112 protein-coding genes and 1 tRNA gene (2 of these 113 only partly in view) are annotated in these 110546 nt (G+C 67.5%); 58 read left to right on the plus strand and 55 right to left on the minus strand.

From position 1 onward, the window contains the following. The 15 genes from ACZYRS_RS25770 to ACZYRS_RS25840 form a co-directional block, all read left to right on the plus strand. Window positions 1-246, plus strand: the 3' portion of a protein-coding gene (locus ACZYRS_RS25770; protein WP_463421497.1) for a GNAT family N-acetyltransferase. It extends 186 nt beyond the left edge of the window; 246 of the gene's 432 nt are visible here — the last part of the coding sequence; its start codon lies off the left edge, out of view; its stop codon occupies window positions 244-246. A gap of 125 nt (window positions 247-371) precedes the next feature. Then, window positions 372-1238, plus strand: a complete 867-nt coding sequence (gene blaOXA / locus ACZYRS_RS25775) for a class D beta-lactamase (protein ID WP_463421498.1) — start codon at window positions 372-374, stop codon at window positions 1236-1238. Window positions 1239-1403: 165 nt separating this feature from the next. Beyond that, entirely contained in the window at window positions 1404-2318 is a 915-nt protein-coding gene (locus ACZYRS_RS25780; RefSeq protein WP_463421499.1) for an SMP-30/gluconolactonase/LRE family protein, read from the plus strand. Between the two features lie 34 nt (window positions 2319-2352). Continuing rightward, window positions 2353-3327, plus strand: a complete 975-nt coding sequence (locus tag ACZYRS_RS25785; protein ID WP_463421500.1) for a tripartite tricarboxylate transporter substrate binding protein — start codon at window positions 2353-2355, stop codon at window positions 3325-3327. 28 nt (window positions 3328-3355) lie between these two features. Beyond that, window positions 3356-3649: a YciI family protein gene (locus ACZYRS_RS25790; protein ID WP_463421501.1), complete on the plus strand. Its 294-nt coding sequence runs from the start codon at window positions 3356-3358 to the stop codon at window positions 3647-3649. Window positions 3650-3716: 67 nt separating this feature from the next. Further along, the gene (locus tag ACZYRS_RS25795) at window positions 3717-4634 is read left to right on the plus strand and encodes a LysR family transcriptional regulator (protein WP_198785747.1); all 918 of its coding nucleotides are present in this window, start codon (window positions 3717-3719) and stop codon (window positions 4632-4634) included. A 144-nt stretch (window positions 4635-4778) separates the two neighbouring features. After that, window positions 4779-5456, plus strand: a complete 678-nt coding sequence (locus ACZYRS_RS25800; RefSeq protein WP_463421502.1) for a hypothetical protein — start codon at window positions 4779-4781, stop codon at window positions 5454-5456. A gap of 46 nt (window positions 5457-5502) precedes the next feature. Next, complete coding sequence (locus ACZYRS_RS25805; RefSeq protein ID WP_198785749.1) at window positions 5503-6813, plus strand: MFS transporter; 1311 nt, start codon at window positions 5503-5505, stop codon at window positions 6811-6813. A 7-nt stretch (window positions 6814-6820) separates the two neighbouring features. Continuing rightward, window positions 6821-7534 carry a DUF2848 domain-containing protein gene (locus tag ACZYRS_RS25810; protein WP_463421503.1) on the plus strand — a complete coding sequence of 238 codons (714 nt, stop codon included), beginning with the start codon at window positions 6821-6823 and terminating at the stop codon, window positions 7532-7534. After that, the gene (locus tag ACZYRS_RS25815) at window positions 7534-8883 is read left to right on the plus strand and encodes an amidase (protein WP_463421504.1); all 1350 of its coding nucleotides are present in this window, start codon (window positions 7534-7536) and stop codon (window positions 8881-8883) included. Before ACZYRS_RS25810 ends, ACZYRS_RS25815 begins: the two co-directional genes overlap by 1 nt. A 53-nt stretch (window positions 8884-8936) precedes the next feature. Then, window positions 8937-9521, plus strand: a complete 585-nt coding sequence (locus ACZYRS_RS25820; RefSeq protein WP_463421505.1) for a GNAT family N-acetyltransferase — start codon at window positions 8937-8939, stop codon at window positions 9519-9521. Further along, complete coding sequence (locus ACZYRS_RS25825) at window positions 9518-10015, plus strand: N-acetyltransferase family protein (protein WP_463421506.1); 498 nt, start codon at window positions 9518-9520, stop codon at window positions 10013-10015. The genes ACZYRS_RS25820 and ACZYRS_RS25825 overlap by 4 nt, the downstream gene beginning before the upstream one ends. Window positions 10016-10050: 35 nt before the next feature. Further along, window positions 10051-10329: a DUF2277 domain-containing protein gene (locus tag ACZYRS_RS25830; RefSeq protein ID WP_013539925.1), complete on the plus strand. Its 279-nt coding sequence runs from the start codon at window positions 10051-10053 to the stop codon at window positions 10327-10329. 75 nt (window positions 10330-10404) lie between these two features. Beyond that, on the plus strand, window positions 10405-10806 hold the full coding sequence (locus tag ACZYRS_RS25835; RefSeq protein WP_198785753.1) for a GFA family protein: 402 nt from the start codon (window positions 10405-10407) through the stop codon (window positions 10804-10806). Between the two features lie 49 nt (window positions 10807-10855). Next, on the plus strand, window positions 10856-11482 hold the full coding sequence (locus ACZYRS_RS25840) for a LysE family translocator (RefSeq protein WP_093443159.1): 627 nt from the start codon (window positions 10856-10858) through the stop codon (window positions 11480-11482). Window positions 11483-11560: 78 nt separating this feature from the next. Here ACZYRS_RS25840 and ACZYRS_RS25845 read toward each other — a convergent pair whose 3' ends face one another. After that, entirely contained in the window at window positions 11561-11764 is a 204-nt protein-coding gene (locus tag ACZYRS_RS25845) for a thrombospondin type 3 repeat-containing protein (protein WP_443083341.1), read from the minus strand. A 265-nt stretch (window positions 11765-12029) separates the two neighbouring features. On the opposite strand from ACZYRS_RS25845, the gene pbpC reads away from it, so the two are divergent. The 5 genes from pbpC (at window position 12030) to ACZYRS_RS25870 (ending at window position 18861) form a co-directional block, all read left to right on the plus strand. Then, complete coding sequence (gene pbpC, locus ACZYRS_RS25850; RefSeq protein ID WP_463421507.1) at window positions 12030-14273, plus strand: penicillin-binding protein 1C; 2244 nt, start codon at window positions 12030-12032, stop codon at window positions 14271-14273. Further along, on the plus strand, window positions 14270-15736 hold the full coding sequence (locus ACZYRS_RS25855; RefSeq protein ID WP_463421508.1) for a TPM domain-containing protein: 1467 nt from the start codon (window positions 14270-14272) through the stop codon (window positions 15734-15736). Before pbpC ends, ACZYRS_RS25855 begins: the two co-directional genes overlap by 4 nt. A gap of 87 nt (window positions 15737-15823) precedes the next feature. Then, window positions 15824-16744, plus strand: a complete 921-nt coding sequence (locus ACZYRS_RS25860) for a hypothetical protein (protein ID WP_463421509.1) — start codon at window positions 15824-15826, stop codon at window positions 16742-16744. Between the two features lie 123 nt (window positions 16745-16867). Continuing rightward, on the plus strand, window positions 16868-17548 hold the full coding sequence (locus ACZYRS_RS25865) for a FadR/GntR family transcriptional regulator (RefSeq protein WP_198785757.1): 681 nt from the start codon (window positions 16868-16870) through the stop codon (window positions 17546-17548). After that, a complete protein-coding gene (locus ACZYRS_RS25870) occupies window positions 17545-18861 on the plus strand; it encodes a CynX/NimT family MFS transporter (RefSeq protein WP_463421510.1) in 1317 nt (438 codons plus the stop codon). The genes ACZYRS_RS25865 and ACZYRS_RS25870 overlap by 4 nt, the downstream gene beginning before the upstream one ends. A 31-nt stretch (window positions 18862-18892) precedes the next feature. Here ACZYRS_RS25870 and ACZYRS_RS25875 read toward each other — a convergent pair whose 3' ends face one another. After that, window positions 18893-19681 (minus strand): hypothetical protein, encoded by a 789-nt coding sequence (locus tag ACZYRS_RS25875; RefSeq protein ID WP_463421511.1) that lies wholly within the window; start codon window positions 19679-19681, stop codon window positions 18893-18895. A 37-nt stretch (window positions 19682-19718) separates the two neighbouring features. Between ACZYRS_RS25875 and ACZYRS_RS25880 the strand changes: the two genes are divergently transcribed. The 6 genes from ACZYRS_RS25880 (at window position 19719) to ACZYRS_RS25905 (ending at window position 24891) form a co-directional block, all read left to right on the plus strand. Next, window positions 19719-20357 (plus strand): ABC transporter ATP-binding protein, encoded by a 639-nt coding sequence (locus ACZYRS_RS25880; RefSeq protein WP_463421512.1) that lies wholly within the window; start codon window positions 19719-19721, stop codon window positions 20355-20357. A gap of 136 nt (window positions 20358-20493) precedes the next feature. Beyond that, on the plus strand, window positions 20494-22731 hold the full coding sequence (locus ACZYRS_RS25885; RefSeq protein ID WP_463421513.1) for an NADP-dependent isocitrate dehydrogenase: 2238 nt from the start codon (window positions 20494-20496) through the stop codon (window positions 22729-22731). A 139-nt stretch (window positions 22732-22870) separates the two neighbouring features. Beyond that, window positions 22871-23269, plus strand: coding sequence for a GNAT family N-acetyltransferase (locus ACZYRS_RS25890; protein ID WP_463421514.1), 399 nt, complete (start codon window positions 22871-22873; stop codon window positions 23267-23269). Window positions 23270-23310: 41 nt separating this feature from the next. Beyond that, complete coding sequence (locus ACZYRS_RS25895) at window positions 23311-23652, plus strand: DUF1161 domain-containing protein (protein WP_463421515.1); 342 nt, start codon at window positions 23311-23313, stop codon at window positions 23650-23652. 35 nt (window positions 23653-23687) lie between these two features. Beyond that, entirely contained in the window at window positions 23688-24308 is a 621-nt protein-coding gene (locus tag ACZYRS_RS25900; protein ID WP_463421516.1) for a Pr6Pr family membrane protein, read from the plus strand. After that, window positions 24301-24891: an NADPH-dependent FMN reductase gene (locus tag ACZYRS_RS25905; protein ID WP_463421517.1), complete on the plus strand. Its 591-nt coding sequence runs from the start codon at window positions 24301-24303 to the stop codon at window positions 24889-24891. The genes ACZYRS_RS25900 and ACZYRS_RS25905 overlap by 8 nt, the downstream gene beginning before the upstream one ends. Here ACZYRS_RS25905 and ACZYRS_RS25910 read toward each other — a convergent pair. Together ACZYRS_RS25910 and ACZYRS_RS25915 are read right to left on the minus strand one after the other, a co-directional pair. Then, window positions 24885-25439, minus strand: a complete 555-nt coding sequence (locus tag ACZYRS_RS25910) for a nucleoside 2-deoxyribosyltransferase (RefSeq protein WP_463421518.1) — start codon at window positions 25437-25439, stop codon at window positions 24885-24887. The two genes, ACZYRS_RS25905 and ACZYRS_RS25910, sit on opposite strands and share 7 nt — an antisense overlap. Before the next feature lie 64 nt (window positions 25440-25503). Beyond that, window positions 25504-25905, minus strand: coding sequence for a YbaN family protein (locus tag ACZYRS_RS25915; RefSeq protein ID WP_463421519.1), 402 nt, complete (start codon window positions 25903-25905; stop codon window positions 25504-25506). A 181-nt stretch (window positions 25906-26086) separates the two neighbouring features. On the opposite strand from ACZYRS_RS25915, the gene ACZYRS_RS25920 reads away from it, so the two are divergent. Continuing rightward, entirely contained in the window at window positions 26087-26452 is a 366-nt protein-coding gene (locus ACZYRS_RS25920) for a glutaredoxin domain-containing protein (RefSeq protein ID WP_463421520.1), read from the plus strand. A gap of 50 nt (window positions 26453-26502) precedes the next feature. Here the strand turns inward: ACZYRS_RS25920 and ACZYRS_RS25925 are convergent, their stop codons facing one another. Next, window positions 26503-26775, minus strand: coding sequence for a hypothetical protein (locus ACZYRS_RS25925; protein WP_198785768.1), 273 nt, complete (start codon window positions 26773-26775; stop codon window positions 26503-26505). A gap of 60 nt (window positions 26776-26835) precedes the next feature. Continuing rightward, window positions 26836-27159, minus strand: coding sequence for a hypothetical protein (locus tag ACZYRS_RS25930; protein ID WP_463421521.1), 324 nt, complete (start codon window positions 27157-27159; stop codon window positions 26836-26838). Between the two features lie 519 nt (window positions 27160-27678). Here ACZYRS_RS25930 and ACZYRS_RS25935 point away from each other — a divergent pair. Next, the gene (locus ACZYRS_RS25935) at window positions 27679-28428 is read left to right on the plus strand and encodes an SDR family oxidoreductase (RefSeq protein ID WP_463421522.1); all 750 of its coding nucleotides are present in this window, start codon (window positions 27679-27681) and stop codon (window positions 28426-28428) included. A gap of 28 nt (window positions 28429-28456) precedes the next feature. On the opposite strand, the gene cynS is transcribed toward ACZYRS_RS25935, so the two are convergent. Beyond that, entirely contained in the window at window positions 28457-28900 is a 444-nt protein-coding gene (cynS, locus tag ACZYRS_RS25940; RefSeq protein ID WP_463421523.1) for a cyanase, read from the minus strand. Between the two features lie 192 nt (window positions 28901-29092). Further along, window positions 29093-29515 (minus strand): nuclear transport factor 2 family protein, encoded by a 423-nt coding sequence (locus tag ACZYRS_RS25945; protein ID WP_463421524.1) that lies wholly within the window; start codon window positions 29513-29515, stop codon window positions 29093-29095. An 87-nt stretch (window positions 29516-29602) separates the two neighbouring features. Between ACZYRS_RS25945 and ACZYRS_RS25950 the strand changes: the two genes are divergently transcribed. Then, the gene (locus ACZYRS_RS25950) at window positions 29603-30190 is read left to right on the plus strand and encodes a TetR/AcrR family transcriptional regulator (protein WP_463421525.1); all 588 of its coding nucleotides are present in this window, start codon (window positions 29603-29605) and stop codon (window positions 30188-30190) included. Window positions 30191-30198: 8 nt separating this feature from the next. On the opposite strand, the gene ACZYRS_RS25955 is transcribed toward ACZYRS_RS25950, so the two are convergent. Beyond that, window positions 30199-31860, minus strand: a complete 1662-nt coding sequence (locus tag ACZYRS_RS25955; RefSeq protein WP_463421526.1) for an L-lactate permease — start codon at window positions 31858-31860, stop codon at window positions 30199-30201. 147 nt (window positions 31861-32007) lie between these two features. On the opposite strand from ACZYRS_RS25955, the gene ACZYRS_RS25960 reads away from it, so the two are divergent. The 3 genes from ACZYRS_RS25960 to ACZYRS_RS25970 all read left to right on the plus strand — a co-directional run bounded on the left by ACZYRS_RS25960 (window position 32008) and on the right by ACZYRS_RS25970 (window position 35676). Continuing rightward, window positions 32008-32892 (plus strand): LysR substrate-binding domain-containing protein, encoded by an 885-nt coding sequence (locus ACZYRS_RS25960; protein ID WP_198785775.1) that lies wholly within the window; start codon window positions 32008-32010, stop codon window positions 32890-32892. 155 nt (window positions 32893-33047) lie between these two features. After that, window positions 33048-34205 carry an alpha-hydroxy acid oxidase gene (locus ACZYRS_RS25965; protein WP_463421527.1) on the plus strand — a complete coding sequence of 386 codons (1158 nt, stop codon included), beginning with the start codon at window positions 33048-33050 and terminating at the stop codon, window positions 34203-34205. Window positions 34206-34341: 136 nt separating this feature from the next. Continuing rightward, window positions 34342-35676, plus strand: a complete 1335-nt coding sequence (locus ACZYRS_RS25970; protein WP_463421528.1) for an MFS family transporter — start codon at window positions 34342-34344, stop codon at window positions 35674-35676. Here ACZYRS_RS25970 and ACZYRS_RS25975 read toward each other — a convergent pair. After that, on the minus strand, window positions 35670-36314 hold the full coding sequence (locus tag ACZYRS_RS25975) for a TetR family transcriptional regulator (RefSeq protein WP_463421529.1): 645 nt from the start codon (window positions 36312-36314) through the stop codon (window positions 35670-35672). The genes ACZYRS_RS25970 and ACZYRS_RS25975 overlap by 7 nt on opposite strands. Before the next feature lie 81 nt (window positions 36315-36395). On the opposite strand from ACZYRS_RS25975, the gene ACZYRS_RS25980 reads away from it, so the two are divergent. Both ACZYRS_RS25980 and ACZYRS_RS25985 read left to right on the plus strand, forming a co-directional pair. Continuing rightward, window positions 36396-37055, plus strand: coding sequence for an O-methyltransferase (locus tag ACZYRS_RS25980; protein WP_463421530.1), 660 nt, complete (start codon window positions 36396-36398; stop codon window positions 37053-37055). Between the two features lie 261 nt (window positions 37056-37316). After that, on the plus strand, window positions 37317-38195 hold the full coding sequence (locus ACZYRS_RS25985; protein WP_463421531.1) for a hypothetical protein: 879 nt from the start codon (window positions 37317-37319) through the stop codon (window positions 38193-38195). A 49-nt stretch (window positions 38196-38244) separates the two neighbouring features. On the opposite strand, the gene ACZYRS_RS25990 is transcribed toward ACZYRS_RS25985, so the two are convergent. From ACZYRS_RS25990 to ACZYRS_RS26020, 7 genes are read right to left on the minus strand one after another with little or no spacing between them, the layout of a single operon-like run. Continuing rightward, window positions 38245-38574: an L-rhamnose mutarotase gene (locus tag ACZYRS_RS25990; RefSeq protein ID WP_463421532.1), complete on the minus strand. Its 330-nt coding sequence runs from the start codon at window positions 38572-38574 to the stop codon at window positions 38245-38247. A 49-nt stretch (window positions 38575-38623) separates the two neighbouring features. Further along, on the minus strand, window positions 38624-39403 hold the full coding sequence (locus tag ACZYRS_RS25995; protein ID WP_463421533.1) for an SDR family oxidoreductase: 780 nt from the start codon (window positions 39401-39403) through the stop codon (window positions 38624-38626). Window positions 39404-39432: 29 nt separating this feature from the next. Beyond that, on the minus strand, window positions 39433-40713 hold the full coding sequence (locus ACZYRS_RS26000; RefSeq protein ID WP_463421534.1) for an L-fuconate dehydratase: 1281 nt from the start codon (window positions 40711-40713) through the stop codon (window positions 39433-39435). Between the two features lie 34 nt (window positions 40714-40747). Then, window positions 40748-41701: a substrate-binding domain-containing protein gene (locus tag ACZYRS_RS26005; protein ID WP_463421535.1), complete on the minus strand. Its 954-nt coding sequence runs from the start codon at window positions 41699-41701 to the stop codon at window positions 40748-40750. A 53-nt stretch (window positions 41702-41754) separates the two neighbouring features. Beyond that, the gene (locus ACZYRS_RS26010; protein ID WP_463421536.1) at window positions 41755-42792 is read right to left on the minus strand and encodes an ABC transporter permease; all 1038 of its coding nucleotides are present in this window, start codon (window positions 42790-42792) and stop codon (window positions 41755-41757) included. Window positions 42793-42809: 17 nt separating this feature from the next. Continuing rightward, a complete protein-coding gene (locus ACZYRS_RS26015) occupies window positions 42810-44321 on the minus strand; it encodes a sugar ABC transporter ATP-binding protein (RefSeq protein WP_463421537.1) in 1512 nt (503 codons plus the stop codon). Between the two features lie 35 nt (window positions 44322-44356). After that, window positions 44357-45238, minus strand: a complete 882-nt coding sequence (locus ACZYRS_RS26020) for an amidohydrolase family protein (protein WP_463421538.1) — start codon at window positions 45236-45238, stop codon at window positions 44357-44359. Window positions 45239-45426: 188 nt separating this feature from the next. Between ACZYRS_RS26020 and ACZYRS_RS26025 the strand changes: the two genes are divergently transcribed. Continuing rightward, window positions 45427-46218, plus strand: coding sequence for an IclR family transcriptional regulator (locus ACZYRS_RS26025; RefSeq protein ID WP_463421539.1), 792 nt, complete (start codon window positions 45427-45429; stop codon window positions 46216-46218). Here the strand turns inward: ACZYRS_RS26025 and ACZYRS_RS26030 are convergent. The 3 genes from ACZYRS_RS26030 to ACZYRS_RS26040 are packed head-to-tail and all read right to left on the minus strand — an operon-like array spanning window position 46206 to window position 51385. Next, window positions 46206-47195: a tripartite tricarboxylate transporter substrate-binding protein gene (locus ACZYRS_RS26030; protein WP_198785788.1), complete on the minus strand. Its 990-nt coding sequence runs from the start codon at window positions 47193-47195 to the stop codon at window positions 46206-46208. The two genes, ACZYRS_RS26025 and ACZYRS_RS26030, sit on opposite strands and share 13 nt — an antisense overlap. Window positions 47196-47225: 30 nt before the next feature. Beyond that, entirely contained in the window at window positions 47226-48596 is a 1371-nt protein-coding gene (locus ACZYRS_RS26035) for an alpha/beta hydrolase family protein (RefSeq protein ID WP_463421540.1), read from the minus strand. Continuing rightward, window positions 48593-51385, minus strand: coding sequence for a tannase/feruloyl esterase family alpha/beta hydrolase (locus tag ACZYRS_RS26040; protein WP_463421541.1), 2793 nt, complete (start codon window positions 51383-51385; stop codon window positions 48593-48595). Before ACZYRS_RS26040 ends, ACZYRS_RS26035 begins: the two co-directional genes overlap by 4 nt. A 144-nt stretch (window positions 51386-51529) precedes the next feature. Here ACZYRS_RS26040 and ACZYRS_RS26045 point away from each other — a divergent pair, with 144 nt between their 5' ends. Both ACZYRS_RS26045 and ACZYRS_RS26050 read left to right on the plus strand, forming a co-directional pair. After that, window positions 51530-52459, plus strand: coding sequence for a LysR substrate-binding domain-containing protein (locus tag ACZYRS_RS26045; RefSeq protein ID WP_463421542.1), 930 nt, complete (start codon window positions 51530-51532; stop codon window positions 52457-52459). Beyond that, window positions 52456-53463, plus strand: a complete 1008-nt coding sequence (locus ACZYRS_RS26050; RefSeq protein ID WP_463421543.1) for a Bug family tripartite tricarboxylate transporter substrate binding protein — start codon at window positions 52456-52458, stop codon at window positions 53461-53463. The genes ACZYRS_RS26045 and ACZYRS_RS26050 overlap by 4 nt, the downstream gene beginning before the upstream one ends. A gap of 3 nt (window positions 53464-53466) precedes the next feature. Here the strand turns inward: ACZYRS_RS26050 and ACZYRS_RS26055 are convergent, their stop codons facing one another. Continuing rightward, a complete protein-coding gene (locus ACZYRS_RS26055) occupies window positions 53467-54030 on the minus strand; it encodes a putative glycolipid-binding domain-containing protein (RefSeq protein ID WP_463421544.1) in 564 nt (187 codons plus the stop codon). A 61-nt stretch (window positions 54031-54091) separates the two neighbouring features. On the opposite strand from ACZYRS_RS26055, the gene ACZYRS_RS26060 reads away from it, so the two are divergent. From ACZYRS_RS26060 to ACZYRS_RS26070, 3 genes are all read left to right on the plus strand, one after another. Beyond that, a complete protein-coding gene (locus ACZYRS_RS26060) occupies window positions 54092-54709 on the plus strand; it encodes a YiiX family permuted papain-like enzyme (protein ID WP_463421545.1) in 618 nt (205 codons plus the stop codon). A gap of 107 nt (window positions 54710-54816) precedes the next feature. Continuing rightward, window positions 54817-56010: a Y-family DNA polymerase gene (locus tag ACZYRS_RS26065; RefSeq protein WP_463422537.1), complete on the plus strand. Its 1194-nt coding sequence runs from the start codon at window positions 54817-54819 to the stop codon at window positions 56008-56010. 7 nt (window positions 56011-56017) lie between these two features. Further along, on the plus strand, window positions 56018-56707 hold the full coding sequence (locus tag ACZYRS_RS26070) for a TIGR02117 family protein (protein WP_463421546.1): 690 nt from the start codon (window positions 56018-56020) through the stop codon (window positions 56705-56707). Between the two features lie 6 nt (window positions 56708-56713). Here the strand turns inward: ACZYRS_RS26070 and ACZYRS_RS26075 are convergent, their stop codons facing one another. Beyond that, the gene (locus tag ACZYRS_RS26075) at window positions 56714-57775 is read right to left on the minus strand and encodes a purine-nucleoside phosphorylase (protein ID WP_463421547.1); all 1062 of its coding nucleotides are present in this window, start codon (window positions 57773-57775) and stop codon (window positions 56714-56716) included. Between the two features lie 111 nt (window positions 57776-57886). On the opposite strand from ACZYRS_RS26075, the gene ACZYRS_RS26080 reads away from it, so the two are divergent. Beyond that, window positions 57887-59128, plus strand: coding sequence for a DNA topoisomerase IB (locus tag ACZYRS_RS26080; protein ID WP_463421548.1), 1242 nt, complete (start codon window positions 57887-57889; stop codon window positions 59126-59128). Here ACZYRS_RS26080 and ACZYRS_RS26085 read toward each other — a convergent pair. The 5 genes from ACZYRS_RS26085 to ACZYRS_RS26105 form a co-directional block, all read right to left on the minus strand. Beyond that, the gene (locus tag ACZYRS_RS26085; RefSeq protein WP_463421549.1) at window positions 59074-59763 is read right to left on the minus strand and encodes a hypothetical protein; all 690 of its coding nucleotides are present in this window, start codon (window positions 59761-59763) and stop codon (window positions 59074-59076) included. The genes ACZYRS_RS26080 and ACZYRS_RS26085 overlap by 55 nt on opposite strands. A gap of 179 nt (window positions 59764-59942) precedes the next feature. After that, window positions 59943-60122, minus strand: a complete 180-nt coding sequence (locus tag ACZYRS_RS26090) for a DUF3606 domain-containing protein (protein ID WP_042578428.1) — start codon at window positions 60120-60122, stop codon at window positions 59943-59945. A 133-nt stretch (window positions 60123-60255) separates the two neighbouring features. Next, window positions 60256-61761, minus strand: coding sequence for a class I adenylate-forming enzyme family protein (locus ACZYRS_RS26095; RefSeq protein WP_463421550.1), 1506 nt, complete (start codon window positions 61759-61761; stop codon window positions 60256-60258). Between the two features lie 3 nt (window positions 61762-61764). Then, window positions 61765-62760, minus strand: a complete 996-nt coding sequence (locus ACZYRS_RS26100; RefSeq protein ID WP_463421551.1) for a Bug family tripartite tricarboxylate transporter substrate binding protein — start codon at window positions 62758-62760, stop codon at window positions 61765-61767. A gap of 43 nt (window positions 62761-62803) precedes the next feature. Next, the gene (locus ACZYRS_RS26105) at window positions 62804-65122 is read right to left on the minus strand and encodes an acyl-CoA dehydrogenase (RefSeq protein ID WP_463421552.1); all 2319 of its coding nucleotides are present in this window, start codon (window positions 65120-65122) and stop codon (window positions 62804-62806) included. A gap of 106 nt (window positions 65123-65228) precedes the next feature. Here ACZYRS_RS26105 and ACZYRS_RS26110 point away from each other — a divergent pair, with 106 nt between their 5' ends. From ACZYRS_RS26110 to ACZYRS_RS26120, 3 genes are read left to right on the plus strand one after another with little or no spacing between them, the layout of a single operon-like run. Beyond that, window positions 65229-66014 carry a citryl-CoA lyase gene (locus tag ACZYRS_RS26110; RefSeq protein WP_463421553.1) on the plus strand — a complete coding sequence of 262 codons (786 nt, stop codon included), beginning with the start codon at window positions 65229-65231 and terminating at the stop codon, window positions 66012-66014. 14 nt (window positions 66015-66028) lie between these two features. After that, complete coding sequence (locus tag ACZYRS_RS26115; RefSeq protein WP_463421554.1) at window positions 66029-67192, plus strand: acyl-CoA dehydrogenase family protein; 1164 nt, start codon at window positions 66029-66031, stop codon at window positions 67190-67192. 13 nt (window positions 67193-67205) lie between these two features. Then, window positions 67206-68567 carry an MmgE/PrpD family protein gene (locus tag ACZYRS_RS26120; protein WP_463421555.1) on the plus strand — a complete coding sequence of 454 codons (1362 nt, stop codon included), beginning with the start codon at window positions 67206-67208 and terminating at the stop codon, window positions 68565-68567. A gap of 6 nt (window positions 68568-68573) precedes the next feature. Here the strand turns inward: ACZYRS_RS26120 and ACZYRS_RS26125 are convergent, their stop codons facing one another. From ACZYRS_RS26125 to yaaA, 10 genes are all read right to left on the minus strand, one after another. Next, a complete protein-coding gene (locus ACZYRS_RS26125; protein ID WP_463421556.1) occupies window positions 68574-69281 on the minus strand; it encodes an arylmalonate decarboxylase in 708 nt (235 codons plus the stop codon). Window positions 69282-69579: 298 nt separating this feature from the next. Beyond that, window positions 69580-70584, minus strand: coding sequence for a Bug family tripartite tricarboxylate transporter substrate binding protein (locus tag ACZYRS_RS26130; protein ID WP_463421557.1), 1005 nt, complete (start codon window positions 70582-70584; stop codon window positions 69580-69582). A 33-nt stretch (window positions 70585-70617) separates the two neighbouring features. After that, window positions 70618-71772 carry a mandelate racemase/muconate lactonizing enzyme family protein gene (locus tag ACZYRS_RS26135; RefSeq protein WP_463421558.1) on the minus strand — a complete coding sequence of 385 codons (1155 nt, stop codon included), beginning with the start codon at window positions 71770-71772 and terminating at the stop codon, window positions 70618-70620. Window positions 71773-71873: 101 nt separating this feature from the next. Beyond that, window positions 71874-72761: a LysR family transcriptional regulator gene (locus ACZYRS_RS26140; protein WP_463421559.1), complete on the minus strand. Its 888-nt coding sequence runs from the start codon at window positions 72759-72761 to the stop codon at window positions 71874-71876. A 14-nt stretch (window positions 72762-72775) separates the two neighbouring features. Further along, on the minus strand, window positions 72776-73666 hold the full coding sequence (locus ACZYRS_RS26145) for a LysR family transcriptional regulator (RefSeq protein ID WP_463421560.1): 891 nt from the start codon (window positions 73664-73666) through the stop codon (window positions 72776-72778). Between the two features lie 87 nt (window positions 73667-73753). Beyond that, window positions 73754-74659: an SDR family NAD(P)-dependent oxidoreductase gene (locus ACZYRS_RS26150; protein WP_463421561.1), complete on the minus strand. Its 906-nt coding sequence runs from the start codon at window positions 74657-74659 to the stop codon at window positions 73754-73756. Between the two features lie 130 nt (window positions 74660-74789). Further along, entirely contained in the window at window positions 74790-75674 is an 885-nt protein-coding gene (queF, locus tag ACZYRS_RS26155) for an NADPH-dependent 7-cyano-7-deazaguanine reductase QueF (protein ID WP_463421562.1), read from the minus strand. After that, on the minus strand, window positions 75671-76591 hold the full coding sequence (locus ACZYRS_RS26160; RefSeq protein ID WP_463421563.1) for an alpha/beta fold hydrolase: 921 nt from the start codon (window positions 76589-76591) through the stop codon (window positions 75671-75673). Before ACZYRS_RS26160 ends, queF begins: the two co-directional genes overlap by 4 nt. A 19-nt stretch (window positions 76592-76610) precedes the next feature. Beyond that, the gene (locus ACZYRS_RS26165) at window positions 76611-77453 is read right to left on the minus strand and encodes a 2OG-Fe(II) oxygenase (protein ID WP_198785813.1); all 843 of its coding nucleotides are present in this window, start codon (window positions 77451-77453) and stop codon (window positions 76611-76613) included. A gap of 129 nt (window positions 77454-77582) precedes the next feature. Further along, window positions 77583-78368: a peroxide stress protein YaaA gene (gene yaaA / locus ACZYRS_RS26170; protein WP_463421564.1), complete on the minus strand. Its 786-nt coding sequence runs from the start codon at window positions 78366-78368 to the stop codon at window positions 77583-77585. A 107-nt stretch (window positions 78369-78475) separates the two neighbouring features. Between yaaA and ACZYRS_RS26175 the strand changes: the two genes are divergently transcribed. Both ACZYRS_RS26175 and galU read left to right on the plus strand, forming a co-directional pair. Continuing rightward, window positions 78476-81355: a valine--tRNA ligase gene (locus ACZYRS_RS26175; protein ID WP_463421565.1), complete on the plus strand. Its 2880-nt coding sequence runs from the start codon at window positions 78476-78478 to the stop codon at window positions 81353-81355. A gap of 100 nt (window positions 81356-81455) precedes the next feature. Further along, complete coding sequence (gene galU / locus ACZYRS_RS26180; protein ID WP_198785816.1) at window positions 81456-82346, plus strand: UTP--glucose-1-phosphate uridylyltransferase GalU; 891 nt, start codon at window positions 81456-81458, stop codon at window positions 82344-82346. A 75-nt stretch (window positions 82347-82421) separates the two neighbouring features. Here the strand turns inward: galU and ACZYRS_RS26185 are convergent, their stop codons facing one another. The 3 genes from ACZYRS_RS26185 to cysM all read right to left on the minus strand — a co-directional run bounded on the left by ACZYRS_RS26185 (window position 82422) and on the right by cysM (window position 84182). After that, on the minus strand, window positions 82422-82649 hold the full coding sequence (locus tag ACZYRS_RS26185; protein WP_013539858.1) for a sulfurtransferase TusA family protein: 228 nt from the start codon (window positions 82647-82649) through the stop codon (window positions 82422-82424). Then, on the minus strand, window positions 82639-83217 hold the full coding sequence (locus ACZYRS_RS26190) for an NUDIX domain-containing protein (protein ID WP_198785817.1): 579 nt from the start codon (window positions 83215-83217) through the stop codon (window positions 82639-82641). Before ACZYRS_RS26190 ends, ACZYRS_RS26185 begins: the two co-directional genes overlap by 11 nt. 62 nt (window positions 83218-83279) lie before the next feature. Then, the gene (cysM, locus tag ACZYRS_RS26195) at window positions 83280-84182 is read right to left on the minus strand and encodes a cysteine synthase CysM (protein ID WP_198785818.1); all 903 of its coding nucleotides are present in this window, start codon (window positions 84180-84182) and stop codon (window positions 83280-83282) included. Window positions 84183-84224: 42 nt separating this feature from the next. Between cysM and ACZYRS_RS26200 the strand changes: the two genes are divergently transcribed. Together ACZYRS_RS26200 and ACZYRS_RS26205 are read left to right on the plus strand one after the other, a co-directional pair. Then, window positions 84225-84309, plus strand: a tRNA-Leu gene (locus ACZYRS_RS26200). 66 nt (window positions 84310-84375) lie between these two features. After that, a complete protein-coding gene (locus ACZYRS_RS26205; RefSeq protein ID WP_463421566.1) occupies window positions 84376-85023 on the plus strand; it encodes an SGNH/GDSL hydrolase family protein in 648 nt (215 codons plus the stop codon). A gap of 71 nt (window positions 85024-85094) precedes the next feature. Here the strand turns inward: ACZYRS_RS26205 and ACZYRS_RS26210 are convergent, their stop codons facing one another. After that, on the minus strand, window positions 85095-86027 hold the full coding sequence (locus ACZYRS_RS26210) for an SDR family oxidoreductase (RefSeq protein ID WP_463421567.1): 933 nt from the start codon (window positions 86025-86027) through the stop codon (window positions 85095-85097). Window positions 86028-86083: 56 nt separating this feature from the next. On the opposite strand from ACZYRS_RS26210, the gene ACZYRS_RS26215 reads away from it, so the two are divergent. Then, window positions 86084-87148, plus strand: coding sequence for a CDP-6-deoxy-delta-3,4-glucoseen reductase (locus ACZYRS_RS26215; protein WP_463421568.1), 1065 nt, complete (start codon window positions 86084-86086; stop codon window positions 87146-87148). A 31-nt stretch (window positions 87149-87179) separates the two neighbouring features. Next, window positions 87180-88157, plus strand: coding sequence for a Bug family tripartite tricarboxylate transporter substrate binding protein (locus ACZYRS_RS26220; RefSeq protein WP_463421569.1), 978 nt, complete (start codon window positions 87180-87182; stop codon window positions 88155-88157). Between the two features lie 103 nt (window positions 88158-88260). On the opposite strand, the gene ACZYRS_RS26225 is transcribed toward ACZYRS_RS26220, so the two are convergent. The 8 genes from ACZYRS_RS26225 to ACZYRS_RS26260 all read right to left on the minus strand — a co-directional run bounded on the left by ACZYRS_RS26225 (window position 88261) and on the right by ACZYRS_RS26260 (window position 97602). Next, window positions 88261-89025, minus strand: coding sequence for an ABC transporter ATP-binding protein (locus tag ACZYRS_RS26225; protein ID WP_435501708.1), 765 nt, complete (start codon window positions 89023-89025; stop codon window positions 88261-88263). Between the two features lie 16 nt (window positions 89026-89041). Further along, window positions 89042-89830, minus strand: coding sequence for an ABC transporter ATP-binding protein (locus ACZYRS_RS26230; RefSeq protein ID WP_463421570.1), 789 nt, complete (start codon window positions 89828-89830; stop codon window positions 89042-89044). Between the two features lie 17 nt (window positions 89831-89847). Beyond that, a complete protein-coding gene (locus tag ACZYRS_RS26235; protein ID WP_463421571.1) occupies window positions 89848-91056 on the minus strand; it encodes a branched-chain amino acid ABC transporter permease in 1209 nt (402 codons plus the stop codon). 10 nt (window positions 91057-91066) lie between these two features. Next, on the minus strand, window positions 91067-91996 hold the full coding sequence (locus tag ACZYRS_RS26240; RefSeq protein WP_013539848.1) for a branched-chain amino acid ABC transporter permease: 930 nt from the start codon (window positions 91994-91996) through the stop codon (window positions 91067-91069). Between the two features lie 263 nt (window positions 91997-92259). Beyond that, complete coding sequence (locus tag ACZYRS_RS26245) at window positions 92260-93552, minus strand: replication-associated recombination protein A (RefSeq protein WP_463421572.1); 1293 nt, start codon at window positions 93550-93552, stop codon at window positions 92260-92262. A 12-nt stretch (window positions 93553-93564) separates the two neighbouring features. After that, complete coding sequence (lolA, locus tag ACZYRS_RS26250) at window positions 93565-94197, minus strand: outer membrane lipoprotein periplasmic chaperone LolA (RefSeq protein ID WP_042580842.1); 633 nt, start codon at window positions 94195-94197, stop codon at window positions 93565-93567. A 203-nt stretch (window positions 94198-94400) separates the two neighbouring features. Next, the gene (locus ACZYRS_RS26255; RefSeq protein WP_463421573.1) at window positions 94401-96833 is read right to left on the minus strand and encodes a DNA translocase FtsK; all 2433 of its coding nucleotides are present in this window, start codon (window positions 96831-96833) and stop codon (window positions 94401-94403) included. 94 nt (window positions 96834-96927) lie between these two features. Beyond that, complete coding sequence (locus ACZYRS_RS26260; RefSeq protein ID WP_198785828.1) at window positions 96928-97602, minus strand: Crp/Fnr family transcriptional regulator; 675 nt, start codon at window positions 97600-97602, stop codon at window positions 96928-96930. Window positions 97603-97783: 181 nt separating this feature from the next. Between ACZYRS_RS26260 and trxB the strand changes: the two genes are divergently transcribed. The 3 genes from trxB to rpmG all read left to right on the plus strand — a co-directional run bounded on the left by trxB (window position 97784) and on the right by rpmG (window position 99345). Next, window positions 97784-98743: a thioredoxin-disulfide reductase gene (gene trxB, locus ACZYRS_RS26265; protein WP_463421574.1), complete on the plus strand. Its 960-nt coding sequence runs from the start codon at window positions 97784-97786 to the stop codon at window positions 98741-98743. Window positions 98744-98926: 183 nt separating this feature from the next. Then, window positions 98927-99160: a 50S ribosomal protein L28 gene (rpmB, locus tag ACZYRS_RS26270; RefSeq protein WP_007830293.1), complete on the plus strand. Its 234-nt coding sequence runs from the start codon at window positions 98927-98929 to the stop codon at window positions 99158-99160. Window positions 99161-99171: 11 nt separating this feature from the next. Then, entirely contained in the window at window positions 99172-99345 is a 174-nt protein-coding gene (rpmG, locus tag ACZYRS_RS26275; RefSeq protein WP_007830291.1) for a 50S ribosomal protein L33, read from the plus strand. A 165-nt stretch (window positions 99346-99510) separates the two neighbouring features. Here rpmG and ACZYRS_RS26280 read toward each other — a convergent pair whose 3' ends face one another. The 3 genes from ACZYRS_RS26280 to ACZYRS_RS26290 all read right to left on the minus strand — a co-directional run bounded on the left by ACZYRS_RS26280 (window position 99511) and on the right by ACZYRS_RS26290 (window position 104011). After that, complete coding sequence (locus ACZYRS_RS26280; protein WP_042580840.1) at window positions 99511-100725, minus strand: DesA family fatty acid desaturase; 1215 nt, start codon at window positions 100723-100725, stop codon at window positions 99511-99513. 132 nt (window positions 100726-100857) lie between these two features. Continuing rightward, complete coding sequence (locus tag ACZYRS_RS26285; RefSeq protein WP_463421575.1) at window positions 100858-102129, minus strand: RsmB/NOP family class I SAM-dependent RNA methyltransferase; 1272 nt, start codon at window positions 102127-102129, stop codon at window positions 100858-100860. Between the two features lie 28 nt (window positions 102130-102157). Next, window positions 102158-104011, minus strand: coding sequence for a M48 family metalloprotease (locus ACZYRS_RS26290; protein WP_463421576.1), 1854 nt, complete (start codon window positions 104009-104011; stop codon window positions 102158-102160). 51 nt (window positions 104012-104062) lie between these two features. Here ACZYRS_RS26290 and ACZYRS_RS26295 point away from each other — a divergent pair, with 51 nt between their 5' ends. Next, complete coding sequence (locus ACZYRS_RS26295; RefSeq protein ID WP_198785831.1) at window positions 104063-104308, plus strand: DUF1653 domain-containing protein; 246 nt, start codon at window positions 104063-104065, stop codon at window positions 104306-104308. Window positions 104309-104319: 11 nt separating this feature from the next. On the opposite strand, the gene ACZYRS_RS26300 is transcribed toward ACZYRS_RS26295, so the two are convergent. Then, window positions 104320-104649, minus strand: a complete 330-nt coding sequence (locus ACZYRS_RS26300; RefSeq protein ID WP_463421577.1) for an I78 family peptidase inhibitor — start codon at window positions 104647-104649, stop codon at window positions 104320-104322. Window positions 104650-104678: 29 nt separating this feature from the next. Further along, on the minus strand, window positions 104679-105281 hold the full coding sequence (gene purN / locus ACZYRS_RS26305; RefSeq protein WP_463421578.1) for a phosphoribosylglycinamide formyltransferase: 603 nt from the start codon (window positions 105279-105281) through the stop codon (window positions 104679-104681). 129 nt (window positions 105282-105410) lie between these two features. Between purN and ACZYRS_RS26310 the strand changes: the two genes are divergently transcribed. The 4 genes from ACZYRS_RS26310 to ACZYRS_RS26325 all read left to right on the plus strand — a co-directional run bounded on the left by ACZYRS_RS26310 (window position 105411) and on the right by ACZYRS_RS26325 (window position 109990). Continuing rightward, window positions 105411-106592: an acyl-CoA dehydrogenase family protein gene (locus ACZYRS_RS26310; protein ID WP_463421579.1), complete on the plus strand. Its 1182-nt coding sequence runs from the start codon at window positions 105411-105413 to the stop codon at window positions 106590-106592. A 36-nt stretch (window positions 106593-106628) separates the two neighbouring features. Continuing rightward, window positions 106629-107744: an acyl-CoA dehydrogenase family protein gene (locus ACZYRS_RS26315; RefSeq protein ID WP_463421580.1), complete on the plus strand. Its 1116-nt coding sequence runs from the start codon at window positions 106629-106631 to the stop codon at window positions 107742-107744. A gap of 81 nt (window positions 107745-107825) precedes the next feature. Further along, on the plus strand, window positions 107826-109190 hold the full coding sequence (locus ACZYRS_RS26320; protein WP_463421581.1) for an alpha/beta fold hydrolase: 1365 nt from the start codon (window positions 107826-107828) through the stop codon (window positions 109188-109190). An 11-nt stretch (window positions 109191-109201) separates the two neighbouring features. Next, complete coding sequence (locus ACZYRS_RS26325) at window positions 109202-109990, plus strand: enoyl-CoA hydratase (protein ID WP_463422538.1); 789 nt, start codon at window positions 109202-109204, stop codon at window positions 109988-109990. Between the two features lie 4 nt (window positions 109991-109994). Here the strand turns inward: ACZYRS_RS26325 and ACZYRS_RS26330 are convergent, their stop codons facing one another. Then, window positions 109995-110546, minus strand: the 3' portion of a protein-coding gene (locus tag ACZYRS_RS26330; RefSeq protein WP_013539832.1) for an HNH endonuclease. 9 nt of this gene lie beyond the right edge of the window; only the last 552 of its 561 coding nucleotides appear in the window; the start codon falls outside the window, past its right edge; the stop codon is at window positions 109995-109997.

Raw genomic sequence — 110546 nt, forward strand, 5'->3', positions numbered from 1 at the left:
GGCCTGGACTGCTCGTACATCTGCGACGTGGCGGTGCACCCCGACCACCAGGGCGCGGGCCTGGGCAAGGCGATCGTCGCGAAGCTCGTGGCGTTCTCGCGCGGGCATCGCAAGATCATCCTGTACGCGGTGGCCGGCAAGGAGCCCTTCTACAAGAAGCTGGGCTTCAGGCGCATGCGCACCGCGATGGCGATCTTCGGCAACGAGCAGCAGGCGCGCGAGCGCGGGTTGATCGACGACAGCTGAACGAAGAAACCCGGGCGGGCGGCGTGACAGCCGTTACGCCCGTGACGAAGCGCAGGGCCGCCTGCGTTGTGAATGGCCGGCGTGCGCCAGATGATCCGCACCTTCCCTCACACGCAGCACACGACATGCCCCTGCTTCCCCCGCCTTTCACGACCCACACGCCCCGCGCCCGCCGCAGGTTTCTCGCACAGGGCGGCTGCGGCCTGCTCGCCGCGCTCGGTGCCACGCGCTTCGCCGATGCGGCCGCACCCGTCGCGCACATCGAGGAGCGCCCCGACCTCGCCGTTCATTTCAAGGACGCCGGCGTGCGCGGCACCTGGGTCGTGCTCGACAGCGCCACCTCGAAGCTCACCGTGGTCGACCGCCAGCGCGCCGAGCGGCGCTACAGCCCCGCCTCGACCTTCAAGATCCCCAACAGCCTGATCGCGCTGGAGACCGGCGCGGTGAAGGACATCGACGAAATCCTCCCCTATGGTGGCGGCACCTACAAGCGCAAGGAGTGGGAGCGCGACATGAACCTGCGCGACGCGATCCGCGTCTCGCACCTGCCGATCTACCGCGGGGTGGCGCGCCGCATCGGCCTGGCGCGCATGAGCGAGTGGATCGCGAAGCTGCACTACGGCAACGAGTCGCTGGGCACCGAGGTCGACCAGTTCTGGGTCAACGACAGGCTGCGGATCTCCGCCGCCGAGCAGGTGCGCTTTTTGATGCGGCTCGCGCAGCGCAGCCTGCCGATGTCGATGCGCACGCAGGACATGGTCCACGAGATCACGCTGCTGGAGAAGACGCCCACGCACGCCCTGCACGGCAAGACCGGCTGGTACGAATCGCCGGGCTTCTCGCTGGGCTGGTGGGTCGGCTGGGTCGCGCAGGCGAACGGCAGCGTGCAGAGCTTTGCGCTGAACATCGACATGCACGGCGAGGCCGACGTGGCCAAGCGCATTCCGCTCGGGCGCAAGCTGCTCGCGCAGATGAACCTGCTCGCGGCCTAGCGATTACGCTGCAAGCCCCCAGCGAGGGAATGACTTTTAATCATTTCTCGCATGAGTTAATTGTGATTGAAGCGCAGCGGCCAGACCGCTATCTTTGGCGCCTAAATCATTAAGAGACAAGGCTTTTTCCGGAGTCACGCACATCGGAACGGGTCGCGCGAGATCATGAAAATCCTGGCCGAGGGTCTGCAATTTCCTGAAGGCCCGGTGGCACTGGGCGATGGCTCGGTGGTGCTGGTCGACATGCGCGCCGGGCGCATCGTGCGGGTCGCGCCGGATGGGCAGATGCACACGGTGAGCGACTGCGGCGGCGGCCCGAACGGCGCCGCGATCGGGCCCGACGGCGCGCTCTATGTCTGCGACAACGGCGGCAGCGCCTATGTGCCGGGCCGCTTCACCTCGACCGGTCCGGCGCCCGGCTACGAGGGCGGCAGCATCCGCCGCGTCGATCTGGCCAGCGGTGCGGGCGATGCCATTGCGACGCTCTACACCCACTGCGGCGAACACCGGCTCTCATCGCCCAACGACCTCGTGTTCGACGCGCACGGCGGCTTCTACTTCACCGACTTCGGCAAGAAGCATGCGCGTGCGCGCGACAGCGGCGGCGTGTACTACGCGCTGCCAGATGGCTCGCGCATCGTCGAGGTGGCCTATGGGCTGCTGTCGCCCAACGGCATCGGCCTGTCACCGGACGACAGGGTCCTGTACGTGGCCGAAACCGAGACCGCGCGCCTGTGGGCCTTCGACATCGTCGCGCCCGGCGTGGTCGACAAGCACCCGTTTCCTTCCCCGCACGGTGGGCGCCTGGTCTGCGGGCTGCCGGGCTTCCAGCGCTTCGACAGCCTGGCGGTTCAGGCGAACGGCCATGTGTGCATCGCCACGCTGGTCACGGGCGCGATCTCGGTCGTCGCACCCACCGGCGAACTGGTGCGACAGCAGGTGTTTCCCGACATCTACGTCACCAACATCTGCTTCGGCGGCCCGGAGCTGCGCACCGCTTACCTGACGCTGTCGGCCACCGGCCAGCTCGTGTCGCTGCCATGGCCCGAGCCGGGCCTGCGGCTGCATTTCAACGCCTAGCCCACCGCCCACCACCTACCACCCGGAGAACACCATGAACCGTCGAGAACTCATCACCGCACTGGCGGGGGGCTGCGGCGCCAGCCTCCTGGGCGTCATGCCTTCGCACGCCGCCAGCCCCTACCCCAACCGCCAGGTGCGGGTGGTGGTGCCCTTCACCGCCGGCGGCGGAACCGACGTCGTCGCGCGGGCGATCGCGGTGAGCATGTCCGAATCGCTCGGGCAGACCTTCTACGTGGACAACAAGCCCGGCGCCAGCACGGTGATCGGTTCGGAGTACGTGGCCAAGGCGGCGCCCGACGGCTACACGCTGCTGGTGGCGAGCGTGCCGCACGCCACCAACCCGTCGATGATGAAGAACCTGCCGTTCGACACCGTCAAGGCCTTCGCGCCGGTGAGCCTGGCGGTGCAGTCGCCCTTCATCATGGTCGCGTCGTCCACCTCCTCGATCCATTCGATGGACGAGGCGCTCGGCCAGGCAAAGTCGCGGCGCCTGTCGTTCGCCTCCACGGGCAGCGGCACGGCCGACCACCTGTCGATGGAACTGCTCGCGCTGCAATCGGGCGTCTCGATGACGCACGTGCCCTACAAGGGCACCGGCCCGGCCCTGGCCGACGTGATGGGCGGCCACGTCGACCTCATGTTCGCCAACGTGGTGGCCGCCGGGCCGCTCGTGAAGTCCGGCAAGCTGCGCGCCCTCGCGGCGTCGACGGCCAGACGCTCGGCATCGCTGCCCGAGGTGCGCACGGTCGCCGAGATCAGCGGCAAGCCCTTCGACGTGAGCGCCTGGACCGGCGTGCTCGCGCCCGCGGGCACCGATCCGGCGGTCGTCGAGCGGCTGAGCGCCGAGGTGCGCAAGGCGCTGCAGACGAACGTCACGCGCGAGGCCCTGGTGACCAACGGCGCGGAGCCCGTGGGCAGCACGCCCGCGCAGTTCCAGGCCTTCATCGCGCGCGAGATGCAGACCTGGAGCGCCATCATCGCCAAGGCCGGCATCACGCCGAGCTGATCCGTCATCGAACAGCCCGCAAGCCCCCATGCCATTCGCCATCATCGCCCTCGACAAGCCGAACGCGCAGGCGCTGCGCGCGGCGCTCAAGCCCGCCCACCTGGACTACCTCATCGCTCGCCAGCACATGATGCTGGCCGGCGGCGCGCTGCTGGACGCCGACGGCCAGCCGATCGGCGGCCTCATCGTCGTGGACACCGACGATCCGCAAGCAGCGCAGGCCTTCGCGAGCGAAGACCCTTTCAACAGCGGCCAGCTGTTCGCCTCCGTCGAGGTGATGCCTTGGCGCCAGGCGTTCTTCGACAAGAAGCGAACCCGATAACCGGGCTCGCATTGCGCGAGCGTCATCGCAGGGCGCGTTGCGGGCAAAATGCCCCGCAGGTGCCCTCATGAATACAAGATTTGTCGAAGCCTTCCTCTGGGCCGCGCGGCTGGGCAGCTTTCGCGCGGCGAGCGACCGGCTTCACATCACGCAGGCGGCGGTGTCCAACCGCGTGGCTTCGCTGGAAGAAGACATCGGCGCGCGCCTCTTCGAGCGCGACGCGCGCGAGCTCAGGCTCACGCCCGTGGGCGTGCGGCTCATGGACTACGGCGAGCGGCTGCTCGAGCTGCGCCGCGAGATCGTCTCGCTCGGTCGCCCGCGCGGCGACATCCTCGGGCTGGTGCGCATCGGTGCCATCGAGACGGTGGTTCACACGTGGCTGCTGGGCTTTCTGACCAACCTGCGCTCCACATATCCAGGCATCGAGGTGCAGCTGACTTCCGAGACCACGCTCGCGCTGCACCGGGGCCTGCGCGAAGGGGCGCTCGATATCGCGCTGCAGACCGACCACATCGCCGGCGCGGGCATCGTGAGCACGCCGTGCCTGCCGATGCCGATGGGCTGGGTCGGCCCGCCCGGCGCCGAGGGCACGCAGACCGTCGAGCAGCTGCTGCGCCAGCCCGTGCTCACGATGAGCCCCGGCTCGCAGCCGCACGAGGCGCTCAAGAACCTGTTTCGCGCGGCGGGCATTCCTCTGGGCAAGGTGCACTGCGTGAGCTCGATCTCGGCGCTCGCGCGGCTCGTGAAGGCGGGCTTCGGCAATGCGCTGGTGCCGCTGCCGCCCTGCTACGAATACGTGGCCATTGGCGACGTGCGGATCATCGAGTGCGATGCGCTCATCTCGCCGCAGCGCATCGTGGTGAGCCACCTGGAAGCGGCCGACTCCGACGCGATCCGGCTCGTGGCCGAGTTGGCCTGCCGGGCCTCCGACCAGTTCACGACCTCGGCAATCGCACCAACCTGGAGCGCGGCTTCAGAGGGTTAACCCTCAAAACGGCGCATTCCGGCCCCGAAAAGGGGCCAGTAATTCTTGTGGCTGTCGCCCAAAAAAACTCGTTTGTGACAGTCCGACCTCGCGACGGAAGATCGCGCCTTCAATTTTCGAAGGCCCGCCTCCTCTTCCGCCGCCATGAACACACCTGACCTTTCCTCCTCCGCAGCGAACGCGAACGGCATGCTCTTCGTCGCGTCCGACGTCGAGCCGGCCGACGAGGCCGACTTCAACCGCTGGTACGACAGGGAGCACGTGGAAGAGCGCGTGCGCATCCCCGGCTTCCTCTCGGGCGCGCGTTATTTCTCGCTCGAAGGCGGGCGCAAGTACCTGGGGCTGTATCGCACCGAATCGCTGGCCGTGTTCGGCTCGCCGGGCTACCGCGCCGCGTTCGAGAAGCAGACGCCGTGGTCCATCGCCAACCTCGACCGCATGCGCCAGCCGATCCGCCGCGTGTGCGCCGTGCGGGCGGTGACGGGTTTCGGCAGCGGCAGCCATGCGGTCGTGCTGCCGCTGGCGGTCACCGGTGATGTCGAGGCGCTCGCCGCGCGCGCCGCCGCAACCGGCCGCCAGCTCGCCGAACAGGCAGGTTTCGTGCAGTCGTACCTGCTGGCACCCGACACCACGCTCAGCACGCCGCTACCGCGCGAAGCCACCGAAGGCCGCGTGCTGCAGCCGATGCTGGTCGTCGAAACCAGCAGCGTTGATGCAGCGCGCACCGCACGCACCGCCGCAGCCATCGCGCTCGACGCCGACCCGGCCACCGGCTGGCTGCTCGCACTCGGCTGGAAGCTGAGCGCGGCCGAGCTGAACTGATCACGTCTCCTCGCATTTCTCCTCTTCATTGAACAAGGGCATCTCCATGACCGAACACGTTCTCAAGGCCCCGGCCACCGCCGCGGCACCGCCCAAGATGGGCCGGCTCGCGATGGCCAGCTCCATCGGCACCACGCTGGAGTGGTACGACTTCACCGTCTACAACATCATGGCCGCGCTGGTCTTCAACGCGGTGTTCTTCCCGTCGTTCGACCCGCTCACGGGCACCATCCTCGCGTTCTCGACCTACGCGGTCGGCTACATCTCGCGCCCGCTGGGCGGCGTGGTGTTCGGGCACCTGGGCGACCGGCTCGGGCGGCGCTTCGTGCTGGTGGCCACGCTGGTCATCATGGGCGTCTCGACCGGCCTGATGGGGCTGCTGCCGACCTACGCGACCTGGGGCATCTGGGCGCCGGTCGCGCTGGTCGCGCTGCGCTTCGTGCAGGGCGTGGCGCTCGGCGGCGAATGGGCCGGCGCGGTGCTCTTGTCGATGGAACACGGCAAGCCCAACGAGCGCGGCCGCAACGCCTCGTTCACGCAGATCGGCCCGTCGTTCGGCACGCTGATCGGCACCGGCTTCATCGCGGCCGTGTCGGCCTGGCTGAGCCCGGAAGACTTCATGGCCTGGGGCTGGCGCATTCCGTTCATCTCCAGCGTCGCGCTGGTGCTGTTCGGCCTGTGGCTGCGCAGCGGCGTGGAAGAAACGCCGGTGTTCCTCGAGATGGAACAGAAGAAGGCCACCGCCAAGACGCCCGTGAAGGAAGTGTTCACCCAGCACTGGCGCCGCCTGCTGGTGGCCGGCGGTTCGCGCATCGGCTCCGACGTTCTGTATGCGCTGGTGGTGGTGTTCACGCTCACCTACGTGACGACGGTGCTGCATCTCTCGCGGCCGCTCGCGCTCACCGCGACGATGATCGGCGCGGCCTGCAACGCGATCGCGGTGCCCTACTTCGGCAGCCTCTCGGACCGCATCGGCCGCAAGCCCGTGTACATCGCGGGCGCACTGCTGGGCATCGTCTGGGCCTTCGTGTTCTTCGTGCTGATGAACAGCGCCCAGCCGATCGCGATCTGCGCGGCGGTGGTGGTCGGCCTGATCATCCACGCGATCATGTACGGCCCCCAAGCCGCCTTCGTGACCGAGCAGTTCCCGGGCCGCGTGCGCTATGCCGGCTCGTCGCTCGCCTACACGCTGGCCGGCATCCTGGGCGGCGGCTTCGCGCCGCTCATCATCGCGAGCCTCTACAAGTCGTGGGGCAGCACGGTGGCCGTGTCGCTGTATGTGACGGTGGCGCTCTGCATCACGCTGGTCGCGCTCGTCATCGCGCGCGAAACCGCCAAGAAACCCCTGGAAGCCTGAGATCGCCATGCCTCTTCGTTTTGCCTGCGAAACCGTGAGCGCCGACGGCGCCCGCGCCATCGAACTGCGTTCCGTCGAACCCACCGCGCTGGTGGTGGCCGGATGGACAGGCCGCGACGTCGCGGCCATCGAACACCACATCGAAGAGCTGGCCGCCATCGGCGTGCCGCGCCCTTCGAGCGTGCCGTTGTACTACCGGGTGGCCGCGCAGCTATTGACCCAGTCCAGCGCCATAGAGGCGCTGGGCGACCAGAGCTCCGGCGAGGCCGAGCCCGTGTTCTTTTTCTCGCAAGGCGAGTGGTGGCTGAGCGTCGCCTCGGACCACACCGACCGCCAGGTCGAGAGCTACTCGGTCGCGGTCTCCAAGCAGATGTGCGCCAAGCCCGTGGCCCAGGTGGCCTGGCGCTGGCGCGACCTGCAGGCGCACCAGGACGAGATCGAACTGCACTCGCGCATCCTCGAAGACGGCCGTTGGGTCGATTACCAACGCGGCACGCTCGCATCGATCCGCCCGCTGGCCGCATTGCGCGACGGCATGCCGGGCGCGGATGCGGCGCCCGAGGGCCTCTTCATGACCTGCGGCACGCTCGGCGCACTGCCCAATGCGAAGGGCGAAGGCATCCGCCCCGCGTCGCAGATGGAGATCGAGCTGCACGACCCGCGCCTGCAGCGGCGCATCGTGCACCGCTATGCGGTGAACGCACTGCCGGTGGTGGCGTGATGCGCGGCACCGGTAACCTTTCCATCGCCGCGCTGCGCGAACGCATCGCGCGCGGCGAGCTGACGCATGAAGCGCTCGTCCACGAGGTGCTCGACGCGACCGCGCTGCCCTCCGCGCAGCATGTGTTCACGAAGACCTACGCCGATGCGGCGCTCGCTGCGGCGCGCCATGCGGATGCGGCGCAGAAGGCCGGCGTGCAGCTCGGCGCACTCGCGGGCCTGCCGGTGTCGGTCAAGGACCTGTACGACGTCGCGGGCGAAACCACGATGGCCGGCTCCGCCGTCTGCGCGGGCGAGCCGCCGGCCGCGCGCGACGCGGTGGCCGTGGCGCGGCTGCGCACGCAGGGCGCGGCCATCGTCGGCAAGACCAACATGACGGAGTTCGCGTTCTCGGGCGTGGGCATCAACCCGCACTACGGCACGTCGCACAACCCTGCCGATGCGGATACGCCGCGAATTCCGGGTGGATCGTCTTCAGGTGCTGCCGTGTCGGTGGCGCTGGGCCTCGCGGTCGCGGGGCTGGGGTCGGACACCGGCGGATCGATCCGCATCCCGGCCGCGCTCTGCGGGCTCGTGGGCTTCAAGAGCACGCAGTCGCGCGTGCCGCGCACGGGCGCCTTCGAGCTCGCACGTTCGCTGGACACCGTCTGCGCGATGGCGCGCAGCGTCGAGGACTGCCTCGTCGCCGATGCGGCCATTGCCGATGCGCCGCTCGCGGTGCGCCGCCGTCCGCTCGCGGGCCTGCGCCTGGCGGTGCCGCGCACGCTGATGTTCGACGGCGTCGAGCCCTCGGTCGCGCGCGCCTTCGAGCGCTCGGTGCAGGCGCTGTCGGCGGCGGGCGCGCAGGTGGTCGACATCACGCTGGCGGAGCTTGCGGAGATCGCGTCGATCAACGCGCCGGGCGGCTTCTCGCCAGTGGAAGCATCGGCCGTGCATCGCGAACGCTTTGCCGCGAAGCGCGAGGGTTTCGACTCGCGCGTGGCCGCACGCATCGCGCTCGGCACCGAGGTGCGCGCCGCGGACTACATCGTCATGCAGGACCGCCGGCGCGACTGGATCGGCCGCGTCGAACACGCACTCGAAGGCTTCGACGCGCTCATCTGCCCGACGGTGCCGATCGTCGCGCCGCCCATCGCGTCGCTGGCCGAGGACGCGGCGTTCTTCCAGGCCAACGGCCTCTTGCTGCGCAACACCTTCGCGATCAACTTCCTGGACGGCTGCGCGTTCAGCCTGCCGTTCCATGCGCCGGACGAACTGCCCGTGGGGCTGATGCTCTCGTCGGTGCGCGGCGACGATGCGCGGCTCGCGGCCGTGGCGCTGGCGGTGGAGCAAGCGCTGCGTTTCGCCTGAAGCGGACCGGCGCCGCGAGAGGAGTGCGCGCCGGTTCGGCTATCGTCTTGCGAATGCCGCATTCGCAACCCACCCTCACCGGCTCGCGCATTCTTTTGCGCCCTCTGCTTGCGTCCGACGCGCCGGCGCTCATCGACGCCGCCGCCGACGGCGAACTCTGGCAACTACCGTTCACCGTCGTGCCTTCGGCCGAGACGGTCGATGCGTACATCGGCAATGCCCTGCAAGGAAAGACCGCCGGCACCGTGATGCCCTTCGCGACCGTGCTGCGCGAGACCGGCCGCGTCATCGGCTCCACGCGCTTCTGGAAGATCGACCCCATCCACCGCAAGCTGGAGATCGGCAGCACCTGGATCGCGGCCTCGTGGCAGAAGAGCTTCGTCAACACCGAGGCCAAGTACCTGATGCTGTGCCACGCCTTCGAGGCGATGGCCTGCGTGCGCGTGCAGTTCACCACCGACGAGATCAACGCGGCATCGCGCGCGGCCATCCTGCGGCTGGGCGCGAAGCAGGAGGGCATCGTGCGCCACGAGCGGATCATGCCCAACGGCCGCAGGCGCAACTCGGTGCGCTTCAGCATCATCGACGACGAGTGGCCGGCGGTGAAGGAGCAACTGGAAACGAGGCTTCACGCATGACCGTTCATTCCATCGTCTCGACCGAAGAGCGCCATTTCGAGAGCCTGTACCGGGCGCTCGACACGGTCGCTCGCGAAAAGAAGTACCTCGCGCAGATCCAGGCGCCGCCGTGGGAGCGATCGCTCGCGTTCTATCGCAACGTGCTGGCCGAGGGCTTTCCGCATGTCGTGGCCGTCGATGCCGGCGACCGGGTCGTGGGCTGGTGCGACGTGTCGCCGGTCTTCGGGCATTCGCGCGCGCACATCGGCATCCTGGGCATCGCCCTCTTGCCCGAGGCGCGCGGCCGGGGCCTGGGCACGCAGCTGCTGCAGGCGGCGATCGACCGGTCGTGGACCCGCGGGCTGACCCGCATCGAGCTCTCGGTGCGCGCGGACAACCTGAACGCCAAGGCGCTGTACGAGCGCCTCGGCTTCGAACACGAAGGGCTCGCCCGGCGCGCCAGCCTCATCGACGGCATTTACCACGACGCTTTCAGGATGGCACTGCTTCGCTAGACTGAAACCTTCACTGCAATTTGGAGAGAGCGCCCATGTGCAGAAGCATCAAGACCCTCTACAACTTCGAGCCCCCCGCCACCGAGCAGGAGATACGCGCCGCCGCGCTGCAGTTCGTGCGCAAGCTCAGCGGTTTCAGCGTGCCCTCCAAGGCCAATGAAGAGGCCTTCGAGCGCGCGGTCGACGAGGTGGCCGCGACCGCGGCGCGCCTGATCGATTCGCTCGTCACCACGGCCGAGCCGAAGGACCGCGCGGTCGAGGCGGAACGCGCGAAGGCCCGGTCGGCGGCCCGGTTCGGCACCGCGCCCGCCTGAAAAGCCCTCGCCGACGCTTGCCGGCGCGGCGTTTGATATCGTGTTTGCGTGTTGCCAGATGCAACCGACACGCACATGAAAAAGACCTACACCGGCGGCTGCCACTGCGGCGCCGTGCGATTCGAAGCCGACATCGACCTCACCCTGGGCACCCTGCGGTGCAACTGCGCCATCTGCACCCAGACGCGCTTCTGGCCGGCCATCGTCGCGACCGATGCCTTCCGCCTGCTCGAAGGCGAATCCGAACTCAGCGACCAGATGCTGGACACCCGCAACAGCCACTACATCGTGTGCCGCCACTGCCGCGTGCGCTCCTTCGGCGTGGGCCACTCGCCCGAAACCGGCGCCAGCGCCTACGGCGTGAACGTGACCTGCCTGGACGACGTGGAACTGGACGAGCTGACCAGCTCGCCGATCAGCTACGTGGACGGACACCGCGGCACCTGGCACGTCGCGCGCGCGGCCATCGGCACCTGACGCAGCACGTCGCTCCCCACAAACATTCACCCCCACAGGAGACAACCTCATGCCTATCGAACTCTGGCTCGCCTTCGTCGCGGCCTCCGCTGTGCTGCTGATCATTCCCGGGCCGACCATCCTCACAGTGATCAGCTACTCCATGTCGCACGGGCGCCGCGCCAACGTGCCGCTCATCGCCGCGGTGGCGCTGGGCGACTCGACCGCGCTGGTCGTCTCGCTGCTGGGCCTGGGCGCGCTGCTGGCGACCTCGGCCTTCTGGTTCACGGTGGTCAAGTGGGTGGGCGGGCTGTACCTGCTGTACCTGGGCATCCGCCTGATGCGCGCGGGGATCACCTCCACCGAGATGGCCGCGCCCGCGGCGCCGGCCTCGCGCTGGAGGCTCTTCGCCAACACCTACCTGGTGACGGCGCTCAACCCCAAGGGCATCGTTTTCTTCGTGGCGTTCCTGCCGCAGTTCATCAGCCCCGCGGCCGACGTGACGCGGCAGATGTGGGTGCTGGCCGTGACCTTCGTGGCGATGGCCGCGCTGAACGCGACGCTGTATGCGGTGTTCGCGGGCTCGGCGCGCAAGCTGCTCTCCTCGCCGCGCGCGCAGCGGCGTTTCAATCTCACGGGGGGTTCGCTGCTGAGCGCGGCAGGCCTCTGGGCGCTGATGGCGCGCCGGCCGGGGTAAGGCGGGTCTAAGGCGGGCCTAAGGCGGCCCGCTCGAAAAAAAGGCCGCGAAGCGCAGAGCTTCGCGGCCTTTTTTGCTTCAGCGGTTGGGGTTGTTCGGCGCGCGGTCGTAGCGGTTCGGAACCCCATCGCCATCGCGGTCGCGGTCGGCGCGGTTCGGAACGCCGTCGCGATCGCGGTCGCGGTAAGCGCGCGGCGGCGGGTTGTTGTCGTACGGTGCGACCACGCAACCGGCCAGGGCGGCCGATGCGGCCAGCACGATCGTCAGTGTCTTCATCATCATGATGCGTTCTCCTTGGAGTGGTTATGAAACCGGGCTCGCCTCCAGCGAGCCGGTAGGGCATTGAAGGCCACGCCGGTACACGTTGGGTTTCCCGATGGAAGCCGTCGCGTGAAGTTCGTTACCGGATGTGGAATCTGGTGTGAACTTTGGCCCCGCGCCCGCGTGCCGGCAAGGCGGCAAGGCGCCCGTTGCCGAGTAGGCGAGGTTCCCGTGGTGCTTCGCGGAGAATGCGGGCAACCGCCCCCTGAATCACCCTCACCTTTCGATGCAGTTGCTTGCGCTTTTCACGCCCACCCGCAGGGCGCTCGCCGTGGCCGTGTTGTCCGTGGCCTGCGCGCACCCGGCCTGGGCGCTCGTCACCTTCGACGACGTGAAGCGCGATTTCCGCTCCTCCGACACCGCCGTGCTCGACCGCAACGGCGAGCTGCTGCAGCGCGTGCGCACCGACGCCACCGTGCGGCGCGGCCAGTGGATCGCGCTGGCCGACGTGTCGCCGGCCCTGCGCACAGCCATGGTGCTGAGCGAGGACCGGCGCTTCTACGAACACAGCGGCATCGACTGGCGCGCGGTGTCATCCGCGGCCTGGGGCAACCTCTGGAACACGCGTACGCGGGGCGCATCGACCATCACGATGCAGCTGTCGGGCCTGCTCGACGACGACCTGCGCCGCGCCTCGGGCGGCCGCAGCTTCACGCAGAAGATCGGCCAGACCGTGGCCGCCGCGCAGCTGGAGCGCAACTGGCGCAAGGACCAGATCCTGGAGGCGTACCTGAACACCGTGCCGTTCCGCGGCGAGATCGTGGGCATCGATGCGCTCTCGCGCACCCTCTTCAGCAAGGCGCCGAGCGGCCTGGATGCGCGCGAGGCCGCCGTGGCCGCGGCGCTGGTGCGCGCGCCCAACGCCAAGCCCGCCCTCGTCGCGCAGCGCGCGTGCGAGGTGCTGCGCGCAATGGAGCCCGAGCAGAAAGTCGATTGCGATGCGGTCGACATGTTCGCGAGCGCCGCGGTGCAGCGGCGCGCCTTCGATGCGAACGAGGGCATTGCGCCACATGCCGCGCGGCGCGTGCTGCGTGAGTTGCGAGATGCGGGAGCCACCGCGCCCGCCGCCCCGCCGAAGAACAAGGAAACCAGCGTTCGCACCACGCTGCGCGCCCCGCTGCAGCGCTTCGCGCTCGACTCCCTGCAGCGCCACCTGCGCGAGCTGCGCGACCGCCATGTGGAAGACGGCGCGCTCGTGGTGCTCGACAACGCGAGCGGCGAAGTGCTCGCCTGGGTCGGCTCTTCCGGCCCGCTGAGCCAGGCGGCCGAGGTCGATGGCGTGACCGCGCTGCGCCAGCCGGGCTCCACGCTCAAGCCGCTGCTCTACGGCCAGGCGATCGCCGAGAAGCGGCTCACCGCGGCCTCGCTGATCGAGGACTCGTCGGCGCAGATCAGCACCGCGAGCGGCCTCTACATTCCGCAGAACTACGACCGGCAGTTCAAGGGCCCCGTCTCCGCACGCACCGCGCTGGCCGCATCGCTCAACGTGCCGGCGGTGCGCACGCTGGTGATGGTGTCGCCCGAGTCGTTCGCGCGGAGCCTGCGCGCAACCGGGCTGCCACTGCGCGAGAGCGGCGACTACTACGGCTACAGCCTCGCGCTCGGCAGCGCCGAGGTGTCGCTGCTGTCGCTCGCCAACGCCTACCGCATGCTCGCCAATGGCGGGCGCTACGGCACGACGACGCTGACCGCGCGGCCACCGGCGTCGGCCGCCGACAAGGCGAAGACCGCGGCTGCTGCGCCGCTGCTCGATCCGCGCGCCGCCTTCATCGTCGGCGACATCCTCTCCGACCCGAACGCGCGCACGCGCACCTTCGGCCTGGACAGCATCCTCTCGACGCGCTTCTGGACCGCGGTGAAAACCGGCACCAGCAAGGACATGCGCGACAACTGGGCGGTGGGCTGGTCGCAGCGCTACACGGTCGGCGTGTGGGTGGGCAACGCGAGCGGCGCGTCGATGTGGGACGTGAGCGGCACCAGCGGCGCGGCGCCCGTGTGGGCCGAGGTGATGCGCTTCCTGCACGCGCGCGAGCCCAGCCGCGCGCCCGCGCCGCCCGCCGGCCTCGTCGAGGCGCGTGTCGAATTCGGCCCCGCCGCCGACGGCAACGCCATCGAGGCGGCGCGCAGCGAGTGGTTCCTGCAGGGCACCGAGCAGCCGCTCTTCGCGCTCGATACCGGCATGGCGACCGACGCCTTCGCCGCGCGCATCACCGCGCCCTCGGACGGCACCATCATCGCGCTGGACCCCGACATCCCGCCGCTGCGCCAGCGCGTGCGCTTCGAGTCCGAGGGCCGCGGCGTGCAGTGGCGCATCGACGGCAAGCCCTTTGCGCGCGGCAACAGCGCGCAGTGGCTGCCCTGGCCCGGGCGCCATGTGATCGAGCTGGTCGATGCCTCCGGCAAGGTGGTCGACCAGCGCAGGCTCGAAGTGCGCGGCGCGGGCGTGGTGACCAAGAGCGCGCGCAGATGAAGGCGAAGGCACTGGGCGGCTGGTTCGGTCTTCTTCTGGCATGCATCGCGATGCTGGCCTGGCTGCCGGCCGCTCAGGCCAAGCCCGTGCCCGTGCCCGCCATGTCGTCGCGCGTGGTCGATCTCACGAACACACTGCAGGCGTCGGAGGCCGATGACTTGCGCCAGCAGATCGACGCGCTCGAGAGCGACACAGAGGCGCAGCTCGCCGTGCTGATCGTGCCGACCACCGGCGAGGATTCCATCGAGCAGTTCGCCACGCGCGCGTTCGCGCAGTGGAAGCTCGGGCGCGAGGACGCGGACGACGGCGTGCTGCTGCTGGTGGCGCTGAAGGACCGCCGCATGCGCATCGAAGTGGGCACGGGCCTGGAAGGCAGGATCACCGACATCCAGGCCGCCCGCATCATCGACCAGCAGATGACGCCGCGCTTTCGCAGCGGCGATTTCGCGGGTGGTATCCGCACCGCGGTGCAGTCGCTGTCGCTGCTCGTCGGCGGCACGCTGTACGGCACCGAGGCGCCGCAGGTTCAGGATGCGCAGGGGGTGCAGGAAGTGCAGTCGTCCACGGACGATGCACCGCGCGAAGCGGGCGGCGTCACGCCCGCGGGCTGGGCGCTCTTCGGCGTGCTGCTGTGGAGCATCGCCGTCGGCGCATGGCATGGCCGCCGGCGCGCGAAGCCGGCGCCCACGGCCGAGGACTGGCTCGCGCAGCGCACGCCCGTCGAAGACACCTACGCCTCCGGAAAAAGAAAGAAGCGGCGCAAGAACGCCGAACGCTCGCGGCCGCCGTCGCCCGTGGCCGCGCCGGCATCGGCGCCGTTCAGGCGCTGGCCGTTCTCGATGGCCCTCCTGGCCGCCGCGCCCCTGGTGGCGGCGACCGTACTGGTGAGTCCCGCACTGCTTGGAATGCTGCTGTTTTTGCCCGCGCCGGTCGGTTTCGGCCTCGGAATCGCGTGCAGCCGCTCGGTGCTGGCCCGGATCGTCACCGCCATCGCGGTGCTCCTGATCGTGGCGCTGACCTTCGCCGGCAAGTTCATGGACGGGGGCGACATCGGGCTGGGCATGATGTACATGGTGATCGCGGCGATCGTGCTGGCCTACCTCGCAGCGGTTGGCCTCGGCGCACGCAACGCCTGGCGAGAGAGTCCACGAAGCTTCTGGGTGCGCCTGGTCTTCGTGCTCGGGGCCACGGCGGTGCTGGGCACCACCTTCTACCAGGGCGGTGCCGACGAGTTGGGCCTGCCGATGCTGCTGGTCGCCGCGGTGAGCGCCGCCTTCGCCTTCCTGCCGAAAGCCTTCAACCTGGAGAGCGACGGTAGCGGCAGTGATAGCGACGACAGTGACAGCGGCTGGTCCAGCAGCAGCAGCAGCAGTTCTTCGAGCGACAGTTCGTCCTCCTCGTCTTCCTCATCGTCGGGCAGCGGGGGCTCCAGCAGCGGCGGCGGCGCGTCGGGCAGTTGGTAGCAGGCGACCCACCCGGTCAAACGCCAGCTATCCACCGCGCCGCGACTGGCTTAGGATGGCGCCGCCTCCCACTCCCTCGGCCTCCTCATGGATTCATTGACCGCACTCTGGGGTGACTTCCTCGTCTTCGCGGGCGTCATCTTCGGCATCCTGCGGAAAGTGCCCGATGTCTTCTGGGCCGCGCTCATCGCGGCGGCGCTGGCCCTGTGGGGCGTGAAGGTGGCCAACCGCGACAACGCCCGGCACTTCATGCGGCAGCTGCGGCACGACAAGGACGAGAAGGCCGCCCAGCGCCTGGCGGACCTGCGCCGCGACGTGTACCTGCACGCGATCGACCAGTTCGTGCACGCGAGCTCCTACCTGAGCTCGCTGCCGACCGCGGACCTGAACAAGGCCGACGCGGCGCAGCCGCTGCAGGGCTTCTTCGCGGCAGCGGCCAAGCTGCAGATGGTGTCGGAGGCCAAGACCTCGGCGCTGGTGTCCGATCTCATCGGCACCTTCAGCGCGCTGCATTTCAAGCTCATCGGCGCGGCCCAGCCGATCCAGCAGGTGCTCAGCGAGATCGACTTCTACACGACGCTCTGCGAAGGCGCGCTGGCCGAGCAGAAGCGCGCGCTCACGGCCATCGACCAGTTCGCCCCGTCCGGCAACGCCGAGAGCGACGAAGCCCGGCGCCGCGCGCTCGACCTCGCGCTGGACACCCAGACCAAGTTCCTGCGCGACCACAGCGAGACGCGCCAGGCCCTGCACGTGGAGCGGCATGCGCTGCACGGCGAGTTCGTCAAAAGCCTGATGCTGGGGCTGCAGGCCATCAACACGAAGATGCAGCCGATCATGGTGGCGATCCGGCGCGAGTTGAACATCGACAACCAGATCGACGTCTATGCAGACGCCGTCTCCGAACAGCAGGACCGCGTGGCGGGCGCGGTCGCCGAACTGATGGCGCAATTGGACGAGCCGCGGCAGACGCTGCAGAGGTCGAAACCCTCCAGCATCGAGAACCGCTGACCGGGCCCGGAAGCCGCACGGCCCGCGCGCAAAGAGCCAAGCGCAAGAGCCCATGAGGCCGACTGCGACTTTGCGTGAATGTCAGAATTCATCCAATGATTCAATGAATAGGCGCTCCGAGACATGCTGGCACACGCCCCCCGAACCTCCCTGGCGGACACCGCCGCCGACAGCATTCGCAACGAAATCTCCGCGGGCCGCTGGGCCATCGGCACGCGCATTCCCATCGAGCCGCAGCTCGCGCAACTGCTGGGCGTGAGCCGCGGCACGGTGCGCGAGGCGGTGAAAACGCTGGTCTCGCGTGGCCTCCTCGAAGTGCGGCAGGGCTCGGGCACCTACGTGCGCTCGGGCTACGACCCCTCGGCCAGCCTGCAGAAGATGCGCCTGGCCAGCCTGCGCGACCAGTTCGAGGTGCGCCGCGCGCTCGAGGTCGAGGCCGCCCGGCTCGCCGCGGTGCGCCACACCGCGCGCGACCTGCGCCGCCTGCACACCCTGCTCGACAAACGCGGCGTGCCGGAACCGGGCGACGACGGCGCGGGCTTCATCGAGCGCGACCTCGCCTTCCACCTGGCCATCGTCGACATCTCGGGCAACCTCGCGCTGGCCGAGACCTGCCGCTTCATCACCGGCTACATCAAGGAAACGATCGCGAGCAGCATGGGCACCAGCCTGCCCGAGCCCGACGAGGCCGCGCACCGCGCCATCGTCGAAGCCATCGCGAGCCGCGACCCGGAGCGCGCCGCGACCGCCGTGCGCAACTTCATGGCGCCGATGCTCAACATGCTGGCGCTGGGGACGGCATGAGCGCGATTCCTTTGCAAGCCGGCGCCGTGCACCGCAACCAGCCCTCCCATACCAGCAGCAGCACCACCGAAGAACTGCTTATCGACGCCGAGGCCGACAGCGTGCCTGCGCCGCGCCCGACCCCCACGCCCAGCCTCGCGCGCCGCATCCTGCTCGGCGCGAGCGTGGTGCTGATCGCCTTCAACCTGCGGCCGGTGTTCGCGAGCCTGTCGGTCGTGCTGCCCGAGATCATCCAGGCCACCGGCCTCTCGGCCACGGCCGCAAGCCTCTTGACCACGCTGCCGATCCTGTGCCTGGGCGTCTTCGCGCCGCTCGCGCCCTGGCTCGGCCGGCGCTTCGGCACCGAGCGCACGCTGCTGGGCTGCATGGTGCTGATCCTCGTGGGCACGGTGCTGCGCGGCACGGGCAACATCCCGCTGCTGTTCGTGGCCTCGGCCATCGCGGGCAGCGGCATCGCGGTGTCGAACGTGCTGCTGTCGGGCCTGGTCAAGCGCGACTTCGCCAAGCAGGCGGCGCTGATGATGGGCCTCTACACGATGGCGGTGTGCGGCGGCGCGGCGAGCGCCGCTGGCCTCACGGTGCCGCTCGAACATGCGCTGGGCGGCGGGTGGACCTATGCGCTGGCCATGTGGGCGATCCCGGCGCTCCTGGTCACGCTGATCTGGGCGCCGCAGGCGCTGCCGCTCAAGCCGGTGGCGAGCGAATCGGGCTTCACCGTGCAGGGCCTCTGGCGCGACCGCCTCGCGTGGCAGGTCACGCTCTTCATGGGGCTGCAGTCCGCCCTCGCCTACATCGTGATGGGCTGGCTCGCGCCGATCCTGCGCGAGCGGGGCCTGGGCAGCGAGACGGCCGGCTACGTGGTGTCGCTCTCGGTCATGACGCAGGTGGTGACCTGCCTGGTGGTGCCGGCGCTGGCCGTGAAGCTGCGCAACCAGCGCGGCCTGGGCGTGGTGCTGTCGCTGCTCACGGTGTGCGCGATGCTGGCGATGCTGTTCGCACCGTTGGGCGGTGTCTGGCTCTGGGCCGTGATGCTGGGCATCGCGCAGGGCGGCACCTTCGCGCTCGCGCTCACCATGATCGTGCTGCGCTCGCGCGATTCGCACATCGCCGCGCACCTCTCGGGCATGGCGCAGGGCGTGGGCTACATGGTGGCCGCCTGCGGGCCGCTGCTGGCCGGGCTGCTGCACGGATGGACCGGCAGCTTCCGCGCCTCGGCGTGGCTCTTCGTCGGGCTGGGCATCGCGCTGGTGATCGCCGGGCTGGGCGCGGGGCGCACGCTGTACGTGGGCGCGGTGACCGTGCCCAAGCACTGAGGCCGGGCCCTTTCAGCAATTGCCCGAGGGCTCATTGCGGCCCGCCGCAGAAGCCCGCGCGCTCCGTCGTCTTCGCGGTGAAGTGGATGCGCGTGGTGGTCGTCGCGCTGCGCGGCTCGTTCTGCGGCCACTCGCTCTGCAGCCAGGTGTATTGCCAGCCGTAGGGCGCGCCCGGCTTCGCGGGTGCGTCGTAGGCGATGCGCAGGCTCCCGAAGCTCTCGTCGTGGCAGTGCTTGGACGTCTTGTATTCCTTCTCGCTGAAGCAGGCGCGGACCATCTTCGAGCACGAGAACGGAATGCCTTCGTGCACCGCCTTGCCGCCCTCCAGCGGCACGAAATCGGCGGTGTCGAACGACGCGCCGCCGCCCGAATATCCCTCCGACACCGTCTGCAGCACGGCCACCGCCCATTTGCCTTCGGCCAATGGGTAGAGCGCGGGCGCGAGCGAGAGGCGCACGTCGGCGCGCTCGGGGTTCTCTTTCTTCGTCGATGCCGCGTAGGCCGAGAAATCGTGCAGGCGGTCGAGCTGCCAGCCCGCCGCATCCGCACTGCGCCTGACGCGCGCCATGGCCAACGGCTCGCCCGACAGGACCACGTACTCGGCGGGTGCCGCGCCGCGGGGGCGGTGCAAGGTCAACTCCTGCACGTCGCAGGGCTGCGGCAACAGGGCGCACAGGCGCGCGCGCCATTGGGCGTCGAGGGCGTCGGGTTTCTTGACCGCATCGAAGACCTGCGCCGAGGGCGCGGCGGCCAGCGCGGGGCCGGCGAACGACAAGGCGAGCAGCAAGGCGCTAGCCCCGGGGGTGAGCAGCTTTTTCATGGGCCACGATGGTAGCCACGTAAAGTCGGGGCAGCCCATGAATTCCGCCCTTCCTCCCCTCCTCCAGATCGAGGCACTGCGCTTCGCCTACCCCGACCAGACCCCCATCGCCAACGGCTGGAACGCCTCCATCGGCTCCGGCGTCACGCTTCTTTATGGCGACACCGGTGCCGGCAAATCGGCGCTGCTGCAGGTGATCGCCGGCGTTCTGCCCGCCACGAAAGGCCGGCTGACCGTCGCGGGCACAAGCCTCGATGCATCGCCCGAGGCTTATCGCCGCAGCGTCTTCTTCGTCGACCCGGCCACGGACCGCTTCGACCAGGTCACGGCGCGGGCTTGCACCGCCACCCTGCGCGAGGGCGACGCCCGCTTCGACGAAGCCCTCTGGCAGACGCTGATCGAAGGCTTTTCCCTCCCACCGCACATCGACAAGCCGATGTACATGCTCTCCACGGGGTCCAAGCGCAAGGTCTGGCTGGCCGCGGCCCTTGCCTCGGGCCGCCCGCTGGTGCTGCTGGACGAGCCGACGGCCGCGCTAGACGCCGGCTCGGTCCGCGCCCTGTGGGGTGCCCTGGCCGACCTGGCAGAGCAGCCCGGACGGGCCGTCATCGTCGCCAGCGCCGCGCGGATCGACGAGGTGCCGCTGGCCGCCACCATCGAATTGCCCCTCGATTGACAGAGCCTCGCGCGGGGAGATAACCCCGGCGGCTGTCCGGGCGGGTCGCCGCCCGGCGACAATCGCGGATTCCGGCGGTCCGATCCCGTCGGGAGTTCCAGCCACCCGACCCCCTCAGCTTTACGGAAGCAAGCGCATGAGCACGAAGCAACCCACCATCGTCTACACCCTCACCGACGAGGCGCCCCTCCTGGCGACCTACGCGTTCCTGCCCATCGTGCGCGCCTTCACGGCCCCGGCCGGCATCGACGTCACCACCAGCGACATCTCGGTGGCCGCCCGCATCCTGGGCGAATTCCCCGAATTCCTGAGCGACGCGCAGAAGGTGCCCGACAACCTGGCCGAACTGGGCAAGCTCACGCTCAAGCCCGAAGCCAACATCATCAAGCTGCCCAACATCAGCGCCTCGGTGTCGCAGCTGAAGTCGGCCATCAAGGAGCTGCAGGGCAAGGGCTACAAGATCCCCGACTACCCAGAGAACCCGACCTCCGACGAGGACAAGGACATCCGCGCGCGCTACAACAAGTGCACCGGCAGCGCCGTGAACCCCGTGCTGCGCGAAGGCAACTCCGACCGCCGCGCGCCGAAGGCCGTGAAGGAATACGCCCGCAAGAACCCGCACAGCATGGCCGACTGGAGCCAGGCCTCGCGCTCGCACGTCTCGCACATGCACGGCGGCGACTTCTATCACGGCGAAAAGTCCATGACGCTGGACCGCGCGCGCAACGTGAAGATGGAGCTGATCACCAAGAGCGGCAAGACCGTCGTGCTCAAGTCGAAGGTGGCCCTCCTGGACCGCGAGGTCATCGACTCCATGTTCATGAGCAAGAAGGCGCTGCTGGCCTTCTATGAAAAGGAGATCGAGGACGCGCACAAGACCGGCGTCATGTTCTCGCTGCACGTCAAGGCCACGATGATGAAGGTCTCGCACCCCATCGTGTTCGGCCACTGCGTGAAGATCTTCTACAAGGAAGCCTTCGAGAAACACGGCAAGCTCTTCGACGAGCTGGGCATCAACGTCAACAACGGCATGGTCGATCTGTACAACAAGATCGCCACGCTGCCCCAGAGCACGCAGGACGAGATCAAGCGCGACCTGCACGCCTGCCACGAGCACCGCCCCGAGCTGGCGATGGTCGACTCGGCCAAGGGCATCACCAATTTCCATTCGCCCAACGACGTGATCGTGGACGCATCGATGCCCGCGATGATCCGCAACGGCGGCAAGATGTGGGGCGCCGATGGCCGCCTGAAGGACGTGAAGGCCGTGATGCCCGAATCGACCTTCGCCCGCATCTACCAGGAGATCATCAACTTCTGCAAATGGCACGGCGCCTTCGACCCCAAGACCATGGGCACCGTGCCCAACGTCGGCCTCATGGCCCAGAAGGCCGAGGAATACGGCTCGCACGACAAGACCTTCGAGATCCCCGAAGACGGCGTGGCCAACATCACCGACCTGGACACCGGCGAAGTGCTGATGAGCGAAGACGTGGAGCAAGGCGACATCTGGCGCATGTGCCAGGTCAAGGACGCGGCGATCCGCGACTGGGTGAAGCTGGCCGTCACGCGCGCGCGCAACTCCGGCATGCCGGTGGTGTTCTGGCTGGACGCCTACCGCCCGCACGAGGCGCAGCTGATCACCAAGGTCAAGATGTACCTGCACGAGCACAACACCTCGGGCCTGGACATCCAGATCATGAGCCAGGTGCGCGCCATGCGTTACACGCTGGAGCGCGTCGTGCGCGGCCTGGACACCATCAGCGCCACCGGCAACATCCTGCGCGACTACCTCACCGACCTGTTCCCCATCATGGAGCTGGGCACCTCGGCCAAGATGCTGTCGATCGTGCCGCTCATGGCCGGCGGTGGCCTCTACGAGACCGGCGCGGGCGGCTCGGCCCCCAAGCACGTGCAGCAGCTGGTCGAAGAGAACCACCTGCGCTGGGATTCGCTGGGCGAATTCCTCGCGCTGGCCGTGAGCCTGGAAGACTTGGGGCTGAAGACCGGCAACGCGCAAGCCAAGATCCTGGCCAAGACGCTCGACGCCGCCACCGGCAAGCTGCTGGACAACAACAAGAACCCCTCGCCCAAGACCGGCCAGCTGGACAACCGCGGCAGCCAGTTCTACCTGGCGATGTACTGGGCGCAGGAACTGGCCGCGCAGACCGAAGATACGGCGCTGCAGTCCAAGTTCAAGAAGCTGGCCGAGACGCTGAGCGCCAACGAGAAGAAGATCGTCGACGAACTCGCGGCCGTGCAGGGCAAGCCGGTGGACATCGGCGGCTACTACCTGGCCGACAAGGAAAAGTTCGAGACCGTGATGCGCCCGAGCGCGACGCTGAACTCGGTGCTGGCATCGGCGCAGGCCTGATGAGGGAACGGGCGGCGTCCGCGCTTCATTGCTGAAGCCGGATGCATGCCTCTATGACGGCCTGCCGCGCAAGCGACAGGCCGTTGTCATTTGTGGGGCCCATCACCAATGCCCCGTGAATCCCGACCGAGGAGACGCAATGCAAATCCGCGAAATCGCCGCTTCGGACCTCGAAGCCGTCTACCGCCTGCTCGCTGCCAACGGATGGGCGCACCGGATTCCTGACGAGGCGTACCTCGGCAGGCTGGTAGCGGCGTCGCAGCACGCATGGGTCGCCGTGGTCGATGGAGACATCGCCGGTTTCGCGCGCGCCCTCACCGACGGCCTCTCGAACGGCTACCTGTCGATGGTGGTGGTCGCTGCACCGTTTCGCGGGCGCGGCATCGGCCGTGCGCTCGTCGAGCGCATCGTGGGCGCCGAGGAGAACGTCACCTGGGTCCTGCGCGCAGGCAGGGACGGCGCGCCGGCGTTCTTCGCCAGGCTGGGCTTCGCGCCCTCGACGCTCGCGATGGAGCGGCCCCGCGCCGCACGGGGCTAGACTGTTCGCCCGTCAACCACGCTGCGAAAGGCAGGCCATTCATGAAACTCTGGTTGATTTCCATCGCGTGCTTCGCGGCAGCCGGTGCCACCCACGCGGCCGAGAGCTGCGAGACCTTGCGCGCGCAAATCGAATCGAAGATCAGCGCGGCGGGCGTCACTCGCTTCGCGGTGCTCACCGTCGATGCCGACACGCCCGCGGCCGGGCAGGTGGTGGGCAGCTGCGAACTGGGCACCAAGAAGATCGTCTATCAACGCGATGTGGGGTCGTCGCCCGGCGCCGCAGTCCCGGCAACGACACCGCCCACCCCGCCCGAAGACAGCGACATCCTGACCGAATGCAAGGACGGCACGGTGTCCGTCGGGGGCACCTGCAAGCGCTGAGCGCAGGCACACAGGGGCGCGGCGCGAAGAAGACGATGAAGCCCTTCCTGCTCTCCCTGCCGCGGTTGTTCTTCGGCCTCGTCACGCTGGTGGCGGTCGGCTGGCAGTTGTCGATCCATGTGCGCATGGGCTTCGATGTCGTCAACTTCTTCAGCTACTTCACCAACCTGTCGAACTTGTTCGCCGCGTTCGTGCTGCTGCTGACGGGAGTGCACTTCTTGTCGGGCCGTGCGTCGTCCGCCTCGATGGACCGGCTGCGCGCCGTTTCGACCGTCAACATGGCGGTGGTCGGCATCGTCTTCGCGCTGTTGCTGCGCAACGTGGACCTGGGCGCGCTGCTGCCGTGGATCAACACCTGGCTGCACTACGTGATGCCATGCGCCGTCGTGCTCGACTGGCTGCTGCAGCCACCGCGCACGCGGCTGGGCGGCAGGCAACTGCTGGCGATCCAGATCTTTCCGATCGCGTACCTCGTCTACGTGCTGGCGCGCGGCAGCGCCGCCGGCTGGTACCCCTACCCCTTTCTCAACCCCGCGAACGTGGGCGGCTACGGCGGCGTGGCCGTGTATGCCGCGGGCATCGCGCTGACCTTCTTCGTCGGCGGCTGGGTGCTGCTGGCGCTGGGCAACAAACTCAAAAGGAGCAACGATGGCTGACAAGGTGCTGGTGTTCTATGGCTCGTACCGCTCGGACCGCATGGGCGTGCGGCTCGCGGACTTCATCATGACGGGCCTGCGCGCGCGCGGCGCCGACGCGGAGTTCATCGATGCCAAGGCCGTCGGCCTGCCGATGCTCGACCGCATGTACAAGGAGTACCCCAAGGGCACGGCGCCCGAGGCCATGGAAGCGCTGGCGGAAAAGATCCGCACGGCGGACGCCTTCATCTTCGTGACCGGCGAATACAACTGGGGCCCGCAGCCCGGCCTGAAGAACCTGACGGACCACTTCCTCGAGGAGTGGTTCTGGCGGCCCGCCGCGGTCGCGAGCTATTCGGCCGGGCGCTTCTCGGGCGTGCGCTCGGGGACGGTGTGGCACTCGATCCTGTCGGAGATGGGGATGGTGGTGGTGTCGAGCACGCTGGCGGTGGGGCCGATTTCGCAGACGCTGGACGAAGCCGGCCGACCGACGGGCAAGGCGGGCGAAGCGCTGGAGCGCGCCTTTCCTCGGTTTGCCGATGACCTGGCTTGGTGGACCGAAGCGGCGCGCGCGCAACGGGCGCTGAAGGCGCCGCCTTACTGACGCAGGGTCTGACGCAGGGCCGCGAGCACTTCGACCATCTTCTGCAGCGCCGCTTCGGGCGTTGCCTCGATGCAGATCGAGCACGCCAGCATCAGGTTCAACGGCTGGCCGAAGTCTTCGACCGCGATGCCGGTCGCGCTCTCGCGCAGCACGCCGTTCGCGTCGTGCGCGCATGGCAACGTCGCACGCGCACGGTCCGCATAGCTGCCCTCGGGCACGCCATAGGCCACGACCGGAATGCCCAGCGCCACAGCAGCGCCAACCTCGAACACCGTGCCCGAATCCGGCTCCGTTCCCCTGAAGGACGAGAGGTTCGCCACCACGCCGTCGGCGCTGCGAAGGCGCTGCATGTTGGCTTCGTAGATGCGCTTTTCCAGCGCGTCGGGCGATGGCTCTTCCTCGCCATCGGCGGGCAGCAGCGCCGCCAGGCCCAGTGCATCGCACGCCACCTTGAGCCGCACGAAATGGTCCCTCGCATCCGGACGAAAAACGTCCGGGCCCGCGAGATAGATCCGGGGGCGCGTCGGGGTGTCTGTGGGCTCGTCCATGGCAACAGCTTCGTCGATTTCCGCGCTCAGCTCAATATGCGACGAAGAACTGCATCCCGGCGCATCACTGCTGCGGCGGAGGCGGCAGCGGTCGCGACCACAACCACGCGAGCACCACCGCCATGCACCCGATGGCGAGCACGGCCATCCACGCGCGATGGGCCGTGAACGACACGATGACGGCGCAGGCCGCCATCGTGATGGTCGCGCTCCACTTGGCGCGGCGGCTCACGGTGCGGCCGTTCTCCCAGTTGCGCAGCAGCGGGCCGAAGATGCGGTGATTTCGCAGCCACGCATGCAGCCGCGGCGAGCTGCGCGCGGCGGCCCATGCGGCCATCAGGATGAACACGGTCGTCGGCATGCCGGGCAACACGACGCCGATGAGCCCGAGGACGAGGCACAGCACCGCGAAGCAGTGCAGCAGCACGCGTGCCAGCAGGGACAGGGGCTTGGGGCCAGGGTTCAACGCAACACTCTCGAAGGGGATAGGACGACAGCGATGGCCCGACCGGATCGGTGCCTTCGCCAGTGCCCATTCTTCACCAGCTTTCGATCGGCGCGCCAGCGAACCGGCATCGCGAGGAACAGGCAAGAACGCTGACGTCGCAAAGCCCCCTTACAGTCACGCGAACCAACGAAAGATCCGCATGCCCCGTCCCGTTCTCGAAGAAGCCCGCATCCACCCCGCCATTCGCACCAAGGTGGTCGAGAGCCGCCAGACCATCGTTCGCGAGGTCATGGCCGCGGTCGCGGCCAACGACGTGGTCGTGGTGGGGATGGGCATCAACCCGCATCCGAAGGAGGCGCGCAAGGCGCTCGATGCAATCGGGCAGCCGTACAAGTACCTCGAATACGGCAACTACCTGAGCCAATGGCGCGACCGCAACGCGCTCAAGATGTGGACCGGCTGGCCGACGTTTCCGATGGTGTTCGTGAAGGGCACGCTGGTTGGGGGTGCTTCGGATTTGCAGAAGCTCATCGATGGCGGTGAGCTGAAGAGTCTTCTGGGCTGACCAATTGCGGCCGGGGCTGCGAGGTGACTGCGGTGAAGCATCACCGCGCCTCAATGAAAGAAGACCAACACCGCACCCGCCAACGCACCGACCGAGAGGATGCCGAAAAGCCATACGGTGCCGGCGAGGTCGCCCAAGCCGAAGGCCGAATTCCAGCGCTTGAGTTGATGTTGCTCACTCAAGGGGATGTGAGCCACATCTTGACCCAGCCCTTTGGCCGTCTGCGAGTACGGCACCGAATCGGCCGGCGTCGAAAGACGCGCGGCGTCGTAGGCAAGGTACGCAAACAGCGCTGAGGCAATCATCAAGAACCACGGAAGCATTGCTTGTCCTCAAGTTGGCGATGAATCATGCCTCAGGGTCGCCGGAGGCGACCCTGTGTATCAATGCGCCTTGCCTACCTCTTCGCACTGGCCTTCGATCTCGGCGTGCAGCATGCCAAGTGAGGCGATGGCCAACCGTTGAAGCGATGCGCGATCGGCCGCGCTGAGCAGAGGCGCGGGGCCGTTCGATGAATGCGCTTCGTCGCGTCGATCTTCATCCCACGCAAGCAATTCCATCAACGTGTACGCGCCCTGTACCACGTCGCGCGCGTCGTTGAGGAACAAGGCGTATCGCCGTTCTTTGTGGTCGAGCCCCTGAACGGGATTCCACACAAAGGGTTTGAACTGCGCACTGTCGTGCGCGTTGATTGATGACTCGGCCATTTTTGGCTCTCTCCCTGTCGATTCAGCTGTTGCTACAACCGCCGCCCGTACTGCAAGTAAAGGCGGCGGCTCGAACGGGTTAGCAGACCGGGAACCGCGTGCGAAACCGGCAGGGCGCGAGCCCTCCCATCCGAGCCGCCTAAAAAGAAAGCTGGAATAGAAAAAGCCGCAGGACCATTGCGGTTTGCGGCTTTCACCGCGGTTCGTTCTAGGCTGCTAAACCCGGCCTCGTTCGTCACAAGGCGAGTGGAATGTAGCGGTGGCGTTGCCCCTGAGTCAATCGATCCCGGACATCAGGCGAATGTTGCGCCAACAACTGCACGAAATCTCGGCTACCTCCGGCCGATCAATGTCTCTGCATCAAATTGACTTGCATCGCGTTTCGCAGAATCAGGCAAGAACCCCGTTCGATCCGGATACCGCTCCACCACCCATCCGCACGAAACTTCTCTCCATGCCCGGCGCGCCCTTCGCGCCATGGTCCACCCAACACCTACCACCCAGCACGAGGAGTTTTGTATGAGCGCAATCCAGGAAAAAGTCGTCCTCATCACCGGTGCGAGCAGCGGAATCGGCGAGGCCACCGCGCGGCTGCTGGCGCGGCGTGGGGCCAGTGTGGTGCTCGGTGCGCGGCGCACCGACAAGCTCGAAGCCCTCGCGGCCGAGATCAACGCGACGGGCGGTTCGGCGAGCTTCCAGCATCTCGATGTGACGCATCGCCCCAGCATGGAGGCCTTCGCCGAGTTCGCCTTCGACACGCACGGGCAGATCGACGTGCTGGTCAACGCGGCGGGCGTGATGCCGATGTCGCCGCTGTGGAACCGCAAGATCGAGGAGTGGGAACTCATGATCGATGTGAACCTGCGCGGCGTGCTGCTGGGCATCGCGGCCGTGCTGCCGACGATGCAGCTGCAGGGCTGGGGCCACATCGTCAACGTGACGCCGGTATCCGCGCAGGGCGTGACGCCTGAGGCGGCCGTGTACCACGGCACGCAGTACGCGGTGAACGCGGTCTCCGAGGGGCTGCGCCAGGAGCATGCGGGGCACCTGCACGTGACGGTGGTGAGCCCCGACGTCACCGGCTTCAGCGATCCGCTGGCCGAGCGCCTCGCCGCGAGCTATCGCTTCGAGCGCATGCACACGCGGCGGCGCCTTGCCTCGCCGGCCGAGAGCGTCGCGCGATCGGTGGCCGGTGCCATCGAGGGCTACGGCATCACAATGCCTGTGCGGCCCGGCACGGTGTCCAGGCCGGCCGCTCACGCGTGGTGATCGACTAACTCGGCGAACAGCGGCCGCGTCAGTAGGTCTTGTATGGCAGAAACTTGCCCGACAGCACCACGTTGACGCGGTCGCCCTTCGGGTCGGCCTGGCGCTGGATGTCCATGCTGAAGTCAATCGCGCTCATGATGCCGTCGCCGAACTCCTCGTGGATCAGCTCCTTGATGGTGGTGCCGTACACGCTCACGATTTCGTACCAGCGGTAGATGAGCGGGTCGGTCGGCACGGGCGTGGCGAGCGACCCCTTGTAGGGCACGACCTGGAGCCACTTCTGCTCTTCCACGGTGAGGCCGAAGATCTTGCCGACGGCCTTGGCCTGCTTGTCGTCGAGCGTCATCTGGCCGAGGCACGCGGCGGTGGTCCATTCCTTCGACTGGCCGACCTTCCTGGCCACGTCGGCCCACTGGATGCCCTTGGACACCTTCACGGTGATGATCTTCTCGGTGACGTCGTTGCGGTTCATGCTGCTTGGCTCCTGGGTATGAAAGGGATGGGGCAGGACAAGCAACAGACATGCCCAGCGGACTTGCTCCCTCTCCCCTTGGGGAGAGGGTTGGGGTGAGGGTGCGTCGGCGATGGGCGAAGCGCAGCCCTGCAAAGGCTGCACGCCCTCACCCTAGCCCTCTCCCGCAAGCGGGAGAGGGGACAAGACCGGTCAGCGCTCCCAGCGGAACTTGCGCTCCGACTCCGCGATCGGCTGGTCGTTGATGCTCGCGTAGCGCTTCTGCATCAGGCCGTTCTCGGCGAACTCCCAGTTCTCGTTGCCGTGGCTGCGGAACCACTGGCCCGCGGCGTCGTGCCACTCGTACTCGAAGCGCACCGCGATGCGGTTGTCCATGAAGGCCCAGAGCGTCTTCTTCAGGCGGTAGTCCGTCTCGCGCTCCCACTTGCGGGTGAGGAACTCGACCACCGCTTCGCGGCCGTTGACGAAGTCGGCGCGGTTGCGCCACTCGGTGTCGGGCGTGTAGGCCAGGCTCACGCGCACCGGGTCGCGGGTGTTCCAGGCGTCTTCGGCGGCCTGGACCTTCTTGGTCGCGGTCTCCAGGGTGAAGGGCGGCAGCGGCGGGCGGGATTCCATGAGCGGGCTTTCGGTGGTTGATGGGTTGTCGAGGCCCGCAATGTGCCACGAAGTAGACAGGTCTGTCTACATGCCTACAATCTCGCCATGGACATCTCCGCATTGCCCGCGCGCGAGCGCATCCTGGTCACCTCGCACGACCTCTTCTATCGCGACGGCATCCGCGCCACCGGCATCGACCGCGTGATCGCCACCTCGGGCGTCACCAAGGTCACTTTCTACCGGCACTTTCCTTCCAAGGACGACCTGGTGCGCGAGTTCCTCGACTACCGGCACACGCGCTGGATGGCGTGGTTCGTCGATGCGCTGGGCCGGCGCGGCGCGCACGAGCGCGAGGGCGATGCCAACGCGCTCTTGCTGCTGGCCGACGTAATGGCCGAGTGGTTCGCCGACCCGGTGTTCCGCGGCTGCGCCTTCATCAACGCAACGGCCGAAGTGGGTGGCAGCGTGCAAGGCGCGCTGGAGCGCTCGCGCGCGCACAAGCGCGAGATGGTCGAGGTGATCGCGGGCCTGTTGCCCTCTCAACTGCCCGCGCGCATGGCGCTCGCGCAGGCCGCGGGCATCGGCGTGGACGGCGCGATCATCAAGGCCCAGATGGGCGATGCCGCCGTGGCGCGCGAAGCTGTCGAGGACCTGCGCCGGTTGCTGGAGGCGCTGGTGGCCTCCGCCGAATAGTTGAATAGTTACTTCACGACCATCAACGTGAACGGCCACACATAGGCCTGCAGCGTCACGTAGAAGCCCACCAGGCACGCGAGCGCGATGGAGTGGAAGAACACGTAGCGCAGGATCTCGCCCTCGTGGTTGAACCAGCGCGTGGCGGTGGAGGCCACCACGATCGACTGCGCATCGATCATCTTGCCCATCACGCCGCCCGAGCTGTTGGCCGCGCCCATGAGGTTGGGGCTCAGGCCCAGCTGGTCGGCCGCCACCTTCTGCATGCCGCCGAAGAGCACGTTCGATGCGGTGTCCGAGCCCGTGAGCGCCACGCCCAGCCACCCCATCAGCGTGCCGAAGAACGGGTAGAACACGCCGGTGTTGGCAAAGGCCAGGCCCAGCGTCGTATCGAGCCCCGAGTAGCGCGTGAGCGTGCCGAGCGCGAGCATCAGCATGATGGTGAGCAGCGAGAACTTCACCAGCCACAGCGTGCGGCCGTAGGCGGCGACGAGCTGGACCGGGTTGTACTTCATCACCAGCCCGCCCACGATGGCGGCCATCAGGATGCCGGTGCCCGTGGCCGAGAGCAGCAGCAGCTGGTACACCGCGCCTTCCTTCGTCGGCTTGGGCACCACCGGCGCCACCTTCTCGATCATGTTGTGCAGGCCGTCGATGGGGAAGTTGGGCGCGAAGATGCCGTTGAGCCAGGTCTTGACCGTGGGCAGGCCCCAGATGAACACGAACACGGTGAGGATGATCCACGGCGTCCAGGCGCGGATGACCGCGGCGCCCGAGTGCTTCGCGGGCGCAGCGACCGGACCGGCTTCGCCGCCGTCTTTTTCATGGCCCTTGAGCGAGACCGAGGTCCACACCGTCCTGGGCTTCCACACGCGCAAGAAGAGCACCAGGCACGCCATCGAGACCAGGGCCGCGATGATGTCAACCAGCTCCGGACCGATGTAGTTCGACACCAGGAACTGCGGGATCGCGAACGACAGGCCCGTCACCAGGATGGCGGGCCACACCTCCATCATTCCCTTGCGCCCCGCGAAGGCCCAGATGAGCCAGAACGGCACCAGGAGCGAGAAGAACGGCAGCTGCCGCCCGATCATCGCGGTGACCGCCATCAGGTCGTAGCCATGCACCTTGGCCAGCGTGATGACCGGCGTGCCCAGCGCGCCGAAGGCCACCGGCGCGGTGTTGGCGATGAGCGAGAGCCCCGAGGCCGCGAGCGGCGAGAACCCGAGGCCGATGAGGATCGCCGCCGTCACCGCCACCGGCGTGCCGAAGCCCGCCGCGCCCTCGAAGAAGGCGCCGAAGGCAAAGGCGATGAGCAGCAGCTGCAGGCGCCGGTCTTCGGTGATGCCGGCGATGGAGTCCTGCAATACCTGAAAGCTGCCGTTCTGCTGCGTGAGCTGCTGCAGGAAGATGATGTTCAGCACGATCCAGCCGATGGGCAAGAGGCCCGTGATGCCGCCGAGAAATGCCGCCTTGCCCGCCATGTCGGCCGGCATGCCGAAGGCGAAGACCGCGATGGCCACGGCGCTCAGCAGGCCGAGCCCCGCCGCGTAATGCGCCTTCACATGCAGGAGCCCGAGGCTCACGAGCATGACCACCACCGGTATCGCGGCCAGCGCCGTCGATACCACCATATTGCCGAACGGGTTGTAGACCTGTTGCCAGACCATGGGTTTGTCTCCTGTTGGATTTGGTTATGAGACGGTGTGCGCAGCGCACCGAAAAATCGCCGAAGGCAACACAAGACAAACGAGAAAGACGCCACGAGCCACCGACAGCGATTCGCTAACATCCTACCCCCGGGCACCCAACAACAGATGGCATCGACGCGACTCCCCTCGACCCAGGGCCTGCAGGCCTTCGAGGCCGTCGCACGGCTGCGCAGCGTGAACCTCGCGGCCGAGGAACTGAGCGTCACGCCCAGCGCGGTGAGCCACCGCATCCGGCAGCTGGAGACGCAGCTCGAACTCAAGCTCTTCTCCGGCAACGACTTCGGCCTGAGCGCCGAGGGTGTGGCCTACCTCGCCCGCGTGCGCGAGGCCATTGCGGCGCTGCAGCAAGTGCCCGGCCGCGAGCCCGCATCGCAGGTGCGGCGGCTGCGCGTGGCGGTGACGCCCACGTTCTCCCGCCAGATGCTGCTGCCGCGGCTCGCGCGCTTTCGCGATGCCTATCCGAACATCGAGCTGATGCTGCAGGTGACTATGCCCGTGCGCAACATGACGGCCGAGGAGGCCGACCTGGAACTGCGCTTCGGCACCGGCCCCTTCCACGACCGCGAGTTCTGCCAGCTCCTGGCCGACGACGTGGCGCCCGCGTGCAGCCCCGCGTACCTGCAGCGCCACGGCCCGTTCGAGGGCTTTGCGACCGATGCGGAGGTCTCGCGCGTGCAGCTGCTGCGCACGCCGCTCGAATCGTGGCGCACGTGGTTCAAGGCGCACGGCATCGGCCTGCCGGAGCCGGCCACGGGCCACCAGTTCAACGACCTGGGCCTCGCGCTCGATGCGGCGGCCGAAGACTTCGGCGTGGTGCTCATGCACCTGAAGCTGGGCAGCGCCTGGCTGGAGAACGGGCGCCTCGTGCGGCTGTCGGCCGAGAGCGTGCCCTCGCCCAACGCCTACTTCCTGTGCTGGCGGCCGGGCGCGATGGAGCGCTGGGAGTGCGCGACCTTTGTCGAGTGGCTGCGGCAGGCCCTGCGGGACTGACCGGCCGAGCGGGCGGCTGAATTCTTTTCAGGTCAGCCGCCGGTATTTTTCAGATCGTGTTCCGCCTGGGGCGCCACACTCGGCCCGCGGCGGAGCCTGCCCATAATGCCCGCTCGCGCGATCGAACAAACAGAGACAACCCAGGAGACTCCCCCGTGGCCGACCTTTCCAAGATCACCAACATCGAAGACTTGCGGGTGATCGCCAAGCGGCGCGTGCCGAAGATGTTCTACGACTACGCCGACTCCGGCGCGTGGACCGAGGGCACCTACCGCGCCAACGAGAGCGACTTCCAGAAGATCAAGCTGCGCCAGCGCGTGGCCGTGAACATGGAGGGCCGCTCCACCCGCACCACGATGATCGGCCAGGACGTGGCGATGCCCGTGGCCATCGCGCCCACGGGCCTCACGGGCATGCAGCACGCCGACGGCGAGATCCTCGGCGCCCGCGCGGCCAAGGCCTTCGGCATTCCGTTCACGCTCTCGACCATGAGCATCTGTTCGCTGGAAGACATCGCCGAGAACACCGACCGCCACCCCTTCTGGTTCCAGCTCTACGTGATGAAGGACCGCGACTTCATCGAGCGCCTGATCGAGCGCGCCAAGGCCGCCAACGTGACCGCGTTGCAGCTCACGCTGGACCTGCAGATCCTCGGGCAGCGTCACAAGGACATCAAGAACGGCCTCACCGCGCCGCCCAAGCCCACGATCAAGAACCTCATCGACCTGGCGACCAAGCCGCGCTGGTGCATGGGCATGCTGGGCACCAAGCGCCGCACCTTCGGCAACATCGCGGGGCATGCCAAGGGCGTGAAAGACCTGTCGTCGCTCTCGTCGTGGACTGCCGAGCAGTTCGACCCCGCGTTGAGCTGGGCCGATGTCGAATGGATCAAGAAGCTCTGGGGCGGCAAGCTCATCCTCAAGGGCATCATGGACGTGGAAGACGCGCGCCTTGCGGCCTCGAGCGGCGCCGATGCGCTCATCGTGTCGAACCACGGCGGCCGCCAGCTCGATGGCGCGCCCTCTTCCATCGCCGCACTGCCGGCCATCGTCGAAGCGGTGGGCAGCGAGATCGAGGTGTGGATGGATGGCGGCATCCGCAGCGGGCAGGACGTGCTCAAGGCCCGCGCGCTCGGCGCACGCGGCACGATGATCGGCCGCAGCTTTCTCTACGGCCTGGGCGCCCACGGGCAAGAGGGCGTGACGCGCGCGCTGCAGATCATCCACAAGGAGCTGGACATCACCATGGCCTTCTGCGGCCACACGCAGATCGACACGGTCGATTCGAGCATCCTGCTGCCCGTGACCTTCTAAGCCCCTTTCCATACCGCCTGTATGGCCCCTTCGGGGGTAGGCGGATGCGGTTCTTGCTGACACGCGCCACCCTCATGCAAGCGCAAAATGTTGTAGCGACAACAACATAGCCGGCCTGCACGGCGGCACAGCCATCATGAGCGCAGTCACGCCCACCCAAGGAGGCCAGGCGGCCTCTTCGTCCAATCCCCCGCACTACACGGCCGAAGAAAAACGGCACCGCGTCTTCGCCATCATGGCGGCCTCGTCAGGCAACCTGGTCGAGTGGTTCGACTTCTACGTGTACGCGTTCTCGGCGCTCTACTTCGCGCCGGCCTTCTTCCCCAAATCGGACCCCACCGCGCAGCTGCTCAACACGGCCGGCGTGTTCGCGGCCGGCTTTCTCATGCGGCCCATCGGCGGCTGGCTCTTCGGCCGCGTGGCCGACAAGCTCGGGCGCAAGACCTCGATGCTCATCTCGGTCACGATGATGTGCGCCGGCTCGCTGGTCATCGCGTGCCTGCCGACCTATGCGCAGATCGGCGCGTGGGCGCCCTTCCTGCTCTTGGTGTGCCGCCTGTTCCAGGGCCTCTCGGTCGGCGGCGAATACGGCACCACGGCGACCTACATGAGCGAGGTGGCGCTTCGCGGCCAGCGCGGTTTCTTCTCGTCGTTCCAGTACGTGACGCTCATCGGCGGACAGCTGCTCGCGGTGCTCGTGATCGTGGTGCTGGAGCAATTGCTCACCGAGGCCGAACTCAAGTCGTGGGGCTGGCGCATTCCGTTCGTGATCGGCGCCATCGCCGCGGTCGTCGCGCTGCTGCTGCGCCGCACGCTGCATGAAACGCAGAGTGCCGAAGCCAAGGCCAACAAGGAGGCCGGCAGCATGGCCGGGCTCTTCAAGCACCACACGCCCGCGTTCCTCACGGTATTGGGCTACACGGCCGGCGGCTCGCTGATCTTCTACACCTTCACCACCTACATGCAGAAGTACCTGGTGAACACGGTGCACCTGCCGATCAAGACGGCGAGCTATGTGATGACCGGCGCGCTGTTCGTCTACATGTGCATGCAGCCGGTGTTCGGCGCGCTGTCGGACCGCATCGGGCGGCGGACCAACATGCTGCTGTTCGGTGGCCTCGGTGCGCTCGCGACCGTGCCGATCCTCACGGCGCTGCAGTACACGACGAGCCCCGTGCTGGCCTTCGTGCTGATCATCGCGGCGCTGGCGATCGTGAGCTTCTACACGTCGATCAGCGGCATCGTGAAGGCGGAGATGTTCCCGCCCGAAGTTCGGGCGCTGGGTGTGGGCCTTGCCTATGCGGTGGCCAATGCGATCTTCGGCGGATCGGCCGAGTACGTGGCGCTGGGGCTCAAGTCACTGGGGCACGAATCGGCGTTCTTCTGGTACGTGAGCGCAATGATGGTGATCGCGTTCCTGGTGAGCCTGCGGCTGCCGAAGCAGGCGAGCTACCTGCATCACGATCATTGACGGGCGGGGCGTCTCTGGAGGCTCTCCATGTAGACGCAGAACATGTCGGCCATCGAATCCGCCCAGGCCGCGATCTGGGCGTAGGTTCGGGGGCTCTCCGAAAAGTCTTTCCCCACCGCGCTGAGCGTTGCAATGATGAGGTCGCCCGCCATGGCGCGCGTGGCGTCTGAGGCCGCCGGCAGTGCCTCGGCCATGAATACGCGGACGATTTCGTCGCCCGCGGCGCGCACCTCCTGCGCCTCGGGTGCGTCCCGATAGAACGGCGCCGCATCGCCGAGCGCCGTTCGCACTTCGGCTTCTTCGCACTCCGAGCGAATGAACGCATGCGTGAGCAGGCGCAGGCGCTCCAGCGCGGGCCGCTGCGCATCGCCGAGGATGCCGCGCATCATCTCCGTGGTCTGCCGCCATTCGTCGCTCTGCAGGCGGAACAGGATCGACGCCTTGTTCGGGAAATATTGGTACACCGACCCGACGCTCACACCGGCCCGCTCGGCGACGCGCGTGGTCGTGAAGCGGTGCACCCCCTCCTTCGCCAAAACCTGAACAGCGGCCTGAAGAATGGCCCCAAGAAGGTCGGCCGAGCGCGCCTGCTTGGGCTGTCTGCGAGAGGAGATCGGGGTGCTTCGGCGGTCGGTCATGGCGGTGCTGCGGAACGCGAATGGAAAACATGAAGGGTTCTTCATATTATTTCGCATCTGCTTTTCAACCGAAAGAACCCTGTGACGACGACCTTGACCACCGCCCCCCTCGCCCCCTTGCTGGACCGCCTGTTCCAGGAGGCCGGCGCTACAACCAGCCCCGCCGTTGCCGGCATCAGCCCGGCGGAGCGCCAACGGCTGATGCACAGCAAGACCGAGTACCTCGACTTCTACAGCCGCCTCAAGGACATGTGGCTGCCGGTGTCGCGCGAGACCGGCGTGCTGCTGTACCAGCTGGCGCGCAGCACGAACGCGCGGCACATCGTGGAGTTCGGCACCTCATTCGGCCTCTCGACCCTGTACATGGCCGCGGCGCTGCGCGACAACGGCGGTGGCCGGCTGATCAGCAGCGAGTTCGAGCCTTCGAAGATCGCCAAGGCGCGCGAGCATCTTGCTGAGGGGGGCGTGAGCGACCTGGTGGAAATCCGCGAAGGCGATGCGCTGAAGACGCTTGCCGTCGATCTTCCCGAGTCCATCGACCTGTTGCTGCTAGATGGCGCGAAGTCGCTCTATAACGATGTGCTGGCACTGATCGAACCCCGTCTGCGGCCGGGTGCGCTGATCGTGGCGGACAACGCGGACTACAGCCCGGAGTACCTGGCGCGTGTGCGCTCTCTGGATAGTGGATATCTGTCCGTGCCGTTTGCAGACGACGTGGAGTTGTCGATGCGGTTGGGATAAGGCGCTTCCAATAAGAAATTACGGCAGCGAATAAAAACGGCCGACCTAACGATTCAGATATTGCGCGCAAAAAAGTAACGCTTATTGCTACGCAATGAATGCTTAGCCCGGCCACCTATTGAAGGCGCATCTCGGGACCTCGGTGGGCTTTCGTGACTTATTGCACGCCAGCCAGAAGCTGATCCTGATGGACCCAATTTGTCATCAGCGAACAAAAAATTACAACCAATAATCGGCCTCCAATATCAAAGAGGAGGAATTTTGAAGAACACAGTTCTCAACAACATGCCGCGCGCGCGGCTTCTCGCCATCGCAGCCGCTGCTGCAGCGATTTCTGCATGTGGCGGTGGTGGCGGCGGCGGAGGAGGCGGATTTCCCATCTTGCCAATTGCGCCCGCACCAGCACCCGCGCCTCCCTCGGAGCCCGCGGCGGACAACTCGGCTCCCTGCTTCAATGAAGCCGATTTCCGCGAAGGAACAACGGTCGAATTCGAAGCGGCGAAGGTCGGCGCGGATGCGGCAGCCGAGCCTTTCCATAGAAAGAGCGTGACCGAAAAACGGGAAGCGTTTGCCGGCGCCAATCCGATTTCCGCCAATGTGGAATCGAGCACCGTGAGGATCATGCGGGCCCTGCAGAGCACCGTCAAAAAAGAATACAAGGATCTGGTCGGCGGAAATATCCTGCTTTACGGCAAGTCCACGACATACACGCAGACGATCGATCCGGACTTCGCAGCAACGCTTTCCCCCGGCTTTCCTACGGACAAGCTCATTTTTGTTTCGCAGGCGTATGAGCCGCCGTTTACGTTCCCGGTGGACATGAAGCCCGGCCAGGTCGCGAGCCAGAAATCGACGGTCACCAAGACCAAGGTCGTGGATGGCCGCAGCGATCCGGCAACCTCCTTCGCGGCAACCGGCGAATTGACCTATGTCGGCCGCGAGAAACTGACAACGGCGCTCGGCACGTTCGACACCTGCAAGCTCTCGCTGAAGATCACGGTCGGTGCTTCGGTGATCTCGACGGACGCCACCCGGGAGTTCTGGCTGGCGGCAGAAGGCCCTTACCAAGGTCAACTGCTCAAGGGCGGCGATACGAAATCGTCCTGGCTCGTGACGAAGATGACCTACTCGCCCAAGTAAGGCGCTGAACAGTCTTTAGAACAACGGACCCTTCGGGGTCCGTTTTTCGTTACAGCGCGAAGATCCGATCCATGGCGATCCACTTCTCCCTTTCAGGCGTCCAGGGCGTAGGCGCCTGAAACTTCCACATCAGCTCTTCCCACTCGCGAATCTTCGGATCGTCGCGCGACGCAGCCGCCATCGCCTCCGCGTCATACCGCGCATCGTCCGTCTCCATCAGCATCACCATCCGCGTGCCGAGCCGGTAGATCTCCATCCCCGTCACACCATGCGCATGCAGATGCGCGCGCACCTCGGGCCAGATGTTGCGGTGGTGCGCTTCGTATTGCGCGATCAGCGCCGCATCGTCTTTCAGGTCGAGGGCAAGGCAGTGGCGCATGGTTCGTTCGGTCCGTGGTCGATGAAAGAAAAAATGAAAAAGCGAGCGCTCAGGTCAACGCCCGGTCCAGATGCGTATATCCGCCATCCACGAACACCCACTGCCCCGTCGTATGTGAAGAAGCCGTGTCCGACAGCAGGAACACCACGGTGTTCGCAATCTCCTGCGGCGTCGTCATCCGGCGTCCCAGGGGAATCTTCTCGGTGATGGTCGCGAGCTTGCGGTCGGGCTCGTCGAAGGCGGAGATCCAGCGCTGGTAAAGCGGCGTCATCACCTCGGCGGGAATCACCGCGTTGACGCGCACGCCCTCTTCCAGCAACGACGCAGCCCACTCGCGCGTCAGCGACAGCTGCGCGCCCTTGGCCGCGGTGTAGCCGCTGGTGTTGCCCTGCCCCGTCAGCGCCGTCTTCGACGAGATGTTCACGATGGCCCCGCGGCTTACCTTCAGGTGCGGCAGGCAGAAATGTGCCATCACGTAGTAGTGAACGAGGTTCCGATCCAGCGACGCGACGAACGCCTCGCGCCCCGCCTCCAGGCCCACGCTGTCGTTCACGCCCGCGTTGTTGACCAGCCCATCGATGCGCCCGAACTCCGCGACAGCGCTGGCGATCGCCTGGCTGCAAGCCGCCTCTTCCATCAGCTCGAATTGAAGGAAACGCGCCCGCGGCTGCAGCCCGCGCAGTTCTTCCTCGAACGCCGCGTCCAGCGGATTCTTTCCGCAGATCACCGGCACCGCCCCTTCGCGCGCGAGCGTGAGCGAAATGGCCGCGCCGATGCCGCTGCCGCCGCCGGTGACGAGCACCACCTTGTCTTTCAGATTCAAGTCCATGACTGCGCGACGCCCTTCCTGTTGTTCACTTAACCGCGAAAGCGATAACGCTCGAGCGACTCGGGCTTCATCGTGATCGAGAAGCCCGCGCCCGTCGGCGGCATGTACGCCGCATTGCGGACCACGCAGGGCTCGACGAAGTGCTCGTGCAGGTGGTCCACATACTCGATCACCCGCCCTTCGCGCGTGCCCGAGACGCAGAGGTAATCGATCATCGACAGGTGCTGCACGTACTCGCACAGCCCCACCCCGCCCGCGTGCGGACACACCGGCAGCTTGTACTTCGCGGCCATCAGCATCACCGCGAGGATTTCGTTCACGCCGCCGAGGCGGCACGCATCGATCTGCACCACATCGATGGCGCCGCGCATGACGAACTGCTTGAACATGATGCGGTTCTGGCACATCTCGCCCGTGGCCACCTTCACCGCGGGCGCGATGCCTTCGCGGATCTTGCGGTGGCCTTCGACGTCGTCGGGGCTCGTCGGCTCCTCGATGAACCAGGGCCTGGCGAACGCCAACTGCTTCACCCAGTCGATGGCCTGGTCGACCTCCCACACCTGGTTGGCGTCGATCATCAGATGGCGATCGGGGCCGAGCACCTCGCGCGCCACCGTGAGCCGGCGGATGTCGTCCTGCAGGTCGCGCCCCACCTTGAGCTTGACGTGGTTGAAGCCCGCATCGACCGCCTCCTGCGCAAGCCGCCGCAGCTTCTCGTCGGAGTAGCCGAGCCAGCCGGCCGACGTGGTGTAGCAGGGGTAGCCCTCGGCCTTCAGCGTTTCGATGCGTTCGGCCTTGCCCACGGCCGCATCACGCAACAGCACCAGCGCTTCCTCCGGCGTGATGCAGTCGGTGATGTAGCGAAAGTCGATGCAGCGCACGAGGTCCTCGGGGCGCATGTCCGCCACGAGTTGCCACACCGGCTTGCCTTCGGACTTGGCCCACAGGTCCCACATCGCATTGACCACCGCGCCGGTCGCCAGGTGGATCGCGCCCTTGTCGGGGCCGATCCAGCGCAGCTGGCTGTCGGAGGTGATGTGCCGCCAGAAGCGGCCCATGTCCTCCGCCACCCACTGCAGGTCGAGCCCGACGACCAGGTGGCGCATCGCCTCGATGGCCGCGCAGCAGATCTCGTTGCCGCGGCCGATGGTGAAGGTCAGGCCATGGCCTTCCAGCCCCGGCCGGTCGGTCTCCAGCACGACGTACGCCGCGGAGTAGTCCGGGTCGGGGTTCATCGCGTCGGAGCCGTCGAGCTGCTGCGAAGTGGGAAAGCGCACGTCCAGTACGCGCAGGGATCGAACGATGGTCATGAACGGGGCCTTCGGAGAGAGACGGAGAGAGGGATCAGTCGTACAGAACAGCGGCGATCTTGGGGTCCGCGATGTTCGTCTTGTCGTACCAGAAGAAGCCCGTGTCCACGACCTTGGGCAGCTTCTCGCCCTTGATCGCCTTCACCGCCATCTCCACGGTCTTGTAGCCCATGCCCACGGGGTTCTGCGTGATCGCGCCGGCCATGCTGCCGTCGAGGATCGCGTTCTTCTGCTGCTTGCCGGAGTCGTAGCCGATGATCACGACCTTGCCGTTGCGCTTCATCTCCTTGACGCCATTGACCACGCCGATGGCCGAGCCCTCGTTGGCGCCGAAGATGCCCTTCAGGTTCGGCGAGGCCTGCAGGATCGACTTGGTGATCTCGGTCGATTTCAACTGGTCGCCGCCGCCGTACTGCACGCTCACGATCTTGATGTTCGGGTAGGTCGACTTGATGCGGTTGACGAACCCGTCGCGCCGGTCCACGCCGGTGCGGCTGGTCTGGTCGTGCACCACGAGCGCGACCTCGCCCGACTTGCCGATCATCTCGGCCATCTTGTCGGCGGCCAGCGCGGCGGCGGCCTTGTTGTCGGTCGTGGTGGTGGTCACGGGGATGTCGCTGTCCACGCCCGAGTCGAACGCGACCACCGGAATCTTCGCGGCCTGCGCCTTCTTCAAGAGCGGAATGGCGGCCTGGCTGTCGAGCGCGGCGAAGCCGATGGCTTGCGGCTTCTTGGCGAGCGCGGCGGAGAGCATGTCGATCTGCTTGTCGACCATCGCCTCGGTCTCGGGGCCCTCGAAGGTGACCTTGACCTTCAGGTCTTTCGCGGCCTGCTCGGCACCCGATTTCACGGCCTGCCAGAACTGGTGCTGGAAGCCCTTGGAGACGAGCGGGATGTAGATCTCTTGCGCCTGCTGCGCGTGCGCGAAGCCCGCGAGGCCGATGAGGGCCGCGCCCAGCGCGGTGGTGACTGCTCTTCGTTGAATCATGCAAAGGTCTCCTGTGGTTGTAGAAATTGGAAATCGCAAATCGAAAAATCGGGTCAGTGCTTGTTGCTGCCGCGCCGGCGCAGGATGTCCGCATACACGGCCAGGATGATGATCACGCCCGTGATCACCGTCTGCCACTCCTGCGCGACCGAAAGAATGCGCAGCCCGTTGGTCAGCACGCTCATGATGAAGGCGCCGATGATCGTGCCGACGATGGTGCCGGTGCCGCCGCTGAGCGACGTGCCGCCGATGACCACCGCCGCGATCGCATCGAGCTCGTAGCCTTGCCCCAACGCCGGCTGCGCGGAGTTCAGGCGCGAGGCGATCAAGAGGCCCGCGATGCCGCAGATGCCGCCGCTCACCGTGTAGACCAGGACCTTCCAGAAATCGGTGTTCACACCCGACAGGCGCACCGCCTCCTCGTTGCTGCCGAGCGCGAAGGTGTAGCGGCCGAAGATGGTCTTGTTGAGCAGGATGCTCGCGACGACGGCGACCACGAACAGGATCAGCACCGCGTTCGGAATCGGCAGCGACGGAATGAAGTAGCCGATCAGCGAATCCTGCGAGATCGCCGGGAAGTCCGGCGTCTCGTTGAAGTAGATCGGCTTGGTGCCCGAGATCACCAGCGACAGGCCCTTGAGCAGCATCATCATCCCCAGCGTCGCGATGAAGGGCGGGATCTTGAGCTTGGCGATCAGCACGCCCGAGACGAACCCGGCCAGCGCGCCGAAGAAGATCGCCGCCGCGATGCCCAGCGCGAGCGGCATGCCCATGTAGGTGAGCACCACGCCGGCCATGACGGCGCAGAAGGTCATGAGCGTGCCCACCGAGAGATCGATGCCCGCGGTGATGATGACGAAGGTGCAGGCGATGGCCAGCACGCCGTTCACCGCGGTCGATTGCAGGATGCTCACGAGGTTGTCGGTCTGCAGGAACTGCGGCGAGGCGACGCTGAAGAACACCATCAGCGCGATGAGGCTGGCGAAGGCCAGGAGCTTTTGCCGCGTGGCGGGGCGAAAGAGCCGCGCCTTCAGCGAGAAGCCGGACGTATCTGAAGGGGTCGCGGCGGTGGTAGCGATAGGGGTCGTCAAGGGGTTGTCTCCAGTCGTCATGCGGTGGCTGCAGCTTCGCGCCGGGTGGCGAGCTGCATGATCTTTTCCTGCGAGGCCTCGCGCCCCGCCAGTTCGCCGGTGATGCGGCCTTCGCACATCACCAGCACGCGGTGGCTCACGCGCAATATCTCGGGCAGCTCCGACGAGATGATCACGATGGCCTTGCCCTGGGCGGCCAGCTCGTTCAGGAGGCGATAGATCTCGGCCTTGGCGCCCACGTCGATGCCGCGCGTGGGCTCGTCGAAGAAGAGCACGCTGCAGTCGCGCAGCAGCCACTTGGCGATCACGATCTTCTGCTGGTTGCCGCCCGAGAGCAGCCGCACCTGCTGGCGCACCGAGGGCGTCTTGATGTTGAGCTGCTTCACATAGCGCTCGCCCGCCGCCTCGATGGCCGCCTGGTCGATGAAGACACCCATCGACAGGAACTTCTTCATGCTCGGCAGCGCGATGTTGGTTTCCACATCCATGCCGGTCGCGAGGCCGAAGTGCTTGCGGTCTTCGGAGAGGTAGCCGATGCCGTGCGACACCGCGTCCTCGGGCGAGCGGATCGACACCTTCCTGCCGCGCACGAAGACCTCGCCCGCATCGATGCGGTCGGCGCCGAATACCGCGCGCGCAAGCTCCGTGCGGCCCGCGCCCATGAGCCCCGCGAAGCCCAGGATCTCGCCCCGGCGCAAGATGAAGCTCGCATCGCGCACCATCGCGCCGCGCGTGATGCCGCGGGCCTCCAGCACGATCTCGTTGCCCGAGGTGTCGGGGAAATCGTTCGCCACCTCGGTGAGCTGGCGGCCCACCATCATGGCGATGAGCGTGTCCATCGGCGTCTCGGCCATCGGCACGGTGGCGATGTACTGGCCGTCGCGCATCACGGTCACGCGGTCGGCAATGCGCTTCAACTCGTCCATCTTGTGCGAGATGTAGACGATGGCCACGCCCTGCGATTTGAGCTGGCCGATGATGCGGAACAGGTCGGCCACCTCCTCGTTGTTGAGGGCGGCGGTGGGCTCGTCCATGATGAGCACGCGCGAGTCGAACGAGAGCGCCTTGGCGATTTCCACCATCTGCTGCCTGGCCACCGTGAGTTCGCCGACCGGCGTGTGCGGGTCGAGCCTGAGGTTCATGCGCGCGAAGATGCGCTCGGCCTCCACGCGCATCGCATCCTCGTCGATGAAAAGACCCAGGCGCCCGCGCGGCTCGCGGCCGATGAAGATGTTCTGCGCGGCGCTCAGGTGGTTCATCAGGTTGAGCTCCTGATGGATGATGCCGATGCCCAGCGCCTGCGCGGCGCGCGGGCTCGCGATGTCCACGGGCTGGCCGTCGATGCGCACCTCGCCCGAATCCTTGCCATAGACGCCGGCCAGCACCTTCATGAGCGTGGACTTGCCCGCGCCGTTCTCGCCCATGAGCGCATGCACCTCGCCGGGCAGCAGGTCGAACTGCGCCTTGTCGAGGGCACGCACGCCGGCAAATGATTTGCAGAGGTCGCGGATGGTGACGATGGGTTGCATGAGGTGGTGCGTTCGTGCGTTCGTGCGTTCGTTCTTCAGTCCGTGGACGAGATGCCGTAGAAGTGCTGCGCGGTGCGGCGCCAGACCTGCGCCTGCCCGTGCGGCGGCAGGCTGCCGATGAGCGCCTCGCTCGCCGCGATCCAGCCCGCGTAGTCGCCGGCCAGCGTGAGCACGGGCCAGTCGCTGCCCCACATCAGGCGGCCGGGGCCGAAGCAGCGCAGCAGCACGCCCCAGACCGGGCGGATGGCGCGCACGAGCGCATCGACATCGCCGCGCATCGCGGCCGGTGCTTCGGTCCAGAGGCCCGAGAACTTGCAGCAGACCTGCGGCAGCGCGGCCAGCTCGGTCATGTGGCGGCGCCATGCGGCGAAGGCCTCGCCGTTTTCCGCGTCGCCCACTTCGGGCTTCGCTGCGTGGTCGATCACCACGGGCAGTTGCGGCCACGCCTTGACGAAGTGCAACAGCGCGGGCAGCTGGCGCGGCTTCACCAGCGCGTCGAAGCGCAGGCCCAGGCGCACCATCGCACGGATCGCATCGGGGTGCGGCGCGTGCGCGATCCAGTCGTCATCGGGCAAGTCCTGCAGCATCGGCCGCACGCCCTTGAACTTGGGGTGGCACGCCATGCGCTCCAGCGAGGCCGCGGCATCGCGGCGGCTCAGGTCGACCCAGCCGACCACGCCGCCGATCGCCTTGTGCGCGCTGGCCAACTCGAGCATGAAGTCGGTCTCGGCCTCCGACCCAGCCGCCTGCACCAGCACTGTCCGCGCCACGCCGTGCGCTTGCAGCAGGGGCGCGAGATGCTCGGGAAGAAAGTTGCGCATGAGCGGTGCCAGCGCCGGCACATCGGCGCGCAGCCACGCATAGTCGCCGCGCGCGGGTCGCCAGAAATGCTGATGCGAGTCGATGCGCTGTGTCATGACTTGACGCCGGCCGCGGTGCGGCGCGGACGCCTTGCCCCTTCAGTCCATATACGAACAGAGTATTTACATACGAACTTTCATCGTCAAGAGCTCAGGGTCGGGGCTTACCCGTAAGACGAAAACTTGCCAAAGGCCAATGCTGCTGGTGAAATTCATCTGTGAACAAACCCCTGAATTCCGCCATCTTGGACAAGCCCACCGACGACCCCGAGCGCTATCGCGCCCCCGCCCTGGACAAGGGACTGGACATCCTCGAGCTGCTCGCCGAACAGCCCGAGGGCCTCACGCGCGGCGAAATCGTGAAGGCGCTGGACCGCGGCCCGAGCGAGATCTACCGCATGCTCGAGCGGCTGGTGGCGCGGCGCTACGTGCTGCGCTCGCCCGCGGGCGACCGCTACAGCATGAGCCTGAAGATGTTCGACCTGGCCCACCGCTACCCGCCCACACACCGGCTGGTGGCGCAGGCGCTGCCGGTGATGGACCGCTATGCGAAAGAGGCCGAGCAGGCCTGCCACCTGGGCGTCTACGACCGGGGCAACGTGCAGATCGTCGCGCAGGTCAACAATCCCTCCGCCATCAGCATGACGGTGCGCCCGGGCACCCGCGTGAATCTGCTGGACACCGGCTCCGGCCAGGTGCTGCTGGCCTGCGAGTCGGACGCGCGCCGCCGGCAGATGCTGGCCGAACACGTCGCGCTGGACGGCGAGGTGCAGATCCCGCCCGATGAACTGGAGCACATGCTGGAGGCCGTGCGCGCCACGGGCTACAGACAGCGCGAGAGCCTGCAGTACTTCGGCGTGATCGACATCTCGTGCCCGATCCTCGGGCCGCACGGCCATGCGCTGGCGGTGCTCACCACGCCGTACATCCGGCGCATCGACCGCCACGCGATTCCGTCTCTGGACCGCGCGCGCGAGCTGATGCTGCAGGCCGCGCGCGAGCTGTCGCTGGTGGCGAACGCCGCTCAGTCCGCGTAGACGCCGGCCGCCTTGATGACGGGCGTCCACTTCGCGATCTCGCCGATCACGAACTTCTTGTGGCCCGCGGGCTCGATGCGGCCATCGGTCGCGACCACGGCGCCCAGCAGCTCTTCGCGCTTGATGAAGTCCGGGTCTTTCAACGCCACCTTCAGCGCATCGTTGAGCTTCTTGAGCACCGGCGCCGGCGTGCCCTTGGGCGCATACAGGCCGTGCCAGATCGTGACCTCGAAGTTCTTCAGGCCCGCTTCGTCCAGCGTGGGCAGGTCTTTCAGGAGCGGCGTGGTCAGGCGGTGGGGCGTGGTCACGGCATAGGCCTTGACCTTCTTGGCCTCGATCTGCGGCGAGGTGTTGGTGCTCTGGTCGCACAGCAAGTCGATCTGCCCGCCGATCAGGTCGGTGATGGCGGGCGCCGTGCCCTTGTAGGGCACGGGCGTCATCTCGGTCTTGGTCGCGCTCTGGAACAGGAGGCCGCACAGGTGCGAGGCCGAGCCCACGCCCGCGTTGCCGATGTTGATCTTGCCCTTGTTGGCGGCGATCCAGGCCGTCAGTTCCTTGTAGTTGTTGGCCGGAAGGCTCGGCTTGGAGATCAGCGTCATCGGCACGTCGTTGACGATGCCCAGGTACTCGAAATCGCTCTCGACTTTGAACGGGACGTTGCGCACCAGCGTCGGCACGGTCGCCATCGCGATGTGGTTCAAGAGCAGCGTGTAGCCATCGGGGTTGGCGCGCGCCACCTTGGCTGCGCCGATGGAGCTGCCCGCGCCGGGCACGTTGTCGATGATGACGCTCGCGCCGCCCAGGGGCTTGCGCAGCGCTTCGGCCAGGTCGCGCGCCACGCGGTCGGTCGGGCCGCCTGCGGCGAAGGGCACGACGATGGTCACGGGCTTGCCCGCGGGGAAGTCCTGCGCGTGGGCGCCAATGGTCAGGCCCAGGGTGGCCAGCGCAACCGCCGCGAGGGCGAACATTTTTTTCATGGAAGTCTCCGTCAAGGTCAAAAAAGAAAATCAGGGCGCGCGCGAAGGCACGCGGCTCTCCAGCGTGGGCGGTTGCCACTCGGGCTTGATGTGGCAGCCGTTCTTGCCGTCGGTGTCGTAGCGCGGCGCGAGCGATGCGCAGCGTTGCGCCAGGCTCTGCGGCGTGGGCTTCTCGCCCTTGTCGATCCAGTCCATCAGCGCACCGAAGAGCGCGGGGTATTCCGAATCGCTGAGATAACTGTGCTCGCGCTCGGCGCTGAAGCTCTGCACCAGGTTGCCGCCGGTGCCGGCCGCGTCGCGGATGCGGCGGTAGGCGTTCTCGAGCTCCACGAACGCGGTCGGATCGTCGATGGCATGCAGCCCCACCGTGGGCAGCGAGGTGCGGCCCGTCGGCTGGCTGTCGGCCGCGAGCGCGCCCTTGGCCTGCGGGTCGGCGGCGTAGCGCGCAACGCCCGCGTTGAGCGCCGCGTCGTCGGCCGAGCCGCTGTAGACCACGCCGATGTTGCCGAAGGGGTTGCGGCCGTTCAGGCGCTTCTGCACCAGGTCCTGGAAGAGCCACGTCGCCCAGTTCAGGTGGCCGACGAGCGAGCGCTCCTGGATCTTCACGACCGAGAGGATCGTCTTCAGGCGCGCCGCCTGCTCGGGCGTGCGCTGCGCGGCGGGCATGCCGACGCCGGTGCATTCCTTCACGCGCGCGGCGAGTTCGGCGCGGGTGAGTTTCGAATCGATCGGCAGCCCCATCCACAGCGGGTACTGCGGCTCGTCGGGACGCGGATGGTTGCGGCAGACGTACTGGTAGACCACGCGCAGGTCGAGCCGGAAGTCGTAGGCGCTGTTGCCGCCGCCGAGCACACCACTCGTGAGCAGCAGGCCGTCGTAAGGACTCTTCGCCATTGCTGCGTCACCTAGCGGCGCATAGAGTTCGGCCGCCTTCGCCGCCACGCCCGCGCCGTAGCTCTGCCCGTGCAGCAGCGTGCGCTTGGGCTGGCCGAAGTGGCGCACGAAGATCTGGCGCAGGCGCTCGGTGTCTTCGGCCGCCATCGTCACGCCGTAGCCGCCGCGCCGGTAGGTGGAGCCGGCCCAGGCGTAGCCGGCCTTCACGGTGACGGCCCAGCGCTTCAAGTCTTCCTCGCTGCGCTCGAGCTTGGGCGGGCCGGTCTCGGGGCCGCCGTGGGCGTGCATCACGAGCACGCGGTTCGCGTCCTTCGTCCAGTCCTTCGGGATGGCGATCCAGTAGAGCGCGCCGGTGCCGTCCTCACCGGTGTAGCAGCGCGCGGCCTCGGGGACGGGGGACGGGCAGGTGGCGGGCTTGGGTGCTGTTGCCGGCGCTGCGTGCGCGGACAGCAGCGGGGCCGTGCCGAGCAGTGCGAAGGCGGCAAGTTGCGACAGTTGTTTTTTCAATGGCGTACTCCGAGTTCCAGCGCCGCGTTCGTTCCATCGGTGGTGACGAAGCCCAGGACGCCGCTGTTGAAGATGAAATTGCCCGGCCGGCCCGCGTCGGCCTGCACTACGCCGGGCACCGGCGTGTCGTAGCCCAATGATGCCGCAGCGCCGCCGAGGTTGAAGTTGCTGCCCGCGACCGTCGCCTCGCGGCTCTCGCCCTTCACGCTGGCCATGGCGTAGCTGCCGTCGGCCGCGCCCGCCATCAGGCTTTGCTGCAGGCCGAAGATGCGCAGGCCCGCGGTGGCGGCCGCATCGCGCACCAGGTGCAGCGGCACCGCGGTGCCATTGACCAGCCCGATCACCATCGAGCCGCTGAGCGTGCCGCCGGTGGTGACGGCGCCGCCGGTCGGCGCGGTGGTGCGCACGTCGAAGGCGCCATGCGTGGTGTTGTAGGTGATGTAGCCCTTCTCGGTCTCGGTGCAGTTGGCGTCGTAGATCATGAAGCTGCCGGCGCTGCCCGCCGCGCTGCGGCAATACTGGAAGGTGCCCGCGTTGCGAAGGCGCACCGCGCCGGCGTAGGCCGCGGCGGTGCCGGTGCCCTGCTGCACGCCCACCGTGTTGAAAATGTTCGCCACCGGATTGAAGACCGCGGGCGAAGCCGTGTTCTCGAAGGTGTTCTGGAACGCCACCAGGGGCGAGAAGCCGCCGCCGCTCGGCGGGTTCACGCCGCCCAGCAGCACGCCGCCCGGCGCGAAGCTGAAGACCGCGCCGCTCTCGTTGCTCGTGTAGCTGCAACTGCCCTGCGCCACCAGCGAGCCGGTGCGCACCGTGCCGGCGGTGCGCTGCAGGCTGGCATCGATGGTCACCGTGTAGGCCATGGTGGCCGGATCGATCTGCACGCGCAGTTCTTCGCCGAAGCTGTTGCCGCCCTTGTAGGTGGTGGCGGTTGCGGGCAGGTTGGGGCAAGCCAGCGGGTCGCCGACCTCGGTCACGCAGCTGTAGTTGACGGCCGCGTCCAGGCTGCCGGCGCCGCGGTACTTGGGCCACGACGGGAACAGGCACAGCGGACGCGTGCGGCCGTAGCTGCCAGCCACCGCATCCACCGCCACGCCGGTGGCGGGCGCGAGGCCGCCCTCGACCCAGCCTTCGAGCGCGGCGAGCGAGTCCCAGTTGGGAATGAAGCTGCCGGTGCCGTGACCCATGCCGGGCACGGTGTAGAAGCGCACGTTCTGGTCGACCGTTGCCTGGCCGACCGTGGCGATGAGTTGCTTGTAGTAGTCGATGGTCGAGTTCGGGCTGATCACCTCGTCGGCCAGGCCGTGCAGCATGATGAGCCGGCCGCCGTGCGCGAAGAAGGGCGCAAGGTTCGGGTTGGTCGCATCGGTGAGGTTGGAGACCTCGGTCACCCGCGCGGCATAGCTGCCCGGGTCCAGCGGGTCGAAGGTCAGCGAGTCGAAGCCCGCGATGCGCGTGACGAAGAACTTCACCCACTGGTCGCCGGTGACGTACATGTTGGCGTCGGCCGAGGTGGCCGGGTTGGCCGGCACCGGACGCGTGCCGAGGTCGCGCGTGGTGTACGGGCCGGCGACGAGCGCGCCTTCCAGGATGTTGTAGCCGCCCGCGCGCTTGACGCCATTGCCGAGCGAGTAGGTCGTGAAGTCGAGCGGCGATTCGATGGTGCGCACGGTGGCCAACTGCGCGTCCGAGAGGCACGTGTTGCCCGTGTCCGCCCCGCCGGAGCAGCGCAGCGAAGCGAGGATCTGCGTGTTCAGCAGCCGGCAGCTTTCCACGTTGCTCACGATGTTGTCGGCCGCGCCGTCCAGCTTGTCGCAGGCCTGCATCGCGGCCTTCTGCACCAGCAGTGTCTTGGCCACGTTCATCCAGCCCGCGCCGCCGTTGTTGTAGAGCGCACGCCCCACCGCCACGTTCGACAACCGCGTGCCGGTGTAGTTGAGCGCCGGTTCGTTGGCGATCACGCCGTCGTAGTCCTCGGGCCAGCGCTGGATGTAGCTGAGCGCGTCGCGCCCCCCGGTCGAGGTGCCGAGGAAGTAGGCGTGCTTGGGCTTGACGGCATAGCGCGCGAACACCAGCGCTTGCGCCACGTCGCGCGTCTTCTTGAGCGACAGGCCGCCGTAGTTGGCCAGCTGCTCGTCGTTGGCCGCGAACTTGCCGTCGGTGATGCTGCTCGACTGGTGGCCCGAGTCGTCGCCGTAGGTGGCATAGCCGAGCGCGAGCGGCGCGGGCTTGCCGGCGGGGCCGAAGCGAATGACCTCGGTGCCATCGATCAGCACACCGTCGAAGCCGCCGCCGCCGAAGTGGATCGTCTTCTGGTTCCACTTCTCGGGCAGGTTGACCGCGAAGTTGATGAGCTGCGACGCCGGGTCCACCGGCTGGATGGTGCCGCGCACGCGGCAGTAGTCGCCCAGCTGGTTGCCCGCGTCGGTCGCCGCCACGGGCGTGGCGCTGACGACGGTCGCGCCGCCCGTGGGCAGGCTGATGAGCGAGGCGGGCAGGCTCTTGCCAGCGAGGTCCGCGCAGGCGACCACCGGCACCACCGGCGGCGGATTCTCGGGCGGGTTGCCGGGCGGATCGGTGTCGGGCTGCCCGCCGCTTGCTGGCGGGTTGTTCGGCACGATCGGGAAGAAGCCGGCGCCGCCGCCGCCTCCCCCACCGCCGCCACAGGCGGCCAGGACCAGGGAAACCAGCGAGATGCCGATCACGGGGCCGATCGCGGGGCCGAGCGAACGGCGGGCGCGACGGGCGGCGTCGATCATCGAAAGAATCGGGCGGGGGCGCGGTGGGCGCATGGTCTTGTCTCCGGCATGCGGCCTCGGTGGGCCGCTCTTTTTTGAATGGGCGGCCGGACGATAGGTGTACGAGTGACCTTGGGTCAAATAAAATAAAAGTACACATCCGATACGAAAAAAATATGGAGTCAACGTGGAGCTAGCGTGGAGATAAGACCGCTGCGGTACTTCGTGGCCGTCGCCGAGACCGGCCACATGACGCGCGCCGCAGAGCAACTGGGCATCCAGCAGCCGCCGCTGAGCCAGACGATCAAGGCGCTCGAACGCGAGCTGGGCGTGCTGCTGTTCCGCCGCCATCCGCGCGGCGTGGCGCTCACCGATGCGGGGCGCCTGTTCCAGGTCGAGGCGCTGCGCATGCTGCAGGACATGGAGGCCATGAAGCAGCGCATGGCGCGCGTGGCCAACGGCGAGGTCGGCACGCTGGCGGTCGGCTTCACCAGCTCGGCCGCGGCGCACCGCTTCGTGCCCGAGGCGCTGCGCGCCTTTCGCCGCGAGCACCCCGGCGTGGAGCTGCAACTGCGCGAGAACAACGCGGCCGAGCTGACCGAGGCGCTGGCCGCCGGCCGCCTGCACTGCGGCCTGTTGCGCGTGCCGGTGGCGCGACCCGAGGGCCTGCTGTTCGAGACGCTGCTGCGCGAGCCGGTGCTGGTCGCGATGCCGAGCGACCACCCCTTTGCCCTCGCGCGAAAGAACAGGGAAAAGGCCTCGCGCCCGCTGCCGCTCGCGCGGCTGTGCGAGGAAGGCATCATCCTCGTGCGCCGTCCGGGCGCGCCGGGCCTCTATGCCGAGCTGCTGGCGCTGTGCCACGCCAAGGGCCTGCGCCCGCGCGTGGTGGCCGAGGTGGACCGCATGATGACCAACCTGAATCTCGTGGCCGCGGGCGTCGGCCTGTCGGTGGTGCCGGCCTCGATGACCGGCGTGCACGCGCATGCCATCGCCTACGCGCGCCTGGCCGACGGCGGCCAGCTCGACGCACCGCTCACGCTGGTGTCGCGCGTGGAAGAAGACAACTTGCCCGCGCAGCACTTCGCCGCGCTGCTGCGCAGGCACGCGAGCGAGAACCCGGGGTCATGAGCAACGTCTGGCTGCGCCGTCGCCATTTCGTGCGCAGCACCGGCGCCCTGCTGGCCGCTGCGTGCGCCATGCCGCAATGGCTGCGCGCCGCCACGACGTCATCGCCCTGGCCGAACCGGCCCGTGCGCCTGATCGTGGTCTATCCGCCGGGCGGCGTCAGCGACGGCATGGCGCGCGTGCTGGCCGATCCGCTCTCGCAGGCGCTGGGCGTGCCGGTGCTCATCGAGAACCGCGCGGGCGCGGGCGGCAGCATCGGCATGGATGCGCTCGCGCGCGCCGCGCCCGACGGCTGCACCCTCGCCTTCTCGGCGATCAGCCCGCTCACGCTGCACCCGCTGATCGCGCGCGTGCCCTACGACCCGCTGCGCGCCTTCGCGCCGGTGGCCAGCGTGATGCGCACGCCGGTGCTGGTGGTCGGCACGCCGGCCTTCATGGGCCACGGCTTCGCCGACCTGATCGCGCGCGCGCGCAGCCAGCCCGGCGCGGTGCGCTGGGCCACCTCGGGCGTGGCCACCATCGGGCACCTGGTGCTCGCGCAGGTGCGCATGCAAAGCCGCACCGACATCACCCACATCCCCTACGCGGGCGGCGGCCCGCAGCTCAACGATGCGCTGAGCGGGCAGTTCGAGGTGCTGTCGACCAATGTCGCCGCGCAGCAGCTGCAGTACATCGAGGGCGGACGGTTCCAGGCGCTGGCGGTGGGCGCGCCCGCGCGCATCGAGGCGCTGCCCGCGGTGCCGACGCTCGCGGAGCTGGGGTACGAGCGCGCGAACCGCGATTCGCTCTTCGGAATCTTCGCGCCGGCGCGCACGCCTGCGGCGGTGGTGCAGCGGCTGAATGCGGAGATCAATCGCGTGCTGCGCAGCGATGCGGTGAGGGCGCGACTGCGAGGGGCGTACAACCTGCCGGCCGGGGGAAGCATCGAGGACTTCGCGCATGAGATCGCGGTGGATCGGCGGCGCAATCGGGCGTTGGTGGCGGGGGACAGGTCGCAGTTCGACTAGGGACTAGCTTTCAGCGACCCAAAGCCGCGGATAGTCACTCACGAAACCGTCCCCGGTCACACCGAGCACCGCCTCATAGTCGAAGCGCTTCGCCACATACGCGTACTCGCTCTCGCTGCGCCGCTCGTAGCTTTGCATCAGCTCGCTGAGCACGCCGCCGCCATCGAGATCGACCCATGCAGCCGGCGCATCGGCCGACTCTCCCACCGAGAGATTGAGCCGCCGAAGTTGCAGCAGGTTGGTAGCGGGCGTGAATCCCAGGTCCAGGTCCACGCAGTGCGACAGGTCGGGCACGGCCTCGTCGTTGAGCTTCCAGTGGCCATGCGCATCGCGCGCGATCGACAGCTCCACGGCCGCGTCGCCGAGCCAGCCGCGCACCATGCCCCACTGCGTGTGCCAGTGCAGGTCGCAGCGCACGCGGTAGTGCAGCTGGGCGATGCGGCCATCCTCCTGGCGGAACACCGCGGCGCCGTCGAGCTGCCAGGCCGAGGCATTGCGCTCGAGCCGGCAGGCGTCGTGGCCCGGGGCGTCGAGCTTGCGCCAGAGAATGGAGGCGACGGTTTGCATGGCGCGGATGATGGCACCGGCATGCGGCGCTGCGCAAGCGGCATCGCGCAAAATGCCCCGCATGGTGAAAGCCCTTTCCACAGCGTTTCTTGTTCTTCTGCCCATTCTTTTGGCGGGTGGCGCCGCGCAAGCAGCCGCGCTGAAGGACGGCGACATCGTCTTCCACACCTCCCGCTCGGCCCAGAGCGTGGCCGTGCAGCGCGCCACGGACTCGCGCTACAGCCACATGGGCATCGTGCTGCTGCGGGACGGCAAGCCCTTCGTGTTCGAGGCCGTCTCGACCGTGCGCTACACGCCGCTCGCGCAATGGGCGGCGCGCGGCAACGGCGGGCACTACGTGGCCAAGCGCCTGCGCGATGCCGACACGCTGCTGACACCCGCCGCCGTGGCCCGCCTGCACGCGCGCACCTCGGACTTCGCGGGCCGGCCCTACGACCTGACCTTCGAATGGTCGGACGGGCGCATCTACTGCTCCGAACTCGTGTGGAAGCTCTACCAGCGCGCGCTGGGCGTGCGCATCGGCGAGCTGCAGAAAATCCGCGAATTCAACCTCGCCGACCCGGCCGTGCGCGCCAAGATGCGCGAGCGCTACGGCGACAGGGTGCCGATGGACGAGCCGGTGATCTCACCCGTGGCAATGTTCGATTCGCCGTTGCTCGTGACCGTCGAAACACGCTGACCTCCGCGGCCCTCGGCGGGCGAAACTCCTCCGGCCGCGAGACAATCGTTTCCGTGAGTTCCCCGCACCCCTCCAAAGGCCCGATCCGGCGCATCGCCCACCTCGACATGGACGCCTTCTACGCGTCGGTCGAGCTGTTGCGCTATCCGCAGCTCAAGGGCCTGCCCATGGTGATCGGCGGCGGGCGGCGCAGCGTCGACGAGGCGATCCGCAACCTGCCCGAGGGCGGCACGCTGGCCGACATTCCGGTGGATGCCTTTCCGCGGCTGAAGGACTATGCGGGCCGCGGTGTGATCACCACCGCCACCTACCCCGCGCGGCAGTTCGGCATCGGCTCGGCCATGGGGCTCATGAAGGCGGCCAAGCTGTGCCCGCAGGCGCTGATCCTGCCGGTCGATTTCGACGAATACCGTCGCTTCTCGCGCGCCTTCAAGCAGGTGATCCTGGACATCGCGCCGCTCATGGAAGACCGCGGCGTGGACGAGGTGTACATCGACTTCACCGACGTGCCCGGCGGCCAGCGCGACGGCGGGCGCTCTCTGGCGCGGCTGATCCAGAAATCGATCCTCGACGCCACGGGCCTGACCTGCTCGATCGGCGTGGCGCCCAACAAGCTCATCGCCAAGATGGCGAGCGAATTCAACAAGCCCAACGGCATCTCGGTGGTCTACGAAGGTGACCTGGAGAGCCGCATCTGGCCCCTGCCCTGCCGCAAGGTGAACGGCATCGGGCCCAAGGCCGACGAGAAGCTGAAGCGCTTCGGCATCGAGACCGTCGGCCAGCTCGCGGCGCGCGAGCGCGACTGGCTCGTGCAGAACTTCGGCAAGGCCACCGGCGCATGGATGCACGAGGTGGCCTGGGGCCGCGACGACCGGCCGGTGGTGACCGAGAGCGAGCCCGTCTCGATGAGCCGCGAGACCACGTTCGACCGCGACCTGCACGCGGTGCGCGACCGCGCCGAGCTGGGCGCGATCTTCACGCACCTGTGCGAGAAGGTCGCCGAAGACCTGCAGCGCAAGGGCTATGTGGGCAAGACCATCGGCATCAAGCTGCGCTACGACGATTTCAAGATCGCCACGCGCGACCAGACCATCGACCGCTTCACCGCCGACGGCAAGACCATCCGGCAGGTCGGCGGGCAGTGCCTGAAGCGCGTGCCGCTGGAGCGGCCGCTGCGCCTCCTGGGCGTGCGCGTGGGGGCGCTGGCGAAGGCCGGCAGCCCCGAGGCGCTGGCACCGGCCGCTGCGGGCACGTCGCGCGCCTCGGCGGAACCCGCCTCGACCACGGCATCGCTCTTCTGAAACCATGATGACGATCAAACGCTGGCTCCTGCGCCTCGCCTTCACGCTGCTGGGGTTCGTGCTGGCGGTGGGGCTCTATGTGCTGGTGGCCTGTGCGCTGGTGCTCTGGCCGGCCAACGCGAAGCCGAAGCCGCCCGCCGAAGCCCCGGCCTTGCAAGCCTGGGTGCTGAGCAACGGCGTGCACACCGATCTCGTCTTTCCGGCCCGCTCGGCCACGGTCGACTGGCATCGGCTCTTTCCGCTCGCCGACTTCAAGGCCGTGCCGCCCGATGCCGAGTTCATCGCCATCGGCTGGGGCGACCGCGAGTTCTACCTGCACACGCCCACCTGGGCCGACCTGACGGCCTCGCGCGCGTTCGGCGCGCTCGCGGGCGGCAACCGGGCGTTGATGCATGTGACGTACCTGCAGCGGGGCCAGATGCGGCGCGGCGCCTACAAGCTGCCGCTCTCGCAGGCGCAGTACGCGCAGCTCGTGGACTACGTGCGCGACTCGCTGCCTTCAGGCCGCGCGATGCCGATCGCGAGCGCGCACTACGACAACCAGGACGCCTTCTACGAAGCCGAAGGCGGCTACAACCTCTTCGAGACCTGCAACACCTGGACCGGCCGCGGCCTGCGCAGCGCGGGCGTCACGGTGAGCCGCTGGACGCCCTTCGACTTCAACGTGACCTGGCACCTTCAGCCCACGCAACCCTGAGGCCGCTCAAGGCTTCGGCACGCCCGCCTGCCACTGCGGCCAGTTCTTCACGATGTGATCGACCACGCGCGTGCCGACCAGCGCGATGTTCTCCACCGTCTCGGCAAAGCCGCCCGCCGTCTCGCCCGGCGCGGGGTCCAGGTGCTGCAACGTGCTTTCCTTGGGGTTGCCCTGGTCGAAGTTGACCGCGCCGCGCAGGCTCATCACGCGGTCGGTGCCGTGGGTGCGCTTGATCACGAGGGTGATGGCGGCGGCCTCCATTTCGGTGATGACGTAGTCGTCGGCGCCGTAGAGCTTGGCGATGTACTGCGCCTGCCTGGACATGCCCGGGCCGTGGAAGAAGGTGTCGCCGGTCATGTGGGTGCCGGTGCCGACGAAGGGCGCGCGCCGCGCCGCGGCGTCGGGGTAGCGCAGGCGGTACTTGCGGGCGGCGTCCGAATCCTTCAACGGCGTGTCGGCCGAAAGCTTCATGGCCCAGCCGACGAGGTCGGGGTTGAGCTTGAAGCGGCGGTAGTCCTCGTAGCCCTTGCGCGGCATGAAGGTGGGCTCGCCCGCCTTGTTTTCTTCGGGTGCCCAGCGGTGGCCGAGGTCGTAGTCCACGAGCCAGGTGGCCCAGCTCACCTCGCCGATGGTTCCGCGCGAAGGGGGCGTGCCGGCCACGCCGGAGATCACGTAATACGCCTGCGAGAAATCGAACTGCGGGTTCAGCAGGATCGCCTGCATCGACGACGACGAGTTGACCTTGCCCATGCCGAGCACCGCGCCGCAGACGCCGTCGGCGTTGCAGTACACGGGCTGCAGCGCGCCGGGCACGGCCATGGGCCTGGCGCCCTTCCAGTAGCGCTCGTACCAATGCTGGAACTCGCCGGCGCGGTCGCCGGTGTTCTGCCCGATCTCGAACATGGCGGCGACGAACACCTTGACCTTGACCTTGACGGGCGCGACCGATGCAGCCGGCGCAGTTGGCGCAGTTGGTGCAGGCGAGGTGGAGGCACAGGCCGTGGCGAGCAGCGCCGCGGCGCACAGCGCCGACCAGCGGGCGCAGAGGGAGGTCCAACGAGGAAGCATGATTTTTGCGGGCGGAGATAAGTGGAAGAGAGGCACCAACAGCTTGCGGCGTCCTACACCGGGCGATTGTCGATGCTGGCACAAGCGGATGCATCTCCAGACGCAAACCTCATGCCGGCCTCCACCTCGCCCACCTCCAAGCCGATCGTCAAAACGCCTGCCAAGGCGCCCTCCAAGCCCACGCCCATCGCGAACGGCCTGGTCTACGTCACCCCCGACATGCCCGGCATCCAGCGCCTGAAGCACGGCGAGCGCTTTCGCTACCGCGACGCCAAGGGCCGGTGGCTGCGCGACGTGGACGAGATCTCCCGCATCCGCATGCTGGCCATTCCGCCGGCCTACACGCAGGTGTGGATCTGCCCCCTGCCCAACGGCCACCTGCAGGCCACCGGCATCGACGCGCGCGGCCGCAAGCAATACCGCTACCACGCCGACTGGCGCGTGATGAAGGACGAGACCAAGTTCGAGCGGCTCGAAGCCTTCGCGCTCGCGCTGCCGCGCATCCGCGCCCGCGTCGCGCGCGACCTGCAGCCGGTGAAAGGCCAGAAGGTGCCCGGGCGCAGCCAGGTGCTCGCCGCGCTCGTGCGCCTTTTGGACACCACGCTGCTGCGCGTGGGCAACGAGGAGTACGCGAGCACCAACGGCTCCTTCGGTCTCACCACGCTGCGCAACCGGCACGCGGCCGTGCAGGGCACGGCGCTGCGGCTGCACTTCAAGGGCAAGAGCGGCGTGATGCACGAGGCCAAGCTCGAAGACCCGCGCGTGGCGAAGGTGGTGCGCCAGTGCCAGCAGCTGCCGGGGCAGGCGCTCTTCCAGTACGCGGACGAAGACGGCGAGCTGCGCGGCGTCTCGTCCACCGACGTCAATGACTACATCGCCGAGGCCGCAGGAATTGCCGAAGCCTCGCAGGGCGACCGCTTCACCGCCAAGGACTTCCGCACCTGGCACGGCACGGTGCAGGCGCTGGAGCTCACGCGCCTGGCCTGCGAGCCGGGCCGCGTCGCCGCGGACGGCAGCCGCTACAGCGCGAAGGACATCCTCGCGGCGGTGGCCAAGCAGCTGGGCAACACGCCGGCGGTCTGCAAGAAAGCCTATGTGCACCCGGCCGTGCTGGCGCTGGGCAGTGCGCTCGCGAACGACGACGAGGACGCGGCGACCGCGCTGTTCGAGAAGATCGCCGGCCGCGCCACGGCCCGGCCTTCGCGCGGTCTGTATGCGGCGGAGCGGCGGCTGCTGGCGTTCTTGCGGACGCACCGGCAGGCGCAAGCGCGCGAACGCCGCACCGGCAAGCGCAAGCCTCAGCCGGTCGCGAGCGAGAAACGCACGCTCTCGCCGTCCACCGCGATGGCGTAGCCCATGTCCTCGGCGAGGTTCTGCAGCGCGATCGCGTCGATGGCCAGCGCGCGCGGCGCGCGGTGCGCATCGAGCACGGGGTTCACGGCGCCGGCTTCGCGCGGCAAGGCGATGAAGCGCAGCCCGTCGGGGCCGTCGGCCTCGACCCGGATCGCGCCGGCCTCGGCCGCGCCGTCGTGCAGGTAGCCCAGGGCGCCCAGGAAAAGGTAGCGCAGCGCGGCGGCCGCGGGCCGGCGCGGCTCGCCGTCTTTCGCGTCCGGCGGCGCATCGAGCGAGGGATCTGCATCGAGCATCACGCCATGCAGGTCGAAGGCCGAGCGCATCAGGTTCACGCACTGCGCCACCAGTGCGCTGCGGGTGATGCCGTCGTCGGTGGTGGCCAGTTCCCAGTCGCGCAGCGACCGGATGGCTTGCACCAGTTCCGACACCTGGTTGTCGATGAGGGCCACGCGCTCTTCGCAGGCGGCGGGATCGATGGGGGTGGCGGCCACCTGGCGCTTGAGCATCAGGAGCGCCATGCGCACCACCGAGACGGGCGCTGCCATGTCGTGGCGCAGAGCGGGCAAGGCGCGGGTGAGCAGTTCGTGGCGCACGCCGGCAGCGATCCAGCTGCGCGCTCCGGGCGATGATTTCATTGCGCTGCAGCCCAGGTCGGGGTGCGGCCCGTGCGGCGGGGGGCAACTGGGGACACGGTCACGGGAAATTTCCTGATACGGGGGAGAAGGCAACAAGTATCGTGCCCGCCTCCCCGGCCAGGTGTAGGAGCGTGCCTACGCCCTCGATGCCTCCGTCCAGGAACCCAAGGCCCGAGGGCTCAGGGTTTCCCGAGGTAGGTGCGGATGTCCTTCACCTCGACGCCGGCGGCGGCGACGGCCGAGCGCAACTGCGCTTCGGTCACACCCAGCGTCTGCGTCCAGTAGCGGACCTCGTGGGATTCATTGACGTTGATGCGGGCTGCATCCTGCGGTCCGCGCTTGCTCAGGTCATCGGCCATGGTGTGGATTTCCTTGTTGAAGGCCACCACGATGCGGCGTGCGCGGGCGATGCGCTGGCGGACGGCAGCGCACCCGCGTGCAGGATAAGTCCGAGGAACGGGTTAGAGGCCGGGCTGGCGATGCCCCGCGGATTCAGGACGAGGACGCACGGGCCCGCGCCTGCAGTTCCCGCTTGAGCAGCTTGCCGTTGGCGGTGGTGGGCATCGCGTCGATCACCTCGATGCGCGCCGGTCGCTTGTAGGGCGAGAGGTGCTCGGCCAGGTGCGCGCGCAGCGCGGCCTCGTCGAGCGATGCGCCGGGTTTCAGCTCGGCGAAGGCGACGATCTGCTCGTTGCCATCGGCCTCCGACACGCCGACCACGGCGCACAGGTGCACGCCCTCGAAGCGGCCGATCACCGCCTCGATTTCCGCCGGGTACACGTTGAAGCCCGAGCGGATGATCATTTCCTTCAGCCGCCCCACCACGAAGAGTGCGCCGTCTTCGCCGAAGCGCCCGAGGTCACCGGTCGCGTACCAGCCGCCGGGGCGCAGCACCTGCGCGGTGGCGGCCGCGTCGCGGAAGTAGCCGAGCATCAGGCCGGGGCCGCGCAGCCAGATCTCGCCGGTGTCACCCGCCGGCACATCCTGGCCGTCGATGCCCACGATGCGCGCTTCGCCGCCCTCGACCGCATGGCCGGCAGCGGTGTCGTCGCGCGGCGCCTCGGTGCGTGTGAGAAACACCGAGCCCGCGTACTCCGAGAGGCCGTAGCCGTAGTGCAGCGGCTGGCCGAACAGGCGCTCCACGCGCTGCTTGAGCCCGAGGTCGAGCGGTGCGGAGCCGGTGTACACATAGCGCAGCCGCGGAAAGCGCGGCGCCGCGCGCTCGGCCTCGATGTGAGCGAGCAGCCGCGCATACATCGTCGGCGGCCCGAGCAGGTTCGACACCTCCTCGTTCGCCAGCGCCTGCAGCATGTCGGCCGGCGAGAAGCTGCCGCGCAGCACCAGCGACGCGCCGCCCGTGAGCGCGGCCATCAGCACCGTGCCGATGCCGAAGATGTGCGTCATCGGCAGGAACGCGTAGACGCGGTCGCGCGCGTCGAGCGAACGCACGGCCGCCGACACACGCCCGAAATGCAGCAGGCCGCGGTGCGACACCATCACGCCCTTGGGCGTGCCCGAAGTGCCCGACGTGAAGATGATCGCGGCCGTATCGGCGAGTGCCGCATCGGGCTCGGGCCGTGCCTCGGCGCGCGTGGCCGCGTACAGCACGCCCGGCATCCTGGCCGTCGTGGCATGGGTGCGCTCCGCATGCAGCCGCGCGGCCACCGATGCGCCGGTCGTGAAGCAACACAGGCGCGCATCCGCACGCTCGACGATCGCCGCGATCTCGCCCGGCGACATGCGCGCATTCACGCCGCACGACCACGCGCCGACGCGGCTGCACGCCATCAGCAGCGCGATGTGCGCGGCGCAGTTCTCGGCGACCAGCACCACGCGGTCGGACGGGCGCACGCCGGCGTCCAGCAGGTCTTGCGCGGCCGTGTCGGCCATCGCCTGCAGCGCCGCATAGGTGGTGGTGCCGCCTGGTTCGAAAAGAAAGACGGCTTCCGGCGTGCGGAGGGCGCGCTCATGCAGCAGGTCGTGGATGCGGTGCTGCATCGGCTATTCCGCCTCGATGCCCTTGGACGCCGTGGCCCAGAGCTTGCGGTCCGACTGCCCCTTGGTCGCGAGCACCTCGGCCCCGCCCGACCACACGTCGTAGCCTTGCTCCCGCAGCCGATTCGCGATGTCTTCGCGCGCGAGCATCCTGTGCGCGGCGGCGTTGATGCGCGCGACCAGCGCCGGGTCCATGCGCGCCGGCCCGTAGAGGCCGAACCAGCCGCCCACGTCGTAGTCGGCCACGCCCGATTCGATCATCGTCGGCACGTCCGGCAGCATGCGGTTGCGCTGGCGCGAAGTGACCGCCAGCGCCCGCAGCCGCCCCGACTGGATGAAGGGCCGAGAGGTCGCGATGATGTCGAACATCATCGGCACTGTGCCCGCCATCACGTCGGCGAGCGCGGGTGCGCTGCCCTTGTAGGGCACGTGCGTGAGCTGCACGCCGGCCATCTTCTCCAGCAGCGCGCCGCTCAGGTGGTTGGAGGCACCCACGCCCGCCGAGCCGTAGAAGAGCTTGCCCGGCTTGGCCTTCGCATAGGCAAGCAGCTCGGCCACGTTGCGCACCGGCAGGTCCTTGTTGACCACGAGCACGTTGGTGTAGTCCACCAGCGGCGCGAGTGGCGTCAAATCCTTCATCGGGTCGAACGGCATGCTGCGCTGCACGTTCGGGTTGATGGTGATGGTCGGGCTCGCGCCGAAGAACAGCATCGCGCCGTCGGGCGGCGCCTTGGCGACCGCGTTGCCGCCGAGCGAGCCGGCGGCGCCGGGGCGGTTGTCCACGATCACCTGCGTGCCGAGTTCCTGGCCCAGCGCCGGTGCGAGCAGGCGCGCGGCGCCATCGACCGGCCCGCCGGCCGAATAGCCGACGACGAGCTTGATGAGCGATGGCTGCGGCTGCTGTGCCTGTTGCGCAAAGACGCGCGCGGGCAGCATGGACAGCAATGCGCTGCCCGCCAGCGCGGCCACGGCGTGGCGCCGGGAGAGGTCGAGGGATTGCATGAGCGTTGTCTCCTGTTGTTTATTTCTTCGGCGCTCGCACCGCTCAGGCCGGCAGGTCCAGGACCTGCCGCGCGAGGATGTTGCGCTGGATCTCGTTGGTGCCGCCGTAGATCATTGCGGCCGTCGCGCCGATGAGCGGCGAGAGCACGTTGAAGGTCTGCCCGTCGAGCACCTGGTCGCCCGCGACCGCGCCCTGCTCTTCGCCGGCCTCGACCAGCAAGGCGCCGATGCGGTGGTAGGTCTCGCTCGCCCAGATCTTCAGGAGCGACACCGACGCGGGCAGCGGCTTGCCGGCGCGCACGATGTTCGCGAAGCTCGTGTAGGCGGCCGTGAGGTCGGCCACGTCGAGCCTGAGCGCCGCGAAACGCTGCGCGAACACCGGGTCCGCGAAGAGACGCCGCGCCTCCGCAAGCCGCGCGAGCTGGCCGAGCGCGTACTGCGACTGCTTGGGGCTGCCGAGAAAGATGCGCTCGAAACCCAGCAGCGCCTTCGCGATCGTCCAGCCGCCATGCAGCTGGCCCACGAGGTTCTCCGCCGGCACGCGCACGTTGTCGAAGAACACCTCGCAGAACTCCGGCTCGCCCGCCAGCGTGTGGATCGGCCGCAGCGTGATGCCCGGCGTGCGCAGGTCGCACAGGAGGAAGCTGATGCCCTCTTGCTTCCTGGCCGCCTTGTCGGTGCGCACGAGCATGAAGATGTGGTTGGCGTCCTGCGCGAGCGTGGTCCAGATCTTCTGGCCGTTGACGATGAAATGCGCGCCCTCCGCATCGCGTCCCGCGATCGCCTCGGTGCGCAAGCCCGCAAGGTCGGAGCCGGCATTGGGCTCCGAATAGCCCTGGCACCAGACATGCTCGCCGCTCAGGATGCGCGGCAGAAAGCGCTGCTGCTGCGCGGGCGTGCCGTGCTGGATAAGCAGCGGCCCGATCATCACGATGCCCTGGTCGGGCGCGCGCGCCACGCCGTATTGCTCCAGCTCCTCGATCCACGCGATGAGCTTGTCGGCCGGCAGGCCCATGCCGCCGTGCGCCTCGGGCCACGCCGGGGCGATCCAGCCTTGCGCGGAGAGCGTGAAGTACCACTCGCGCATCTCGCTCCATCGCGCGCGGTGCGAGAGATAGCGCAGCTGCTGCGGATAGCTCTGCTGCAAGAAGCCGCGCACCATGCGGCGGAATTCGGCCTCGGGCATCGCGGACCAGTCGGCGGTGCGAGGGAACTCGCCGGTCCATGCGATGGTGGCTGTCGTTGCTTCGCTCTCGCCTGCGAGCAGGCCATGCCGATGCTGGTGCGCGGTGACATTGCCCAGCCACGCCGAGAGGCACAGCACGCGCTTGTAGAACAGGCTCAGGTCGCACTCCTGCGTGTAGCCGATGGCGCCATGCAACTGCACCGACGTGCGCGAAGCCTGCAGCGCGGCGGCAGTGCAGCGCGCGTTGGCGCGGCTCGCCTCGGCTTCGAGCCGGTCCACCGGCAGCCCGGTGTTCGCCAGCGCCAGCACCTCGTTCAGCGTGGCCTGCGCCACTTCGAGGTGGATGAACATGTCGACGCAGCGGTGCTGCAGGGCCTGGAAGCTGCCGATGGGCTTGCCGAACTGCGAGCGCGTGCGCAGGTAGGCGAGCGTCTGCGCGAGCATCGCCTGCCCCGCGCCGAGCAGCTCGGCCGCCTGCAGGGTCTGGCCGGCCGCGAGCGCGTGGCGCAGTGCCTCTTGCGCGGCGGGGCCTTCGGCCAGCACCGCATCGGACGGCAGCGCGACCTCTTCGAAGCGCAGGCTCGACGCCTGTCCGCCATCGACCAGCGGCGCCACGGTTTCGCTCACGCCTTCGGTGCCGCGCGGCACCCAGAGGATGACCGCATCGTCTTCGCCGCGCGCCGACACCAGCCAGCCGCTGGCGGCGGCGCCGGGCAGCACCATGAGCTTTTCGCCCTGCAGCAGCACGCTGCCGGCGCGCCTTTCGCAACCGCACGCGAGTGGCACCGCACTCAGGTCGCCCGCGCTCTCCTGCCATGCCAGCGCGGGCAGGCTGCGGCCTGCAACTAGGTCTGAGAGCAATGCACGGGCGGCGGGCGTGTCCAGCCGCGCGAGCAGCAGCGCGCTGAGACCGGCCACGGCCAGCAGCGGCTCGGGCGCCGCATGCTCGCCGGCGGCGCGCAGGATTTCCGCCGCGCCGTCCAGTTCCAGTCCCAGGCCGCCCACGGATTCGGGGGCGAGCATGCCCGTCCAGCCCAGCGCCGCGATCGCGCTCCAGCCCTGCGCTTCGCCGGCGTCGGGCTGCGCCATCAGCGCGCGCCGTCTTTGCGTGGCGCGGCTGCGCACGAAGTAGTCGAGCGCCGCTTCGCGCATCGCCGAGAGTGATTCGAAGTCCATGGCCGCAGCGTGGCAGAAGAGGCTCCCGGAGGGCATTTGCATTTGCCGAAGGGAGGGTTTCGCAATCACGGAGCCACCTCGCGCGAGACGGGACTAGATTCGGCGCATGACCACCAAGATCAAGAAATCCCTGCACACCGAGCTGGGCCACAGCACCCCCGACAGGATCACCGTGCGCGGGCGCGACCTGCCCTCTGAAATCCTCGGCCACCTGAACCTGGGCGACATGGCCTTCCTGGAGCTCACGGGGCGCATTCCGACGCCGCAGGAGTCCGTCACCTTCAACGCCATCGTCGTCACGCTGGTCGAGCACGGCGTGACGCCGAGCGCGCTGGCCGCACGCCTCACTTATGCGGGCGCCCCCGAAGCGCTGCAGGCCGCGGTCGCCGCGGGCCTCTGCGGGCTGGGCAGCGTGTTCGTCGGCAGCACCGAAGGCGCCGCGAAGATGCTGTACGAAGCCATCCCCTTCGGCGAGAAACCGACCCGGCCGCTCGCCGAAATGGCGAAAGACATCGTGGCCGATTTCCGCGCCCGCAAGCAGATCGTGCCGGGCCTGGGCCATCCGCTGCACAAGCCCATCGACCCCCGCACGCCACGGCTGTTCCAGATCGCAACGGAGAACGGCCTCTCGACCCACTACGTCGCGCTGATGCAGGCGGTGCAGGCAGAGGCCGAGCGCGTCTCGGGCAAGTCGCTGCCGATCAATGCCACGGGTGCCGTCGGCGCGATCGCGGCGGAGTTCGGATTTCCCTGGAAGATCATCCGCGGCCTCGGCGTGATGGCGCGCGCCATTGGTCTCGTAGGCCACATCCTGGAGGAGATCGACGACCCGATGGCCATCGAGATCTGGCAGCGCGTGGAGAAGGAAGCCGGCGGCCCCCGCCAGGACTGAAAAAGCAACGACCGATGAACAACGCCAACGACAAGAACTACCCCGACATCCGCGATGCGGTGCGCGACCTGTGCGCGCAGTTCCCCAACGAATACTTCCGCAAGATCGACGAGGCGCGCGGCTACCCCGCCGAATTCGTCGATGCGCTCACCCAGGCCGGCTGGATGGCCGCGCTGATTCCACAGGAATACGGCGGCTCGGGCCTCGGCCTCACCGAAGCCTCGGTGATCATGGAAGAAATCAACCGCTGCGGCGGCAACTCCGGCGCCTGCCACGGCCAGATGTACAACATGGGCACGCTGCTGCGCCATGGCAGCGAGGCGCAGAAGCGCGACTACCTGCCGCGCATCGCGACAGGCGAGCTGCGCCTGCAGTCGATGGGCGTGACCGAGCCCAGCACCGGCACCGACACAACCAAGATCAAGACCACCGCGGTGAAGAAGGGCGACCGCTACGTCATCAACGGGCAGAAGGTGTGGATCTCGCGCATCCAGCACTCGGACCTGATGATCCTTCTGGCGCGCACCACGCCGCTCGCGGATGTGAAGAAGAAATCCGAGGGCATGTCGATCTTCATCGTCGACCTGCGCGAAGCCATCGGCAAGGGCATGACGGTGCGGCCGATCCTCAACATGGTCAACCACGAGACCAACGAGCTCTTCTTCGAGAACCTGGAGATCCCGGCCGAGAACCTCATCGGCGTGGAAGGCCAGGGCTTCAAGTACATCCTGGACGGCCTCAACGCCGAGCGCACGCTGATCGCGGCCGAATGCATCGGCGACGGCTACTGGTTCATCGACAAGGTGACGGCGTACACGAAGGAGCGCGTCGTCTTCGGCCGCCCTATCGGCCAGAACCAGGGCGTGCAATTCCCGATTGCCGAAGCGTTCATCGAGATCGAAGCCGCGAACCTCATGCGCTACGAAGCATGCCGCCTGTTCGATGCGCACGAGCCCTGCGGCGCGCAGGCCAACATGGCGAAGTACCTCGCGGCCAAGGCGAGCTGGGAAGCGGCCAATGCGTGCCTGCAATTCCACGGCGGCTTCGGCTTCGCTTGCGAATACGACATCGAACGCAAGTTCCGCGAGACGCGGCTGTACCAGGTGGCGCCGATCTCGACCAACCTCATCCTGAGCTACGTCGCCGAACACATGCTCGGCCTCCCGCGCTCGTTCTGAAGGGACCACACCCGTGACCGACTCGAACCACCCCAGCAAGGTGCTCGCCACCTTCGCCGCCGAACTGAAGTTCGCGGACATTCCCGCGCCCGTGTTGCGCCGTACCGAAGACCTGATGCTCGACTGGCTCGGCTCGGTGCTCGCGGCCCGCACCGCGCGGCCGATACGCAGCATCGAGCGCTTCGCGCAGACGATGGGACCCGCCGATGGACCGAGCGAAATACTGACGTCGCGCCGCACCAGCTCGCCGGTGTTCGCCGCGCTCGTCAACGCAGCGGCCTCGCACTTCGTGGAGCAGGACGACGTGCACAACGGCTCGGTGTTCCACCCCGCGGCCGTGGTCATCGCGCCTGCGCTCGCGGTGGCGCAGAGCATCGGCGCGAGCGGTGCGCAACTGCTGACTGCCGTCGTCGCGGGCTACGAAGTCGGCATCCGCGTCGGCGAATTTCTCGGGCGCTCGCACTACAAGATCTTCCACACCACGGCGACGGCCGGCACCATCGCCGCCGCCGCGGCAGTGGGTCGCCTGCTCGACCTCACGCCGCAGCAGATGCTGCATGCCTTCGGCTCGGCCGGAACGCAATCGGGTGGCGTCTGGGAGTTCCTGCGCGACGCGGCCGATTCCAAGCAACTGCACTGCGCGCATGCGGCGGCGAGCGGCTTGATGTCGGCGTACCTCGCGCAGGATGGCTTCACCGGCGCCGCGAGGATCCTCGAAGGCGTGCAGGGCCTGGGCGCCGGCATGTCGAGCGATGCCGATCCGGCGAAGCTCACGGACGGCCTCGGCACCCGCTGGGCGCTCGCCGAGACCTCGTTCAAGTACCACGCCTCCTGCCGCCACACGCACCCTGCGGCCGATGCGCTGCTGCAGGTCATGACGCAGAACAAGCTCAAGCACGGCGACGTGACGCACGTCACCACGCATGTGCACCAGGGCGCCATCGACGTGCTGGGCCGCGTGACCGTGCCCGCGACAGTGCACCAGGGCAAGTTCTCGATGGGCACGGTGCTCGGCCTGATCGCGGTGCACGGCCGCGCGGGCCTGGGCGAATTCGACCGCGACTTTCTCGCGCCCGAAGTCGCGGGCTTTCGCGACAAGGTGGCGATGCAGCTGGACACCGAAGTCGACACCGCCTACCCCGCGCGCTGGATCGGTAAGGTCAGCGTGGAAACCGCCGATGGCCGCACGCTGCAAGGCCGCGTGGACGAGCCCAAGGGGGATCCGGGCAACAGCCTGAGCCGCGCGGAAATCGAGGACAAGATGCAGCGCCTCGCGCACTACGGCGAAGGCGCCACGGCCGACGAGGCGAAGGCGATGTGCCAGCGCATCTGGCAACTGGCCGACGCGCCCAAGGTCGGCCGCCTGCTCGGCTGAACGGGTTCAGGCGAACAGGCGCCCGTGGCCGGGCGAGCGCGCATCGAGCCCGGCCTTGCGCACGAGGTCCCAGAAACCCGCGGGCGAGCTGGAGACCACGGGCACCTTCAGCAGCGTCTCGACCTCCCGCACCGCATCGAGCGTGACGAGGCCGCCGCAGGAAATCAGGATGCCGTCCGCGCCCGGCTGCGCCTCGAACACCTTGCGGCTCAGGTCCACCAGCACTTGGGTCGGCACGGTGCCGACCTCCTGCACATCGGAGATCGACAGGCCTTCGAGGGCCAGCGGCTCGAAGTCGTTCTGCTCCAGGTAGCGCCGCAAATGCACATTGACCTCGTCGATGTACGCCGTGGCCACCGCCACGCGCCGAACGTTCAGGCTGCGCAGCCCGGCGACGATGGCGTTGCTCATGGTGGTGCAGGGAAGCCCCGTGGCGCGCGCCATCTCCACTTCGAGTTGCCGGTTGAACGCGACGCCGCGAAAGAAGCTCAGCGATGTGCCCATGAGCGACACGGCGCTCACGCCATCGGCCTTCAGTTCGAGCGCCTTTCCGATCACCGAATCGATGACCTCGGTGTAGCCGCGTGTGGAGATTTCTCCGAGGCCTAGGCCCCGTGCGGTGAAGCGGATGCGGTTGCCGTATAGAAGCGGGCCGTCAACGGGCACCGCGCCGGCTGCGGGCGGGACGATCAGGCCGAGATGCGGTTGCGTCAATTCAGTGCCTCCACTTTGGCGTTGTGTTCAGGGCGAGTGCACAGGCCACCGGGTACTCCCCTCCGCGAATGTCCCCCGGCTTCGCCTCCTCCTTGATTTCGCTGCGGGGAGCACCCGATGCCCTGCGCACAGGGGCACGCTGCTGGTGTGCGGCCGATCAACGACCGCTGCGCATGACGAGCACGCCGATGGGGTGCCTTGCGCAGCGAAATCAAGGAGGAGGCCGCAGGCCGGGGGACATTCGCGGAGCAAGGTACCCCGTCGGCGGGATCGTGCCCTGAACGCAGCGACGCCACGACTAACTCCCCTCCGCAACGATGCGCTGCTCGGTGATGATGCGTTTCCACCGCACCGTTTCATCGGCCATGTCCTTGCCCAGCTGCGCTGGCGTCGAATAGGCCCGCAGCGTGCCCTGCGCAGCCGCCGCGGCGCCAGCCTCCGGCGTATCGAGCACCGTCTTCACCGCGGCCGAGAGCTTGTCGACGATGTCGTTCGGCGTGCCCGCCGGCGCGAGCACGAAGATGCGCGGCGCCACATCGAAGCCCGGCAGCGCATCGGCCAACGGCGCGACGCTCTCCGCGCCTTCGAGCTTCGCGTTGTTCATCAACGCCACCGCGCGCAGCTTGCCGGCCTTGGCCTGCGCCATCGCGGCCGTCGCGCTGACCACGCCGATGGGCACCTGCCCGCCAATCACATCAGGCACGATCTGCGCGGCACCCCGGTACGGCACATGCACCACGAAGCTTCCGGTGGACTGCTTGAGCATCTCGAAGCCCAGGTGCTGCACCGTGCCCACGCCGGATGTGGCGAAAGAGAAGCGCCCCGGATTCGCCTTGAGCTGCGCGACCAGTTCGGCCGGCGTCTTCGCGGGAAAGTCGTTGCCCGTGACGATCATCAACGGCGAGATGAACGCGCCCGCCACCGGCTTGAAGCTGGTGAGCGGATCGATCGCGATCTTGGGTTGCAGCAGCTTGGCGATGAGCAACGCGCTGTCGCCCATCATCAGCGTGTAGCCGTCGGGCGCGGCCTTGGCAACGAGGTCGGCGGCGATGAGGCCGGTGGCGCCGGTGCGGTTCTCCACCAGCACCTGCTGGCCCAGCACCGTGGACAGGCGCGTGCCCAGCAGGCGCGCGACCGCATCGACGCCGCCGCCGGCCGAGTAACCGACGATGAGGCGGATGGGTTTGTCGGGGTACTTCTGCGCCCAGGCCGCGGGCACGGCGAGCGCGCCCGCAAGGCCCAGGGCCATCGCCGCGCGCAGCGCATGCCGGCGCGCGGGGCGAATCGCTTGTCTGGTGTTCATCGTGTCTCCGTTGTTCTTTGAATCACTGCCAGCTCAGGCCTTGCCCTTGCCGTGCGAGGTCGGCAGCTTCGCGAGTTCGCGCACGCGATCCGCATTCGGCGCGAAGCCCAGGCCCGGCGTCTCGGGCAGCGTGAGCCAGCCCTGGTCGGGCACGGGCAGGCCGTCGAAGATCTGCGCGAGCATCTTCACCGCCACGTAGTGGTACTCGACCAGCCCGCCGTTCGACACGCCCGCATGCAGGTGCATGTTGTGGAAGGGCCAGGCGCCGCCGTTGTCGATGGGCACGTTGAAGGCCTGCGCCATGCCCGCGATCTTCAGGCACTGCGAGTAGCCGCCCGAGATGGTCACGTTGGGCTGCAGCACGTCGGCCGCCTGGTTCACCAGCAGGTCGCGAAAGCGGAAGGCCAGGCCCTCGTTCTGGCCGCAGGCGAGCGGAATGCTGGTGCGCGCGCGCAGCTGGGCCATCTGGCGCACGTCGTTCTGCGTGAGCGGCTCCTCGAAGAAGCTGATGCCGTAAGGCTCGATGCGGCGCGCGAGCTCGGTGGCGTGGAAGAGGTCCAGGCCGCAGTTGGCATCGACGTACAGCTTCACGTCGGGGCCGACGGCCTCGCGCACGGCCGCCACGCGGCGCACGTCTTCGGCGATGACTTCGTCGATGGGCCTCGGCTCGTCGCGGCGCGCGAGCGCGTGGCCGCCGACGGTCATCTTCAGGCGCTGGAAGCCCTGCGACACCCAGAGCTTCGCGGCGGCGGCGAGCTGGTCGCGCTCGAAGAAGCCGAAGCCGAAGGTCGCGTACACCGGCACCTTGGCGCGCGCGCCGCCCAAGAGGCGCCACAGCGGCTGGCCGAGCGCCTTGGCCTTGAGGTCCCACAGCGCGATGTCGAGCGCGGCGATGGCGTGGCTCGCGTAGCCGGTCTGGCCGCGCGGCGAGAGCAGCCAGTAGAGCTTGTCCCAGAGGCGCTCGGTGGCCATCGGGTCTTCGCCGATCAGCGCGGGGCCGGCCACCTCGCGCACGGCGGCGGCGATGATCTCTTCCTCGGCGATGGCGGTCATGCCGTGGCCGACGAGGCCGGCGTCGGTCTCGATCTCGGTGAGGCAGAGCGACAGCGAGGTCTGCTTGTCGAGGCCCAGCACATCGATGGTGACGGGAATGTTCAGCGGCGTGGCGCTGACGCGAACGATCTTCAAGTTTGTCTCCTTGGGTGTGCACGCATCTTTGCGCGCGGTCCACCGGAGAACAATTCGTTTTTGGCGACTTCGAGCCTTCGCGCGGCGCGAAGGCTCATGGCTCAATCAGGCTGGCCGAGATGGGCCAGCACGGAGCGCGCGGCCACGGTCAGCTCCTGTTGCCTTCGCACGCACAGGAGGTGCCGGCGCATGGCCCAGGGCGCATCGAGCTTCAGGCAGCGCAGCTTCAGGATCTGCAGCTGCGACAGCACCGCGGCATAGGGCAGCACGCCGATGCCCACGCCCTGCTCCACCATGCGGCAGACCATGTCGAAGCTGCCCACCTGCATGCGCACCTTCAGCGGCACCTGCGCCTCGAGCGCGGCGCTCAGCAGCACGCGGTGCAACGCCGTGCCTTCGCGCACCACGATATGGTCGTGGCGCAAGACCTCGTCCACGCCGATACGCTTGCGGCGACCCAGGGGATGGTCGCGCGCGACGATCACGGCCAGTTCGTCCGTGCGGTAAGGCAGGCATTCGAGGGTCTCGGCGGGCGTGTTGCCCTCGATCACGCCGATGTCGGCCAGCCCCGCCTGCACCGCCTTCACCACCTCGGTGCTGGCGCGCTCCTGCAGGTCGATCTTGAGCACCGGGTGCAGCCGCAGGAACGAGCCGATCTGCGCCGGCAGGAACTGCGCGATGGTCGACGCGTTGGCCGTGATGCTGACCACGCCCGCCACGCCGTTCTGGAAGTCGTCGAGCTCGGCGCCGAGCCGGTCCATGGCCGAGAGCACGGCGCGCGCATGCAGCAGCAGCCCGTGGCCCGCCGAGGTGAGCGTGACGCCGCGCGCATGCCGCACCAGCAGCGGCAGCCGCGCGCGGGCCTCGAGGTCGGAGATGCGCTTGCTCGCCGCCGCGAGCGCGATGTGGCAGCGCTTGGCGCCTTCGCTGATGCTGCCGTGGTCGGCGATGGCCACGAAGAGGCGCAGCGATTTCGGGTCGGCCGACATGCGAAGGTGCGCGCTCAGGGCGCGACGAGGTGATCGAACAATTCGCGTGCCGACGCGGGCAACTGCTCGCGGTTGCGCGCGATGAGCTTGAGCTCGCGCTCGGCCCATGCATCGCTGAGCGCCACGGTCGCGATCCGCATCGCCATCGACAGGCGCTGCGCCGACGAGGCCGGCAGCACGCCGACGCCCACGCCCGCCTCGATCATCAGACAGATCGCCTCGAAGCTGCTGACCTGGATGCGCGGATTGAAACCGCGCCCCGCCAGCTCCGCGCGCCGCTGGAGAAAGCGATGGATCGCGCTGCCGTGGTGCAGGCCCACGTGCTGCTCGTCGAGCGTGTCGGCAAAGGCCACCGACGGCGCGCCGGCCAGGTGATGCGTCTTGGGCACCACCAGCACGAGCTGGTTGCTGCCGAAGGCGCGTGCATCGAAATCGCCGGTGTGCACGTCGCCCGCGAGGATGCCGATGTCGGCCTCGCCGTCGGCCACCGCGCGCACGATTTCTTCGCTCAGGTATTCGCGCAGATCGACCTGCACGGCCGGGTGCTGCGTGAGAAAGCCCGCGAGCTTCTGCGGCAGGTATTCGGTGATCGAGGTGGTGTTGGCGAACACGCGGACATGGCCCTTGATGCCCTTGCCGAAGTCCTGCATGTCGCAGCGCAGGTGCTCCATCTGCTGCATCACGCGCTTGGCGTGATACAGCACCGCCTGCCCCGCGGCCGTGAGGCTCACGCCCTGCGCGCTGCGGTGCAGCAGCTTGCCGCCCACGGCCTCCTCCATCTGCTTGATGCGGGTGGAGGCGGCCGCCAGCGAGATGCAGGCCTTCTCGGCGCCGCGGGTGAGGCTGCGCGCATCCGCCACGTAGACGAACAGTTTCAGGTCGAACAGGTCGAAATGCAGGTTCACCGGGCGGGCAAGAAGGAAGCGGGAAGAAGGTGCATTGTCCGGCCAACGGCGCCGCCCGCACCCGCTTGCGGGTTTGTCCTCATGCTCTCAAACCGGGTCCCAGCTGAACACGTCGGCCGAGCGGTCCAGCGGGTAGAAGCTCGCGCGCATCGCGGGCATGGCGTGCTCGGCGATGCTCTGCGGCGTCCAGCCCTCGGAGCGATGCACCGAGCGCACCGGCCGCGGCTGGCTGATGAGCGAGATCTCGTTGTTGCGCACCGAGAAGATCTGCCCGTTCACCGCGCTGGCCGCATCGCTCGCAAGGTACACCGCGAGCGGCGCGACCTTGGCCGGCGTCATCTGCTTGATCTTGTCGACGCGGGCGCGCTGCTCGTCGGTGTCGGTGGGAATCGCGCCGATCATGCGGCTCCACGCGAAGGGCGCGATGCAGTTGGAGCGCACGTTGAACTTCAGCATGTCCAGCGCGATGGATTTCGACAGCGCCACGATGCCCAGCTTGGCGGCCGCGTAGTTGGCCTGCCCGAAGTTGCCGATGAGGCCCGAGGTCGAGGTCATGTGCACCATCGCGCCGGCGTTCTGTTCCTTGAAGTGCGTGGCGGCCGCGCGGCTCACGTAGTAAGCGCCGTAGAGGTGCACCTTGAGCACCGCGTCCCATTCGTCCACCGACATCTTGTGAAAGAACCGGTCGCGCAGGATGCCCGCGTTGTTGACCACCGCGTCGATGCGGCCGAAGTGCTCGACCGCGCATTCGACGATGCGCGCGGCGCTCGCGGCATCGGCCACGCTGTCGGTGTTGGGCTCGGCCTGGCCGCCCGCGGCGCGGATTTCATCGACGACCTGCTGCGCGGGGCCTGCACTTCCGCCCACGCCATCGAGCGCCGCGCCGATGTCGTTGACCACCACCTTCGCGCCGTTCTTTGCCATGGCCAGCGCGATGTCGCGCCCGATGCCGCCGCCCGCGCCGGTGACGACGACCACTTTTCCTTCAACCATGTTTGTCTCTGCTCCGGATGTTCGTTCGACCGCGGGTTCGCGGGCTCGACCCAGAATGCCACAGGGGGCGCAGAGCGGCTTTCTGATTTCCGAAGAGGGGCTTCAGCCCCTGCTGGCCTTACTGCCGCGCTTATTGCCGCGCCGTGCGGATGTTCGGCGGAAGCGCCTGCGGCCAACTCGTGCGGAACGGGTTGATGTCGAGGCCGCCGCGCCGCGTGTAGCGCGCATACACCGCGAGCTTGGTGGGTTTGCAGCGGCTCCAGATGTCCGTGAACATCCGCTCGGCGCACGGCTCGTGGAACTCGTTGTGGTTGCGAAAGCTCACGATGTAGGCGAGCAGCCCCGCCTGGTCGATGGGCGGGCCGCTGTAGCGGATCTGCACGCTGCCCCAATCGGGCTGGCCGGTCACGAGGCAGTTGCTTTTCAACAGGCGGCTGGTGAGGGTTTCGTTCACATGCACCTGCGTGGTGTCGCTCGTGAGCAGCTCGGGCGCGGGCTGGTAGTGCGTGCATTCGATGTCCAGGCGGTCCAGGTCCAGGCCGTCGATCTCGTGCACCGGCTCGCGGTCGAAGAGGTCGGGCGTGAGCAGCTTCACGCCGATGCCAGCGGATTGGTCGCTGCCGCGCCACGCCGCTTCGGCCAGGTCCGTGCGCAGGTGCTCGCGCACGGCCTCGATGCTCGCGAAGGTGCTGTTGTTGAAGCTGTTCAGGTACAGCTTGAACGACTTGCTCTCGATGATGTTGGGCGTTTCGCAGGGAATGGTGAAGTGCGCGATGGCCAGCTGCGGCTTGCCGCGCGGGTTGAGCCAGCTCACCTCGAAGGCGGTCCAGAGGTCGGCGCCGAAGAAGGGCAGCGCGTCGCTCTTGATGCCCATGGCCTCGCGCTGCGTGGCGCGGGCGATGGGGAAGAGCAGCGATGGGTCGTACTTGTCGGCATAGGCCGAGGCGCGGCCGAGTTGCGATTGCTCGGGGGTGTTGGGGTTGTGGGGGTTGTCGGGGTGGTTGTCGAGGCTCATGGCGTTTCCTTGGCGTGCGCTTCGTCCACGGCCGCATCGGCAGCATGCGCGAACGGCGCGATGTGGTTGGCGAGGATGGTGCAGACCTCGGGCGGCAGGTCGTGGCCCATGCCGGGCACGGGGACGAAGGTCGCGCCCGGAATGCGCGCGGCCGAATCCCTGCCGCACGCGATGGGCACGAGCGCATCGGCGTCGCCGTGCAGCACCAGCGTCGGGCGCTGGATGCGCGCGAGCACCTGGGGGCGGTCGTCGTCGGCGCCGATGGCGAGCATCTGCCGCATCAGCCCGGCCGGGTGGTAGGCGCGGCGCATGCTGAAGGTCAGGCGCTCGGCCAGCTCCGCGTCGGTCTGCGGATAGGCCGGGCTCTGGATGAGCCGCAGCAGCCGGATGCTGTGCGCGACGAGTTCGGCCTCGCCCTTGCCCAGCGGCCGCCTCATGAGCATGGCGCCCACTTCGCGGCGCGGGCCGGGCAGGCCGCGCGCGCCGCTCGAACTCATGATGCTCACGAGGCTGGCGGTACGCTCGGGCGCCGTGGCAGCCAGGCGCTGCGCGATCATGCCGCCCATCGAGGCGCCGACGATGTGGGCGCGCGCGATGCCCAGCGCATCGAGCACGCCGATCGAATCTCGCGTCATGTCCTGCAGCGTGTACGCCGAGCGCACCTTCAGGCCGAGGCGGTGACGGATGGTCTCCCAGACGATGTTGCGCACGCCCGCGTGGTCGAACCCTTGGCTCAGACCGATGTCGCGGTTGTCGTGGCGCACCACGCGAAAGCCCTTGTCGACCAGCTGCTGCACGAAGGCGGTGGGCCATGCGACCAGCTGCATGCCCAGGCCCATGATGAGCAGGATGACGGGACGCCCTTCGCCCCCGGTGTCGTCGACCTCGATCTGCAGCCCGTTGGCGGTGACTTTCATCGATGCCCTGTCATTGGAGTCATTTGAATTCGCGCTCGCGCAGCCACTTGGTGGCGACCCATTTCTCGCCCGCGAGCACCGGCGCGCCGCCGTGCAGCGTGCGGGTGACCGGGTCGGGCCGGTCGTAGGTGAAGAAGACGCCGGTGCCGCGCACGGGCGCCACTTCGAGGCCGACGTCGGGGAAGGTGGTGGCGCCGCCCTGCTCGGGCTCCTGCAGGTACATCACGAGCGTGGCCACGCGCTGGCCGCCGCGCTTGAGGATGGTGGGCGTGCCGGGCTCGTTCGGGTCGAAGTAGTCGTAGTGCGGGCGGTACTGCGCGCCGGGCGCATAGCGCAGGATCTGCAGGCCCTCGCCATATTCGAGCGGCCAGCGCAGCAGCGTGGCCAGGCGCTGTTCGAGCCGCCCGACGATCTCGTTCTCGCCGCGCTCGAAGAACATGCCGTCGCTGGTGCGATCGACGTTGAGCACCTCGCCGCCGGTGCGCGTCTCCACCGTGAGCGAGCGCGCGAGCCGCACGCGCGCCGCGGCGATCAGCCCTTCGCACTCCTCGGCCGACAGTAGGTTGCCGAAGACGATGACGCGCGGATGCCGCATCGTCTGCAGCACCTGCACCTGCCGGTCGCCGGCATCCAGGTACAGCGGCGCGCCATCGAGATCGGGGCCGGGCATCTCGGTGCGCGCCGGCGGCGGCACCACCTCGACATTCGGGAAGCCGGCCTCCAGCTGGGCCAACGCCACGTCGGTGGCCGTATCGTGCCAGCCGGCCGCGCGCATCGACGCGCGCAGCGCAGGCACCGAATGACCGGCCGCCAGCTGGGCCACCAGCCATTCGCGCAGCTCCGGACTGATCGGTTGGGACATCTCAGCATTCCTCCATCGAATCCCACGAACCCATTCGAGAAACACCGCAGAACCGGCTTTGCCGGGCCGCAGGTGTTGCCCCCTGCAAGGGGGTTGGCGAAGCGACACGAAGTGCGCGAAGACTGGGGGTCATTCCAATCTTCTCCTGAACACCAGCCTTTCGGCTGTGGACGCATCGGCGTCGAAACCATAACCCTCGAGGTCGAATTTTTCCAGCGCCTTGGGCGTGGCCGCCTTGTGCTGCACGGCCCAGCGGGCCAGCAGGCCGCGGGCGCGCTTGGCGAAGAAGCTCACGATCTTGTACTTGTCACCCTTCCACTCCTGGAACACGCATTCGACCACGCGCGCCTTGAGCACCTTGCGGTCGACCGACCTGAAGTATTCCTGCGAGGCCACGTTGACGACCACCGGCGTGCGGTCGGCCGCCAGGCGCTCGTTCAGGTGCTCGGCGATGCGCGAGCCCCAGAAGGCGTACAGGTCCTTGCCGTGGCGGTTGGCCAGCTGGGTGCCCATTTCGAGGCGGTAGGGCTGCAGACGGTCGAGCGGGCGCAGCAGGCCGTAGAGGCCGCTGAGGATGCAGACGTGGTCTTGCGCCCAGGCCAGTTGCGCGGGCGTGAAGCTGCGGGCGTCGAGGCCGCCGTAGACATCGCCGTCGAAGGCGAAGGCGGCCTGGCGCGCGTTCTTCGCGGTGCTCCTGGCGGACCAGGCCTCGTAGCGCGCCGCGTTGAGGGCGGAGAGCTTGTCCGAGAGGTTCATCAGCTCGGAGATTTCGAGCGGCGACTTCTCGCGCAGGATCTTGATGAGCTCGGTCGAGGGGCCGCGGGAGCTTTCGAAATGGGGTTGGGTGGCAGGGACTTCAGGAGGAACCGGAGTGTCGTAGTCGAGCGACTTTGCAGGGGAAAGCAGGAAGAGCATCCCGGAATTATGAGTGGCGGCTGTGTCACCGAGTCGCCCCGGTAAAATCATGGGCTGTCCCACCTGTCCCCATGCGGCGCCCCCGAAGGCTCCGTTCTGCATTCCCCATGAGCGAACCCACCACCCCTGCCGCCCAACCTGGACTGGAGAGCCTCTCCAAATCGTTCGAACCCGTCGCCATCGAGGCGCATTGGGGCCCCGAATGGGAGAAGCGCGGCTACGCGAAGGCGGGCTACCGCGGCACGCAGCAGCCCAGGGAAGGCGCCGATTCGTTCGCGATCCAGCTGCCGCCCCCGAACGTGACGGGCACGCTGCACATGGGCCATGCGTTCAACCAGACGATCATGGACAGCCTCACGCGCTACCACCGCATGAAGGGCGACAACACGCTGTGGCTGCCGGGCACCGACCATGCCGGCATCGCCACGCAGATCGTGGTGGAGCGCCAGCTGCAGGAGCAGAAAGTGAGCCGCCACGACCTGGGCCGCAAGAACTTCGTGGCGCGCGTGTGGGAGTGGAAAGAAAAGTCGGGCAACACCATCACCCAGCAGATGCGCCGCATGGGCGACACGGTCGATTGGAGCCGCGAGTACTTCACGATGGACGACGACCTCTCGGCGGTCGTGACGCAGACCTTCGTGAAGCTCTACGAAGAAGGCCTCATCTACCGCGGCAAGCGCCTGGGCAACTGGGACCCGGTCCTGAAGACCTCGGTGAGCGACCTCGAAGTGGAGAGCGAAGAAGAAGACGGCTCGCTCTGGCACATCGCCTATCCGCTCGAAGACGGCAGCGGCACGCTGACCGTGGCCACCACCCGGCCCGAGACCATGCTCGGCGACACGGCCGTGATGGTCCACCCCGAGGACGACCGCTACAGGCACCTGATCGGCCAGCGCGTGAAGCTGCCGCTGGTGGACCGGCTGATCCCGATCATTGCCGACGACTACGTGGACAAGGCCTTCGGCACCGGCGTGGTGAAGGTCACGCCCGCGCACGACTACAACGACTATGCGGTCGGCCAGCGCCACAAGCTCGATGTGATCGGCATCCTCACGCTGGACGCGACCATCAACGACAACGCGCCCGAGAAGTACCGCGGCATGGACCGCTTCGTGGCGCGCAAGGCCATCGTGGCCGACCTGGAGGCGCTGGGCCTGCTCGTCGAGGTGAAGAAGCACAAGCTCATGGTGCCGCGCTGCGCACGCTCGGGCGCCATCGTGGAGCCGATGCTCACCGACCAGTGGTACGTGGCGATGACGCGCCCGGGCGCCGACGGCCAGTCGATCGCGCAGAAGGCCATCGACGTGGTGAAGTCGGGCGAGGTGCGCTTCGTGCCCGAGAACTGGGTCAACACCTACAACCACTGGATGGAGAACATCCAGGACTGGACGATTTCGCGCCAGCTCTGGTGGGGCCACCAGATCCCGGCCTGGTACGACCAGGAAGGCAACGTGTACGTGGCCGAGAACGAGGCCGACGCACAGGCCAAGGCGCCCGGCAAGACGCTCGTGCGCGACGAGGACGTGCTCGACACCTGGTACTCGGCGGCGCTGGTGCCCCTCTCTTCGCTGGGCTGGCCCGAGAAGACGCAGGACCTGGAGCTCTACCTGCCTTCGCAGGTGCTCGTGACGGGCTACGACATCATCTTCTTCTGGGTCGCCCGGATGATCATGATGACCAAGCACTTCACCGGCAAGGTGCCGTTCAAGGACGTGTACATCCACGGCCTCGTGCGCGATGCGCAGGGCAAGAAGATGAGCAAGTCCGAAGGCAACGTGCTCGACCCGGTGGACCTGATCGACGGCATCGAGCTGCCCGCGCTGCTGGACAAGCGCACGCAGGGCCTGCGCAAGCCCGAGACGGCGCCCGCGGTGCGCAAGAACACGCAGAAGGAATTTCCGGAGGGCATTCCGGCCTTCGGCGCCGATGCGCTGCGCTTCACGTTCGCATCGCTCGCATCGCTCGGCCGCAGCATCAACTTCGATTCGAAGCGCTGCGAGGGCTACCGCAACTTCTGCAACAAGCTCTGGAACGCCACGCGCTTCGTGCTCATGAACTGCGAGGGCCAGGACTGCGGCCTCATGGAGCACACGAAGGAAGACTGCAAGGTCGGCGGCCCGGCGCACGGGTATCTGAAGTTCAGCCGCGCGGACTACTGGATCGTCTCGCAGCTGCAGCGCGTGGAGGCCGAAGTGGCCAAGGGCTTCGAGGAGTACCGCCTGGACAACGTGGCCAACGCGATCTACCAGTTCGCGTGGGACGAGTTCTGCGACTGGTACCTGGAGATCGCCAAGGTGCAGATCCAGACCGGCGACGAATCGCAAAAGCGCGCCACGCGCCGCACGCTGATCCGCACGCTGGAGACGCTGCTGCGCCTGGCGCATCCGGTGATTCCGTTCATCACCGAAGAGCTCTGGCAGAAGGTCTCGAAGGTGGCGGGTCGCGAAGGCCAGTCGGTCATGATCGCGGCCTATCCGAAGAGCCAGCCCGAGAAGATCGACGCGGCAGCCGAGGCGCATGTGGCGCGCCTGAAGGCGCTGGTGGATGCATGCCGCACGCTGCGCGGCGAGATGAACGTGTCGCCCGCCACGCGCCTGCCGCTCTACGCGGTGGCCGACGATGCCGAAGGCGCGGCGTTTTTGCGCGAATCGGCGCCGGTGCTGCAGGCGCTGGCCAAGCTCAAGGAAGTGAAGGTCTTCGACGACGAGGCCTCTTGGTCGGCCGCGGCTGAAGCGGCGCCCGTCGCGGTGGTGGGCGCGGCGCGCCTGTGCCTGCACATGGAGATCGACAAGGCCGCCGAGAAGCTTCGCATCGGCAAGGAGATCGCGCGCATCGAGGGCGAAATCGCCAAGGTGCACGGCAAGCTCGGCAACGAAGCCTTCGTCGCGAAGGCCCCTCCGGCAGTGATCGAGCAAGAACGTAAACGTCTGGCTGACTTCACCGCCATGTTGGAGCGTTTGCGCGACCAGCTTGTGCGTCTCGGCTGACACACAGGGGGCCCGGAAGGCGTTTAGGATGATTGGAGCGGCCTCGCGCCGCTCTGCCGCATCCTGCCCTCTCCCTTTGAAGAAAGACGCTGACTTGCCCATGTCCACTTCCTCGACCCGCATCCGCAAGGCCGTATTCCCCGTTGCAGGCTTTGGTACTCGCTTCCTGCCAGCCACCAAGGCGCAACCCAAGGAAATGCTGCCCGTGGTCGACAAGCCGCTGATCCAGTACGCCGTCGAAGAAGCCTACGCCGCAGGCATTCGCGACATGATTTTTGTGACCGGCCGCAACAAGCGTGCGATCGAAGATCACTACGACACCGCTTACGAACTCGAAAGCCAGCTCGAAGCCAGCGGCAAGGATGCGCTGCTGAAGATCGCGCGCTCGGTGATGCCCGACGACATGACCTGCTCGTACGTGCGCCAGCCGCGCATGCTGGGCCTGGGCCACGCCGTTCTGTGCGCCGAGCACCTGGTCGGCAACGAGCCCTTCGCCGTGCTGCTGGCCGACGACCTGATGGTCGGCCCCGAAGGCGGCGAGCCGGTGCTCGCGCAGATGACCGCTGCGTTCGCGCGCCTGGGCGGCTCGCTGCTGGCCGTGCAGGAAGTGCCGCTCGCGCACGTCAAGCGCTACGGCATCGTGGCCGGCGATGCGATCGAAGAGGGCCTCGTGAAGGTCAATCGCATGGTCGAGAAGCCCAAGCCCGAAGACGCGCCCTCGCGCCTGGGTGTCGCGGGCCGCTACATCCTCACGCCGGGCGTGTTCGACGAGATCCGCAACCAGCCCAAGGGCGCGGGCGGCGAGATCCAGCTGACCGACGGCATCGCGGCGCTGATGAAGAAGGAATCGGTCTACGCCTACTCGTACAAGGGCATCCGCTACGACTGCGGCAGCAAGGAAGGTTTCCTGCAAGCCAGCGTGGAATTGGCGCTCGCGCACCCCGAAGTGGGCGCTGAATTCCGTGAATACCTCAAGAGCCTGAAGCTCTGAGGCGCACCGGAAAGCACGAAAGAAAAAGGGGCCGCAGGGCCCCTTTCCTTTTGCGCTCGTGCGCGCGTGTACTCGTCAGCGCCGCTTCAGCACGTGGATGAAGTCGGTGCCGACCGTCTGCTGCTCCATGAGCTCGTTGCCGGTCTGGCGCGCGAAGGCCTGGAAGTCGCGCACCGAGCCCGGATCGGTCGACACCACCTTGAGCAGTTGCCCGCTCGCCATGTCGTTGAGCGACTTCTTGGCCTTGAGGATGGGCAGCGGGCAGTTCAGTCCGCGCGTGTCGATTTCGCGATCAACTTCCATGCTTGGGCTCCTCGGGCGGCAGCTGCAGCCCGCGGCGGCGCTCCTCGTTCTCGGCCGCGGTGAAGAACACGGGCTCGTGGCCGCGCGTGCGCAGCCAGTCGGCCAGCGCATAGCCGGTGCCCGCGGGCCAGCATTTGAGGTCCGGCAGGTCGTAGAGCCGGTAGTCCACCAGTTCGGGCGAGAGCTTCACCTCGCCATCGGCCACCACGTGGTAGGCGATGATGATCTGGTTCATGCGCTGGAAATCGTAGGCGCCCACGAGCTTGGTGGCGCTCACGTCGAGGTTGGTTTCTTCCTTCACCTCGCGCGCGATGCCTTCCTCGGGCGTCTCGCCGGCTTCCATGAAGCCGGTGATGAGCGCGAACATCTTGCCGGGCCATGCCGCATTGCGCGCCAGCAGCACCTGCCCGCGGTACTCGACGATGGCCGCGAGCACGGGCGTCGGGTTGTTCCAGTGCGTGTGGCCGCAGTTCGGGCAGCGCAGGCGCTCCTTGGGACCGCCGTCTTCCATCAACGCGATCCATTCCAGCGGCGTGGCACAGACCTGGCAAAACTTGGGGTGGGGCATGGGGCTGCTCTTGTTATGGCTTGCAGCGCCCGGTGATCGGGGCTGCAGCGGGATCGGTTGATTTATGCGGGAAAGACGCCGGTCGACAGATAGCGGTCGCCCCGATCGCACACCACGAACACGATGGTCGCGTTCTCGACCTTCTTGGCGACTTCGAGCGCCGCCCACAGCGCGCCGGCCGCGGAGATGCCGCCGAAGATGCCCTCTTCGCGCGCGAGGCGCCGGCACATTTCCTCGGCGTCGTCCTGGCTCACATTGATTTCTTCATCGACGCGGCTCGGGTCGTAGATCTTTGGGAGGTACTCGGTGGGCCACTTGCGGATGCCCGGGATGCGCGAGCCTTCGGCCGGCTGCGCGCCGATGATGCGCACCGCGGGGTTCTTTTCCTTCAGGAACCGCGAGACGCCGGTGATGGTGCCGGTGGTGCCCATGGCGCTCACGAAGTGCGTGATCTTGCCCTTGGTGTCGGCCCAGATCTCAGGGCCGGTGGTCTCGTAGTGGATGCGCGGGTTGTCGGGGTTGGCGAACTGGTCGAGCACGCGGCCCTTGCCCTGCGTGACCATCTGCTCGGCCAGGTCGCGGGCGTATTCCATGCCGCCGCTCTTGGGCGTGAGCACGAGCTCGGCGCCGAAGGCCTTCATGGTCTGGGCGCGTTCGACGGAGAGGTCCTCCGGCATGATCAGCACCATGCGATAGCCCTTGATGGCCGCGGCCATCGCGAGCGCGATGCCGGTGTTGCCCGAGGTGGCTTCGATCAGCGTGTCGCCGGGCTTGATTTCGCCGCGCTCCTCGGCGCGCTTGATCATCGAGAGGGCCGGCCGGTCTTTCACCGAACCCGCGGGGTTGTTGCCTTCGAGCTTGCCGAGGATCACGTTGCCGCGCTTGGCATTTTCGGCTGCGTCGATGCGTTGCAGGGCGACCAGCGGGGTCTTGCCAATGGCGTCTTCGATCGTCGGATAATTCATGGCAGCCACTGTGCCATAATTTTGGGCTTCGTTCAGAACCCTGCCCGGGTGGTGAAATTGGTAGACGCAGGGGACTCAAAATCCCCCACCGAAAGGTGTGCCGGTTCGATTCCGGCCCCGGGCACCATCGATACCTTGCTGTCGAAATGGGAAAAGGGCTCCTCTTTCGTCGGCGGAAGGCACACTGAACGCCATGCGAAATCGCTCGCGCCGCACCGTGCGCACCCTCCCCGTTCTTCTCTGGCTGGCCTTGGCACTGGGTGCCACGTCCGCTGTTGCCGCACCCGATTGCACCGTCGCCCTGTGGGGCGATTCGATCCTCTACGGCGGGTTCGGCGCGTCGCTCACGAACCGCATCCAGGAGCCGCCGGCCGCCGCGCTCAAGCGCATTCGCCCCGCCTGGACGATTGCCGACTACAGCACGCCCGGCGACAGCGCCCACAAGCGCCTGCCGAGCTTCGTGCTGCAGCCGATGCCGGCGCGCGTCGTGGTGCTGCAGTACGGCATCAACGATGCCGGCAACGGCTACCAGTACGAGCCGGCCCTGCGCGGGATGGTCGACTACGTCCAGGCAGCCGGCAAGACATCGATCGTCACCGGCCTCTCGCAAGTGAAGGCCGACCGCATGCCGCAGCGGGACGGCTACGACGCCACGGCCCGTCGCGTGGCCCGGGAAGAAGGCGTGCTGTTTGCCGACTGGGGCGCCGCGCGCTTCGACACCGCCGACATGGTGGACGACATCCATCCCAGGCAACCGTACAGCACGCGCCTCGTGGAACGGCTCGTGCTGGCGCTCGACCAAGTCGCACCCGAGTGCGCGCCGCCCGCCAGACAGGGCTAGCCGATCGCTTCAATCGCGGTGAAAGGCTTCCGCGGGCAGGCTGGGCATCAGGCCATCAGGCCATCACGCCGTCAGGCCTCGGCGCGCAGGCCGGTGTGCACCGTCGGATGCGCGAGCCGCACACGCAGCTCGCGCTTGAGCCGCGTGTTGTCGAGCCGGCGCGATTCCCCCATGAAGCTCAGCAACTGCAGCGGCAACTGGCGCTCGGCTTCCTCGCGCGCCACGCGCGGCGGGCGCGCCATGCCGTAGAGATCGGCCGCGAGATCCACGTAGTCGCCCATGCGCAGCTCGGTGTCGTCCGAGGCATGCACGATGCGCTGCGGCCGGCCGCGGAACAGCGACGCGATGCAGGCGCGCGCCAGGTCGTCGGCATGGATGTGGCTGGTGTAGACGTCGTCCTCGCGGCGCAGCACCGGCGTGCCGCGCTGCAGGCGGCCACGCGGCGTGCCGTTCTCGCGGTCCGGCGCGTAGATGCCCGGAATGCGCAGGATGCTCGCGCGCACGCCGGCGCTGCGGCCGAGCCAGCACACGGCGCGCTCGGCGTCCACCCGACGGTGGGAGCGCGGCGTGTCGGGACGCACGGCGCGCGTTTCGCTCACGCGGGCGCCGCCGCAATCGCCGTACACGCCGCTGGTCGAGCCGTAGACCAGGGCCGAAGGAACCGAGCGCAGCCTCAAGGCGCGCGCCAGGGCCGTGGTGCGCTGGTCGCGCCACCAGGCGGCGCCGCCATCGCGCGCGGGTGGCGCCAGGTGCAGCACCCGCGTCGCGATGCCCGCCAGCCGGCGCAGCGTGGCCGGCTCGTCCAGGTTGCCCACCAGCGGGCGGATGCCGGCGGCACGCAGCGCGGCGACCCGCTCGGCCGAGGACGTGAGCGCCACCAGCTGCACGCGGCCGCGCAGGTCGCGCGCCACGCGCTGGCCGACGTCGCCGCAACCCACGATCAGGAGGCGCTCGCGCCGGAACCGCGCCGGCAGCGCGCCGGAGGGGCTATTGATTGAAGGCAAAATCCTGTTCCCTTTCCGTTTCAGACCCAGGCTGAAAAACAAGCCGAAGAATACAGATGACTGCTGCACCGCCGCACGAAGCCGGCTTTTCCATCACCGTCGAACCCAGCGGGCGCCATTTCGTGGTTCACGGCGACGAAACCATCCTCGCGGCCGGCATCCGCCAGGGCATCGGCCTGCCCTATGGCTGCAAGGACGGCGCCTGCGGCTCCTGCAAGTGCAAGAAGCTCTCGGGCGAGGTCACCCTCGGCCCCCACCAGAGCAAGGCCCTGAGCGCCGAGGAGCAGCTCGCCGGCTACGTATTGACCTGCTGCGCGCACGCCACGAGCGACGTGGTGCTCGAATCGCGCCAGGTCACCGAGGCCGGGGCGCTGCCGATCCGCAAGATGCCGGTGCGGGTGCTGGCCCTCACGCGCCAATCGCACGACGTGATGATGCTGCGCCTGCAGCTGCCGGCCGGCGAGCCGCTGCAGTTCCATGCGGGGCAGTACGTGGAATTCATATTGCGCGACGGCGCGCGCCGCAGCTACTCGATGGCCAACGCGCCGCACACGCTGGCCCAGCCGGGCACGGGCATCGAGCTGCACCTGCGGCACCTGCCGGGCGGCAAGTTCACCGACCACGTCTTCGGCGTCATGAAGGAAAAGGAAATCCTGCGCATCGAAGGCCCGTTCGGCAGCTTCTTCCTGCGGGAGGACTCCGACAAGCCGATGATCCTCCTGGCCTCGGGCACGGGCTTCGCACCGATCAAGGCGCTGCTGGAGCACATGAAGTTCAAGGACATCGACCGGCCTGCCACGCTCTACTGGGGCGGCCGCCGGCCCGAGGACCTGTACATGGACGAATGGGTGCGCGGCCAATTGGCCCAGATGCCGAACCTGCGCTACGTGCCCGTGATCTCCAACGCCACGCCCGACGACAACTGGACCGGCCGCACCGGTTTCGTCCACCAGGCGGTGCTGGAAGACTTCGCAGACCTGTCGGGCCACCAGGTCTATGCCTGCGGCGCGCCCATCGTGGTCGATTCGGCCAAGCGCGACTACGTGGCGATGGCGGGCCTGCCCGAAGAAGAGTTCTTCGCCGACGCGTTCACCACCGAGGCCGACAAGGCCTTGCCCTGATTTTTTCGATTTCCCATCCGCAGACAGAAAAATGAAAACGAGACACTTCCTCCTCACCCTGCTCGCAGGCGCCGCAACCCTGGCCGCGGGCCACGCCGCGGCCCAGCAGCAGCAGCGCCCCATCCGCCTGGTCGTGCCCTATGCGGCGGGCGGCCCCGTCGATGTCACCGCACGCATGCTGGCCGAGCGCGTGAAGGACGTGCTGGGCCCGGTCATCATCGACAACAAGCCCGGCGCGGGCGGCAACATCGGCTCCGATATGGTGGCCAAGGCGCCGCCGGACGGCCTCACGATCGGCATCGCGGCCACGGCCACCAATGCGGTCAATCCGTGGCTCTACAGCAAGATGCCGTTCAACGCCGCGACCGATTTCGCACCGATCACGCAGATGGTCCGCGTACCCAACGTGCTGGTGATGAACGCCGACACGGCCAGGCGCCTGAACATCAATTCGGTGGCCGACCTCATCCGCTACGCCAAGGCCAACCCCGCCAAGCTCAACTACGGCAGCGGCGGCAACGGCAGCGCCGGCCACCTGGCGGGCGAGCTCTTCAAGAAGGAAGCGGGCATCTTCGCGCTGCACATTCCGTACAACGGCGGCAACCCGGCGCAGCTGGCGCTGATCTCGGGGCAGGTCGATTTCAACTTCGACAACCTCGCGACCGCCGCGCCGAACATCCGTTCGGGCAAGCTGAAGGCCATTGCGGTGACGACGCTGCAGCGCAGCGCCTCGCTGCCCGACGTGCCGCCGGTGGCCGACACGCTCAAGGGCTTCTCGATCGACACCTGGTGGGGCCTCGTTGCGCCGGCCGGCACGCCGCAGGACGTGGTCGCAAAGCTGAACCAGGCCTTCGTCGCCGCGCTGAATGCGCCGGAAACGAAGACCCGCTTCGCATCGCTGTTGGCCGAGCCGGTGGGCAACTCGTCCGAGCAGTTCGGCGCTTTCATGAAGACCGAACTGGCCAAATATGAGAAGGTGGTCAAGGCCACCGGCGCAAAGGTCGACTGAAAGGCGGCCGCCGCCGGGCCGCCCCAAGGCAGGCCGCGCCTCCCCCTCGGGGGGTGGCGAATTACACGCAGCGAAGCGGAGTGAAAAGCCGGGGGGCCGTCATTTACTCGCCCAGGTAGGCGGCCCGCACGCGCGGGTCGCGCAGCAGTTCCTTGGCGTCGCCGTCCATCGTGATGAGGCCGGACTCCATGACGTAGCCGCGGTCGGCCAGTTGCAGCGCGCGGTTGGCGTTCTGCTCCACCAGCAGGATCGTCACGCCCTGCGCGGCCACGGTCTGCACCACCTCGAAGATCTTGTCGCACATGATCGGCGACAGGCCCATGGTGGGTTCGTCCAGCAGCAGCACCTTGGGGCGCGCCATCAGCGCGCGGCCCATGGCCAGCATCTGCTGCTCGCCGCCCGACATCGTGCCGGCCAGCTGGTCCTTGCGTTCGCGAAGGCGTGGGAAGGTGACGAACACGCGCTCCATGTCGCTCGCGATGCCGGCCTTGTCGGTGCGGATGTAGGCGCCGATCTGCAGGTTCTCGGTGATCGTCATGCGCGTGAAGACGCCGCGGCCTTCGGGCACCATCACGAGGCCCTCGCCCACGAGATCCCAGGCGCCGCGGCCCTTGATGCTGCGGCCGAGGAATTCGATGTTGCCCGCGCCAGCAGGCAGCGTGCCGGTGATGGCCTTCATGGTGGTCGTCTTGCCGGCGCCGTTGGAGCCGATCAGCGAGACCAGCTCGCCCTCGCGCACCTCGAAGTCCACGCCCTTGACGGCCTGGATGCCGCCGTAGCCGACCTTCAGGCCGCTGACCTTGAGCAGCGTCTTGCCGGCCGCCTTGGCCTGCACCGCGGTGGCGCGGGTTTCTTCTTCGCTCGTCATCGTTGCTGTGCTCATTTCAATGGCCCCCCGTTCCGAGGTAAGCCTCGATCACTTTTTCGTTCTTCTGCACGTCGGCCGGCGTGCCCTCGGCGATCTGCTTGCCGTAGTCGAGCACGGTCACGCGATCGCACAGGCCCATGATGAGCTTGACGTCGTGTTCGATGATCAGGATCGTGCGGTCGTCCTTGCGGATGCGGTCGATCAGCTCGCGCAGCAGCACCTTCTCGGTCGAGTTCATGCCGGCGGCGGGTTCATCGAGCGCGATGAGCTGCGGGTCGGTGGCGAGGGCCCGGGCGATTTCCAGGCGGCGCTGGTCGCCGTAGCTCAGCGTGCGCGCCTTGTAGTCGGCGAACTTGCCGATGCCCACGTAGTCGAGCAGCTCGTGCGCGCGGTCGGCAATGGCCTTTTCCTCGGCCTTGAAGCTGCCGGTGCGCAGCATCGCGCCGAACACGCCCGAATGGGTGCGGATGTGGCGACCGACCATCACGTTCTCCAGCGCCGTCATTTCGGCGAAGAGGCGGATGTTCTGGAAGGTGCGCGCAATGCCGGCCTTGGCCACTTCGTGCACCGCCGTCGGCTGGTAGGGCTTGCCGGCCAGCTCGAAGGTGCCGCTGTCGGGCGTGTAGAGCCCGGTGATCACGTTGAAGAAGGTGGTCTTGCCGGCGCCGTTCGGGCCGATCAGGCCATAGACCTGTCCGCGCTTGATGGTGATGCCGACGTCGGAGAGCGCCTGCAGGCCGCCGAAGCGCTTGGAGATGCCGCGGACGTCGAGGATGGTGTCGGTGGTGGTGGTAGTTGTCGTCATGTCGGTTGCTCCTGGGCTCACGGATTGATCGACATGGGACGCTCGGCACCGCCGGGCAATTCGTCGGCGGGCGTATCGATGCCCGGCGCATGGGTCTGCAGCGAGCCGGGGGCGACGGCCGCATGGGCCGGGTCGACCGGCACGCCGCCCTTGCGGGTCAGCGTCTTGCCGTGCTCGGGCGAGGGCCACAGGCCCCGCGGACGCACCAGCATGATGATGATCATGGCGAGCGCGATGAAGAGCTGACGCAGGATGGATGCATCCAGGCGCCCGTCGGTCAGCGACTGCAGCGGGCCGGCCACGTAGCGCAGCACTTCGGGCAATGCCGCCAGCAGCACCGCGCCCAGGATGACGCCGGGCAGGTGCCCGATGCCGCCCAGCACCACCATCGCGACGATCATCACCGACTCCATCAGGCTGAAGGACTCGGGCGACACGAAGCCCTGGAAGGCCGCGAACATCGCGCCCGAGACGCCGCCGAAACTCGCGCCCATGCCGAAGGCCAGCAGCTTCATGTTGCGGGTGTTGATGCCCATCGCCTTGGCAGCGATTTCGTCTTCGCGGATGGCCATCCAGGCGCGGCCGATGCGCGAGACCTGCAGGCGGTGCGAGATGATGATCGTGGCGATCACGAGCGCAAGGAAGAGGTAGTAGTACAGCGACACCGAAGAGATGGTGAAGCCGTCGAACTTCCAGGCCTTGCCGAGGTCCAGGCCCCAGAACTTGATCGAGTCGATCGCCGTGATGCCCTTCGGACCGTTGGTGATGTTCACCGGCTGGTCCAGGTTGTTCAGGAACACGCGAATGATTTCGCCGAAGCCGAGCGTGACGATCGCCAGGTAGTCGCCGCGCAGCTTGAGCGTGGGCGCGCCGAGCAGCACGCCCAGGCAGCCGGCCACCACGAGCGCGAGCGGAATCACGATGAGCAGCGAGGTGTGCAGCCCGTTCGGGAACATCTGCGCGAACCACGGGAAGGTCTCGGTCAGGTGCGAGGAGCCCATGAGCGCGAAGAGGTACGCGCCCACCGCGAAGAAGGCCACGTAGCCCAGGTCGAGCAGACCGGCATAGCCGACCACGATATTGAGGCCCAGGGCCAGCAGCACGTAGAGCAGTGCGATGTCGGCGATGCGCACCCAGGCGTTGCCCTGCATCTGCAGGAGCAGGGGCAGCGCGAGCACCGCGATGGCGCCGATGACGTAGAGAGCGAGGTTTTTGCTGTTCTTCATTTCTCGCTCCTTACGCACGGTCCGCCACGCGTTCGCCGAGCAGGCCCGACGGTCGCAGGGTGAGCATGACGATCAGCACGATGAACGCGAAGATGTCGCTGTAGTTGCTGCCCAGTACGCCACCCGTGAGGGTGCCGATGTAGCCCGAGCCGATGGCCTCGATGAGGCCTAGCAGAATGCCGCCGACCACCGCGCCGGCCAGGTTGCCGATGCCGCCGAACACGGCCGCCGTGAAGGCCTTCAGGCCGGGCAGGAAACCCATCGCGTGCTGCGCGATGCCGTAGTTCGATGCGTACATCACACCGGCGATGGCCGCGAGCACGGCGCCGATGATGAAGGTGGCCGAGATGACCATGTCGGGGCGGATGCCCATGAGCGCGGCGACGCGCGGGTTCTCCGCGGTGGCGCGCATGGCGCGCCCGAGCTTGGTGTAGTTGACCAGCCACATCAGCACCACGAGCGAGAACGCCGTGACGCTCAGGATCATGACCTGCGTGGGCGAGATGACCGCGCCGCCCACGTGGATGGGGTCGGTGGGCAAGAGGTTCGGGTAGGCCTTGTTGGTCGGCTTCCAGATGATCATGGCCAGCGTCTGCAGCAGGATCGACATGCCGATGGCCGTGATGAGCGGCGCGAGCTTGGGGCTGTTGCGCAGCGGCCGGTAGGCCACCTTCTCGATCACGAAATTGAGCGTGGCCGCGACGATGCAGGCAATGATCAATGCGATGAGAAGGACCAGCCAGCCCGGTGTGTTGGGCATGCCGTCCTTCATGAGTCCGATGATGGTCCAGCTTGTGAGAGCCCCCACCATCAGCACTTCTCCGTGCGCGAAATTGATGAGGTTGATGATGCCGTACACCATGGTGTAGCCCAAGGCTATCAAGGCATACATGCTGCCGAGTACCAGACCGTTGATGATCTGCTGCAGCAATATTTCCATAACGCGATTCCCTATGTGTTGCACCGTTGCGGGGTGCCATTCACCCACCGTGGCACCGGTTTGGCGCCCTTGGCTGGACAAGCAAAAAACCAGCCAGCATGTGTCGCAGGCGGATTTGTGGGCGGGATTGTAAGCACGCACCAGCGCTGATTTGGTGCGCAGCGACCGGGGTTTACCCGCTCACGCCATGCTGTATGGGCGTAAGTTCATGCGCGGCTCGCGCGAGGGCGAGCGAAGGCGCGCAAGAGGGTATCGGTGGGGTATCAGTCGCCCTTTTCAGCGTTCAGGCGGCGCAGTTCGCGCAGCTTCTCGCCGATGCGGATTTCCAGGCCCCGCTCCACGGGCTCGTAGAACACCTGGCCCTCCAGGCCCTCGGGAAGATAGTTCTCCCCGGCCGCGAAACCGCCTGCCTCGTCGTGCGCGTAGCGGTAGCCCTTGCCGTAGTCGAGCTCCTTCATGAGCTTGGTGGGCGCATTGCGCAGGTGCATGGGCACCGGGCGCGTGCTCTCCTTCTTGATGAGAGCGCGCACCGCGTTGTAGGCCTTGTAGACCGCATTCGACTTGGGCGCGATCGCGAGATACACCACGCATTCGGCGAGCGCGAGTTCGCCCTCGGGCGTGCCCAGGCGCTCGTAGACCTCGGCCGCATCGAGCGCCAGGCGCAGCGCGCGCGGGTCGGCCAGGCCGATGTCTTCGCTCGCCATGCGCACGAGGCGCCGCGCCATGTAGCGCGGGTCGGCGCCGCCGTCGAGCATGCGCACGAACCAGTAGAGCGCGGCGTCGGGATCGCTGCCGCGCACCGACTTGTGCAGCGCGCTGATGGTGTCGTAGAACTGCTCGCCGCCCTTGTCATAGCGCCGCATGCGCTCGCCGAGTACGCGCAGCAGCCATTCGTCGCCGATGCTCTCGAGCTTCTCGGCGCGGGCCGCGACGGCCAGCGTCTCGAGCGTGTTGAGCAGGCGGCGCGCGTCGCCGTCGGCATAGGCCACGAGCCGGTCGATGGCCGCCTCCTCGATGGCCGGGACCGCCTGGATCGACTGCGCCTTGGCGACGATCTCCTTGAGATCGGCCTCGGTGAGCGGCTGCAGCACATAGACCGCAGCCCGCGACAACAGGGCCGAATTGACCTCGAACGAGGGGTTCTCGGTGGTCGCGCCGATGAAGGTGAAAAGCCCCGACTCCACATGCGGCAGGAACGCGTCCTGCTGGCTCTTGTTGAAGCGGTGCACCTCGTCCACGAAGACGATGGTGCGCCGTTGCTCCAGGCCGTCGCGCGCGGCCGTGGCGCGCTCGACGGCCTCGCGGATGTCCTTCACGCCGCCCAGCACCGCGCTGATGCTCAGGAACTGCGCGTCGAAGGCATCGGCCATCAGGCGCGCGATGGTGGTCTTGCCGGTGCCCGGCGGCCCCCAGAGGATGCAGGAATGCGGCTGGCCCGACTCGAAGGCGATGCGCAGCGACATGCCCGGGCCGAGCAGGTGCTGCTGGCCGATCACTTCGCCGAGCGTCTTCGGGCGAAGGCGCTCGGCAAGGGGTTGGTGAGAGCTGGTGGCCAAACCTGTGGGGGATTACTGCTTGACGACGTCGGCGCCGGCGGGCGCCTTGAAATCGAACACGCTGGCCGCGAGCGACGGATTCACTTCGACCTTGCTGAACTTGAGCACCGAGCGCTGGCCAAAGCTGTCGAGGATTTCGAGCGCCGCGAGCGCGTCGCCCTGGAAGCCGACCAGCACGCTTTGCAGCTGGCCGTCCTTGTTCTTGGGCGTGGCCTTGACCCATTCGAGGCCGTCGCGCTCGGGCGCGGCTTCGAGCGTGAAATCGGCCTGCAGCGCGCGCAGGTCGGGGGCCGCGGCGATCAACGCGGCGGGCGTGGAGCCCAGCGCCTGCGCCTGGGCGCGCTGCGTGACCTGGTTCAGGTCGGCGTCGTAGAGCCAGAGCGTCTTGCCGTCGGCCACGATGCTCTGGGCGAAGGGCTTGCGGTAATCGAACTTGAATTTGCCGGGACGCTGGAATTCGAAGGTGCCGGTCGATGTCTTGACGCGGCCGGGCTGGCCTTCGCGCGAGGGCGCGGTCACGGTCTGGGTGAATTCGGCGCGGCCCGATTTGACCGTCTTCACGAAGGTCTCGAGGCTTTCAAGCCCCCCGGCCCAGGCGTTGGCGGAGCAGAGAAGGCCGATCAGTAGCCAATGGCGGATTTTCAATTTGGATTCCTCGAAAAAGCTCGGAAAAAAGCTATTGCACTGGGCACCGACCCTACCCGCCGCGAATTGCGGCATGTGTAGGTCTTCATGAAGATTTGCAATGCCGGCGAGCGCTTCTGCAAATTGCCTTTCAGCAGGTAACCGCAATCCGCGCGATTGGCGCGATTCGCGCGATCCGGAATCGCGAGCCGCCGCCGCACCAATTATTCGCTGCGCGCGGGCACCAGGATTTCGCGCTGGCCGCTGCCGCTCATGGCGCTCACGAGCCCGGCCTTTTCCATGTCCTCGACCAGGCGCGCGGCGCGGTTGTAGCCGATCTTCAGGTGGCGCTGCACCAGCGAGATGCTGGCCTTGCGGTTCTTGAGCACGACCTCGACCGCCTGGTCGTACATCGGGTCCTTTTCGGCATCGCCGCCGCCCAGGAGGTCGCCGTCGCCGTCGCCGTCGACGGTGCCGCCTTCGAGCACGCCCTCGATGTAGTCGGGCTCGCCCTGGCTCTTCAAGTAGGCCACCACGCGGTGCACTTCCTCGTCGCTCACGAAGGCGCCGTGCACGCGGATCGGCAGGCCGCTGCCGCTGGCCATGTAGAGCATGTCGCCCATGCCCAGCAGCGCCTCGGCGCCCATCTGGTCGAGGATGGTGCGGCTGTCGATCTTGGAGCCCACCGAGAACGCGATGCGCGTGGGGATGTTGGCCTTGATGAGGCCGGTGATCACGTCCACGCTGGGCCGCTGCGTGGCCAGGATGAGGTGGATGCCGGCGGCGCGCGCCTTCTGCGCGAGGCGGGCGATGAGTTCTTCGATCTTCTTGCCGACCACCATCATGAGGTCGGCGAGCTCGTCGATGATCACCACGATGTGCGGCTCGCGCTTGAGCGGCTCCGGATCGTCGGGCGTGAGGCTGAAGGGGTTGTAGATGAACTCCTCGCGCGCCTTGGCCTCGTCGATCTTGGTGTTGTAGCCGGCCAGGTTGCGCACGCCCAGCTTGCTCATGAGCTTGTAGCGGCGCTCCATTTCGGCCACGCACCAGTTCAGGCCGTGCGCGGCCTGGCGCATGTCGGTGACCACGGGCGCCAGCAGGTGCGGAATGCCTTCGTAGACCGACATTTCGAGCATCTTCGGGTCGATCATGAGCAGGCGAACGTCGCGTGCCTCGGCCTTGTAGAGCAGCGACAGGATCATCGCGTTGATGCCCACCGATTTGCCCGAGCCGGTGGTACCGGCCACCAGCACGTGCGGCATCTTCGCCAGGTCGGCCACCACCGGGTTGCCGATGATGTCCTTGCCCAGGCCCATGGTGAGCATGGACTTGCCTTCGTTGTAGATCTGCGAGCCCAGGATTTCGCTGAGCTTGATCGACTGGCGCTTGGCGTTGGGCAGCTCGAGCGCCATGTAGTTCTTGCCCGGGATGGTCTCGACCACGCGGATCGACACCAGCGAGAGCGAACGCGCGAGGTCCTTGGCAAGGCCCAGGATCTGCGAGCCCTTGACGCCGGTGGCGGGCTCGATTTCGTAGCGCGTGATCACCGGGCCCGGCGAGGCGAGCACCACGCGCACCTCGACGCCGAAATCCTTGAGCTTCTTCTCGATCATGCGCGAGGTCATCTCCAGCGTGTCGGCGGAGACGGTTTCCTGGCGCACCAGCGCCGCATCGAGCAGGTCGACCTGCGGCAGCTTGCTGTCGGGGAGTTCCTTGAAGAGCGGCTTCTGGCGCTCCTTGACGACGCGGTCGCTCCGGGGCACCTCGGTCATCGCGGGCTCGATCTGCACCGGCGGCGACGGCGGGCGGCGCTTGGGGCGCGGCTCGATGAGGATCTCTTCGTCGTCGGGGAAATCGGTCGTCATGGCGGGCCCCTCGCCCGTGCTGCCCTTGCTGCCCGCATCGCCGCTGCGCGTGAACGAGGGCTCGTCGGCCTCGGCGCGCTCGCGGGCGGCCTGCTTGCCCATGGCGATGTCGGCGGCCATTTCGCGCTTTTCGCGGCGCGATTCGAAGAGCGAATACGCCCGGGCGCCGATGCGCTCGGCGATCAGGCTCCACGAGAAACGGAAGACCAGCGCCGAGCCGATCACGCCGCCGGCGATGGCCACCAGCGCCGATCCGGTGAAGCCCATCCAGCGGACGCTGGCCGGCCCCACGAGGTAGCCGAGCGCGCCGCCGCCCGAGCCCGGCAGGTGCGATTCGAGCCGGTACAGGCGCGACCATTCGAGCATGGCGCTCGCGCACAGCAGGAGGATGAGACCGAACCAGAACGCAACGCGGCTGCGGTTGAAGCGGCCGCGGGGCGGCTGCTCGGCCGGGGCGGTCTCGCCGCCGCGCAGCCAGTTCGCCAGCGAGGAGAGCCAGGCGCGCAGGCCGGCCGCAAGGCACCACCAGACGGAATAGCCGGCCGCGTAATAGCTGCCATCGGCCAGCCAGGCGCCGATGCGGCCGCCCCAGTTCTTGACCTCGCCGCCGGTGCCCGACGTCGACCAGGCGGCATCGGAAGGCGTGAAGCTCAGCATGGCGAGCAGCCAGAACAGCAGCGCTGCGAATCCTGCGATCAGCGTGATTTCGTGGGCGAAGCGCATGGCGCGCAGGCGCACGGGTTGCCCATCGGCGGCAGAAGAAGATTGAAGCGTATTGAGCGAATAGGTCATGAAAAACACGGCACCCGGCCCTGTGAATCGGAGGCCGGACGCCCGAACACTACAACAAAAGGCCGGGGCCGCCCGCGGCGCCCGGCCCGAAGGCTCAAGTGAGCGTCAGGAGCCGTTCCTTGACGATCATTGCCCCGTCATCCAGGGTCTGAACGAAACCGCGCTCTTCCAGGTCCTTCATCACCCGGCTCACCATTTCGCGCGAGGCGCCGACCATCTTTGCCAGGTCCTGGCGGGAAATCTTGTCGCGCACCTTGAGATTGCCGGCACCGTCGTCGACGGCGAAGTCGAGCAGCGAGCGGGCCACGCGGCCATAGACGTCCATGAGCGCCAGGGACTCGATCTTGCGGTCGGCGTGGCGCAGGCGCTGCACCAGGCCGCGCATGATGTTGTAAGCCATCGAGGAATTCTCGGGCAGGCAGCGTGCAAACGCGTCGCGGCCCAGCATGAGGACGTCGCACTGGATCTCGGTGCGCACGGTGGCCGAGTGCGGCTCGTCGTCGATCAGGCTCATTTCGCCCAGGTAGTCGCCGGGGTTCAGCGTGGCCAGGATGACTTCGCGGCCCCGGCTGTCGGCGCTGGTCACGCGGGCGCGCCCGGTGAGGATGATGTAGAGCGCATCGGACTTCTTGCCCTGCTCCACCACGACTTCGGCACGCTTGAAGCGCTTCTTGATGATCGCGTCCGCGATGCTTGCGGACTGCGTGGCTGTCAACGACGCGAACAAAGGAACGCGCCGAAGCAATTCAAGGTTGGACAGCATCGACATTTATCAATCCCTGATACAGCGCGCGGAGTTGGTCCAAAAGGCAAGCCAATGGATTACTACAATCGCGCGCATTGAAAACACCGTGCACCCGGTGTTGAACCGGGCGGTGATACTCCACATATATCGCTACCACCCTGAAAATGTACACGCTGACGCAGCGTATATCCTAGGTTTTCTACTCATGTCCGCTCCCCAACACGCCAAGGTTTTGATTCTCGGCTCCGGCCCCGCCGGCTATACCGCAGCGGTCTATGCAGCCCGCGCAAACCTGCAGCCTTTGCTCATCACGGGCATTGCCCAAGGTGGTCAATTGATGACCACCACCGAAGTCGACAATTGGCCGGCCGACGTGCATGGCGTGCAGGGGCCGGAGCTGATGCAGCGTTTTCTCGAACACGCCGAACGCTTCAAGACGCAGATCGTTTTCGACCATATCAACAAGGTCGATCTGAGCAAGCGCCCCTTCACCCTGACCGGCGACAGCGGCACCTACACCTGCGATTCGCTGATCATTGCGACGGGCGCTTCGGCCAAATACCTGGGCCTCGATTCCGAAGAGAAGTTCATGGGCCGCGGCGTCTCCGCCTGCGCGACCTGCGACGGCTTCTTCTATCGCGAGCAGGAGGTCTGCGTGATCGGCGGCGGCAACACGGCCGTCGAAGAAGCGCTGTACCTGGCCAACATTGCGAACAGGGTGACGCTGGTGCACCGCCGCGACAAGTTCCGTGCCGAGCCGATCCTGATCGACAAGGTCAAGGAAAAAGTCGCCGAGGGCAAGATCGTGCTGAAGCTGCACAACGAGCTCGACGAGGTGCTGGGCGACGGCACGGGCGTGACCGGCATCCGGATCAAGAACACGCAGACCGGCAAGACCGAGCAGATCGATCTGAAGGGCTGCTTCATCGCCATCGGGCACCATCCGAACACCGACATCTTCCAGGGCCAGCTGGAGATGAAGGACAACTACATCCTGACCCGTTCGGGCCTGCAGGGCTTCGCGACGATGACCAGCGTTCCGGGGGTCTTCGCCGCCGGCGACGTGCAGGACAACGTGTACCGCCAGGCCATCACGAGTGCGGGCACGGGCTGCATGGCCGCGCTGGACGCACAGCGCTTCCTGGAGCAGGACGGTACGCTCTAAACGGGGTGCGGCCCAAAAGGGCTATAATCCGAGGCTTTGCCGAAACAAGGCCCTCTCACAGGGGTTTGCTGCATTCAGGCAAAGCCGGGGTACCGCCACCCGTTTCTGGCGAGGTCAAGCTGCAAAACACCTGCAATCACCTTTGATTGCGCCGGTGCCAGCTGTTCAAGAAAGAGTGTCCACATGGCACGCGTATGCGACGTAACGGGCAAAGGCCCGATGGTCGGAAACAACGTTTCCCACGCCAACAACAAAACCAAGCGCCGGTTCCTGCCGAACCTGCAATACCGCCGTTTCTGGGTCGAGACTGAAAACCGCTGGGTTCGCCTGCGCGTTTCGAGCGCTGCTCTGCGCCTGATCGACAAGAACGGTATCGACGCCGTGCTCGCAGACCTGCGCGCACGCGGCCAAGCTTAAGGAGCTGAATCATGGCAACGAGCAAAGGCGGACGCGAAAAGATCAAGCTGGAATCCACCGCGGGTACCGGCCACTTCTACACGACCAGCAAGAACAAGAAGACGATGCCTGAAAAGATGTCGATCATGAAGTTCGACCCGAAGGCGCGCAAGCACGTCGAATACAAGGAAATCAAGCTGAAGTAATTCAGCCCTGATTTTCAAAGAAGAACCCGCTGCTTACCCAGCGGGTTTTTTGTTGCCTGTCGATTTGCATTGCCCCCAATACCATTGCGCAATACCAAGACGCAAATACGACGGGCACAAAAAAGCCGACCCAAGGTCGGCTTTTTTTATTGAGGACTGAATCTCTTAAGCGCGTGCAGCGCGCAAACGCGTCGAGAACTCCCTTAGACCCGCAATACCGCTGGCCTCCGCACGATGGCACCAGGCTGCCAGATCGGCCGCCAGTTGCTCGCGCGACTGCGAGGTGTTCAGCCAGAGCTGACGCAGCTCTTCGCGCATCGTCACCATCTTGTCGAGCACCGGGTGAGCGGCACGCGCCTGCACGATGTGTGTGCGGGCCGATGCCGGCACCTTGTCGTCGTCGCGGTGCAGCCAGCGCTTGGCCGCCTTGAGCACCGACAGGTCGGCGCCCTTGGTCTTCAGCAGGGCCAGCTCTTCGCTGGTTGCACGGCGCATTTCGCGGGCGTAGCCGGCCATGACTTCGTAGCGGTTGGCGATGACGGCCTCGAGCGTTTTCTCGTTGGCCACGGGCTGGATGTCGCCCATCTGCATCTTCGGCGGAACCTTCTTGACCTTGGCCCAGCCGATAGCCTGCATCGCCTGGATGTAGATCCAGCCAATGTCGAACTCGTACTTCTTGACCGAGAACTTGGCCGACGTCGGGTAGGTGTGGTGGTTGTTGTGCAGCTCTTCGCCGCCGATGATCAGGCCCCAGGGCATGATGTTGCGGCTGGCATCGGGTGCCTCGAAATTGCGGTAGCCCCAGTAGTGACCGATGCCGTTGATGATGCCGGCGGCGGTGATCGGGATCCAGAGCATCTGGACAGCCCACACGGCCATGCCGAGCGTGCCGAACAGCGCCAGGTTGATCACCAGCATCAGGCCCACGCCTTGCCAGCTGTAGCGCGAATACAGGTTGCGTTCGATCCAGTCATCGGGCGTGCCGTGACCGTAGCGATCGATCGTGTCCTTGTTCTTCGATTCCTTGCGGTAGAGCTCCGCGCCGCGCCAGAACACCTCGTCGATGCCCTTGACCTGCGGGCTGTGCGGGTCTTCCTGTGTTTCGCACTTGGCGTGGTGCTTGCGGTGAATGGCAACCCATTCCTTGGTCACCATGCCGGTGCCCAGCCACAGCCAGAAACGGAAGAAATGCGAAGGAATCGGGCCCAGATCCATGGCCCGGTGCGTTTGCGTGCGGTGCAGGAAAATCGTGACCGCAGCGATCGTGATGTGCGTGGTGACGAGCGTGTACAACACGACTTGCCACCATGTGATGTCCCACAAGCCGTGTCCGAGCCATTGGATGGCCGCATTGAGAACGGCAGAGTCAGGAAGCAACATTGAGTCAGGTACTCCATAGCCACACGAAGGTGCAGCCTTAAGCTAACCGGCGATTTTAAAGCGACAGGGTCAAAACGAGGCCGTTTACCCTTCAAGAAAAGCGCTGATTAACCCTAGTTTGGAGTCCCGCCCCTATTTGCGGTTCCACACGGCGGCGAAGAAACCGTCGGTCGAATGGCGATGCGGCCAGAGGCGCAAATAGCGCCTGCCGTCCGCCCCTCCAGCGCAAAGCGCCTCGAAACCCTCCACTTTCAACCCCTGCAGCAGTTCTGCGGCGTCCTGGGGCTCGAAATCGGGGTTGGCGGCGCCAAAAGCCTCGGCGATGGCCTCGTTTTCCTCCGGCAGCACGCTGCAGGTGGCGTAGACCAGCCGTCCGCCCGACTTCACGAGCCGAGCCGCGCTTTGCAGGATCGCCGTCTGCTTGACCGTCAATTCCTCCACCGACTTGGGCGACTGGCGCCATTTCAGGTCGGGATTGCGCCGCAGTGTGCCCAGCCCCGAGCATGGCGCGTCGACCAGCACCCGGTCGATCTTGCCCGCCAGGCGCTTGATCCGGTCGTCCCGCTCGTGGGCGATGGCCGCCGGATGGACGTTCGAAAGCTTGCTCCGCGCCAGCCGTGGCTTGAGCGCGTCGAGCCGGTGCGCCGAGGTGTCGAAGGCGTAAAGCCGTCCGGTATTTCGCATCGTGGCACCGATGGCCAGCGTCTTGCCGCCTGCGCCGGCGCAGAAATCGACCACCATCTCGCCGCGCTTGGCGTCCAGCAACAGCGCGAGCAGTTGGGAGCCCTCGTCCTGCACCTCGACGGCGCCGCGGGCGAACGCGTCCAGCTTGGTCAGCGCCGGCTTTCCTTCGATGCGCAAACCCCACGGCGAGAACGGCGTCACTTCAGATTTGATAGCAGCCTTCGCAAGCTCCGCCTTCACTTCCGCCCGCTTGTCGGTCAGCGCATTGACGCGCAGATCGAGCGGCGCCGGCTGCTGCAGGCTTTCGACCAGCGGCCAGAAGCCGTCGCCGAGTTGCGCCTTGAGCGGCGTCACCAGCCATTCCGGCAGGTTGTGGCGATGGCGCTCCAGCAGGTCGTCCGGCTTGACGGCATCGCAGTTGTCGAGCCAGCGCTTTTCGGTGTCGTTGAGCGCGCTCTTCAGGAAGTCGCGCGGGCCGTGAAAGCCGAGGATCGCCATGCGGCGCTCCTTCGAGCCGCTGCCCGAGGGCGAGAGATGGTCGAACAAGAGCTTCTTGCGCAGGACGGTATAGACGGTCTCTGCCAGCGTGGCGCGCTCGCGCGGGCCGAACTCGCGGTGGTCGCGAAAGAAGCGGGAAACGACCTGGTCGGCCGGGTGATCGAATTTCAGGACAAGGCCCACCAGATCGGCGGTGGCCTCCAACAGGGCTTTGGGGTGCATCCCCCGATTGTCTCAGGCGGTCGCCGTGCTAGGCCTCGCGCGTCCAGACCGCCCCGAAAGCGTGTTGCTCGATGTCCGCCAGCGTGGGCGAATGGCCGGCCCAGAGCACCAGCGCCGCGCCCGGCAGTGTCAGCGTCTGCTCGAGTTGCCGGCACAGCTGCCAGCGGTCGTCGTCGTCCAGCGCCGGCAGCTCGACGAACACGATGTAGGCGCGGCGCCACGGAAATTCGCGCAGGGTCTTGCGCACCAGCCAGGCCCGCGACGCGGGGAGGCAGCGAACGAGGTCCGCCCGCAGTTCACCCAACTCGTAGTCGTTCAGGTCATGCCGCGTGATCTGGCTGAAGAACGGCGTCTCGGTGATTTCCTCCCAGGCGCGCGCCTCGGCCTCCTCCGCCTCCTTGAGCCGGCCGCGCCACAGCCTGAGCGCGTCTTCGTCGTGCGAACCGGCATCCGGGTCTTCCAGCGAAGCGACGGCATTCCTGGCAGCCCACCAGCGGCTCGCGGCGCCGGACTGGTGCAGCCGCTCCAGCACATCAAGGCGGCTGGCGCGGTCGTTCACAGGCAGCATCTGGACCAGCCCCCGCAGCGCCCCCGGATGCTCCGGCGCGATGCGCAATGCGCTCTCGTAGCGCACGCGCACCGGCGCCGCCGGATCGAGCCGGCGCTCCGAATCGGCCCACTCGACCATCTCGTCGGGCGTGTTGCGCTCGCCGCGCGCCGCCAGCACCGCGATGCGCTCGCGGATGCGCGAGCGGTGCGCGTGGTGCTGCTTCCAGTCGCCGGCGTGGGCGCGGCGCCACAGGTTGTCGAAATGGCCGATCCACTTCGCGCTGTCGGCCAGCAGGTCGAGCGCCGGCCGCTCCGACCACGGCGGCAGAACCGCCTTCTGGCCCAGCGCCTCGAGCCGGTCGCGCAGCACCGGGTGGGTGTCGTCCAGGTCGCTCACGCGGCGCATCGCCTCGCGCAGCGCCTGGCGGGCGAAATCGTCGTCCGGCGGCGTGTGGGCGAGCTTGCGCAGGGCCGCGAACGGCCCTGGGGCCTGCGGCTCCAGTTCGGCCCGGGCCCAGTGCGAGGGCCAGAACTCGTTGGCGTACCAGTTGCCCTTGATCGCAATCTCGGTCAGCGCGGCCGCGGCCACCGCCGTGCCCAGCAGCCGGCCCGAGATGCGGTCGGCCTCGTATTCGTCCTGCCGGGCCAGCGCGAAGGTCTTGGCCGCGAAGCGCGGAAAGTACCAGCGGAAAAAAGCGAGCGAAAACAGCGCCATCACGCCTTCATCGCGCTGCAGACTGGCGTCCAGCTTGAGCCACGAAAGCCGCGTGCGGTAGATCCAGGCGCTCAGCTTGCCGTGGTTGCCGCGCAGGTGGCCGTACTCGTGCGCCAGCACCGACAGCAGCCGCTGCCGGTTCAGCATCATCAAAAGCGGGAGGCCGATGCTCAGGGAATTGACCGCGCCGCCGAAGAGGCCGAAGCGCGGCACCTGCCGGATGCTGGCGTTGAAGTCGTCGTCAAGATAAACGCGGTGGACCGGCGGGCCCTTGATCTTGCCGCGGATGCGGTCCAGCGCCTCAAAGAGCGCCGGCGCGTCGGCGCGCGAGAGCTCCTTGCCCTCCGGCTCGTCGAAGCGCACCCAGAGCGCGCGCACCGTGGCCCAGAGCAGCCCCAGCGCAAAGACCAGCAGCCAGCCGCGCGTCAGGCTGAAGCGCTCGCGCCCGAGCGACGAAACCACCCAGACAATCAGGCCCACCGCGATTCCGAGACAGCCCAGCACCCACGCATACCCGAGCGCGGCAAACGCCGCCACGCTGCGCCGGTAGCGCGCGCTGTTGTCGGCGCTGGCATGCTCGCTCAGTCGAACCAGGTGAACAAAATCCGCGCGATCCATTCGACTCCCGTCAAATCAAGCACTGACCGTTTTCAAAGAAAGAAGCTCCCGTTGAACAACGACAACGACCTGCCGCCCCTGATCGAAACGCCGCCAGGCCGCTACCGCCACTACAAGGGCGGCGAGTACGACGTCCTGGGCACCGTGCGCCACAGCGAGACCCTGGAGCCCATGACGCTGTACCGCGCGCTTTATGGGGCCCACGGCCTCTGGGTCCGCCCCGCCGCGATGTTCGGCGAAACGATCGAGATCGACGGCCAGATGCAGCGCAGGTTCACGCCGATCCAGCCCGGCTGACGGGCCCCGGGTCAACCGCAGCGAACGTCGGTCACGCGGTTGCGCGCATCGACATCCAGGTTGAGCCGGCCGCCGTTGAGCTCCATCGTGACGGCCTCGCCCGGCTTCAGCGCACGGACGATTCCTGCGCCGGCCCGGACCCGGGCCGCAGCTTCCAGCTGCGGCGTCAAAGGCTGGCCGACCGCGAACCTGGCGCCATCGGCATTGCATTGGTAGACGGGCTCCGCCCGCGCGGCGGGAGCCTGGGCGGGTGCGGATGCCGGTGACGACGACGCTGCACAGCCGGCCAGAAGGGCGGCGCCGGCAATGGCGACCAGCAGCGTTGGGGTTTTCTTCCTCACTTCGAGCTCCCGAAAACCCGTCAATATAATCAAAATTTACGAATGTGACGTGATGTATCTGCCAGCCATCCGGCAATGGCGCGTGGATACAACTGATGTTCCTGCGCCAGCACCCTGCCCGCCAGCGTGGCCGCGGTGTCGTCGGGCAGCACGGGCACTACGGCTTGGGCAAGGATCGGCCCGTGGTCGAGTTCGGTGGTGACCTGGTGTACGGTCACGCCGGCCACCTTGCAGCCGGCGTCGATGGCGCGCTGGTGGGTGTTCAGCCCCGGAAAGGCCGGCAGCAGCGAGGGATGGATGTTCACCAGCCGCCCCGCATAGCGCTCGACGAAGCCGGGCGTCAGGATGCGCATGAACCCCGCGAGCACCACCAGATCGGGCGAATGCGCGTCGACGACCTTCGCCAGCGCCTCGTCGAAAGCCTCGCGCGTCGGAAACTCCTTGTGCGGAACGACTTCGGTGGCAATGCCATGAGCGGCGGCGAGCGCCAGTCCGCCGGCTTCCGCCTTGTTGCTCACGACCGCGGCGATGCGCGCGCCGAAGCGCTCGGCCCAGCGGTCGCGCTCGGCGGCACGCACGATGGCCGCCATGTTGGAGCCGCCGCCGGAAATCAGGATCACGATGTTCTTCATGGGAGGGCGGGATTATCCGTGCCACGCTTGTCGCCGCGCGGACACCGATTCACAGCACGACCGTGCTAAAACTCGACGTTCCGGAGACACACCGCGTCTGCGGTGACCGATCAACACAGCGAGGCACGCATGGATTTGAGCTTCACGCCCGAAGAACAGAAGTTCCGCGAAGAGATTCGCGCATGGGTCAAGGAAAACCTCCCCAAAGAGATTTCGCACAAGGTGCACAACACGCTCGAACTCACGCGCGACGATCTGCAGAACTGGGCCAAGATCCTCGGCAAGAAGGGCTGGCTGGGCTACGGATGGCCCACCGAATTCGGCGGCCCCGGCTGGACCGCCATCCAGCGCCACCTCTTCGAGGAAGAAACCGCCCTCGCCGGCGCGCCCCGCATCATTCCGTTCGGCCCCGTGATGGTCGCCCCGGTGATCATGGCCTTCGGCAACGCCGAGCAGCAAAAGCGCTTCCTCCCCGGCATCGCGAGCGGCGAAGTCTGGTGGAGCCAGGGCTACAGCGAACCGGGCTCGGGCTCCGACCTGGCTTCGGTCAAGACCAAGGCCGAACGCAAGGGCGATAAATACATCGTCAACGGCCAGAAAACCTGGACCACGCTCGGCCAGTACGGCGACTGGATGTTCAACCTCGTGCGCACCAGCAACGAAGGCAAGCCGCAAACGGGCATCAGCTTCCTCCTGCTCGACATGAAGTCGCCCGGCGTCACCGTGCGCCCGATCAAGCTGCTGGACGGCGGCCATGAAGTCAACGAAGTGTTCTTCGACAACGTCGAGGTGCCCGCCGAGAACCTGATCGGCGAGGAGAACAAGGGCTGGACCTACGCCAAACACCTGCTCTCGCACGAGCGCACCAACATCGCCGACGTGAACCGCGCCAAGCGCGAACTCGAGCGCCTCAAGCGCATCGCCAAGAGCGAAGGCGTCTACGAAGACCAGCGCTTCCGCGACGAGATCGCCAAGCTCGAAGTGGACATCGTCGCGCTCGAGATGATGGTGCTGCGCGTGCTGTCGGCCGCCACCTCGGGCAAGAACTCGCTGGATGTCGCGGGCCTCCTGAAGATCCGCGGCAGTGAGATCCAGCAGCGCTACAGCGAGCTGATGATGCTGGCGGGCGGCCCGTACGCGCTGCCGCTCATCCGCGAGGCGATGGAAGCCGGCTGGCAGGGCAACTTCCCCGGCGGCAACCCGGCGATCGCGCCGCTCGCATCGACCTTCTTCAACATGCGCAAGACCACCATTTACGGCGGTTCGAACGAAGTGCAACGCAACATCGTCGCGCAGACGGTTCTGGGCTGAGCCCTTCGACCAAGCTCAGGACGAACGGAGATAAATATGGATTTCAATTTCACCGACGACCAGGAACAGCTGCGCGACGCCGTCCGCAAATGGGTCGACAAGGGCTATGACTTCGAGCGCCGCCGCGGCATCGAGGCCAAGGGCGGTTTCTCGCGCGAGGCGTGGGACGAACTGGCCGAGTTGGGCCTGGGCGGCCTCTACATCGCCGAAGACGACGGCGGCCTGGGCATGGGCCCGGTGGCCGGCATGGTCGTGATGGAAGAACTGGGCCGCGGCATCGTGCTGGAGCCCTTCGCGCAGACGCTGATCGCGGGCGCGGTGCTCAGCGGCTATGCCGACGCAGGCACCAAGGAAAACTGGCTGCCGCCCATCGCCGGCGGCCAGGCCATCGTGGTGCTGACCTACCAGGAGCGCAAGGCCCGCTACCGCCTGGACGTGTGCGACGCCCATGCCGCCAAGGCCGGCGACGGCTGGTCGCTGACCGGCGCCAAGAGCGTGGTGCCCGTGGGCGACGAAGCCGATGCGTACCTCGTTCCGGCCAAGGTGGACGGCAAGATCGCCCTCTTCCTGGTCGAGCGCAGCGCCAGCGGCGTCGAGGCCCGCGGCTACGGCACGCAGGACGGCGGCCGCGCGGCCGAGGTGGTGTTCGACAAGGCCGACGCCACGCTGGTCACGGCCGATGGCCTGGCCGCGCTGGAATACGCGGTCGATGTCGGCATTGCCGCCACCTGCGCCGAAGCGGTCGGCGTGATGGACAAGACCGTCGCGCTCACCGTCGAATACATGAACCAGCGCAAGCAGTTCGGCGTGACCATCTCAACCTTCCAGGCGCTGCGCCACCGCGTCGCCGACATGAAGATGCAGCTGGAACTCGCGCGCTCGATGAGCTACTACGCGACGCTCAAGCTCAACGCCCCAGCCGAGGAACGGCGCCAGGCGCTGGCACGCGCCAAGTACCAGCTGGGCACGTCGATGCGCTACGTGGCCGCCAATTCGGTGCAGCTGCACGGCGGCATCGGGGTGACGGACGAGTACATCGGCAGCCACTATTTCCGCAAGCTCACGCAGCTGGAGATGACCTTCGGCGACACGCTGCATCACTTGAGCGAAGTCTCCGCCCGGATGCAGGACACGGCCGGCGTTTTTGCCTGAGAGCCGTTTTCCCCTAGCATCCAACGCCCGCCCGCCTTGCGCCGGCGGGCGTTTTCACTTGGACTCCGCCAGGAACGAAACATGCACTCCCGCCGCACCATCCTCGCACTGCCCCTGACCCTCGGGCTCGCATCGACCGCCATGCTGACCGCCTGCGCCACGGCGCCAACGCCTTCGTACACCGAGCGTCCGCCGATCGTCTTCATGCACGGCAACGGCGATTCGGCGGCGTTGTGGCAAACCACCATCTGGCGCTTCGAATCGAACGGCTGGCCGCGCGACCGGCTCTTTGCGATCGACCAGCCGAACCCGGTCGCCCGCGACGATGACGCGGTTGCTCAAGCCGGTCGCAGCTCGACCACCGATTCGGCCGTCTTCCTGAAGGCCGAAGTCGACAGGGTGCTCAAGGCCACGGGCGCGAGCAAGGTGGTGCTGATCGGCAACTCGCGCGGCGGCAACACGATCCGCAACTACGTGCAGAACGGCGGCGGCGCGGCCGTGGTGAGCCATGTGGTGCTGGGCGGCAACCCGGCGCACGGCATCTGGGCGGTGAAGGGCTTCCGCGAGAACAACGAGTTCTCCGGCCTCTCAGGCTTCATGCAGCAGCTCAATGCGCCCAAGGGCGCGAACGGCGACGAGGTCACGCCCGGCGTGAAGTGGCTCACGCTGCGCTCGGACAACAACGACAAGTACGCGCAGCCCGACGGCGTGTGGATCGGCGCACCCGGCAAGCCGACAAACATCGGCTTCGACGGGCCGGCGCTCAAGGGCGCGACGAATGTCGTGCTGCCGCGCGCCGATCACCGCGAGACGTCGTTCTCACCCGCCGCATTCGCAGCCACGTGGCAGTTCCTGACCGGCCAGGCGCCGCGCACCACGGCGGTCGTGGCCGAGTCGAACGTCGTGCTCAACGGCCGCGCCATCGGCGCGGAAAACCTCTCGCTGAACGGCGGGCAACTGCGCATCTACGCCGTCGATCCGGCCACGGGCGTGCGTCAGGGCGACGCGGTGCACAGCAAGAACATCGGCGCCGATGGCCGATGGGGACCTTTCAGCGCGCGCAGCGGCACGGCGTACGAGTTCGTGCTGAGCGCGGCCGGCTACGGCACCACGCACATCTATCGCAGCCCGTTTCCGCGCAGCAGCAGCGTCGTGAACCTGCGGCCCGAGCGCCTCACGCCGGCCGATGGCAGCGCCAACGTGATCGTGGTCTTCACGCGGCCACGCGGGTATTTCGACGCGGAGCGCGACACCATGCGCCTCGACGGGCAAAGCCTGCCGGCCGGCGTGCCGCCCAAGGGCTCGGGCGTGTCGAGCTCCAGGTTGCGCATCGCCGCGAGCGAACAGCAGCGCGCGGTCACCGGCGAGTTCAACGGCGAACGCCTCACCGGCCTGACATGGCCCGCGGTGAAGGAGCATGTGACCGTGCTCGAACTGACCTATTGAGGATCACCGAGATGAACGACACGGCCTCCCCTTTCGTGCTCGCGGCGCGCGATGCGCGCGGCGTGGTCACGCTGACGCTGAACCGTCCGGCGTCCTTCAACGCCCTCTCGGAAGGCATGCTCGGCGCGTTGGAAAAGGCGCTGGGCGATATCGCAGCCGACGAAACCGTGCGCGCAGTCGTCATCGCAGCCGAAGGCAAGGCCTTCTGTGCGGGGCATGACCTGAAGGAAATGCGCGCGGAACCGTCACTCGGCTACTACCAAACGCTCTTCGAGCGTTGCGGCGCGATGATGCTGTCGATCCAGCGACTCTCCGTGCCGGTGATCGCGCGGGTGCACGGCATCGCCACCGCGGCCGGGTGCCAGCTGGTCGCGGTGTGCGACCTCGCCGTGGCGTCGAGCGATGCGCGCTTTGCCGTCAGCGGCGTCAACGTGGGGCTGTTCTGTGCCACGCCGAGCGTCACGCTGTCGCGCAACCTCGGCCGCAAGGAAGCGTTCGAGATGCTGGTGACAGGCGAATTCATCAGCGCGCAGGAAGCGCGGGAGAAGGGGCTGGTCAACCGGGTGGCGACACCGGCTGAACTCGATGCGGCCGTCGAAGCGCTGGTCGCCAGCATCGTCGCCAAACCGCGAAAGGCGCTGGCGCTGGGCAAGGCCCTGTTCTACCGCCAGCTGGAAACCGGCATAGAAGCCGCGCTGGCCGACGCCAGCCAGACCATGGCCTGCAACATGATGGACGCGAGCGCGCTCGAAGGCGTGCAGGCGTTCATCGAAAAGCGCCCGCCGGACTGGAAACGCTGAAAGGCTAGGTGTCGTGCAGCCGCGAGCTTTGCGGCAGGTGCGCCATCAGGAATTCCATCTGGTCCGCCAGGATGCGGCGGTTGCGCAAAATGAAATCTTCCCAGAGGCTGGGCACGTAAGGCGCATACAAGAGTGGCATGTTCGCCTGCTCGGGCGTGCGGCTGCTCTTGCGGTGGTTGCACGGCTTGCAGGCCGTGACCACGTTCATCCAGGTGTCGATGCCCTTCTGGGCGAAGGGAATGATGTGCTCGCGCGTGAGCTCATCTTCATGGAAATGGCCGCCGCAGTAGGCGCAGACATTGCGGTCCCGCGAGAACAGCTTGCTGTTGGTGAGCCCCGGACGCTGGGTGAAGGGATTGATGCGCGGCACGCCCTTGGTGCCGATGATGCTGTTGATCGCGATCTGCGACTGCTCGCCCGTGACGGCGTTGTGGCCCCCGCGAAACACCGCCACCTGCGCGCCCACTTCCCAGCGAACTTCGTCCGCCGCGTAGTGGATCACCGCCTGTTCGAGCGATATCCATGACTGGGGCAGCCCTTGGGCCGACAGCTTCAA

Source organism: Variovorax sp. AC194 (assembly GCF_979257995.1).

Excerpts from the sequence above, each read along its gene's own strand:
- ACZYRS_RS25845 (WP_443083341.1), bottom strand. The coding sequence starts at position 11,764 with ATGATGATGAAGACACTGACGATCGTGCTGGCCGCATCGGCCGCCCTG.
- ACZYRS_RS25875 (WP_463421511.1), bottom strand. The coding sequence starts at position 19,681 with ATGAAAAAGCTGCTCACCCCCGGGGCTAGCGCCTTGCTGCTCGCCTTG.
- ACZYRS_RS25815 (WP_463421504.1), top strand. The coding sequence starts at position 7,534 with ATGCGCGGCACCGGTAACCTTTCCATCGCCGCGCTGCGCGAACGCATC.
- ACZYRS_RS26240 (WP_013539848.1), bottom strand. The coding sequence starts at position 91,996 with ATGGAAATATTGCTGCAGCAGATCATCAACGGTCTGGTACTCGGCAGC.
- ACZYRS_RS26020 (WP_463421538.1), bottom strand. The coding sequence starts at position 45,238 with ATGACACAGCGCATCGACTCGCATCAGCATTTCTGGCGACCCGCGCGC.
- ACZYRS_RS25820 (WP_463421505.1), top strand. The coding sequence starts at position 8,937 with ATGCCGCATTCGCAACCCACCCTCACCGGCTCGCGCATTCTTTTGCGC.
- ACZYRS_RS26095 (WP_463421550.1), bottom strand. The coding sequence starts at position 61,761 with ATGCAGCACCGCATCCACGACCTGCTGCATGAGCGCGCCCTCCGCACG.
- ACZYRS_RS26050 (WP_463421543.1), top strand. The coding sequence starts at position 52,456 with ATGAGCAACGTCTGGCTGCGCCGTCGCCATTTCGTGCGCAGCACCGGC.
- ACZYRS_RS26055 (WP_463421544.1), bottom strand. The coding sequence starts at position 54,030 with ATGCAAACCGTCGCCTCCATTCTCTGGCGCAAGCTCGACGCCCCGGGC.
- ACZYRS_RS26080 (WP_463421548.1), top strand. The coding sequence starts at position 57,887 with ATGCCGGCCTCCACCTCGCCCACCTCCAAGCCGATCGTCAAAACGCCT.
- ACZYRS_RS26230 (WP_463421570.1), bottom strand. The coding sequence starts at position 89,830 with ATGACGACAACTACCACCACCACCGACACCATCCTCGACGTCCGCGGC.
- ACZYRS_RS25840 (WP_093443159.1), top strand. The coding sequence starts at position 10,856 with ATGCCTATCGAACTCTGGCTCGCCTTCGTCGCGGCCTCCGCTGTGCTG.
- ACZYRS_RS25890 (WP_463421514.1), top strand. The coding sequence starts at position 22,871 with ATGCAAATCCGCGAAATCGCCGCTTCGGACCTCGAAGCCGTCTACCGC.
- ACZYRS_RS26065 (WP_463422537.1), top strand. The coding sequence starts at position 54,817 with ATGGACGCCTTCTACGCGTCGGTCGAGCTGTTGCGCTATCCGCAGCTC.
- ACZYRS_RS26315 (WP_463421580.1), top strand. The coding sequence starts at position 106,629 with ATGGATTTCAATTTCACCGACGACCAGGAACAGCTGCGCGACGCCGTC.
- ACZYRS_RS26030 (WP_198785788.1), bottom strand. The coding sequence starts at position 47,195 with ATGAAAAAAATGTTCGCCCTCGCGGCGGTTGCGCTGGCCACCCTGGGC.
- ACZYRS_RS25935 (WP_463421522.1), top strand. The coding sequence starts at position 27,679 with ATGAGCGCAATCCAGGAAAAAGTCGTCCTCATCACCGGTGCGAGCAGC.
- rpmB (WP_007830293.1), top strand. The coding sequence starts at position 98,927 with ATGGCACGCGTATGCGACGTAACGGGCAAAGGCCCGATGGTCGGAAAC.
- ACZYRS_RS26185 (WP_013539858.1), bottom strand. The coding sequence starts at position 82,649 with ATGGAAGTTGATCGCGAAATCGACACGCGCGGACTGAACTGCCCGCTG.
- ACZYRS_RS25800 (WP_463421502.1), top strand. The coding sequence starts at position 4,779 with ATGAACACACCTGACCTTTCCTCCTCCGCAGCGAACGCGAACGGCATG.
- ACZYRS_RS25925 (WP_198785768.1), bottom strand. The coding sequence starts at position 26,775 with ATGCTTCCGTGGTTCTTGATGATTGCCTCAGCGCTGTTTGCGTACCTT.
- ACZYRS_RS25790 (WP_463421501.1), top strand. The coding sequence starts at position 3,356 with ATGCCATTCGCCATCATCGCCCTCGACAAGCCGAACGCGCAGGCGCTG.
- ACZYRS_RS25835 (WP_198785753.1), top strand. The coding sequence starts at position 10,405 with ATGAAAAAGACCTACACCGGCGGCTGCCACTGCGGCGCCGTGCGATTC.
- ACZYRS_RS25910 (WP_463421518.1), bottom strand. The coding sequence starts at position 25,439 with ATGGACGAGCCCACAGACACCCCGACGCGCCCCCGGATCTATCTCGCG.
- ACZYRS_RS26085 (WP_463421549.1), bottom strand. The coding sequence starts at position 59,763 with ATGAAATCATCGCCCGGAGCGCGCAGCTGGATCGCTGCCGGCGTGCGC.
- ACZYRS_RS26150 (WP_463421561.1), bottom strand. The coding sequence starts at position 74,659 with ATGGTTGAAGGAAAAGTGGTCGTCGTCACCGGCGCGGGCGGCGGCATC.
- ACZYRS_RS25870 (WP_463421510.1), top strand. The coding sequence starts at position 17,545 with ATGAGCGCGATTCCTTTGCAAGCCGGCGCCGTGCACCGCAACCAGCCC.
- ACZYRS_RS26075 (WP_463421547.1), bottom strand. The coding sequence starts at position 57,775 with ATGCTTCCTCGTTGGACCTCCCTCTGCGCCCGCTGGTCGGCGCTGTGC.
- ACZYRS_RS26215 (WP_463421568.1), top strand. The coding sequence starts at position 86,084 with ATGACTGCTGCACCGCCGCACGAAGCCGGCTTTTCCATCACCGTCGAA.
- ACZYRS_RS26290 (WP_463421576.1), bottom strand. The coding sequence starts at position 104,011 with ATGGATCGCGCGGATTTTGTTCACCTGGTTCGACTGAGCGAGCATGCC.
- rpmG (WP_007830291.1), top strand. The coding sequence starts at position 99,172 with ATGGCAACGAGCAAAGGCGGACGCGAAAAGATCAAGCTGGAATCCACC.
- galU (WP_198785816.1), top strand. The coding sequence starts at position 81,456 with ATGTCCACTTCCTCGACCCGCATCCGCAAGGCCGTATTCCCCGTTGCA.
- cynS (WP_463421523.1), bottom strand. The coding sequence starts at position 28,900 with ATGAACCGCAACGACGTCACCGAGAAGATCATCACCGTGAAGGTGTCC.
- ACZYRS_RS25805 (WP_198785749.1), top strand. The coding sequence starts at position 5,503 with ATGACCGAACACGTTCTCAAGGCCCCGGCCACCGCCGCGGCACCGCCC.
- ACZYRS_RS25930 (WP_463421521.1), bottom strand. The coding sequence starts at position 27,159 with ATGGCCGAGTCATCAATCAACGCGCACGACAGTGCGCAGTTCAAACCC.
- ACZYRS_RS25955 (WP_463421526.1), bottom strand. The coding sequence starts at position 31,860 with ATGGTCTGGCAACAGGTCTACAACCCGTTCGGCAATATGGTGGTATCG.
- ACZYRS_RS26060 (WP_463421545.1), top strand. The coding sequence starts at position 54,092 with ATGGTGAAAGCCCTTTCCACAGCGTTTCTTGTTCTTCTGCCCATTCTT.
- ACZYRS_RS25830 (WP_013539925.1), top strand. The coding sequence starts at position 10,051 with ATGTGCAGAAGCATCAAGACCCTCTACAACTTCGAGCCCCCCGCCACC.
- ACZYRS_RS26225 (WP_435501708.1), bottom strand. The coding sequence starts at position 89,025 with ATGACGAGCGAAGAAGAAACCCGCGCCACCGCGGTGCAGGCCAAGGCG.
- ACZYRS_RS26310 (WP_463421579.1), top strand. The coding sequence starts at position 105,411 with ATGGATTTGAGCTTCACGCCCGAAGAACAGAAGTTCCGCGAAGAGATT.
- ACZYRS_RS26220 (WP_463421569.1), top strand. The coding sequence starts at position 87,180 with ATGAAAACGAGACACTTCCTCCTCACCCTGCTCGCAGGCGCCGCAACC.
- ACZYRS_RS25960 (WP_198785775.1), top strand. The coding sequence starts at position 32,008 with ATGGCATCGACGCGACTCCCCTCGACCCAGGGCCTGCAGGCCTTCGAG.
- ACZYRS_RS26205 (WP_463421566.1), top strand. The coding sequence starts at position 84,376 with ATGCGAAATCGCTCGCGCCGCACCGTGCGCACCCTCCCCGTTCTTCTC.
- ACZYRS_RS26320 (WP_463421581.1), top strand. The coding sequence starts at position 107,826 with ATGCACTCCCGCCGCACCATCCTCGCACTGCCCCTGACCCTCGGGCTC.
- queF (WP_463421562.1), bottom strand. The coding sequence starts at position 75,674 with ATGAGCCTCGACAACCACCCCGACAACCCCCACAACCCCAACACCCCC.
- ACZYRS_RS26235 (WP_463421571.1), bottom strand. The coding sequence starts at position 91,056 with ATGAAGAACAGCAAAAACCTCGCTCTCTACGTCATCGGCGCCATCGCG.
- ACZYRS_RS25865 (WP_198785757.1), top strand. The coding sequence starts at position 16,868 with ATGCTGGCACACGCCCCCCGAACCTCCCTGGCGGACACCGCCGCCGAC.
- ACZYRS_RS25920 (WP_463421520.1), top strand. The coding sequence starts at position 26,087 with ATGCCCCGTCCCGTTCTCGAAGAAGCCCGCATCCACCCCGCCATTCGC.
- purN (WP_463421578.1), bottom strand. The coding sequence starts at position 105,281 with ATGAAGAACATCGTGATCCTGATTTCCGGCGGCGGCTCCAACATGGCG.
- ACZYRS_RS25810 (WP_463421503.1), top strand. The coding sequence starts at position 6,821 with ATGCCTCTTCGTTTTGCCTGCGAAACCGTGAGCGCCGACGGCGCCCGC.
- ACZYRS_RS26040 (WP_463421541.1), bottom strand. The coding sequence starts at position 51,385 with ATGCGCCCACCGCGCCCCCGCCCGATTCTTTCGATGATCGACGCCGCC.
- ACZYRS_RS26325 (WP_463422538.1), top strand. The coding sequence starts at position 109,202 with ATGAACGACACGGCCTCCCCTTTCGTGCTCGCGGCGCGCGATGCGCGC.
- ACZYRS_RS26000 (WP_463421534.1), bottom strand. The coding sequence starts at position 40,713 with ATGACCATCGTTCGATCCCTGCGCGTACTGGACGTGCGCTTTCCCACT.
- ACZYRS_RS26110 (WP_463421553.1), top strand. The coding sequence starts at position 65,229 with ATGACCACCAAGATCAAGAAATCCCTGCACACCGAGCTGGGCCACAGC.
- ACZYRS_RS25895 (WP_463421515.1), top strand. The coding sequence starts at position 23,311 with ATGAAACTCTGGTTGATTTCCATCGCGTGCTTCGCGGCAGCCGGTGCC.
- ACZYRS_RS25795 (WP_198785747.1), top strand. The coding sequence starts at position 3,717 with ATGAATACAAGATTTGTCGAAGCCTTCCTCTGGGCCGCGCGGCTGGGC.
- ACZYRS_RS26070 (WP_463421546.1), top strand. The coding sequence starts at position 56,018 with ATGACGATCAAACGCTGGCTCCTGCGCCTCGCCTTCACGCTGCTGGGG.
- ACZYRS_RS26190 (WP_198785817.1), bottom strand. The coding sequence starts at position 83,217 with ATGCCCCACCCCAAGTTTTGCCAGGTCTGTGCCACGCCGCTGGAATGG.
- ACZYRS_RS25900 (WP_463421516.1), top strand. The coding sequence starts at position 23,688 with ATGAAGCCCTTCCTGCTCTCCCTGCCGCGGTTGTTCTTCGGCCTCGTC.
- ACZYRS_RS25785 (WP_463421500.1), top strand. The coding sequence starts at position 2,353 with ATGAACCGTCGAGAACTCATCACCGCACTGGCGGGGGGCTGCGGCGCC.
- ACZYRS_RS25860 (WP_463421509.1), top strand. The coding sequence starts at position 15,824 with ATGGATTCATTGACCGCACTCTGGGGTGACTTCCTCGTCTTCGCGGGC.
- ACZYRS_RS26280 (WP_042580840.1), bottom strand. The coding sequence starts at position 100,725 with ATGTTGCTTCCTGACTCTGCCGTTCTCAATGCGGCCATCCAATGGCTC.
- ACZYRS_RS25885 (WP_463421513.1), top strand. The coding sequence starts at position 20,494 with ATGAGCACGAAGCAACCCACCATCGTCTACACCCTCACCGACGAGGCG.
- ACZYRS_RS26160 (WP_463421563.1), bottom strand. The coding sequence starts at position 76,591 with ATGAAAGTCACCGCCAACGGGCTGCAGATCGAGGTCGACGACACCGGG.
- trxB (WP_463421574.1), top strand. The coding sequence starts at position 97,784 with ATGTCCGCTCCCCAACACGCCAAGGTTTTGATTCTCGGCTCCGGCCCC.
- ACZYRS_RS26260 (WP_198785828.1), bottom strand. The coding sequence starts at position 97,602 with ATGTCGATGCTGTCCAACCTTGAATTGCTTCGGCGCGTTCCTTTGTTC.
- ACZYRS_RS26175 (WP_463421565.1), top strand. The coding sequence starts at position 78,476 with ATGAGCGAACCCACCACCCCTGCCGCCCAACCTGGACTGGAGAGCCTC.
- yaaA (WP_463421564.1), bottom strand. The coding sequence starts at position 78,368 with ATGCTCTTCCTGCTTTCCCCTGCAAAGTCGCTCGACTACGACACTCCG.
- ACZYRS_RS26100 (WP_463421551.1), bottom strand. The coding sequence starts at position 62,760 with ATGCAATCCCTCGACCTCTCCCGGCGCCACGCCGTGGCCGCGCTGGCG.
- ACZYRS_RS25880 (WP_463421512.1), top strand. The coding sequence starts at position 19,719 with ATGAATTCCGCCCTTCCTCCCCTCCTCCAGATCGAGGCACTGCGCTTC.
- ACZYRS_RS26165 (WP_198785813.1), bottom strand. The coding sequence starts at position 77,453 with ATGTCCCAACCGATCAGTCCGGAGCTGCGCGAATGGCTGGTGGCCCAG.
- ACZYRS_RS25855 (WP_463421508.1), top strand. The coding sequence starts at position 14,270 with ATGAAGGCGAAGGCACTGGGCGGCTGGTTCGGTCTTCTTCTGGCATGC.
- ACZYRS_RS26140 (WP_463421559.1), bottom strand. The coding sequence starts at position 72,761 with ATGTCGGCCGACCCGAAATCGCTGCGCCTCTTCGTGGCCATCGCCGAC.
- pbpC (WP_463421507.1), top strand. The coding sequence starts at position 12,030 with ATGCAGTTGCTTGCGCTTTTCACGCCCACCCGCAGGGCGCTCGCCGTG.
- ACZYRS_RS25990 (WP_463421532.1), bottom strand. The coding sequence starts at position 38,574 with ATGCGCCACTGCCTTGCCCTCGACCTGAAAGACGATGCGGCGCTGATC.
- ACZYRS_RS26015 (WP_463421537.1), bottom strand. The coding sequence starts at position 44,321 with ATGCAACCCATCGTCACCATCCGCGACCTCTGCAAATCATTTGCCGGC.
- ACZYRS_RS25975 (WP_463421529.1), bottom strand. The coding sequence starts at position 36,314 with ATGACCGACCGCCGAAGCACCCCGATCTCCTCTCGCAGACAGCCCAAG.
- ACZYRS_RS26255 (WP_463421573.1), bottom strand. The coding sequence starts at position 96,833 with ATGACCTATTCGCTCAATACGCTTCAATCTTCTTCTGCCGCCGATGGG.
- blaOXA (WP_463421498.1), top strand. The coding sequence starts at position 372 with ATGCCCCTGCTTCCCCCGCCTTTCACGACCCACACGCCCCGCGCCCGC.
- cysM (WP_198785818.1), bottom strand. The coding sequence starts at position 84,182 with ATGAATTATCCGACGATCGAAGACGCCATTGGCAAGACCCCGCTGGTC.
- ACZYRS_RS25995 (WP_463421533.1), bottom strand. The coding sequence starts at position 39,403 with ATGGACTTGAATCTGAAAGACAAGGTGGTGCTCGTCACCGGCGGCGGC.
- ACZYRS_RS25780 (WP_463421499.1), top strand. The coding sequence starts at position 1,404 with ATGAAAATCCTGGCCGAGGGTCTGCAATTTCCTGAAGGCCCGGTGGCA.
- ACZYRS_RS25950 (WP_463421525.1), top strand. The coding sequence starts at position 29,603 with ATGGACATCTCCGCATTGCCCGCGCGCGAGCGCATCCTGGTCACCTCG.
- ACZYRS_RS25970 (WP_463421528.1), top strand. The coding sequence starts at position 34,342 with ATGAGCGCAGTCACGCCCACCCAAGGAGGCCAGGCGGCCTCTTCGTCC.
- ACZYRS_RS26285 (WP_463421575.1), bottom strand. The coding sequence starts at position 102,129 with ATGCACCCCAAAGCCCTGTTGGAGGCCACCGCCGATCTGGTGGGCCTT.
- ACZYRS_RS25825 (WP_463421506.1), top strand. The coding sequence starts at position 9,518 with ATGACCGTTCATTCCATCGTCTCGACCGAAGAGCGCCATTTCGAGAGC.
- ACZYRS_RS25905 (WP_463421517.1), top strand. The coding sequence starts at position 24,301 with ATGGCTGACAAGGTGCTGGTGTTCTATGGCTCGTACCGCTCGGACCGC.
- ACZYRS_RS26130 (WP_463421557.1), bottom strand. The coding sequence starts at position 70,584 with ATGAACACCAGACAAGCGATTCGCCCCGCGCGCCGGCATGCGCTGCGC.
- ACZYRS_RS26090 (WP_042578428.1), bottom strand. The coding sequence starts at position 60,122 with ATGGCCGATGACCTGAGCAAGCGCGGACCGCAGGATGCAGCCCGCATC.
- ACZYRS_RS25945 (WP_463421524.1), bottom strand. The coding sequence starts at position 29,515 with ATGGAATCCCGCCCGCCGCTGCCGCCCTTCACCCTGGAGACCGCGACC.
- ACZYRS_RS26005 (WP_463421535.1), bottom strand. The coding sequence starts at position 41,701 with ATGATTCAACGAAGAGCAGTCACCACCGCGCTGGGCGCGGCCCTCATC.
- ACZYRS_RS26115 (WP_463421554.1), top strand. The coding sequence starts at position 66,029 with ATGAACAACGCCAACGACAAGAACTACCCCGACATCCGCGATGCGGTG.
- ACZYRS_RS26105 (WP_463421552.1), bottom strand. The coding sequence starts at position 65,122 with ATGGACTTCGAATCACTCTCGGCGATGCGCGAAGCGGCGCTCGACTAC.